100 protein-coding genes and 9 tRNA genes (1 of these 109 only partly in view) are annotated in these 115,343 nt (G+C 42.8%); 31 read left to right on the top strand and 78 right to left on the bottom strand.

The window, feature by feature from the left end:
* The 10 genes from PR766_RS00810 to pdxB form a co-directional block, all read right to left on the bottom strand.
* Positions 1–474 carry the 5' portion of a UbiX family flavin prenyltransferase gene (locus tag PR766_RS00810; RefSeq protein WP_006660267.1) on the bottom strand. Its footprint begins 99 nt before the window's first position, so the window shows 474 of its 573 coding nt (coding positions 1–474); the start codon lies at positions 472–474; its stop codon lies off the left edge, out of view.
* 340 nt (positions 475–814) lie between these two features.
* Positions 815–2,332, bottom strand: coding sequence for an amidophosphoribosyltransferase (gene purF, locus PR766_RS00805; protein ID WP_006660266.1), 1,518 nt, complete (start codon positions 2,330–2,332; stop codon positions 815–817).
* Positions 2,333–2,346: 14 nt separating this feature from the next.
* Entirely contained in the window at positions 2,347–2,850 is a 504-nt protein-coding gene (gene cvpA, locus PR766_RS00800) for a colicin V production protein (protein WP_006660265.1), read from the bottom strand.
* Between the two features lie 177 nt (positions 2,851–3,027).
* Complete coding sequence (dedD, locus tag PR766_RS00795) at positions 3,028–3,738, bottom strand: cell division protein DedD (RefSeq protein WP_036962970.1); 711 nt, start codon at positions 3,736–3,738, stop codon at positions 3,028–3,030.
* Between the two features lie 5 nt (positions 3,739–3,743).
* Positions 3,744–5,033, bottom strand: coding sequence for a bifunctional tetrahydrofolate synthase/dihydrofolate synthase (gene folC / locus PR766_RS00790; protein WP_036962968.1), 1,290 nt, complete (start codon positions 5,031–5,033; stop codon positions 3,744–3,746).
* Positions 5,023–5,991 carry an acetyl-CoA carboxylase, carboxyltransferase subunit beta gene (gene accD, locus PR766_RS00785; RefSeq protein ID WP_006660261.1) on the bottom strand — a complete coding sequence of 323 codons (969 nt, stop codon included), beginning with the start codon at positions 5,989–5,991 and terminating at the stop codon, positions 5,023–5,025. The genes folC and accD overlap by 11 nt, the downstream gene beginning before the upstream one ends.
* Positions 5,992–6,151: 160 nt before the next feature.
* On the bottom strand, positions 6,152–6,859 hold the full coding sequence (locus PR766_RS00780; protein WP_006661352.1) for a DedA family protein: 708 nt from the start codon (positions 6,857–6,859) through the stop codon (positions 6,152–6,154).
* 35 nt (positions 6,860–6,894) lie between these two features.
* On the bottom strand, positions 6,895–7,710 hold the full coding sequence (gene truA / locus PR766_RS00775) for a tRNA pseudouridine(38-40) synthase TruA (RefSeq protein WP_036962966.1): 816 nt from the start codon (positions 7,708–7,710) through the stop codon (positions 6,895–6,897).
* Positions 7,710–8,720, bottom strand: a complete 1,011-nt coding sequence (locus PR766_RS00770; protein WP_006660258.1) for an aspartate-semialdehyde dehydrogenase — start codon at positions 8,718–8,720, stop codon at positions 7,710–7,712. The genes truA and PR766_RS00770 overlap by 1 nt, the downstream gene beginning before the upstream one ends.
* Positions 8,721–8,791: 71 nt before the next feature.
* On the bottom strand, positions 8,792–9,916 hold the full coding sequence (pdxB, locus tag PR766_RS00765) for a 4-phosphoerythronate dehydrogenase PdxB (protein ID WP_036978959.1): 1,125 nt from the start codon (positions 9,914–9,916) through the stop codon (positions 8,792–8,794).
* Between the two features lie 273 nt (positions 9,917–10,189).
* On the opposite strand from pdxB, the gene PR766_RS00760 reads away from it, so the two are divergent.
* A complete protein-coding gene (locus PR766_RS00760; protein ID WP_224050411.1) occupies positions 10,190–11,053 on the top strand; it encodes a hypothetical protein in 864 nt (287 codons plus the stop codon).
* Between the two features lie 11 nt (positions 11,054–11,064).
* Here the strand turns inward: PR766_RS00760 and PR766_RS00755 are convergent, their stop codons facing one another.
* The gene (locus PR766_RS00755) at positions 11,065–11,862 is read right to left on the bottom strand and encodes an AraC family transcriptional regulator (protein WP_006660255.1); all 798 of its coding nucleotides are present in this window, start codon (positions 11,860–11,862) and stop codon (positions 11,065–11,067) included.
* 99 nt (positions 11,863–11,961) lie between these two features.
* Between PR766_RS00755 and PR766_RS00750 the strand changes: the two genes are divergently transcribed.
* The gene (locus PR766_RS00750; RefSeq protein ID WP_006661348.1) at positions 11,962–12,882 is read left to right on the top strand and encodes a DMT family transporter; all 921 of its coding nucleotides are present in this window, start codon (positions 11,962–11,964) and stop codon (positions 12,880–12,882) included.
* Positions 12,883–12,997: 115 nt separating this feature from the next.
* Here the strand turns inward: PR766_RS00750 and PR766_RS00745 are convergent, their stop codons facing one another.
* Together PR766_RS00745 and tctD are read right to left on the bottom strand one after the other, a co-directional pair.
* Complete coding sequence (locus PR766_RS00745; RefSeq protein WP_006661347.1) at positions 12,998–14,434, bottom strand: sensor histidine kinase; 1,437 nt, start codon at positions 14,432–14,434, stop codon at positions 12,998–13,000.
* On the bottom strand, positions 14,431–15,099 hold the full coding sequence (gene tctD / locus PR766_RS00740) for a transcriptional regulator TctD (RefSeq protein ID WP_154636392.1): 669 nt from the start codon (positions 15,097–15,099) through the stop codon (positions 14,431–14,433). The genes PR766_RS00745 and tctD overlap by 4 nt, the downstream gene beginning before the upstream one ends.
* A 340-nt stretch (positions 15,100–15,439) precedes the next feature.
* Here tctD and PR766_RS00735 point away from each other — a divergent pair, with 340 nt between their 5' ends.
* From PR766_RS00735 to PR766_RS00720, 4 genes are all read left to right on the top strand, one after another.
* Entirely contained in the window at positions 15,440–16,414 is a 975-nt protein-coding gene (locus PR766_RS00735; protein WP_006661345.1) for a Bug family tripartite tricarboxylate transporter substrate binding protein, read from the top strand.
* Positions 16,415–16,426: 12 nt separating this feature from the next.
* Positions 16,427–16,858, top strand: coding sequence for a tripartite tricarboxylate transporter TctB family protein (locus PR766_RS00730; RefSeq protein ID WP_006660250.1), 432 nt, complete (start codon positions 16,427–16,429; stop codon positions 16,856–16,858).
* A 10-nt stretch (positions 16,859–16,868) separates the two neighbouring features.
* Complete coding sequence (locus PR766_RS00725; protein WP_036966166.1) at positions 16,869–18,377, top strand: tripartite tricarboxylate transporter permease; 1,509 nt, start codon at positions 16,869–16,871, stop codon at positions 18,375–18,377.
* A 252-nt stretch (positions 18,378–18,629) separates the two neighbouring features.
* Positions 18,630–19,880 carry a hypothetical protein gene (locus PR766_RS00720; RefSeq protein WP_036975378.1) on the top strand — a complete coding sequence of 417 codons (1,251 nt, stop codon included), beginning with the start codon at positions 18,630–18,632 and terminating at the stop codon, positions 19,878–19,880.
* Between the two features lie 129 nt (positions 19,881–20,009).
* On the opposite strand, the gene PR766_RS00715 is transcribed toward PR766_RS00720, so the two are convergent.
* Both PR766_RS00715 and PR766_RS00710 read right to left on the bottom strand, forming a co-directional pair.
* Positions 20,010–20,336, bottom strand: a complete 327-nt coding sequence (locus tag PR766_RS00715; RefSeq protein WP_154636391.1) for a hypothetical protein — start codon at positions 20,334–20,336, stop codon at positions 20,010–20,012.
* 162 nt (positions 20,337–20,498) lie between these two features.
* Positions 20,499–20,900 (bottom strand): DMT family transporter, encoded by a 402-nt coding sequence (locus tag PR766_RS00710; protein WP_230086841.1) that lies wholly within the window; start codon positions 20,898–20,900, stop codon positions 20,499–20,501.
* Here PR766_RS00710 and PR766_RS00705 point away from each other — a divergent pair.
* Positions 20,852–21,211 carry a hypothetical protein gene (locus PR766_RS00705; RefSeq protein WP_006661342.1) on the top strand — a complete coding sequence of 120 codons (360 nt, stop codon included), beginning with the start codon at positions 20,852–20,854 and terminating at the stop codon, positions 21,209–21,211. The genes PR766_RS00710 and PR766_RS00705 overlap by 49 nt on opposite strands.
* A 95-nt stretch (positions 21,212–21,306) precedes the next feature.
* On the opposite strand, the gene fabB is transcribed toward PR766_RS00705, so the two are convergent.
* Entirely contained in the window at positions 21,307–22,518 is a 1,212-nt protein-coding gene (gene fabB, locus PR766_RS00700; protein ID WP_006660244.1) for a beta-ketoacyl-ACP synthase I, read from the bottom strand.
* Positions 22,519–22,719: 201 nt separating this feature from the next.
* Between fabB and mnmC the strand changes: the two genes are divergently transcribed.
* On the top strand, positions 22,720–24,744 hold the full coding sequence (mnmC, locus tag PR766_RS00695; protein WP_230086837.1) for a bifunctional tRNA (5-methylaminomethyl-2-thiouridine)(34)-methyltransferase MnmD/FAD-dependent 5-carboxymethylaminomethyl-2-thiouridine(34) oxidoreductase MnmC: 2,025 nt from the start codon (positions 22,720–22,722) through the stop codon (positions 24,742–24,744).
* Positions 24,745–24,785: 41 nt separating this feature from the next.
* On the opposite strand, the gene PR766_RS00690 is transcribed toward mnmC, so the two are convergent.
* The 11 genes from PR766_RS00690 to hutI form a co-directional block, all read right to left on the bottom strand.
* Positions 24,786–25,301 carry a GNAT family N-acetyltransferase gene (locus PR766_RS00690; protein ID WP_050788086.1) on the bottom strand — a complete coding sequence of 172 codons (516 nt, stop codon included), beginning with the start codon at positions 25,299–25,301 and terminating at the stop codon, positions 24,786–24,788.
* 22 nt (positions 25,302–25,323) lie between these two features.
* On the bottom strand, positions 25,324–25,596 hold the full coding sequence (locus tag PR766_RS00685) for a YfcL family protein (RefSeq protein ID WP_006660241.1): 273 nt from the start codon (positions 25,594–25,596) through the stop codon (positions 25,324–25,326).
* A gap of 30 nt (positions 25,597–25,626) precedes the next feature.
* Positions 25,627–26,175 carry an elongation factor P hydroxylase gene (locus PR766_RS00680; protein WP_006660240.1) on the bottom strand — a complete coding sequence of 183 codons (549 nt, stop codon included), beginning with the start codon at positions 26,173–26,175 and terminating at the stop codon, positions 25,627–25,629.
* A gap of 17 nt (positions 26,176–26,192) precedes the next feature.
* Positions 26,193–26,996 (bottom strand): TSUP family transporter, encoded by an 804-nt coding sequence (locus PR766_RS00675; protein WP_006660239.1) that lies wholly within the window; start codon positions 26,994–26,996, stop codon positions 26,193–26,195.
* Positions 26,997–27,163: 167 nt separating this feature from the next.
* Positions 27,164–28,252 carry a chorismate synthase gene (aroC, locus tag PR766_RS00670; protein WP_006661338.1) on the bottom strand — a complete coding sequence of 363 codons (1,089 nt, stop codon included), beginning with the start codon at positions 28,250–28,252 and terminating at the stop codon, positions 27,164–27,166.
* 103 nt (positions 28,253–28,355) lie between these two features.
* Entirely contained in the window at positions 28,356–29,288 is a 933-nt protein-coding gene (gene prmB, locus PR766_RS00665; RefSeq protein ID WP_006660237.1) for a 50S ribosomal protein L3 N(5)-glutamine methyltransferase, read from the bottom strand.
* Between the two features lie 192 nt (positions 29,289–29,480).
* Positions 29,481–30,869 carry an amino acid permease gene (locus PR766_RS00660; protein ID WP_154636388.1) on the bottom strand — a complete coding sequence of 463 codons (1,389 nt, stop codon included), beginning with the start codon at positions 30,867–30,869 and terminating at the stop codon, positions 29,481–29,483.
* 113 nt (positions 30,870–30,982) lie between these two features.
* A complete protein-coding gene (gene hutH / locus PR766_RS00655; RefSeq protein ID WP_006660235.1) occupies positions 30,983–32,515 on the bottom strand; it encodes a histidine ammonia-lyase in 1,533 nt (510 codons plus the stop codon).
* An 11-nt stretch (positions 32,516–32,526) separates the two neighbouring features.
* Positions 32,527–34,206 carry a urocanate hydratase gene (gene hutU / locus PR766_RS00650; RefSeq protein ID WP_036975370.1) on the bottom strand — a complete coding sequence of 560 codons (1,680 nt, stop codon included), beginning with the start codon at positions 34,204–34,206 and terminating at the stop codon, positions 32,527–32,529.
* A gap of 318 nt (positions 34,207–34,524) precedes the next feature.
* Positions 34,525–35,256, bottom strand: a complete 732-nt coding sequence (hutC, locus tag PR766_RS00645) for a histidine utilization repressor (RefSeq protein WP_006660233.1) — start codon at positions 35,254–35,256, stop codon at positions 34,525–34,527.
* A 171-nt stretch (positions 35,257–35,427) separates the two neighbouring features.
* Complete coding sequence (gene hutI, locus PR766_RS00640) at positions 35,428–36,663, bottom strand: imidazolonepropionase (RefSeq protein WP_154636387.1); 1,236 nt, start codon at positions 36,661–36,663, stop codon at positions 35,428–35,430.
* A gap of 236 nt (positions 36,664–36,899) precedes the next feature.
* Between hutI and smrB the strand changes: the two genes are divergently transcribed.
* Positions 36,900–37,445, top strand: a complete 546-nt coding sequence (gene smrB / locus PR766_RS00635; protein WP_006661334.1) for an endonuclease SmrB — start codon at positions 36,900–36,902, stop codon at positions 37,443–37,445.
* Between the two features lie 41 nt (positions 37,446–37,486).
* On the opposite strand, the gene sixA is transcribed toward smrB, so the two are convergent.
* From sixA to PR766_RS00615, 4 genes are all read right to left on the bottom strand, one after another.
* The gene (sixA, locus tag PR766_RS00630; RefSeq protein ID WP_006661333.1) at positions 37,487–37,972 is read right to left on the bottom strand and encodes a phosphohistidine phosphatase SixA; all 486 of its coding nucleotides are present in this window, start codon (positions 37,970–37,972) and stop codon (positions 37,487–37,489) included.
* Positions 37,973–38,203: 231 nt separating this feature from the next.
* Positions 38,204–40,417, bottom strand: coding sequence for a fatty acid oxidation complex subunit alpha FadJ (gene fadJ, locus PR766_RS00625; protein ID WP_154636386.1), 2,214 nt, complete (start codon positions 40,415–40,417; stop codon positions 38,204–38,206).
* Positions 40,417–41,736 (bottom strand): acetyl-CoA C-acyltransferase FadI, encoded by a 1,320-nt coding sequence (gene fadI, locus PR766_RS00620; RefSeq protein WP_154636385.1) that lies wholly within the window; start codon positions 41,734–41,736, stop codon positions 40,417–40,419. The genes fadJ and fadI overlap by 1 nt, the downstream gene beginning before the upstream one ends.
* 265 nt (positions 41,737–42,001) lie before the next feature.
* The gene (locus PR766_RS00615) at positions 42,002–42,298 is read right to left on the bottom strand and encodes a YfcZ/YiiS family protein (protein WP_006660227.1); all 297 of its coding nucleotides are present in this window, start codon (positions 42,296–42,298) and stop codon (positions 42,002–42,004) included.
* A gap of 351 nt (positions 42,299–42,649) precedes the next feature.
* On the opposite strand from PR766_RS00615, the gene fadL reads away from it, so the two are divergent.
* A complete protein-coding gene (gene fadL, locus PR766_RS00610; RefSeq protein ID WP_006661331.1) occupies positions 42,650–43,951 on the top strand; it encodes a long-chain fatty acid transporter FadL in 1,302 nt (433 codons plus the stop codon).
* A 502-nt stretch (positions 43,952–44,453) separates the two neighbouring features.
* Here the strand turns inward: fadL and mlaA are convergent.
* The gene (mlaA, locus tag PR766_RS00605) at positions 44,454–45,203 is read right to left on the bottom strand and encodes a phospholipid-binding lipoprotein MlaA (protein ID WP_006661330.1); all 750 of its coding nucleotides are present in this window, start codon (positions 45,201–45,203) and stop codon (positions 44,454–44,456) included.
* Between the two features lie 392 nt (positions 45,204–45,595).
* Here mlaA and PR766_RS00600 point away from each other — a divergent pair.
* A tRNA-Arg gene (locus tag PR766_RS00600) sits at positions 45,596–45,667 on the top strand.
* A gap of 267 nt (positions 45,668–45,934) precedes the next feature.
* Positions 45,935–46,225 (top strand): hypothetical protein, encoded by a 291-nt coding sequence (locus tag PR766_RS00595; protein ID WP_006661329.1) that lies wholly within the window; start codon positions 45,935–45,937, stop codon positions 46,223–46,225.
* A gap of 35 nt (positions 46,226–46,260) precedes the next feature.
* Here PR766_RS00595 and PR766_RS00590 read toward each other — a convergent pair whose 3' ends face one another.
* Positions 46,261–46,686, bottom strand: a complete 426-nt coding sequence (locus tag PR766_RS00590; RefSeq protein WP_006661328.1) for a GNAT family N-acetyltransferase — start codon at positions 46,684–46,686, stop codon at positions 46,261–46,263.
* A gap of 215 nt (positions 46,687–46,901) precedes the next feature.
* Here PR766_RS00590 and PR766_RS00585 point away from each other — a divergent pair, with 215 nt between their 5' ends.
* Positions 46,902–48,137, top strand: coding sequence for an SLC13 family permease (locus PR766_RS00585; protein ID WP_006660217.1), 1,236 nt, complete (start codon positions 46,902–46,904; stop codon positions 48,135–48,137).
* A 67-nt stretch (positions 48,138–48,204) separates the two neighbouring features.
* Here PR766_RS00585 and PR766_RS00580 read toward each other — a convergent pair whose 3' ends face one another.
* Both PR766_RS00580 and PR766_RS00575 read right to left on the bottom strand, forming a co-directional pair.
* Positions 48,205–48,942: a cyclase family protein gene (locus PR766_RS00580; protein WP_006661327.1), complete on the bottom strand. Its 738-nt coding sequence runs from the start codon at positions 48,940–48,942 to the stop codon at positions 48,205–48,207.
* 158 nt (positions 48,943–49,100) lie between these two features.
* Entirely contained in the window at positions 49,101–49,943 is an 843-nt protein-coding gene (locus PR766_RS00575) for a MetQ/NlpA family ABC transporter substrate-binding protein (protein ID WP_006661326.1), read from the bottom strand.
* Between the two features lie 242 nt (positions 49,944–50,185).
* Between PR766_RS00575 and PR766_RS00570 the strand changes: the two genes are divergently transcribed.
* From PR766_RS00570 to PR766_RS00550, 5 genes are all read left to right on the top strand, one after another.
* Positions 50,186–51,319 carry a CMD domain-containing protein gene (locus PR766_RS00570; protein WP_036962927.1) on the top strand — a complete coding sequence of 378 codons (1,134 nt, stop codon included), beginning with the start codon at positions 50,186–50,188 and terminating at the stop codon, positions 51,317–51,319.
* A gap of 4 nt (positions 51,320–51,323) precedes the next feature.
* Entirely contained in the window at positions 51,324–52,784 is a 1,461-nt protein-coding gene (locus PR766_RS00565; RefSeq protein WP_006660213.1) for an FAD/NAD(P)-binding protein, read from the top strand.
* Between the two features lie 6 nt (positions 52,785–52,790).
* Entirely contained in the window at positions 52,791–53,804 is a 1,014-nt protein-coding gene (locus tag PR766_RS00560; protein ID WP_154636383.1) for a methionine ABC transporter ATP-binding protein, read from the top strand.
* A complete protein-coding gene (locus tag PR766_RS00555) occupies positions 53,801–54,469 on the top strand; it encodes a methionine ABC transporter permease (protein WP_006660211.1) in 669 nt (222 codons plus the stop codon). The genes PR766_RS00560 and PR766_RS00555 overlap by 4 nt, the downstream gene beginning before the upstream one ends.
* A gap of 368 nt (positions 54,470–54,837) precedes the next feature.
* Entirely contained in the window at positions 54,838–56,565 is a 1,728-nt protein-coding gene (locus PR766_RS00550; protein ID WP_071524933.1) for a potassium/proton antiporter, read from the top strand.
* Between the two features lie 236 nt (positions 56,566–56,801).
* On the opposite strand, the gene PR766_RS00545 is transcribed toward PR766_RS00550, so the two are convergent.
* The 7 genes from PR766_RS00545 to PR766_RS00515 all read right to left on the bottom strand — a co-directional run bounded on the left by PR766_RS00545 (position 56,802) and on the right by PR766_RS00515 (position 59,198).
* Entirely contained in the window at positions 56,802–57,095 is a 294-nt protein-coding gene (locus PR766_RS00545; RefSeq protein WP_006661320.1) for a helix-turn-helix domain-containing protein, read from the bottom strand.
* 1,405 nt (positions 57,096–58,500) lie between these two features.
* A tRNA-Val gene (locus tag PR766_RS00540) sits at positions 58,501–58,576 on the bottom strand.
* Between the two features lie 23 nt (positions 58,577–58,599).
* A tRNA-Lys gene (locus PR766_RS00535) sits at positions 58,600–58,675 on the bottom strand.
* A gap of 34 nt (positions 58,676–58,709) precedes the next feature.
* Positions 58,710–58,785: transfer RNA gene (locus PR766_RS00530), tRNA-Lys, on the bottom strand.
* A 127-nt stretch (positions 58,786–58,912) separates the two neighbouring features.
* Positions 58,913–58,988: transfer RNA gene (locus PR766_RS00525), tRNA-Val, on the bottom strand.
* A 31-nt stretch (positions 58,989–59,019) separates the two neighbouring features.
* Positions 59,020–59,095 (bottom strand) — tRNA-Val (locus tag PR766_RS00520).
* 27 nt (positions 59,096–59,122) lie between these two features.
* A tRNA-Val gene (locus tag PR766_RS00515) sits at positions 59,123–59,198 on the bottom strand.
* A gap of 472 nt (positions 59,199–59,670) precedes the next feature.
* Between PR766_RS00515 and gltX the strand changes: the two genes are divergently transcribed.
* The 4 genes from gltX to PR766_RS00495 all read left to right on the top strand — a co-directional run bounded on the left by gltX (position 59,671) and on the right by PR766_RS00495 (position 63,027).
* Complete coding sequence (gene gltX / locus PR766_RS00510; protein ID WP_006658600.1) at positions 59,671–61,092, top strand: glutamate--tRNA ligase; 1,422 nt, start codon at positions 59,671–59,673, stop codon at positions 61,090–61,092.
* 179 nt (positions 61,093–61,271) lie between these two features.
* Positions 61,272–61,347 (top strand) — tRNA-Ala (locus tag PR766_RS00505).
* Positions 61,348–61,406: 59 nt separating this feature from the next.
* Positions 61,407–61,482 (top strand) — tRNA-Ala (locus tag PR766_RS00500).
* A 213-nt stretch (positions 61,483–61,695) separates the two neighbouring features.
* Positions 61,696–63,027 carry a flavin monoamine oxidase family protein gene (locus PR766_RS00495; RefSeq protein WP_154636382.1) on the top strand — a complete coding sequence of 444 codons (1,332 nt, stop codon included), beginning with the start codon at positions 61,696–61,698 and terminating at the stop codon, positions 63,025–63,027.
* 22 nt (positions 63,028–63,049) lie between these two features.
* Here the strand turns inward: PR766_RS00495 and PR766_RS00490 are convergent, their stop codons facing one another.
* The 4 genes from PR766_RS00490 to zipA all read right to left on the bottom strand — a co-directional run bounded on the left by PR766_RS00490 (position 63,050) and on the right by zipA (position 67,943).
* Positions 63,050–63,265, bottom strand: a complete 216-nt coding sequence (locus PR766_RS00490) for a DUF3820 family protein (RefSeq protein ID WP_006658602.1) — start codon at positions 63,263–63,265, stop codon at positions 63,050–63,052.
* 95 nt (positions 63,266–63,360) lie between these two features.
* Positions 63,361–64,545 (bottom strand): NupC/NupG family nucleoside CNT transporter, encoded by a 1,185-nt coding sequence (locus PR766_RS00485; RefSeq protein WP_006658603.1) that lies wholly within the window; start codon positions 64,543–64,545, stop codon positions 63,361–63,363.
* A 242-nt stretch (positions 64,546–64,787) separates the two neighbouring features.
* The gene (ligA, locus tag PR766_RS00480) at positions 64,788–66,824 is read right to left on the bottom strand and encodes an NAD-dependent DNA ligase LigA (RefSeq protein WP_036960969.1); all 2,037 of its coding nucleotides are present in this window, start codon (positions 66,822–66,824) and stop codon (positions 64,788–64,790) included.
* 45 nt (positions 66,825–66,869) lie between these two features.
* Positions 66,870–67,943, bottom strand: a complete 1,074-nt coding sequence (gene zipA / locus PR766_RS00475; protein ID WP_006661318.1) for a cell division protein ZipA — start codon at positions 67,941–67,943, stop codon at positions 66,870–66,872.
* A gap of 219 nt (positions 67,944–68,162) precedes the next feature.
* Between zipA and cysZ the strand changes: the two genes are divergently transcribed.
* The 5 genes from cysZ to crr all read left to right on the top strand — a co-directional run bounded on the left by cysZ (position 68,163) and on the right by crr (position 73,159).
* Complete coding sequence (gene cysZ / locus PR766_RS00470; protein ID WP_006661317.1) at positions 68,163–68,927, top strand: sulfate transporter CysZ; 765 nt, start codon at positions 68,163–68,165, stop codon at positions 68,925–68,927.
* Between the two features lie 240 nt (positions 68,928–69,167).
* On the top strand, positions 69,168–70,124 hold the full coding sequence (gene cysK, locus PR766_RS00465) for a cysteine synthase A (protein ID WP_154636381.1): 957 nt from the start codon (positions 69,168–69,170) through the stop codon (positions 70,122–70,124).
* A 355-nt stretch (positions 70,125–70,479) separates the two neighbouring features.
* Positions 70,480–70,737 (top strand): phosphocarrier protein Hpr, encoded by a 258-nt coding sequence (ptsH, locus tag PR766_RS00460; RefSeq protein WP_006658608.1) that lies wholly within the window; start codon positions 70,480–70,482, stop codon positions 70,735–70,737.
* A gap of 136 nt (positions 70,738–70,873) precedes the next feature.
* On the top strand, positions 70,874–72,601 hold the full coding sequence (ptsI, locus tag PR766_RS00455; RefSeq protein ID WP_006658609.1) for a phosphoenolpyruvate-protein phosphotransferase PtsI: 1,728 nt from the start codon (positions 70,874–70,876) through the stop codon (positions 72,599–72,601).
* A gap of 48 nt (positions 72,602–72,649) precedes the next feature.
* A complete protein-coding gene (gene crr, locus PR766_RS00450) occupies positions 72,650–73,159 on the top strand; it encodes a PTS glucose transporter subunit IIA (protein ID WP_006658610.1) in 510 nt (169 codons plus the stop codon).
* Between the two features lie 106 nt (positions 73,160–73,265).
* Here the strand turns inward: crr and cysM are convergent, their stop codons facing one another.
* From cysM to PR766_RS00410, 8 genes are all read right to left on the bottom strand, one after another.
* Positions 73,266–74,150: a cysteine synthase CysM gene (gene cysM, locus PR766_RS00445; RefSeq protein ID WP_006661316.1), complete on the bottom strand. Its 885-nt coding sequence runs from the start codon at positions 74,148–74,150 to the stop codon at positions 73,266–73,268.
* Positions 74,151–74,231: 81 nt separating this feature from the next.
* Complete coding sequence (gene cysA / locus PR766_RS00440) at positions 74,232–75,320, bottom strand: sulfate/thiosulfate ABC transporter ATP-binding protein CysA (protein ID WP_006658612.1); 1,089 nt, start codon at positions 75,318–75,320, stop codon at positions 74,232–74,234.
* Positions 75,321–75,322: 2 nt separating this feature from the next.
* Positions 75,323–76,183 (bottom strand): sulfate/thiosulfate ABC transporter permease CysW, encoded by an 861-nt coding sequence (gene cysW / locus PR766_RS00435; protein WP_006658613.1) that lies wholly within the window; start codon positions 76,181–76,183, stop codon positions 75,323–75,325.
* Positions 76,183–77,013, bottom strand: coding sequence for a sulfate/thiosulfate ABC transporter permease CysT (cysT, locus tag PR766_RS00430; RefSeq protein WP_006658614.1), 831 nt, complete (start codon positions 77,011–77,013; stop codon positions 76,183–76,185). The genes cysW and cysT overlap by 1 nt, the downstream gene beginning before the upstream one ends.
* Positions 77,013–78,035: a sulfate ABC transporter substrate-binding protein gene (locus tag PR766_RS00425; protein ID WP_036979689.1), complete on the bottom strand. Its 1,023-nt coding sequence runs from the start codon at positions 78,033–78,035 to the stop codon at positions 77,013–77,015. Before PR766_RS00425 ends, cysT begins: the two co-directional genes overlap by 1 nt.
* Positions 78,036–78,426: 391 nt before the next feature.
* A complete protein-coding gene (locus tag PR766_RS00420; RefSeq protein WP_006658617.1) occupies positions 78,427–79,323 on the bottom strand; it encodes a Dyp-type peroxidase in 897 nt (298 codons plus the stop codon).
* A 223-nt stretch (positions 79,324–79,546) separates the two neighbouring features.
* A complete protein-coding gene (locus PR766_RS00415; RefSeq protein ID WP_006661312.1) occupies positions 79,547–80,131 on the bottom strand; it encodes an RpoE-regulated lipoprotein in 585 nt (194 codons plus the stop codon).
* Positions 80,132–80,233: 102 nt separating this feature from the next.
* The gene (locus PR766_RS00410) at positions 80,234–80,665 is read right to left on the bottom strand and encodes a GNAT family acetyltransferase (protein WP_154636451.1); all 432 of its coding nucleotides are present in this window, start codon (positions 80,663–80,665) and stop codon (positions 80,234–80,236) included.
* Positions 80,666–80,801: 136 nt separating this feature from the next.
* Between PR766_RS00410 and hemF the strand changes: the two genes are divergently transcribed.
* Entirely contained in the window at positions 80,802–81,725 is a 924-nt protein-coding gene (gene hemF / locus PR766_RS00405; RefSeq protein WP_006661310.1) for an oxygen-dependent coproporphyrinogen oxidase, read from the top strand.
* Positions 81,726–81,874: 149 nt separating this feature from the next.
* Positions 81,875–83,005 carry a M4 family metallopeptidase gene (locus tag PR766_RS00400; protein WP_154636380.1) on the top strand — a complete coding sequence of 377 codons (1,131 nt, stop codon included), beginning with the start codon at positions 81,875–81,877 and terminating at the stop codon, positions 83,003–83,005.
* Between the two features lie 127 nt (positions 83,006–83,132).
* On the opposite strand, the gene rluF is transcribed toward PR766_RS00400, so the two are convergent.
* The 22 genes from rluF to trmJ all read right to left on the bottom strand — a co-directional run bounded on the left by rluF (position 83,133) and on the right by trmJ (position 110,117).
* Positions 83,133–84,011 (bottom strand): 23S rRNA pseudouridine(2604) synthase RluF, encoded by an 879-nt coding sequence (gene rluF / locus PR766_RS00395; RefSeq protein ID WP_154636379.1) that lies wholly within the window; start codon positions 84,009–84,011, stop codon positions 83,133–83,135.
* 129 nt (positions 84,012–84,140) lie between these two features.
* On the bottom strand, positions 84,141–85,619 hold the full coding sequence (gene der / locus PR766_RS00390; protein ID WP_006658623.1) for a ribosome biogenesis GTPase Der: 1,479 nt from the start codon (positions 85,617–85,619) through the stop codon (positions 84,141–84,143).
* A 130-nt stretch (positions 85,620–85,749) separates the two neighbouring features.
* Positions 85,750–86,922 (bottom strand): outer membrane protein assembly factor BamB, encoded by a 1,173-nt coding sequence (bamB, locus tag PR766_RS00385; RefSeq protein WP_036963899.1) that lies wholly within the window; start codon positions 86,920–86,922, stop codon positions 85,750–85,752.
* A gap of 21 nt (positions 86,923–86,943) precedes the next feature.
* Positions 86,944–87,567, bottom strand: coding sequence for a YfgM family protein (locus PR766_RS00380; protein WP_036974983.1), 624 nt, complete (start codon positions 87,565–87,567; stop codon positions 86,944–86,946).
* Between the two features lie 10 nt (positions 87,568–87,577).
* Positions 87,578–88,855 (bottom strand): histidine--tRNA ligase, encoded by a 1,278-nt coding sequence (hisS, locus tag PR766_RS00375; RefSeq protein ID WP_006658626.1) that lies wholly within the window; start codon positions 88,853–88,855, stop codon positions 87,578–87,580.
* A gap of 214 nt (positions 88,856–89,069) precedes the next feature.
* Positions 89,070–90,191, bottom strand: a complete 1,122-nt coding sequence (ispG, locus tag PR766_RS00370) for a flavodoxin-dependent (E)-4-hydroxy-3-methylbut-2-enyl-diphosphate synthase (RefSeq protein WP_006658627.1) — start codon at positions 90,189–90,191, stop codon at positions 89,070–89,072.
* 178 nt (positions 90,192–90,369) lie between these two features.
* Positions 90,370–91,317, bottom strand: coding sequence for a cytoskeleton protein RodZ (gene rodZ, locus PR766_RS00365; protein ID WP_036974985.1), 948 nt, complete (start codon positions 91,315–91,317; stop codon positions 90,370–90,372).
* 199 nt (positions 91,318–91,516) lie between these two features.
* On the bottom strand, positions 91,517–92,716 hold the full coding sequence (locus PR766_RS00360) for a bifunctional tRNA (adenosine(37)-C2)-methyltransferase TrmG/ribosomal RNA large subunit methyltransferase RlmN (protein WP_006658630.1): 1,200 nt from the start codon (positions 92,714–92,716) through the stop codon (positions 91,517–91,519).
* A 171-nt stretch (positions 92,717–92,887) separates the two neighbouring features.
* Positions 92,888–93,313 carry a nucleoside-diphosphate kinase gene (gene ndk, locus PR766_RS00355; RefSeq protein ID WP_006658631.1) on the bottom strand — a complete coding sequence of 142 codons (426 nt, stop codon included), beginning with the start codon at positions 93,311–93,313 and terminating at the stop codon, positions 92,888–92,890.
* Positions 93,314–93,600: 287 nt separating this feature from the next.
* Entirely contained in the window at positions 93,601–95,922 is a 2,322-nt protein-coding gene (gene pbpC / locus PR766_RS00350) for a peptidoglycan glycosyltransferase PbpC (RefSeq protein WP_154636378.1), read from the bottom strand.
* Between the two features lie 113 nt (positions 95,923–96,035).
* Positions 96,036–101,075: an alpha-2-macroglobulin family protein gene (locus PR766_RS00345; RefSeq protein WP_154636377.1), complete on the bottom strand. Its 5,040-nt coding sequence runs from the start codon at positions 101,073–101,075 to the stop codon at positions 96,036–96,038.
* Between the two features lie 239 nt (positions 101,076–101,314).
* Positions 101,315–101,767, bottom strand: a complete 453-nt coding sequence (locus tag PR766_RS00340; RefSeq protein WP_006658636.1) for an enhanced serine sensitivity protein SseB C-terminal domain-containing protein — start codon at positions 101,765–101,767, stop codon at positions 101,315–101,317.
* Positions 101,768–101,880: 113 nt separating this feature from the next.
* The gene (pepB, locus tag PR766_RS00335) at positions 101,881–103,176 is read right to left on the bottom strand and encodes an aminopeptidase PepB (protein ID WP_154636376.1); all 1,296 of its coding nucleotides are present in this window, start codon (positions 103,174–103,176) and stop codon (positions 101,881–101,883) included.
* A 257-nt stretch (positions 103,177–103,433) separates the two neighbouring features.
* Positions 103,434–103,634, bottom strand: coding sequence for a Fe-S cluster assembly protein IscX (gene iscX, locus PR766_RS00330; protein WP_006661301.1), 201 nt, complete (start codon positions 103,632–103,634; stop codon positions 103,434–103,436).
* 7 nt (positions 103,635–103,641) lie between these two features.
* Entirely contained in the window at positions 103,642–103,974 is a 333-nt protein-coding gene (gene fdx / locus PR766_RS00325) for an ISC system 2Fe-2S type ferredoxin (RefSeq protein WP_006658639.1), read from the bottom strand.
* Positions 103,975–103,976: 2 nt separating this feature from the next.
* Entirely contained in the window at positions 103,977–105,827 is a 1,851-nt protein-coding gene (gene hscA / locus PR766_RS00320; protein WP_006658640.1) for a Fe-S protein assembly chaperone HscA, read from the bottom strand.
* A gap of 12 nt (positions 105,828–105,839) precedes the next feature.
* The gene (hscB, locus tag PR766_RS00315) at positions 105,840–106,361 is read right to left on the bottom strand and encodes a co-chaperone HscB (protein WP_006658641.1); all 522 of its coding nucleotides are present in this window, start codon (positions 106,359–106,361) and stop codon (positions 105,840–105,842) included.
* 112 nt (positions 106,362–106,473) lie between these two features.
* A complete protein-coding gene (gene iscA, locus PR766_RS00310; RefSeq protein ID WP_006658642.1) occupies positions 106,474–106,797 on the bottom strand; it encodes an iron-sulfur cluster assembly protein IscA in 324 nt (107 codons plus the stop codon).
* Positions 106,798–107,001: 204 nt separating this feature from the next.
* Positions 107,002–107,388 (bottom strand): Fe-S cluster assembly scaffold IscU, encoded by a 387-nt coding sequence (gene iscU, locus PR766_RS00305; protein WP_006658643.1) that lies wholly within the window; start codon positions 107,386–107,388, stop codon positions 107,002–107,004.
* 24 nt (positions 107,389–107,412) lie between these two features.
* Positions 107,413–108,627: an IscS subfamily cysteine desulfurase gene (locus tag PR766_RS00300; RefSeq protein ID WP_006658644.1), complete on the bottom strand. Its 1,215-nt coding sequence runs from the start codon at positions 108,625–108,627 to the stop codon at positions 107,413–107,415.
* 142 nt (positions 108,628–108,769) lie between these two features.
* Entirely contained in the window at positions 108,770–109,267 is a 498-nt protein-coding gene (iscR, locus tag PR766_RS00295; protein ID WP_006658645.1) for a Fe-S cluster assembly transcriptional regulator IscR, read from the bottom strand.
* 118 nt (positions 109,268–109,385) lie between these two features.
* Positions 109,386–110,117 carry a tRNA (cytosine(32)/uridine(32)-2'-O)-methyltransferase TrmJ gene (gene trmJ, locus PR766_RS00290; RefSeq protein ID WP_006658646.1) on the bottom strand — a complete coding sequence of 244 codons (732 nt, stop codon included), beginning with the start codon at positions 110,115–110,117 and terminating at the stop codon, positions 109,386–109,388.
* A 124-nt stretch (positions 110,118–110,241) separates the two neighbouring features.
* Here trmJ and suhB point away from each other — a divergent pair, with 124 nt between their 5' ends.
* Positions 110,242–111,045 (top strand): inositol-1-monophosphatase, encoded by an 804-nt coding sequence (gene suhB, locus PR766_RS00285; protein ID WP_006658647.1) that lies wholly within the window; start codon positions 110,242–110,244, stop codon positions 111,043–111,045.
* 80 nt (positions 111,046–111,125) lie between these two features.
* Here the strand turns inward: suhB and PR766_RS00280 are convergent, their stop codons facing one another.
* Together PR766_RS00280 and glyA are read right to left on the bottom strand one after the other, a co-directional pair.
* Entirely contained in the window at positions 111,126–112,277 is a 1,152-nt protein-coding gene (locus PR766_RS00280) for a 3-phenylpropionate MFS transporter (RefSeq protein WP_154636375.1), read from the bottom strand.
* Between the two features lie 78 nt (positions 112,278–112,355).
* A complete protein-coding gene (gene glyA / locus PR766_RS00275) occupies positions 112,356–113,609 on the bottom strand; it encodes a serine hydroxymethyltransferase (protein ID WP_006658649.1) in 1,254 nt (417 codons plus the stop codon).
* A 350-nt stretch (positions 113,610–113,959) separates the two neighbouring features.
* On the opposite strand from glyA, the gene hmpA reads away from it, so the two are divergent.
* Positions 113,960–115,159: an NO-inducible flavohemoprotein gene (hmpA, locus tag PR766_RS00270; RefSeq protein WP_154636374.1), complete on the top strand. Its 1,200-nt coding sequence runs from the start codon at positions 113,960–113,962 to the stop codon at positions 115,157–115,159.
* The last annotated feature ends 184 nt before the right edge of the window (positions 115,160–115,343 follow it).

Raw genomic sequence — 115,343 nt, 5'->3', positions numbered from 1 at the left:
AGATTGAGGCTGATGATAAAACGCAGGCATTGGGGGCATAATCACGGCACCTATTTCTGCGGCTTGAACGAGCAATTTTAAATGCCCTAAATGCAGTGGCGTTTCCCGTACCCCTAACACCAGTTTTTTCCCTTCTTTTAATACGACGTCTGCCGCACGGGTTACTAATGTGTCTGTATAGCTGTGTACGATGCCTGAAAGCGTTTTCATAGTACAAGGCATTATTACCATACCCGCAGTGCGAAATGAGCCTGAGGAGATTGCAGCGGCGATATCGCGGCTATCATAAACATGGTCAGCAAGTTGTTGAACATCTTTCACACTGAAATCGGTCTCCAGCGCGAGAGTTTGACGTGCTGCCGCACTCATCACTAGGTGGGTTTCCACATCTTTCACAGGTTTAAGCACTTCCAGCAATCGAATACCGTAGATTGCCCCACTCGCTCCCGTTAACCCAATGATAAGTTTTTTCATGCTCAACCCCAATTCACGTAATTTCCTGCATTATATACCAAATATCGTGAAGAAGTGAGGGAGAGGCAAGGTGTAGAGGTCAGTATAGTAAAAATACAGAGCAAAACTTTACTCACGGAATAAGTGGGTATAAATAAAGGAATGAAGGAAACATGAGTGAAAGGTAATTCAGACTAACTTCATTTTCAGCTTAGTTTTAGATTTAATCCTCTAAATAATTCATGCTGTAGCTAGGCGGCAAGTTAGCTAATCCCTAGGAGCATACACAGGTATGTGACTAGGGTTAGCTAATACAGCCAACAACGCTACAGCGTGAAGTATGACGAGGCTCCCCGAAAATTTAGCCTTCGTTGTATATCTCTAAATCCTCAACATCACTCTGATCTTTCAACTTTAACTCATCGTCCTTACGCAGATTTTCCAGATAATTTAAATAACTTTGGTCAATATCTTTCGTCACGTAAATGCCGTCAAATACGGAACATTCAAATTCATTAATTTCTGGGTTTTCTTCACGAACTGCGTCCACGAGGTCGCTGAGATCTTGGAAAATTAAGCCATCTGCACCAATCAATTTTCGAATTTCATCGACTTCACGACCGTGTGCAATCAGTTCATTCGCATTTGGCATGTCGATGCCGTATACGTTCGGGAAACGTACTTCTGGCGCAGCGGAAGCAAAATACACATTCTTCGCACCAGCTTCGCGGGCTAATTCCACTATTTGCTCAGATGTGGTCCCGCGCACAATCGAATCATCCACCAGCAGAACGTTTTTATCACGGAACTCAGCACGGTTTGCATTCAGCTTACGCCGTACTGATTTACGACGTTCTTGCTGCCCTGGCATGATAAACGTGCGCCCAACATAACGGTTTTTCACAAACCCTTGACGGTATGGTTTATCTAGGATGTGTGCAATTTCCAAGGCGATATCGCAAGAGGTTTCTGGGATTGGGATCACGACATCAATATGCAGATCTTCCCACTCTCGTGCAATTTTAGCCCCCAACTTTTGCCCCATGCGCAATCTTGCGTTATACACCGAGATTTTATCAATAAAGGAATCTTGGCGAGCAAAATAAACATATTCAAAAATACACGGCGTCAGTTGTGGATTCTCTGCACATTGGCGAGTAAATAATTTACCATCTTCAGTGACATACACGGCTTCACCGGGTGCGACATCACGAAGGAATTCAAAACCTAACGTGTCTAATGCCACACTTTCAGATGCCACCATATATTCGTGTTCGCCAGTTGCCAAAATACGGCGACCGAGAACTAATGGACGAATGCCATATGGGTCACGAAATGCCACCATCCCGTGACCAATAATCAATGCCACACAGGCATAAGCACCACGGATTTTTTTGTGCATTGACGCGACGGCACTAAAAATGTTGTCAGGTTCGAGAGGAAAATGGTCAAACTTATCTAATTCATGCGCTAATACATTTAGCAGAATTTCGGAGTCTGAGGTGGTATTCACATGGCGACGCGCTGTTTCAAATAGGCTACGAGTCAGTTCGTGAGCATTTGTCAGGTTACCATTATGTGCAAGGGTGATACCAAAAGGAGAGTTAACGTAAAAAGGCTGAGCTTCAGATGCACTTGAGCTACCCGCTGTAGGATAACGTACATGTCCTATGCCCATTGAACCTTGAAGTCGCAACATATGGCGAGTTTCAAAGACATCTTTTACTAAACCATTTGCTTTACGCAAACGGATATTGTTTTTACCATCGATGGTCGCAATACCCGCTGCATCTTGCCCACGATGCTGTAGCACCGTCAACGCATCATAAATTGATTGGTTTACCGGTGAAACACCGGCGATACCGACAATACCGCACATTTAGTCTTTCCTCATCAGCCAGACGGAGAAATATTCTCCGGTAGGAAACTTGACGCATTTTGCAGGTAGTCAAAGAACCACCTAATAATATGACTGAACTGTGGAATAAGCTGTGAACGATGCCAATCCTCACTTTGAGGAAGCGGAGTAAATGTATCGAGAAAGAACAATAGCGCCGATACAATTAATACCCCACGCAACGCACCGAAGCAAATCCCCAGTACACGATCTGTACCCGATAATCCGGTTTTTTGTACCAGTGAGCTAATCACATAATTCACTACCGCACCTACAATCAGGGTTGCAATGAATAATGCCGCAATGGCAATACCGTTACGAACCAAAATATCCTCAAAGTTCGTAAAATAGCTCGCCAAGTAGGGATAAAACGTACTTGCAACGAAGAACGCACAACCCCATGTGATTAACGATAATGCCTCACGTACAAATCCACGAATCAGGCTTACCAGTGCCGAGAAGCCAATAATGGCGATAATTGTGTAATCAATCCAGACCATATTTCATTCCAAAATTCGCATTCACGTCAGCGGCGAATGCATTCTAACAGAAAACGAAAACGTTTGCGTAACCATTTTTCATTGAATTTAAAAAAATCAGCGGCGAAAAGAAAAAATCATAATCGCCGCAGTAAGTTACTAAATACCCTTATTTTTTAGGGATAATCCAATGTCATTTTAAGGCTTAAAAGCTTGAATAATCCCTTTTGTACCTGTTATCGCATTAAGTTCAGGTAATGCAGATTCAAGTTTCTGCCTTGATGCCTCAGGACCTACATAAATACGGGTTAATTTATTGTTCACCGGTTTCGCTGGCACCGTATAAACCTGATACCCCGACAATCTCAGTTTAGCCACTATCTCCTCAACCTTACTCGCATTATTTAGCGCGATAACTTGTACCACATACGCTTTGCCTTGAGGTTCTTGCTTAGGCTCCGACTTAGGTTCAGGTTTTGGTTCAGGTTTTGACTCTACTTTTGGTTTAGGCTCAGGTTTAGGTTCCGGCTTTGGCTCCACTCGCGGTTTTTCAGGCGCAACATTTGTCGGAATCGCACTCCCATTTTGAGCGCCATTATTTTGATTTGTCACACTTTGATTTGCACTGTTTGCGGCTACTGGCGGCTGTTCACTTTGCTTTTGCTCGGTGATAGCTTCCGATAACATCGCTTCAGAAGTTCCTTCTGAAGAAGCCGTTGATGCACTGTGTGTAATCGGTGCAATCGACTCAATATCTTCTTCATCACCCGGTTTGGGAATAATCGGAATGGCTGCAAATTCATTTTCATTGTATTTCTTATCGCCATCCAGTAGCCCGGGCAGCACAATGACCCCCGCAGCGACTAATACAATGGCGCCAGCAAGACGATTCTGGAATTTACTAGCCACTGACTTTATCCTTCTGTTTTCTCTAATAGCATCATGACGTGTGCTACTGTATGGAATGATCCACACACGACAATCACATCTTGTGGTTTCGCATCCACGCAGGCTTGTCGCCAAGCGGCTTCCACTGAATCAAATTCGTGAGCACCATCAATATGTTTGCTAAGTTCAGTCACATCCGCACCACGAAATTCTCTTAGCGGCGCAAGATACCAATCTGTAACTTGTTGGGATAAACAGGTTAATGTACCTTGAATATCTTTATCCCCTAGCATGCCTACTACCGCACGAATTCGACGACCTTCTCGCCTCGGTAATTGTGCGAGTTTGGAAACTAAGTAACCTGCAGCGTGCGGATTATGCGCCACATCTAAAATCATTAACGGGTTTTCGCCAATGATTTGGAAACGCCCTGGTAACTGAGCGGTACTTAAGCCTTGGTGAATCGCTTTGTTGGTTATTTTCTGCGCTAATACAGAGTCAATCTCCATCAAGCAGCTGATCACCCCCATTGCCGTTGCCGCATTGGCTAATGGCACATTCGGTAAGGGTAAATCTTCCCATGAACGCTGTGGGCTTTCCCATGACCAATGATCTGCATACTCTTGATAATGCCAATCTTTGCCACGCCGAAATAACATTGTGCCGATTTTGTCAGCATAAGCACCAATGGCGTCAGGCATGTCAGGTTCACCCACTACACCATAGTGACCTTGACGGAAAATACCCGCTTTCTCATGACCAATATGTTCGCGGTCAGAGCCTAGCCAATCTGTATGATCGAGAGCAATACTGGTGATAGCTGCGATATCCGCGTCCACCACATTCGTAGCATCAAGACGACCACCTAGGCCCACCTCGAGGATCACAATATCCAACTCAGCTTGCTTAAATAATTGTAGTGCAGCTAAGGTGCCATATTCAAAGTAGGTTAACGAAATATTTCCACGCTGCGCTTCAATGGTTGCAAACGCTTGGCAGAACGCATTTTCAGTCAGTTCTTTACCTTGGATACGAACACGTTCAGTGTAGCGAACTAAATGGGGAGAACTATACACACCTACTTTCAAGCCCGCCGCCATTAAAATAGCTTCAAGGGTATGGCATGTTGTGCCTTTCCCATTGGTTCCAGTAACGGTAATGACGCGCGGAGCAGGTTGGGTTAAATTCATTTGACGGGCAGCTTGCCCTACTCGCTCCAACCCCATATCGATATTTTGGCTATGTAGGTCGGTGAGATAAGAAAGCCAAGCCTCCAAAGGAGACTTGGCTGTAGGAATGATTAGATTACTCATCATCTTTTTTATGTTTAGACCCTTTTGCGTTTTCTGTTCCATCGACAGCGTCAGCAAGATCAATTTCCACATCAACAACTTCAACAACCAGTGTTGGCGCAGTATTCGGACTTGGTTTATTCGTTAACATCGCTAATACATCAGCCAGACGGTCACGCATATCTTGGCGACGTACGATCATGTCAATTGCCCCTTTTTCCAACAAGAACTCACTGCGTTGGAAACCTTGAGGTAATTTTTCACGTACTGTTTGCTCAATAACGCGAGGTCCTGCAAAACCGATCAAGGCTTTAGGTTCAGCAACGTTGATATCACCTAACATGGCTAAACTTGCAGAAACACCACCCATAGTTGGGTCGGTCAGTACAGAAATATACGGCAAGCCGCGCTCTTGCATTTTTGCCAATGCCGCACTGGTTTTTGCCATTTGCATCAACGATAACAGCGCTTCTTGCATACGTGCGCCGCCACTTGCAGAGAAACACACTAATGGACAGTTATCTTCCAGAGCCTGTTCTACAGCACGGACAAAACGTGCTCCCACTACCGATGCCATTGAACCACCCATAAAGGAGAATTCAAACGCTGCGGCAACGATAGGCATCTCTTTGAGTGTCCCTTTCATAACAACGATAGCGTCTTTTTCGCCCGTTTGTTTTTGTGCTGCGCTAATTCTATCTTTGTATTTTTTAGAATCACGGAATTTGAGCACATCCTTTGGCTCTAATTCGCTACCTAATTCCGTTGTTGAGTTTTCATCAAGGAAGGATTCAAGGCGTTGACGAGCATGAATACGCATATGGTGGTCACATTTCGGACACACTTGTAAGTTACGCTCAAGCTCAGCGCCATAAAGTACTTGCCCACAGCTATCACATTTAGTCCAAACACCTTCAGGAATGTTTGCTTTATGGGATGGGGTTGAAGTACCTTTTTTTAAAATTTTCTCAATCCAGCTCATTAATGGACCTTTTCGTCTGATTGCACTCTGACAAGACTCCAAGTAATACCAATCACTGAATATCAGGGATGGTGATATAAGGAGTATCTATCAGTATGTTATTTTTTGCCATTAAACCACAATGATATCTCACTGTAGATAAAAACTTTTTTCAAACCGATTATTGGTTATCGTTTTTTTGCGTCGCCGCACTGTTTTCTTTTGCTACTGCATTTTTTTCTTTTGCAGCAGCACGACGGTGGCGAATAATTTCAATGACACCCGGTAGAATTGAAATAAAGATAATCGCGACTATCAGTAATTTCAAATTCTTTTGTACTATCGGCAAATCACCGAATAAATACCCTGCATAGGTAAAGAGTAACACCCATAATAACGCACCTGTCACATTATAAAAGGCAAAATGACGGTAAGACATTTTTCCCATACCCGCAACGAAAGGCGCGAAAGTTCTCACGATTGGGACAAAACGCGCCAAGATAATCGCTTTTCCACCGTGTTTTTCATAAAACTCATGGGTTTTATCTAAATAGCTACGACGGAAAATTTTTGAGTTTGGATTTTGAAATAGCTTTTCACCAAAGATACGACCGATGGTGTAGTTCACTGCATCACCAATAATTGCCGCAATAATCATCAACAGTACCATGACGTGTACGTTTAAATCATTACTTGGCAATGCTGCTATTGCACCCGCAACAAATAATAATGAATCCCCTGGGAGGAAAGGCGTCACCACCAACCCCGTCTCGCAGAATAAAATCAGGAATAAAATACCGTAGACCCAAACACCATATTGGGCGACCAATTCCGCAAGATGCACATCAATATGCAAAATAAAATCAATGATAAAACTGATAAACTCCATGGGGTTCCTCATGTGGAGATTTATATTAACGACATTTATAGTAGATCATCTGCAAGAAATAGTGGTCCCATCACATTCTGTGGCAGGTCAAATTTTTCAGGATAATCCACGCTCACTAAATACAGTCCTTCCGCTTTGGCTGTTGCCGCTGCTTTCGTTCTATCTTTTAATTCCAGAAGATGTGCCATCCAATCAATATCTTGATTTCCGCAACCAATCTCCAACAAACTGCCAACAATGTTTCTCACCATATGGTGCACAAACGCGTTAGCTTTAATGTCCACAACTACATAGTTTCCGTGACGCGTCACATTAACGTGCATCACATTACGCCAAGGAGTTTTGGACTGGCATTGGACTGCTCTGAATGAGGTAAAATCACGCTCACCCAGTAGAGCTTGTGCCGCTTGGTGCATACGCTTCTCATCAAGGGGAAAATGAAAATGCGTTACGCCATTCGATAAAATGGCAGGACGATAACGATGATTAAAAATAACATAGCGGTATCGGCGCGCAGTTGCACTAAAACGCGCATGAAATTCATCATCCACTGGCTTACACCAACGAACCGCAATATCATCCGGAAGATGGGTATTCGTGCCCATCGTCCATGCGGCCTCTTTACGAATGGCAGAAGTTTCAAAATGTACAACTTGCCCAGTCGCGTGAACGCCTGCATCCGTACGTCCGGCGCAATTAACACTGATTGGCTCAGCCGCAATTTTCGATAGCGCAGCTTCAAGGCAGCCCTGTACACTTTGCACTTCTTGCTGACGTTGCCAACCGTAATAACGACTGCCGTTATATTCAATCCCGAGAGCAATACGATGCAGTTTTGGGGATTCCGACATCAGTAGTACAGCTCCTGAGCCAGTTTTTCTGCTGTCTCAACCGCCATCAGTGCACCGCCAAAACGTACGTTATCCGCGACTGACCAGAACTGTAAAACTTCCGGCATACCATAGTCATTACGAATACAACCTATGCTTAAAAAGTCATTGCCTGATGCATCAGTCACTTGAGTTGGATAATCACCCTCTTCTGAGACCTGAATATCATCAAAACGTTCAAACTCTTCACTCGCTTCTTCTGCGCTGACTGGGCGTAACGTTTCTAAATGCACAACTTGTGCATTACCGTAGAAAACAGGTGATTGAATAAAACTCACCGCCACAGGTAAACCGTCGTCTTGCAGCACTTTACGCACCTGCTCAACTAAACGGCGCTCATGCACAACACTGCCTTCAGCATCCGCTAATAATGGCAACATGTTAAATGCCAGCTGCTTACTAAAGCGTCCCTCTTCAGCGGGAATACCATTGAGTAAACGCGCGCTCTGACCAGCCAATTCATCCACCGCAGCCTTGCCGTAAGCTGACATAGACAGCATGTTAGTCAGGGTGATACGCCCTAATCCTGCCGCTTCAACCAATGGTTTAATTGACGTTAATAACTGACTAACATAGCTATCTGCGACAGAAATAATATTACGATTGCGATAATCGGCTAAAACTTGCGGGTTAACGCCTGGCACCACTAAAGGTACATCCGGCTCTAATGCAAAAACGCCGCTGTTATCGATAACGATACAGCCTTCTTGCGCCGCGACTTCAGCATACTGTACCGTGGCAGCTTCACCTGCTGCAAAAAAGGCGATCTGTGCCTGCGACCAATCAAAGTCAGCCACGTTTTGCACTTGATAACTTTTACCGTTGAAGCGAATGCTCTCTCCTGCACTACGCTCACTGGCTAGTAAATAAAGCTCACCAACGGGAAACTCTCTTTCTTGAAGTAGGGAAAGAATGCCTTCACCCACTGCACCTGTTGCCCCAAGTAATGCGATATTCCAACCTTCTGTCATGGTTTTTCCTCTAAAAAAATCAAAGTGAAACAAGCGCCAATAAGCCACTCATTTCACCTAAAAAATTGTGATTAAATTTTTGCGTTAAAGCCTAACTCATTCAGCAATTGCGCTGTTTGTTCGCTATCACACTGAACGGTAAGCGATGACCATTCGCGACGCTCTTGGTAATGTTTGCGTAATTTATCGAATTCACCGGGAATACCTGCGACTGCGCGCAGTGATGAATCATCACGACGCACATCATACACGAGATGAACTAATCTTTTGAGTTGGCTTTGCGTTAATTTACCATTGAAATTAATGCAATCGATATCTGGCTTCGGTAACAATGATGCGAGTGAAATGTGGGTAGGTTTACCCAAAAATTCACAATAGGCTTCAAACACTTGTGTTGTTCCACGCGCTTTACCTTCTAAGGTATAGCCCGCAATATGTGGCGTACCGATATCCACATACGCTAATAATTCAGTATCTAAATCTGGCTCAGGCTCCCAAACATCCAATACTACACTCAATGGTTTACCTTGCTCAAGTAAGTGTAATAACGCTTGGTTATCCACTACTTCGCCACGGCTGGCATTCACTAAAATAGTGCCATCACGTAAATTGGCGAGTTGAGAAGCGCCCATCAAATGGAATGTTGAATACTTTCCATTCATATTAAGCGGCGTATGGAAGGTTAAGATATCTGCCTGCTCTAAAACGGTATCGAATGAGACAAAGGCTTCTTGGTCACCATTGTCTGCACGAGGCGGATCACACAATACCGTTTTGACTCCCCACGCTTGCAAGCGTTTATACAGACGTCCACCCACATTTCCCACACCGATAATCCCTACGGTTTTATCGCGTAAATCAAAATTATCGCGTTCCGCTAGCATCAAGAGTGCTGAAAAAACATACTCAACGACGGCAATCGCATTACATCCCGGCGCAGAGGAAAATCCAATATTGGCTTCTGCAAGCCACTGGGTATCCACATGGTCAAACCCTGCAGTTGCCGTGCCGACGAATTTTACTGGCGTATTGCTCAGCAAGGATTTATTCACTTTGGTAATTGAGCGCACCATCAATGCATCTGCATCGTTAAGTTCTTGTTCTGGCACTGGACGCCCTGGCACTGCTTTAACTTCGCCTAGCTCACTAAATAAGGCTTGAGCATATGGCATGTTTTCATCAACCAAAATTTTCACGAAATTCGTCCCAATAAAATGTTTAGTCATGCCCGATTTGGCAGCCACACTATACTCCAAATCGTCGATGTGCTGAATCATTTACATGATAATGCGTTTTAACATGAAATCCAGAGTCTCGCAGGTAGCATTATTTAAATTTTCTCTTTGATTTAACAACGTTACAGACGAGTCTGACTACCTAATCTAATAGATTTCATGTTTAATCAGCAGCACTACATTAAACGTTATTCATTTTTCAGGAAGGCATTTATTTTGAAAGGCATATTGATTGTGAAAAAAGTATTATTATCGCTACCCCTAATGTGCTCGTTTTATGCCTATGCTGGCGAGCAAAACTGCTCGGCGGACACCATCGCCACCAATAACTTCAATAATTTTGTCTTTGCCCAAGAACGCCCTTTTAATGACTCATTAAAAGAGATGAATGTACTTATCACCAGCCAAGACGATTACATCAACAACACGGTTCAAACGAAGTTTGATGATTGTGGAGCCTTAATCGAGCTAACTGGTCATGAAGTTGTCAAATTCAGCATCCACGACAGTGTATCCGTCAAATCCATTGATATGAGCATGAAAAAAAATGGTAACGGTTGGGACTACAAGTCCGCATTTAAGCTGTCTGTTATTAATCAAGATAATGTTGAAAAAACCATTTTACAGCAAAAAATGAATGGGAAGTTTTTCACTGACCAGAATGGGAAAATAACCGAAGCCAAAGACTCTTCTTATACGACGACTCTCGATAAAGAGCGCATGTTAACAAGAGCAGTAACACATTTTTTAACTGATGATAAAGGACGATTATCTGAATCCAACCGAGTCAGTACGCTCGAAAATGATAGTGTGAAAACAACCTTCTATTATGATACGAAAAATCGCTTAATTCGCATGCAATCTGATTCAACCGTCGAAGAGTTTACCTATGGTGATGATGACAGACCGTTAACCAAAAAAACCATTGAAGAATTTTTTACCACCGAAACAACTGTGACGACCTGTAAAAGCTGGAATAAGTTCGGAAGATGCACTGATGCAGAACAAACTATAACTACGTTAATTAAAGATGAGCACGGAGGGAAAGATAGCGTGTACAACTACCACGCTAATATCAAATACGATTATGTATATTGATTTTTCCGCAGCTATGGGGCCAGCTCTTTCATCCGAAACCGGTCAGGAGTGACCCCTGAAATTTGCTGGAACATGGCGATAAATGCGGATGCGGAGCTATACCCTACATCGAGCGCCACTTCATGCACACTCTTGCCTTTGTCCAATCCAGCAACTGCATGTAAGTAACGTAGTCGCTGACGCCACTCGCTGAATGACATGCCTAACTCTTGCTGACAACGACGAGATAATGTGCGCTCCGAGGTATAAAACCGTTTAGCCCACTGTGCTAGCGTTGTGTTATCCGCAGGATCTTGTTGCAATTCGTTTAAAATAGGAGCCAGAAATTTATCTTTACTGGTCGGTAAGTAGGTATCTTGGCATGGCGAAATCGCAAATTGGTCTATCAGAACCTCCCCCAAACGAATATCTTGTGCTGTTTCAGGTTGTACAATTCCCCGTTGATACATATCTGTCATGATTGTGTGAAAAATCGGGCTTAATCGGACAACACACGCCTTATTGGCGAGCCTAGGGGTATAGGCTTTAGCAAAATCAATGATACGAAACTTTACGCTCTGTTTATTAAAGCTCGCATGCTGAGTATTCGCAGGGATCCAGATGCAAAATTCTGGGGGCGCCATATAATGCTTCCCTTCAACTTCCATTTCCATAATTCCGCAGACCACATACAGTAACTGACCAAATGTATGGGAGTGGGATTTGTACTCAGTTTGTTGGTTAATCTGCTCATGGCGCAACGCAATGAATTCAGGCTCAATAATATTGCATTCATTAATTTGCAGTACATCATTCTTTAAATTATTCATCGGCTGTCTGAAAAACGTTATCGATTGTCTGAATATCAGTATATATAATATTTCGGACAGATGTATACTCCTCTGACTGATTTAGGGAGAACGTTGTTAATGAAATATTTCCTGTTTCCGCTCGTCGCGGTGTTGTTATGGTCTGTCAATGCTATCGTCAATAAAGCAGCCGCAAGTGCTATTGACCCTGCAGCTATCTCATTCTATCGCTGGGCATTGGCCTTTTTAGTCATGACTCCATTTGTTCTGCGCTCGGTATTACGCCATGCCAAAATTGTTAAGCAACATTGGTGGCAATTGGCTATTTTAGGTGCTTTGGGAATGATGCTGTATCAAAGTCTGGCTTATTACGCCGCGCACACGGTCAGTGCAACATTTATGGGCGTGATGAACTCATTTATTCCACTGCTGACCGTCGTCATTAGTATTTTTGTTTTGCGCGTGATCCCAACAGTTGGGATTGTTGTCGGTTCCGTTTTATCATTGTTTGGTCTGGCTTGGTTAGTCAGTCAAGGGCATCCGAGTTCATTACTTGATAATGGGTTGGGTCAAGGTGAGTTACTGATGATCGTCGCGTCAGCCGCTTATGCCTTGTATGGCGTATTAACCAAACGCTGGGCGATTCAACTCTCCAGCTGGGATTCACTCTATGTACAAGTGTTCTTTGGGGTATTGCTATTAATTCCTAACTTCTTAATGGCAGACGATGTCAGTCTTAACCGCGATAATATCGGGTTAGTCCTGTTCGCTGGGATTGCGGCATCCATTCTTGCTCCAGCCATGTGGATTCAAGGTGTACTGCGTTTAGGGGCCAATACAACCTCTATCTTTATGAACCTTGCGCCCGTTTTTACCGCCATTATTGCTGTCTTCACGTTAGGTGAAGAACTAAAAAGTTATCACCTCATCGGCGGTGGCATCGTGTTACTCGGTGTGATGTTAGCCCAACAGCTACGTACACCGCTTACTCAAGTATTCACACGTAAGAAAAAGGCGTTGGCAGAAGATACTTGTCAGTAAGTGATATCAATTAAGTAAGTACCGTAAAAAACCCTATTAATTCTAAAAATTAATAGGGTTTTGTTTATTTGCATTTTTTCATCGCCCTGTCCCCGATGAACGACTTAAGGCATTTTCACGTCTTCCTCGGTGCCCGACTCACTTTCAAAGTAATACGCACTAGCAAGCCGCCAAGCTGGTCACTTTTTAATAACTGCAATTCTGAACCGTGGTAGCTAGCGATATCTTTCACAAGAGCCAAGCCTAGTCCTGAACCTTCCAGCCCTTTTGCATTATTTAAGCGCCTGAAAGCTTTTAATGAACGGTGAATATATTTATTCTCAATACCGGGTCCCGAATCTTCCACTTCCAGCGTTACCATCGATTGCTGAGTCTCATCGGTGACAATACGCACCGTTACCACCCCTTTCTCTGGCGTATATTTAATCGCATTATCAATCAAGTTCGCACACATTTCCGCCAGTAATATCGCATCACCTTTAACCCAGCAATGTTCTAATCCTTCATAACCTAAATCAATCTTCTTGCTTTCTGATTTTCCTAAACGAGTAAAGCAGACTTGTTGGACAATATCGACCAAATTAACGGCACGATAGAGCCTAATAGCCTCTTTTTCATGCTCTTTCAAACGAGAAAGTTGCAAAAGCCGATCAGTCAAAACGATGGTGTTATCTAATGTTTTGTTAATGGCTTGCAAGCTTTGCTGCTTTTGGTGTTCATCCTCACTATTAAGGGCCACAGAAACTTGGGTTTTTAATACCGTTAATGGGGTTTTTAATTGATGAGATGCATCCGCACTAAAGCGTTCTTGGCGTTTTAACATCCGCTTTAACCGTTCCACATAGCGATTCAGTGCATCCACTAATGGCGATAACTCAGACCATGGCAGTACATTGGGAATCGGGGTGAGATCATTCGCCGCGCGCCCTAACATCAAATTAGAGAGTTTCTTCAGTGGAGTTAATAATTTACGTAAGAGTAAATACGCCAATATCAGTGTCACAACAACGACAGTACCTTGGCTCATCAGTGCAGAAATAAGCAGTTGGTTGGCGAAATCTTGCCGCGCATAAACAGTTTCGGCGACGCGGATCTCCACCATGCCTTGTATTCCACCTTCATTGATCGGTTGGAAAAATGTCGCGACACGAATGGGTAGACCCCGATATTCGGCATCGTAAAAGTAGACAAGAGCGGTGTAATGTTGGGAGCGCATCCAATAAGGCGGGATTGGCGGTAAATCATCATAGCCCGAGATCGTTTCCCCATGAGGAGCGATCACTTGATAAAACAGGCGGTCATTGTTGTTAAGCTCAAAGCTATCAAGCACTACATAGGGAACATTCACTGAGAGATGTTCATCAACGACCTGTAAGCGTTCCGCAACCGTTCTGGCTGATGCAAGCAACGTTCGGTCATAAGCTAAATTTGCCGCATTCTTAGCGCTGTAATAGTGGGTATAAACCGAAAAACTGCCCAATAAAATGAGGGGGATACCGAAAAAAAGCAGTAACTGATGAAAGAGAGAGCGTGGATGAGAGACTAATTTCATACACTACACTGCTCTAATCGGTATCCCAATCCACGTAAAGTATTGATATTCACATCTGAGCCCGCAAGCTTTTTGCGAACTCGGTGAACATAGAGCTCAATACTTTGTAAATTGGCTTCATCTGACAGTGAAAATACCTGCTCAAATAATTGTGTTTTTGAAACAGGTCGCCCTCTGCGATGAAAAAGTGTGTTCAATACCGCATATTCCCGCGGTGTTAAGCCTAATGGCTCCATTTTCAGTGAAAAGTAGCCTTCTTCGTGAAAACAAAGATCACCAAAACATTGGGATTCATTAATATTTCCATGGCTACGGCGTAATAACGCACGAATTCTGGCTTCTAACTCAGCAATATCAAAAGGTTTGGTAAGATAATCATCCGCCCCCGCATTCAGCCCTTTTACACGATCAGCAACATCAGAATTCGCTGTCAGTAGCAGCACCGGTGTTTCTTGGTGACGCTTACGCATCTGAGCTAACACGTCTAAGCCATTCATTCTTGGTAATGAAACATCTAATACGACTAACGAATAATTTTCAGTCTGTAATAGCTGATCCGCAATATAACCATCACTCGCAATATCCACAGCAAAGCCAGATTCTGCTAGGGCTTTCTGTAACCACAATGACAATTCATCATGGTCCTCAACCAATAACATTCTCATCAGTCGCCCACTCATTATGATTATTTATGCGTATAAGTTGGCACTCTATCGATTGAATGAAAAGTGTTAAACGCAATTTTTACCGAAGCTATCACAACAATCCTTCGTTAACTTACTGCCACCAATAGAAATTAACATTAAATTAACATAATTAAGAAGCGAAAATATAAAACAATCTGATATGTATCACATAAAAATAATTTTATTTGTTAATGAAAGGTAAATGAAAGGTTCACCGTTCAATGATGAGTGGCGAACACACATTGTCTACAATCACACCAATAACGACATAACTGACAACAACCAAGTAACTTAATTATTGTCTAGTGAGGAATAAAGCATGAAGAAGTTCACAATCAGCACCTTAGCAGCAACGATTTTTTTAGTTGGCATTAACCAAGCAATGGCTTTGCCTGAAAGAACAGAATGTATTGCCCCTGCCAAACCTGGTGGTGGTTTTGATTTAACGTGTAAGCTGGTGCAAGTCTCTATGCTAGAAACTAAAGAGATCGAAAAACCAATGCGAGTCACGTATATGCCGGGTGGGATCGGTGCCGTCGCCTACAATGCTATCGTCGCTCAGCGCCCTGCTGAACCGGGAACTATCGTGGCATTCTCTGGTGGCTCACTCTTAAACCTCGCCCAAGGTAAATTTGGTCGCTACAACGAGAATGACGTACGCTGGCTAGCCAGTGTGGGCAGTGACTATGGCATGATTGCCGTACGCGTTGACTCCCCTTATAAAACTCTCGGGGAGCTGATGGACGCCTTCAAAAAAGACCCCAACAGTATTGTTTTCGGCGCAGGTGGCTCAATTGGCAGCCAAGATTGGATGAAAACGGCGCTGCTTGCTAAAGCTATCGACCTCGACCCTCGCAAAATGCGCTATGTGGCCTTCGAAGGTGGCGGTGAAACGTTAACGGCACTCTTAGGCAACCATGTTCAGGTCATCTCTGGAGATATCAGTGAAATGACCCCGTATATCAGTGATGGAAAAATTCGCATTCTGGCCGTATACGCGGATAAACGCTTGCCTGACGGTTTAGCCAATATCCCAACCGCCAAAGAGCAAGGTTATGACATCGTTTGGCCGATTATTCGTGGGTTCTACATGGGACCTAAAGTCTCTGATGCAGATTACAACCAATGGGTTGAAGCCTTCCAAAAACTCCAACAAACCGACGAATTTAAAAAACAACGCGACCTACGCGGTCTGTTTGAATACAACTTAACAGGACCAGAATTGGATGCTTACGTGAAAAAAGAAGTTGAAAATTATCGTGAGCAAGCCCGTTCCTTCGGATTAGCGAAATAACGGAGTCATTCCATGAGCCAACGCATATTTGCCATAGTCTGGCTGATACTGTGTGGGATCGGGTTGTATATCGGCTGGGGTATCCAAAGTGAGTTTACTTACGAACCACTGGGTCCCCGCCCTTTCCCGATAGCCATACTGTCCTTAATGACCTTATGCGCTCTTGCACTCTTATTCGGTCGCCAAGAGGCGGTTGAATGGCCAAAACCGTATGTTTTACGCCGTTTAATCTTGTTAATCATTGCATTAGTGATTTATGCATGGGCATTTGAATGGTTAGGTTTCCCATTAGCAACCACATTACTAACCATCAGTGTCGCCTTGTTATTTGGCGCAACACCGATTGCCGCCCTGATTTCAGGTCCGATTCTTGGCATTTTGCTCTTCTATGCCTTCGACAAGTTACTTGATGTCACATTGCCAATCGGCGAACTTTTTAGCTAAGGAGAAAAGTATGGAAACGTGGATGTATTTATCTCAAGGCTTTGAGGTGGCGCTGATCCCTCAAAATATTATGATTGGGTTGATTGGCTGTTTTATCGGTACGATTGTTGGCATGTTACCGGGTCTCGGTCCTATCAATGGTGTTGCCATCCTATTACCGTTAGCGTTTGCCCTAAAGCTCCCCGCAGAATCTGCGCTAATTTTATTGGCAACCGTCTATTTAGGCTGTGAATATGGTGGGCGTATTTCTGCAATTTTATTGAATGTACCCGGTGATGCCGCGGCAATTATGACCACATTAGATGGTTATCCGATGGCAAAAGAAGGCAAAGGCGGCATTGCGCTGTCTATTTCCGCCGTCAGTTCATTTATCGGTTCCACGATTGCGATTGTTGGGATCATTTTATTTGCACCTTTATTGGCACAATGGTCTCTCGCATTTGGTCCCGCTGAATATTTCGCGTTGATGGTATTTGCTATCGCGTGTTTAGGCAGCATGATGAGCCAAAACCCCGTCAAGTCGCTGCTCGCCGCCCTGATTGGATTGGCGCTAGCCACGGTGGGTGTCGATGCCAACTCTGGGGAATACCGTTTTACATTTGATAGTGTCAACTTATCCGATGGCGTCCAATTTATCGTCGTGGTCATCGGTCTGTTCTCCGTCAGTGAAATTCTGTTAATGCTCGAAGGAACCGCTACGGGGCAAGGCTTGATCCGCAAAACCGGTCGAATGCTATTCAGTAAAAAAGAAGCAAAAGCTTGTGCGGGTCCGACATTACGCTCGTCATTTATTGGCTTCTTTGTGGGCATTTTGCCGGGTGCAGGAGCAACTATCGCCAGCGCCATTACCTATATGACAGAGAAAAAGATTGCCGGTGATAAGGGTACGTTCGGTGAAGGGGATGTTCGTGGCGTCGCGGCCCCTGAAGCAGCGAACAATGCTTCAGCCTGTGGTTCGTTTATTCCCATGCTAACGCTTGGGGTTCCAGGCTCCGGCACGACTGCTGTCATGATGGGTGCACTAACGCTGTACAACATTACACCGGGTCCGGGGATGTTCACTGAACAACCGCATATCGTATGGGGGCTGATTGCTGCACTGCTGATTGCCAACGTGGTGTTGTTGGTCATGAATATTCCGCTGATCGGCTTGTTTACACGTATGCTCACAGTGCCATTGTGGTTTTTAGTTCCGGCGATTGCCTGTGTCTCTGCGGTCGGGGTTTATGCCGTACACAGCACCACATTTGACCTACTCCTGATGATGGGACTTGGGGTATTCGGGTATATATTGCGGAAGATGAATTTCCCTCTTTCCCCGCTGATCCTCGGGTTCGTTTTAGGTGAGATGCTCGAGCAAAACTTGCGCCGCTCACTGTCTATCAGTAATGGCGATTTCAATATTCTGTGGAGCAGCACTATTTCGAAAAGTTTATTAATTTTAGCGATACTGGTTCTGGTGCTACCACCTATCATTAAATTAATCCGCAAGCGCCGTCACCATACTGCTCAAGCATAATTCCAACTGTACGTTATGACTGTCAGATTTCGCCCCATGAACATGGGGCTTTTTTTTTAAATATTAACTTTATCGTTCAATTAAATCTGCTTTCTCTATTTCTAGCGCTATTTTCTTTTAAACTAAACTTTCTTATCTCACTATTCTGTATATTTAACTCTAAATCTCGAAACCTATATTGATTACTTCTTTTATTAAAAATAATAATCAATATAATGCGCCCTTCATATTTATTATTCACAAGGAAATAAAGTGTCAACTGAACTAAGATGTGAACAACCAAATCAAGGAGCTCCAAACTTCATTTTTATATTATTAATGATCATTGGTATACCTTGTATTCTTTTCCCTGCTTTAACCCTATTTATTATCCCTCTTGTTATTTTCAGTTCTTTTTGTTTCTTTATTCATTACTTATATTCTGAAGGGCATTTTTCCGAGATACTTTCAGGGATTGTGATAGGGATCATCATTACAGCTGTAGCCATGATCATTCCTATTGTCGGTCCAATAATCTTAGTACTTTGGATTATATATAACATTGCTAAAGCTGTTGGCAGTATTAAAGGTTTAGTTCCAGATGCCATCATCAGTATTTTACTTGTAGCAAGTTTACTCATACCGTTCATTTTAGACGTAAACCGATCTCCTTACCGCCATGACAATGATCTACCTGAAAGAATAGCTTGCGCTGCCACGTATATTATTATTTCTGCGGTTTATTATTTCAGAATGAAAAATTATCCGATGACAACAAAAGATTACCTTTTTAGGTTCTCGATTTTATGGATTTCTGGTCCATTAATTATGTTGTTAATTATGATGATTGCAATGTCGATAAAAGCCGCGTTTAGAATTACGGTCAATACAACATTAACGCCAACGACAGTGACACAAAACGTCTCAGCACATATGAGAGGCGAAACGTTGGTTAGCGCTTATACGCGAGAAGTCACTCGCAATATCGCAACAACTACAACACATGTTCTTCCCGGTGCTGGCGCTGTAGCGGCATCAGTATTAGGACAAGTTGCACCTAAAATTGATCAGAGTGAATCAGAATTAATAGCGGAAGCCTTACCTATTAAAGATCATGAATTTTTGCTAGATAATACTTACCAAACTAACACTGACCATAATTTTTATCGCTATGATGATTTTGATGACAAAAAAATCAATAATTTTGTTCAATGTGCTAACGCCAAATTTCCTAATCAACATATTAATAAAAATGACATTCTATTTTATTACAATGAAACACTGTTTGGCAGTGGTGATCATGGCGTCATTTTAACATCTGAGTATGTGTGTTGTTCACTAGGTAGATTATATGAAAGCTTTATTATTAACTATGCCGATATCAAACATGTCAGCATAAAAGGTTCTTTTAATAAAACGATCACAATCCTTAGCCAGCAAAAGAAAATGCACAAAATTGAGCTCACACAGTCAAACAAAGGTGCGATAAAGCTTTATGAATTAATCAGAGAGTTTAGTTTATAATGCTTACATTCATTTCGTCCAAATACGCTCTTTGGTACATGTAAACACAGTTTTTATCAGTCAATTACTTAAGCATAATTGACTGATATATAATTAATAAAAAACCGCTTTCGCGGTTTTCTTTTCTAATCATTCATTTTCCGGCTTTGGATAACCCTGCTCGCGTAGCCATTCACGCCCCACATCAATGGTAGGAGTCTGCACTATAAACACAAATAATGCACCGATCATCGCCCCTAACAGCGCTCCGCCAAGAAAACCGCCTGAAAAGAAACCAAAGAAAAACAACATAAAGGCTAATACGGCAGAAAGTAAAACCGCGAGTCCCGTAAGCTTCCAATATTTAGCGCCCATACGCTTTTTGCCTTCTTTCAAACATTGACGAAACAGGCGTCCCTGTTCTTTTCGCTCTTGTCCTTTTAATTCAGGAACACTTTTTGCCGTCCAATACGCCATTTTATCCACCTAGCTTTATGATTGAATTATTTATCGTGTATTTATACGCATTTTAATGATTTGATTCTCGTGGATAACTCTGATAAATCATCATAAAAACGAACTCAATAGTTCTCTGCTTTGGGATAGATGATGTGCTGGTGTTTTTTATGCTAACCTCAATTATTTCCGTGAAAATTGCACGCATAGAACACCAAGAATAACTAAACCAATCCCCACCACTTTTCCAATTGGAATCGAGCTTTGATTCATCCCAAACCAGCCAAATTGCTCAATAAATGCAGAAATAATTAATTGTCCCGCAATAACCAAAACAAAAAATGTCGTACTGCCAATGTTAGGTACTAAAATTAAAGCCGAAGTGAGATAGAGCATCCCAGCAATACCACCAAACCAAATCCAGATTGGTTGATTAAATAGCTCAGTACTGAAATGAGGCTTAGGTACTTTAAAAATAATTAAGAGTGGAATTAATACAATTAAGCTGATGACCAGAGATGTTGCACTCGCCCATAATGGATGACCTAATTGCCGCGCTAATAGGGCATTACTTGCCGCTTGGATTGGTACAACAACACCCGCAAGGTAAGATGGATTTAGCGAATTGGCTATCGCATCCCCATATTTTAGTGAGTATGAAGCCTTTTGATGCGAATGAAATTGATCATCAACTGCAATTAAGTCATCAACAACGCCGTATTGCAGTCACCGTACCTTACTGGCAAATTTACAATATTTACGCCTCCACTGATTTGGACTTTCAAATGGTCTGGCATCAACGCAGTGATGCCAATAAGGCATTAGAGTGGCTTAGAAGAATTATCGTCGAACAATTGAAAGACGAAGGCGAGCTTTATGGCGAAAACTCCGATTAATCCGTGTTACCATATTTCGCTATCTATCAAAATTCATAAAAAAAGCGAGAGCCTTAGCCCTCGCTTTCTATTTCGTGCATTTCAGTAAATGAAACTTACGCTTTGTATTTGCTCATCACTAAGGTTGCGTTGGTACCACCGAAACCGAAGCTGTTAGACATCACTGTGTTCAGTGCTTGCTCAGTTGGTTTAGTGATGATGTTCAAGCCTTTCGCTTTTTCATCTAAATTTTCAACGTTAATGCTTGGTGCAATAAAGCCGTGCTCTAACATCAGCAAGCTATAAATGGCTTCTTGAACACCTGCTGCACCTAAAGAGTGACCGGTCATCGCTTTAGTCGCAGAAAGTGCTGGGCAATCATGACCAAACACTTCTTGGATAGCTTCTAACTCTTTAGTATCACCGACTGGCGTTGAAGTCCCGTGTGTGTTGATATAATCGATTTTATCAACACCGTGCATTGCCATTTGCATACAACGCACTGCACCTTCACCAGATGGAGCCACCATGTCAGCACCGTCAGAGGTTGCGCCATAGCCAACCACTTCCGCATAAATGTGCGCGCCACGTGCTAATGCGTGCTCTAACTCTTCAACAACGACAATACCGCCTCCGCCAGCAATGACGAAACCATCACGGTCTTGGTCATACGTTCTGGATGCTTTTGATGGCGTTTCGTTGTACTTGGTAGACAGTGCGCCCATTGCATCGAATTCACAGGTCATTTCCCAGCTTAGCTCTTCACCACCACCCGCAAATACGACATCTTGTTTGCCCAGTTGAATCAGTTCAACTGCGTGACCGATACAGTGTGCAGAAGTTGAACATGCAGAGCTGATTGAGTAGTTAACACCTTTGATTTTGAATGGTGTTGCTAAGCAAGCAGAAATACCGGAAGCCATCGCACGGGTTACCATGTAAGGACCCACACCACGCAGACCTTTTGCACGCATGCCGTCAGAACCCGCAACTTGGTTACGTGGGGAACCGCCACCAGAACCGACAACAACACCCGTACGCAGGTTAGACACTTGGTCTTCCGCTAAGCCTGAATCTTTAATCGCCTGTTCCATTGACAGGTAAGCATAGACAGAGCAATCACTCATGAAACGGCGGACTTTACGGTCAATCAGACCTTCAGTATCCAGCTTTACATTACCCCAGACATGGCTACGTAGCCCTGCCTCTTTAAATTCTTCTGAGAAAGTGATCCCGGAACGACCTTCCTTCAGAGAAGCCAGTACTTCTTCCTGGTTATTACCAATGCTGGAAACAATACCTAGGCCAGTTATGACTGCACGCTTCATTCGTTACCTCATGTCTATAATTATATGATTACGGGATTACAGGTGTCACTTTAGCTTACACTTGTACGCTGAACAAGTCCGATCAGGGTAAATATTTGTATTTTTTTCTCTGTGACACAAATAAGGCTTTTATGTGACGGTAGCCTTACATTCATATCGGCGTTAGAATTCAGGCATGATTTTGCAATGACGGACCTAAACGTGAAAAAGACAGCTGTACAAACCGCTCACCTCAGTTGGAATGAGGAAGGCACTCCGATCTCAGAACAGTTTGAAGACATTTATTTTTCTAACCAAAATGGGTTGGAAGAAAGCCGCCATGTGTTTTTGCAGGGAAATCATTTCCCACAACGATTTCTAACACATCAAGATGAAACTTGTGTGATTGCGGAGACTGGATTTGGTACTGGCTTGAATTTTCTCGCTTTATGGCAAGCTTTTAATCAATTTAAACGTGAAAATTCCAATGCAACATTACAGCGGCTCCACTTTATTAGCTTCGAGAAATACCCGCTATCAAAAGCCGATTTAATTGCTGCACATCGCTGTTGGCCAGAGCTTGCTAGCCTTTCACAACAATTATGTGAACAGTGGCCACCTGCCCTTCCTGGTAATCATCGACTTATTTTAGAAAATGGCGCAATCACCCTCGATTTATGGATTGGTGATGTAAATACGCAAATATCCGTACTTAATGATAATTTAAACAATAAGATAGATGCATGGTTTTTAGATGGTTTTGCACCCTCAAAAAATCCACAAATGTGGAGCGAACAGTTGTTCGCTGCAATGGCAAAATTTGCTCGTCAAGGTGGGACATTTGCTACCTTTACAGTGGCCGGATTTGTTAAACGCGGACTCCAGCAAGCAGGCTTTACCATCAAAAAAGTGAAAGGGTTTGGTCAGAAACGTGAAATGTTGACTGGCCTCTTAGAAAACAACCTGACAAGCCTGACGGCACCTTGGTTTGCTCGTCAACCCGCCACCCGCACCGATGATATTGCAATTATTGGGGGTGGGCTCGCCAGCCTCACCTTGGCTCGTGCACTCAAAAGCAGAGGCGCTAACGTAACAATTTATTGTAAAGATCAACAGGTTGCCCAAAATGCCTCTGGCAATCGTCAAGGTGCGGTTTACCCTTTACTGACAGGGAACGATAACGCCTTGGAGCGTTTTTTTGTGAGTGGATTTCCATTTGCTACCCGCTTTTATCAACAACTCCACGCGCAAGGGCTGCCTTTCAATGGGCAATGGTGCGGGGTGAGCCAAATGGCGTATAGCCCTAAAGCCACCCAAAAAATCGATAATATGCTGCAAATTGAATGGCCAGAAGAGTTTGCAGTGGGTAAAGACCGGCAACAGCTAAGTGAACTCAGCGGTGTAGATGTAAACCATCGCGGGATCTATTATCCAACGGGCGGTTGGCTATGCCCTGCTCAGTTGTGTGAAAGCTTAGCGAAAAATCTAACTCAGCAAGGCATGAATATTCATTTTGGGCAGCAAGTTACTGACTTACAGCATGCCGAGGATGGCTGGGAACTCACGTTTGATAACCAACAAAAAACACATCATCAGACTGTCGTCATTGCCAACGGTCACTTATTAAGCCAATTTGAACAAACGAAAAATCTGCCTATCACCCCTGTTCGTGGGCAAGTCAGCCACATCCCAACTAACCCAACACTGCGACAATTAAAAACTGTATTGTGTTTCGAAGGCTATATGACCCCCGAGGATGTGACAAATCAACATCACTGTTTAGGCGCTAGCTACCAACGCGATAATTTGGATCTTGAATATTCAGAGGCAGAGCAGCAAGAAAACCTGCAAAAATTACTCACTAGCCTACCGGATGCCGATTGGACGGCACAAGTGGATATCACCGACCAGCAATCACGCCAAGGAATACGCTGTGTGATCCGCGACCATATGCCGCTTCTGGGAAATGTGCCTGACTTTAATGCATTGATACAACTTTATGCCGATTTACCTAGCCAAGTACGTCGGGAGCAACTTATTTCATCCTCGCCAGCGTATCCAAATCTGTTTGTATTTGGGGCGTTAGGTGCTCGAGGGCTTTCCACTGCACCTCTTTGCGCTGAAATTTTAGCGGCACACATGTTTGGAGAGCCCATACCCGCAGATGATGACGTGCTAGCAGCACTGCATCCAAATCGTTTCTGGGTAAGAAAATTACTGGCAGGACGTCCAATCACCACGAAATAAGCATAAACGAAAAGAGGGCTTCTACTTGGAAGCCCTAATATTTAATTGACGCTCAATTGCATAGCGCAGCGATCTGCTGCTTGAAACCCTGCATCGACTTCCTGTTGTAAAATCGCGTCTAGCTCAGGTGTTAACTGAGATGCCGCCATAATAGAAAAGCCTAAACGCTGATAGTAAGGTGCATTCCACGGAATATCTCGGAATGTGGTCAGTGTGACATGACTCACTTGCTGGGATTTAGCGAAATCAATAACCTGCGTGATAAGCCGTTTACCTAAGCTTTTCCCTTGCGCTGATTGCTGTACCGAAAGCTCCACAATATGCAGACTACCTGTTAAGTGTTCTACCATAATAAAGCCAACAGGTTGATCATGGCTGTCAACGACTAGCCATTCTAAGCCTTTACGGATACATTCAACGTGATTTTCTACCGGCTGAACCTCGCCTTTAGCTATCCAATCAAACTTAGGATGCCCCGCGAAGGTTTGTCCTGCAGATTCTTCCACCGCAGGTAAAAATTGAGCATCTTCATGGGTTGCTAATCGAATGGAATACATGCAATCAATGGAATCCATAAAACTAACGCACAGTATCCAGCAGAGTTTTCCACATACCCAGCACTAAAACTTGGTCTGGTGGTGTTAATTCACCTGCTTTGATGGCATTTTGGATACTCAGCTCAACACGCTGGTACAGCGCATCAACACTGGATTCATTCTCTTCTTCTAACTCGGCGACAGCAAGGGTTAAGTGACCACGCAAATAACCACCAGCAAACAGTTCATCATCGCTGGCGTGTTCAACCATATCATCAATTTTCGTCAGTATGCGTGTTTCAAAATCCGCAAGCATGCTTAATCCTTACTGTAGTGGGTGATTCTATTAGGCGAAAATATCTTCCGGATAAGGAAACAGTTCCGCAGAAAGTGGAGGTGTATTGTAAAACGATTGTAACGCATTAATAAAGCGTAGCGGTCTTTCTGGGATACCTTTTTCGAGGTACTCCATCACTTGCCCATGGACTTTACGCATAAATGCGATACGGTCAGGTTCAAAATCTCCTTCCAAGTTGTCACAACTCACATTGAAAGGAATACCTGCTGCAACACAGAAAAACCAATCAAATGCCTGAGGTTTGATTTCAACAACCTCAAAATCACATTGGGTTTTCTCATCGCGACCATCTGGGCAATACCAGTAACCATAATCTACCTGCTGACGACGGGCTTCCCCAGCGATGCACCAGTGAGAAATCTCATGAAGTGCGCTCGTGAAAAAACCGTGAGCAAATACGATTTGGTGATATGGCGTGGTGTCATCTGCGGGTAAATAGATAGGCTCGTCATCCCCTTTTACCAACTTGGTGTTGTACTCTTTGCCGAAACATTGTTCGAAAATATCAATAAGTTGCTGATAGTGATGTTGGGTCATGGAACGCTTAAATCATCTTAAAATAATGTGAGAAACCAAGCTTTAATGTCGTCACCGTGGCTGTCATTTAACAGCTTGATGCTCATGAGTAATGAAATCACGACGATCATCGGCCTGATAAGTTTTTGTCCTTTGGTTAACACTAAACGCGCACCCAGTCTCGCGCCAACCATTTGACCGGCAAGCATAACAAAACCAAGCACCCAAAGAACATGACCTCCGATAATAAAAAAGATCAAAGATCCAAAATTGGAGGCAAAATTTAACAATTTCGCATGTGCTGTTGCTTTGGCGAGGTTATACCCTAATAACAGAACATAGGCTAGCGCTAAAAATGACCCCGTACCCGGACCAAATGCGCCATCATAAAAACCAATCCCCATCCCTGCCGCCACACCGAAAATCGGCATACTGACACGCTGAGGTCTATCTTGTACTCCTAAGGAAGGAGTCAGTAAAAAATAGAGCCCAACACAGATGACCATCACCGGTAAAAGCTGTTTCAAAAAAGCAGTATCGATAGATTGGATTAAAATCGCCCCGATCATCGCCCCAATCATGGTCATAATGACTGGGAAAATTTGCTCTCGTAAATTGATCGCTTTACGCCGAGCAAAATAGAGCGTGGCTGAGAAAGAGCCGCCAATCGCTTGTAACTTATTGGTTGCCAACGTTTCAACCGGGGTAATTCCTACAGACAGTAACGCGGGGATAGTCAGTAAGCCACCGCCTCCTGCAATAGAATCGATAAAACCGGCAAGTAGAGCGACAAAGAACAACAGAGCGTAAACTTCAGGCGCAACGGCGGTAAGCCAATCCATTTTACATTCCAGATAAGTGAACTATCACGATGTAGATTTGTTATCTATTTACTGCCTCATTGATAGACAATAAATATCACAGCCCGGATGGATTATAATCGAGGTTTCATCCTAACCTTTAAAACACAGTGGATACCCCGACGGATATCCACTAAAAATACCGGTAATTACTCAAATGGCGCCATTGTTGGCACAACATCCGCACACTGTCCACGGTGGCGCAAGAAGTGATCCATTAGCACAATCGCCATCATGGCTTCCGCAATTGGCACTGCACGAATACCGACGCATGGATCATGGCGACCTTTCGTGATCATCTCGACTTCTTCACCATGGCGATCCAAGGTTTTCCCTGAAACCGTAATGCTTGAGGTTGGTTTCATGGCGATATGCGCAATAATAGGTTGGCTGCTACTGATCCCACCTAAAATGCCACCCGCATGATTAGATGTAAAACCATGGCGCGTGATCTCATCACGGTTTTCGCTGCCTTTTAAACTGACAACGCCAAAACCATCACCAATTTCCACCCCTTTTACCGCATTAATACTCATCAAGGCATGGGCAATATCAGCATCTAAACGATCAAAAACTGGCTCACCTAACCCCGCAGGCACATTTTCAGCGACAACGGTGACTTTCGCACCAATAGAGTCCCCTTCTTTTTTCAAGCCACGAAGCAGCTCATCAAGGGCATCTAATTTACTTGGATCTGGGCAGAAAAATGGGTTTTCTTCGACAATCGACCAATCTTTAATTTCACACTCCACGCTGCCCATTTGCGTTAGACAAGCGCGAATTTGTATACCAAATTTTTCTTGCAGATATTTTTTAGCAATTGCCCCAGCCGCAACGCGCATCGCAGTTTCACGTGCAGATGAACGTCCACCACCTCGGTAATCGCGCATGCCATACTTTTGCTCGTAGGTGTAATCAGCATGTCCTGGACGAAACACATCTTTAATCGCGCCGTAATCTTGAGAGCGTTGATCCGTGTTTTCAATTAATAGTCCAATGCTTGTGCCCGTTGTCACACCATTGAAAACCCCAGACAGAATTTTTACTTGGTCAGGTTCACGTCGCGCCGTGGTATAGCGAGAAGTGCCTGGACGGCGGCGATCTAAATCGATTTGTAAATCCGCTTCAGTTAGTGCCAATCCCGGTGGAACACCGTCAACGATACAGCCTAACGCGAGTCCGTGCGACTCTCCAAACGTGGTCACACGAAACAGTTGCCCAATTGAATTTCCAGCCATTCCCTGTTTCCTATTTGCTTGCGATTCTTATTTTGTTAAAAAATATGATATTGTGCGTAATTATTATGTTTTATTTGATTATCTCGAGTAACGCAACTCTTTATTAATCAATGTATAATGCGAAGTGTTCGTGATGTTCAACCAACTGCTCACGGGTTAACATAAACACGCCATCACCACCAAATTCGAAATCTAACCAGATAAATGGAATATCTGGATATTGTTCAATCAGATGCACCATACTGTTACCCACTTCACACACTAAAATTCCGTCTTCATTTAAGAAGCGAGGTGCATTCGCTAGGATACGACGGACTAATTTCAAACCATCACTACCCGCAGCCAGTGCTAACTCAGGTTCGACACGGAACTCTTGTGGTAGATCGTCCATGTCTTCTGCATCCACATACGGTGGATTCGTGACAATCAAATCATATTTAACTTCAGGCATATCTCTGAACAAATCTGAACGAATCGGGATCACTCGATGCTCTAAGCCATGATTCGCAATATTTTGCTCAGTCACCGCCAATACATCCGTTGAGATGTCCACTGCATCCACTTCTGCTTCAGGGAATTCGTACGCGCAAGCAATAGCAATACAACCACTTCCTGTACACAAATCGAGGATCGTTTGCGGTTCGTCAGATAATAAACCCACAAAATGATTGTTAATCAGTTCACCAATTGGCGAACGCGGGATCAACACACGCTCATCCACATAAAATTCATGACCACAGAACCATGAGCTGTTAGTCAAGTAGGCAACTGGAATACGCTCATTGATGCGACGTAATACGCGCTCAATAATACGATGGCGCTCCGTTGGCGTCAGGCGCGAAGTCAGTAGCTCATCCGGTAAATCCATCGGTAAATACAGGCTTGGCAATACTAACTGTAAGGCTTCATCCCATGGGTTATCTGTGCCGTGACCATAGTAAATATTTGCAGCGTTAAAGCGGCTCATGGTCCAACGTAAAATGTCTTGAATGGTATGAAGTTCTGCGACGGCTTCATCAACGAAGATCTTTTCCAAGAAGGGTTTCTCCTACCTGTCTATTAAAAAGGAAAATTTGAATGGCTAAAGTTTGCCATGAAGTGAGAGACAAATCAGCAGATTAATGTAAGAAAATACACAGATGAGCACTTGTTTGCCTATTTAGGTGCCCAAATAGCTGTGCCCCTGACTTTCATCAAGGGCACTGTACGATGCACTATATTGTATGTTTTACGCTAACTCTTCGACTTCTTTTGCTTCTTCTTCTGGTTTTTTCACCCAAACAGCGTAGGCAATCGTCAACAATACTAACCAACCAATACCGACATACAGCGCAATTCGAGTACTTTCGAAATACCCTAAGACACCAAAAATAAACAACATAAAGGCGATCGCGAGGATGGGTGCAACAGGCCACATTGGCACAGGGAATTTCAATTGCTGGACTTGTTCCGGCGTCATCTTACGACGCATCGCAAACTGAGCCAACAAAATCATCAACCAAACCCAAATCGTTGCAAAGGTCGCAATCGATGCGATAACTAAGAATACATCTTCAGGGATCATGTAATTCAGTACCACGCCGATAAACAGTACCAACACCATGACCAATACGGTCATCCAAGGCACCCCATTTTTCGTTAACTTAGTAAATGATTTTGGTGCCTGCCCTTCATGAGCCATACCATACATCATTCGACCTGCACCAAAAATATCACTGTTAATCGCGGAAATTGCAGCGGTGATCACCACCACGTTCAAAATATTCGCCGCCGCTGAAATGCCTAAGCTATCAAATATTTGAACAAACGGGCTACCGTTTTGACCAATTTGACTCCACGGGTAGATACACATGAGGACAAACAACGTCAGTACATAGAAAAGTAAAATACGTACAGGCACCGCATTAATCGCTCTTGGGATCGTAACATCAGGATTTTTGGCTTCGCTAGCCGTAATTCCAATCACTTCAATCCCGCCAAAGGCAAACATTACTACCGCAAATGAGGCGATGACCCCGCCTATTCCATTTGGCATAAACCCGCCATTATCAAACAGGTTTGATACCCCAACGGCATGTTCAGAAGCTTGACCAAAACCAAACATCATAATGGCAGCGCCGCCGACAATCATGGCTACAATCGCCGCAACCTTGACAATCGATAGCCAAAATTCCATTTCACCGAAGGTTTTAACGTGACATAAGTTAATCGCACCAATAAAACAGATAATACTCAGTACCCAAATCCACTGTGCGACATCGGGGAACCATAACTTCATATAAACCCCAAATGCGGTAACATCCGCCAAGCAGACGATCAGCATTTCAAATACATATGTCCACCCCGTGAAAAAACCAGCTCTCGCACCTAAATAGTGGCTCGCATATTGAGAAAATGACCCCGCAAGTGGGCTACGTACTGCCATTTCACCAAGGGCGCGCATAACCATAAAAACAGCGGCACCGCCGATAATATAGGCAAGCAGGACCGCCGGACCCGCTGTTTGTATCGCTTTTGCTGAACCATAAAACAACCCCGTTCCTATTGCTGAACCGAGGGCCATAAATCGGATGTGGCGCGCAGAAAGTCCACGCGCAAGTTGTGATGTGCTTTGCATGTTGTGTCCTTCGTTTTTATCAGTCGTTTCGAAGAGAATTCGCAGCCGATACATAGTCGGCTGCTTTTAAAACACTTACTTATAGGAACTATCGGTATATGAACTACAGGTTTTTATGAATGAAAAACCGAGTTTGCTGCAAACAACGTGGCAAGTTTATGTTGATCAATAAGCGAGATAGCTGCCTCGATATCCGGCGCGAAATAACGGTCTTTATCGTAATACGCGACTTTATCACGCAAGGTTTTACGGGCTTTTTCCAGTTTTTCACTCGATTTTAAGCCATCGCGGAAATCCATTCCCTGACACGCAGATAGCCACTCGATGGCTAAAATTCCCGTAACGTTTTTCGCCATTTCCCACAAACGACGACCGGCTGCTGGCGCCATCGAAACGTGATCTTCTTGGTTTGCAGAAGTTGGTAAGCTATCCACACTAGATGGATGTGCTAACGCTTTGTTTTCACTTGCTAATGCTGCTGCCGTTACCTGCGCAATCATAAAGCCGGAGTTTACCCCCCCATTGTTGACCAAGAATGGCGGGAGTTGGGACATATGCGTGTCCATCAACATAGCAATACGACGCTCTGACAACGCACCAATTTCCGCTAACGCCAACGCGATATTATCCGCTGCCATCGCAACTGGTTCAGCATGGAAGTTACCACCAGAAATGATGTCGCCGTTATCCGTAAATACTAGAGGGTTATCGGAAACTGCGTTTGATTCAATTAAAATCACCTCAGCGGCTTGGCGAATTTGCGTTAAACATGCGCCCATCACCTGCGGTTGGCAACGTAATGAATAGGGGTCTTGAACTTTCGAGCAGTTCGCATGGGATTGTGACAGCTCACTGGTTGGCGACAGAACATCACGGAATAATGCTGCCACATCAATTTGACCTTTTTGACCACGAACTTCTTGGACACGTGCATCAAATGGCTTACGTGAACCTAATGTGGCTTCGACACTTAATGCGCCACACACAATACCCGATAACAATAAATTTTCAGCAGCAAATAGACCTTTTAATGCAAATGCTGTCGAGGTTTGAGTCCCGTTCAGGAGTGCTAAACCTTCTTTAGCTTCCAGCGTTAATGGCTTCAAGCCCGCTTTTTCTAACGCTTTTTTCGCCGGTAACCATTGACCATCAACACGTGCTTTACCTTCACCAATCAGAATTAAGCTCATATGTGCCAATGGTGCTAAGTCGCCAGATGCCCCTACAGAACCTTTTGCAGGAATGAACGGATACACTTGCGCGTTAACTAACGCAATTAATGCCTCAATCACTTCCAAGCGAATACCTGAAAAACCGCGAGCAAGACTGTTGATTTTGAGCACCATAATCAAGCGAACCAGATCATCATCCAGTGGTTCGCCCACTCCCGCCGCATGGGACATTACAATAGAGCGTTGTAAAGATTGCAGATCTTTGCTGGCAATACGGGTGTTAGCGAGTAAACCAAACCCAGTATTAATACCGTATGCTGTTTTATCTTCAGCAATAATTTTATTGACCGTCGCGACACTTTTTTCAATGGCGCTGTGTGCATGTTTATCTAATGCTACGGTAACGGATTTTTGGAAGACAACGCGTAATTCATCGAGTGTCATTTTCCCTGGATGGATCGTTAATTTAGTCATCAATGGCACTCCTAACGTGTTTTTAGCATAGGTAAGTTTAAGTTTTTCTCTTTCGCACATTCGATAGCGATGTCATAACCTGCATCCGCATGGCGCATCACGCCCGTTGCAGGGTCATTATGTAATACACGAGCAATTCGCTCTGCGGCAGCATCGGTGCCATCACACACAATCACCACACCAGAATGTTGAGAGAAGCCCATTCCAACGCCGCCACCGTGGTGTAATGACACCCACGTTGCACCGCTGGCAGTATTGAGTAATGCATTAAGTAATGGCCAATCAGACACGGCATCTGAACCATCTTTCATCGCTTCTGTTTCTCGGTTCGGGCTTGCTACCGACCCCGAATCCAAGTGATCGCGACCAATGACAATCGGAGCAGATACCTCTCCACTTCTCACCATTTCATTGAACGCTAAACCTAATTTGGCGCGATCTCCTAAGCCAACCCAGCAAATACGCGCTGGCAAACCTTGGAAACTAATACGCTCACGAGCCATGTCCAGCCAGCGATGCAGATGTTTATCATCAGGCAGTAACTCTTTCACTTTTGCATCGGTTTTATAGATATCTTCAGGGTCACCTGAGAGTGCAACCCAACGGAAGGGACCCACACCACGGCAAAATAGAGGTCGAATATACGCAGGCACAAACCCAGGGAAATCGAACGCATTTTCAACGCCCATTTCTAATGCCATTTGGCGAATATTATTACCGTAGTCGAATGTCGGAATACCTTGTGCTTGAAATGCCAGCATCGCTTTCACATGTTCTGCCATGGATTTCTTCGCTGCTAACGCGGTGCCTTGAGGGTCTTGTACGCTCTTCTCGCGATATTGTTCCCAGCTCATGCCAATGGGTAGATAGCCATTAAGTGGATCATGGGCACTCGTTTGGTCAGTCACCATATCGGGCTTAACACCACGACGGACAAGCTCAGGCAAGACCTCGGCGGCATTGGCACATAATGCGATAGAAACGGCTTTGCCTTCTGAGGTGTATTTCTTGATGCGTGCTAACGCATCATCTAAATCTGTCGCTTGTTCATCCACATAGTGGGTTCTTAAGCGGAAATCGATGCGGCTTTGCTGGCACTCAATATTTAACGAACAAGCACCGGCTAATGTTGCCGCTAATGGTTGTGCGCCACCCATTCCACCTAAACCTGCCGTTAACACCCAACGCCCGGTTAAATCACCGTTATAATGTTGGCGGCCAGCTTCAACGAAGGTTTCATATGTGCCTTGGACAATCCCTTGGCTGCCAATATAAATCCAGCTTCCCGCAGTCATTTGACCGTACATTGCTAAACCTTTCGCATCGAGTTCATTAAAATGTTCCCAATTCGCCCAATGAGGTACAAGGTTAGAGTTAGCAATGAGTACGCGAGGCGCATTTTCGTGAGTTTTAAATACGCCAACGGGTTTACCCGATTGCACGAGTAAAGTTTCATCGCTCTCTAGCTGCTTTAGGGATTCAACAATTTGGTCATAACATTGCCAGTTACGGGCTGCGCGACCAATCCCACCATAAACCACTAATTCATGGGGATTTTCTGCCACATCAGGATCGAGGTTGTTCATCAACATGCGCAGTGGTGCTTCTGTCAGCCAATTTTTAGCCGTCAAGGTGGTTCCACGAGGTGCTCGAATTTCAATATTACGATATTTGTTATTTAACTTTGTCACGAATATACCCTCACTTAGATGCGTGTTTGACTTATAGCGTCTCCCTATAGATATAGTTGTATATACATGTACAATCAATTTATTTTTTAACAATTGAGATGGCGATAACGAACATCGAAGATGAAAATAATTTATTAATAACAATTATATAGAAAAACACCCCTTGATTTTACTGGTGTTTTTTTATTCTAAATCTGCCTACCAGATCACATTTATTTCACAGTTATTTTACATTTATGGCGGGAGTTTGAGGTTCGCACAGCTACTTGTGGCTGTGCGAATGTCGACATGGCAGCACGATGCATTTTGTGCCTACCATTAGGAAGAAAAGCTGCCTTTAAGTTTATATCGGTGACCAGGGAATAATAGCTTGGTACTGGTCACGATATGACTTTGTGACCATGTTCGGCGGGTAATTTGCAAGCATGATGCACCCACGTGAACCTGCAAAAGCCGTGCACTTCGGTCATCGGCTTCTACCGCCTCAACGATGTGCTCGCCTTGAGTCAATGGCGCAACACGAGATAAATAATCATGAGGCGTGATGGTCATAAAATCTTGTTCAAGGTAATCAGGGGCAGCCAAAGCATTCACAAAACGGTCTTCGATTTGTACTGGAATATCGTTTTCCAAATGAACCATCACAGAATGATAGACGGGGGTTTCTGGGGGAATATTTAATTCTTTTGCCAGCGTTACGGAGGCAAGAACTTGCTCTAATTTAGTAATTTTACAACTGTATTGATGATTCCTTGCGAGGATTTCATTCTCAATACTATGAATTTCGAACAAAGCAGATTGCCCTTTCGGCTCGGCAACAAACGTGCCAACACCTTGAAGACGCACCAATAAGCCCTCCGCAGTTAATTCCCGCAGGGCTCGGTTCGCCGTCATCCGGCTACAATCAAACTGTACGACTAACTCCGCTTCCGACGGTACACGGTCGTTCGCTTGCCATTCCCCTGCTTGTATTTTTTCAATAATTGACTGCTTAACTTGCAAATACAATGGAACAGGAGTTTTCAGCTTCGGTTTTTTTTCGGCTGTCACGTTTATTTCCAAATAAGTAATGAGTGTGAGTAGTCAACATTGAAAATTAATCAAACAATCGCTGCCTATCGTGGCGATAACAAACCGAGGCAGCAATCAGAACTTTATGAATAAATATGATTATAACCTGAAAAACGAAAACACTTTTTCTATTTTAAATTAATTGAACGGTTAATTTTGATGGGTCACTTTTCCTTGGTAAACACGCTGATGTAATGGATTACTCCCTTGCTCATAAATCATTTCAACCGGATCGTGTGCATTCCATACCACAAAGTTTGCCTGATAACCGGCGCTTAGCTGCCCTATAGCATCACCGCGACCTAATGCTTTTGCGGCGTGGCGCGTCACGCCTGCCCAAATCTCTTCCGGTGTTAATCTAAACAAGACCGCAGCCATATTCATCACCATACGCAGTGAGGCAAACGGGCTAGTGCCCGGATTAAAGTCAGTGGAAATGGCGATAGGGACTTGGTGTTCACGTAATAAGTCAATGGGGGGTAACTTGGTTTCACGCAAGAAATAGAAAGCGCCAGGTAGTAGCACAGCGACCGTACCACTGCGTTTCAGAGCCTGTATACCGTTAAGATCTAGGTATTCAATATGGTCAACGGACAAACCTTTAAACTGTGCGACAAGTTCACTTCCCCCTAAATTAGAGAGTTGCTCAACGTGCCCTTTCACTGGAATTCCCAATTTTTGAGCAGCCAAAAATAGTTTTTCACTTTGCTTAAGAGAAAAGCCAACACTTTCACAGAATACGTCTACGGCATCAAATAAGCCTTTCTTCCATAATTGCGGCATGATTTCGTTGCATATAAGGTCAATATACTCGTCGGCTCTGCCCTTATATTCAGGCGGAACGGTATGAGCAGAAAGTAACGTTGAGCTAACCTCTATCGGATAAGCTGCAAATAATCGCTTTGCAACTAACAATTGCTTTTCTTCGCTTGCCAGATCGAGTCCATAACCCGACTTCATCTCAACTGTCGTGACACCTTCACGGATCAGCGCTTCAAGGCGCGGTTTAGACCCATCAAATAATGCCTCTTCGCTCATTGCCCGTGTCGAGCGTACCGTCGAATTGATCCCACCACCCTGCGCACTAATTGTTTCATAGGAAACACCATTCATCCGCTGTTCCCATTCTGCCGCACGGTTACCACCAAAAACTAAATGAGTGTGGCAATCAATTAACCCAGGCGTGATTAAACGACCTTTAACATCAATAATATCACAGCCATTAGCTTCCACGTGGTCGCTAGGATGGATCGCGATAATTTGTTCACCACGAATGATCAAATCGTGATTTTCCAGTAAGCCGTATGCCGTGCCCAATTCGGTATTCATTGTCGCAATCCGACCGTTACGCCAGATCACATCATTCGCATGTGCTTTAAATAACATAAATCATCCTATGGCAACAGAAACCCAATTAGGCTTCACATATGAAAGGTAGGGATACAAAGGTATATATATGTATATACAATTAGACTACTTATCTATCTATTGTCAATGGATAGACGTGCAAAAGTTATAAATTTGTTACGTAGCGCTAAAAATATTCTATGATAACCGTTCATGCAAAAAATGGGTTACACTACTGGCAGTTTTACCCATCTCAAAAGAATGATTTATTAACCATGAATAAAAAGAAATTTGCCTTAGAAGACGGCGACATTAATCTATTTAAAGAAGCGATTCGGGGTGCCAAAAAAATTCACCAAGACCAAATAGTGCATGCCCCTATTCGTGAAAAAGTCACTCAGCCATCCCGTAAAAAAGTTCAGCAAGAACAAGTAGATGCTTCATTTTATTTTTCTGATGAATTTCAACCACAGCTAGATAATGACGGTCCGACTCGCTTCTTACGGCCGGACTCCAACCCCTATGAATTAAAAAAATTACGTCGTGGGGACTATGTACCAGAGCTATTTCTTGACCTTCACGGACTCACCCAAATGGAAGCAAAACAAGAAATTGGTGCATTGATAGCAGCATGTAAACGGGAAAATGTGCATTGTGCTTGTATCATGCATGGGCATGGTAAGCATATTTTGAAACAGCAAACACCCTTATGGCTAGCCCAACATCCTGATATTGTTGCCTTTCACCAAGCCCCTAAAGAGTGGGGAGGTAATGCCTCGCTGTTATTATTAATTGAAACAACGGAGAGTGCTCGCCGTTAAGCACTCATTTACGGACTGTTTCATCACCATGATGCTCAAACTTAGGATTGGATCAATGAGATCTGCGATGGACTGAGCATCCATTCTAAATGACATTTCATCTGCTCAGTATTCACCTCAACGCACGCAATAGTCGAGGTTGTAAACATAGGCGGTGCTTCTTGAGGGCACAATTCCGACACCAAATAACCCACGAGAGGAAGATGAGAAACGACTAAAACCGCTTTGGCGCCACTAAATGCATAATCCCGAATTTGCGCAGCAACCCACTCTGCATTTCCGCCAGGCGTTAAACCATCCATAACCTGTACTTGCGAGGGTAAAGACAGTTCATCGCGCATCACTTGCCACGTTTGCTCTGCCCGTAAATATGGGCTCACTAATACCGTATCAATTAACGGATGACGCGCTTGCAACCACTTCGCCATGAGTATGGAATCATCTTTCCCTTTCTGGGTTAATGGTCTTGCCGAGTCACTCGCTGCCTGTATCACAGCATCACCATGACGCATAATATAAACTTGCATAATCCACCATCTGTGCCGCTATTCCACATGAGAATATGGGTCTTTTCATTTAGATAATTATAGTTAAAGATAACCATCAGTTGGGGTGAGAAGAGATTCTGCAACAAACCCGTTGCAAATAAAATGATTTACATTGTTTTTTACTGACATTTTTCGTTATTCAGCCATAAAAAAACCTGATAACCACAGCATTTAAATGCGGTATCAGGTTGATTAAAAGGCAATTATAATTTAATTAGTGCTGCTATTCTCTTCCGATGATAATGCATTTTTTTCATGATCATCCGCGGGATAAAACTGACGATTAGACTGTGCCATATCCACCAGTAATTTACACGGCGTAAATTTATCACCGTGTTTTTCGGTCAGCTGTTGCAGTATTTCGACGACTTTGCCGACCCCAAGGCTATCCATATAACGGAAAGGTCCACCAAAAAATGGCGGGAAGCCAATACCGAATACTGCGCCAATATCCCCATCACGGGCACTACGAATAATGTTTTCTTCTAAACAACGAGCGGCTTCATTCAGCATCAGCATGACACAGCGCTGGGCAATGTCTGTTTGGCTTGTTGTCGTTGAGGGATGAATGCTAATCAGTGAATAAATACCGTGGTCAACTTGGCGTTTTGTGGATTTTTTCCAGAAAGTAAGCTTGCCCCCAGTTTGCCCATAAACATAAAACCCACGTCCATTTTTCTTGCCTTTACGATCGTCATTAATCACTTTATCAAGCACATCTGGCGCTTTAAAACGATGACCAAACCGCTCAACCAAAATAGGGAGAATTTTAGTTCCCACATCAATACCCACTTCATCTAACAGATGGAAAGGTCCCACTGGGAAACCAAATTTCACTAATGCTTTATCGATGTGGTCGATGGCATTTCCTTCAACAAGGCACTGTGCAGCTTCACATAAATACGGCGCTAAAATTCGGTTTACATAGAAGCCAGCATCATCTCCGACCACTATCGCGGTTTTGCCTTGGCGCTTAGCAAACGCAATAGTTGTCGCTACTGTGGCTGCATCGGTTTGCTGATGCGGGATCACTTCCACCAGCGGCATTTTATCAACTGGGCTAAAATAGTGCAGTCCAATCACCTTCTCGGGGTGTGGGCTACCTTCTGCAATACGATGAATAGGCAACGACGATGTATTCGATGCAAATATCGCTTTCCCTTCCGACATTTTTGCTGTTTCTTGCACCATTTTACGTTTCAGCGCCAGATCCTCAAAAACCGCCTCCACCACGATATCTGCAGTTTCTAACCCTTGATAAGTGAGCGTACCAGAGATTCTCGCCATAATGGCATCTCGCTCCCGCACAGGTAAGCGCCTTTTACTGACACGCTGGGAGAGCAAATCCCAGCTGTAACGCAACGCTTGAGAAATGCCTTTGTCTGAAATGTCTTTAATACGCACGGGGTATTTACCAAATACAGCGCTCACATAAGCAATCCCGCCCCCCATTAAGCCGCCACCCAATACGCCAACTTGCTTAATCGTTTTAGGTTTAGCTTCTGCACCTGTTTCATTTTTAAGTGCTGTAGAGGCAAAAAATAGGCTACGTAAAGCGGCTGATTCAGGTGTCATTGCCAGTTCACCAAAAGCTTTGGCTTCTTCGGCAAAACCGACTTTTAATCCATGGTTCATCCCCGCTTTAACAACCTGAATAATTTTCTCTGGTGCAGGATAATGCCCTTGGGTTTTCTTGACCGTTTTTTCTTTCGCGCTAGCAAATACTTTATTGCGCAGTAATTTACTACTGAGTAAACGCTGCTGCCAAGGTAGAGGCTTACGTTTAACACCGCCTTTTTGCGCTAGTTCCACAGCGGTATCCAATAAAATCGACAAAGGAACCAGATCATCCACTAACCGCATTTTTAATGCCTGTTTGCCTTTCAGTTGGCGCCCTGTCAGCATAATATCCAGCGCATTAGGGATACCAATTAAGCGAGGTAAACGCTGTGTTCCTCCCGACCCAGGAAGTAGACCCAGCTGTACTTCAGGGAGACCCAATTTGGTTTTATCATCATCAGAGCAAACACGCGCATGGCAAGCCAGCACTAGCTCCAAGCCGCCACCAAGGCATGCGCCATGAATAGCGGCAATAATTGGCAGCGGATAATTTTCAATTTTGTCGAACAGTGTATGCCCTTGTTTCGACAATTCACTCGCCTGCTCTTTGCTAGTGCAATTGGCAATCATGCTGATGTCTGCACCGGCGATAAAATTGTCTTTTTTTCCTGACGTAATCACCAAGCCTTTCAGACCTGAAGTGGATTGCGCTTGCTGTAAAATAGCATGAAATTGCTGTGCAAATTCAGCTTTCAAGGTATTCACTTTTTCATTAGGAACATCAATATAAATCACACCAACATTGCCATTAACTATCTTTAACGTGAATGCTGGCTCCGTGACTACCGTCGAATGTTGTGTCATTATTCTGCCTCCAAAATCATTGCCACTCCGAGTCCACCTGCCGCACAGGCTGTTGTTAACCCAAAACCGCCGCCACGTCTACGTAGCTCGTTCAATGTTTGAGTGACCATTCTTGCCCCTGTCGCAGCAAACGGATGCCCATACGCAATTGAACCACCTAACACATTAAACTTGTCCATATCAATTTCCCCTATCGCTTTCGATAGACCGAGTTTTTCTTGGGCAAATTGTTGACTCGCAAACATTTGAATATTAGAGAGCGTTTGAGCAGCAAAAGCTTCATGCATATCAATCAAGGTAAGATCTTGCAAAGTCAGTCCCGCCTTTTTTAACGCAATCGGCGTCGCATAAGACGGTCCCAATAACATATCTTCCCAGACATCAATCGCCGAGAATGCGTAGCTTTTAATATAACCTAATGGAGTGTAGCCCAATGCTTTCGCACGAGATTCAGTCATCATCAACACGGCTGCCGCACCATCCGTAAGTGGTGTACTGTTCGCAGCAGTAACACTACCGTGTTTTCTGTCAAAGGCGGGTCTGAGCTTCGCGTAAGACGTCAGAACCGAATTTTCACGCACGTTATTATCGCGAGAGAAAGCTTGCTTATAAGGCGGCATATACGCCGTCATCACTTCGTCATCCAGTGCGCCACTTTTCCATGCTTTGGCCGCCAATAGATGAGAACGATGTGCTAATTCATCTTGTTGCTCACGGCTAATATGGTAGCTTTTTGCCATCTGTTCAGCCGTATCCCCCATGCGCAACCCTGTTGAGTATTCAGCTACACCTGGCGCGACCGGCGCTAAATCTTTCAAGCGCAATTTGCTAATCAGTGATAATTTTTGCCCGAATGACTTCGCTTTACTTAATGCTAATAATGTTGCAGCGAGCTTCTTCGAGACACCAATGGGTAAAACAGAAGAGGAGTCTGCTCCCCCCGCAATACCCACAGAGATATCGCCCACCATCATACTTTGTGCCACATTCACAATAGCTTGGAAGCTGGTAGCGCAGGCGCGAGATACACTGTAGGCATCTGTCGAAACACTCATTCCTGTGCCCAAGACAATTTCTCTCGCAATATTGGGCGCTTCAGGCATTTGAACAACTTGACCAAACACCAGTTGTTCAATAATCGATGGATCGATATCACTACGATGAAGTAGTTCTGCAACGACAGTTTTGCCTAAATCCACAGCGGGAATATTGAGATAAGCCGTAGATTGCTTAGCAAAAGGCAAACGTAATCCGCTAACAATGGCAATTCTTTCTTTTACTGAATGCCGATTATCGCCATGGTGAGAGAGTTGATTCATGGTCGCTCCTGCTAAAAGGAAAATAAAGTAGAGTTGTTGTGATTAAAATAAGAGGTCTGACCTGTGTAAATAGTTAACATATTCGTCACATTTATCAATCAGTGTCGATAAAAAATGCGAGCTCACACACAAGTTACAATCAATTGACCATAATGGCAGGAAATTTGGTGGGTTTTTAGTAAGAAAAAACCCATTCACTTCTAAAAATGACGCATACGCGAAATAATAGAGTCAATGGGCTTTGAGAAGGAATTCAAACGTTTGATTAACGTAAGCCTAATTGGAAAATCAAGCTTTCTGCTTCACAGCTAAATGTAAAGTTCGCGGATAACTCCACACCACCTGCAACAGGGTTGATTGAGTGAGTAATTTCGCACGGTTCTGACTCTACTGATTTCGCTTTTTCAGTGAGTGTTTTCAACATCGCTTCAGCGTCTTGCTGAGTGGCGAAAACTTGCTGATACGATGCGGTGCAATCCTTATTTTCCAGTACAGTACCGACATCTACACAGCAGCATGCAGCCGTTTCATCCGCGCTACAACGTTTAATCGCATCAGTCATTTTATTCTCCCAATGAACAAACTGTTAAGTAAGTATCATAACGCTGAAAAAGTGCCAAACACTAGTGATATCAAATTTAATTGCTAATAATCCAACATAAGTTTGATCTAGTTCCTTATATGAGCATTTCTTACTCGTTAAGCTCATTCGAATGTTGCCATTTTGTTAATTGCATCGCATTTTCGAAAATAAAAATCACACAAAAACAAAACAACCTTGCAACATACCCAGTGGTCAGACCTATACTCAGTGAACTGGTCTGATTTGTCATTGAGGCAAGCGACCCTACAATTCAGCGCTTCTTGCGATAGAAGTCGCTTATTTAAATAAAACTACTAGAGGGTTTTGGTCATGAACCAGAAAAACCTATTTGCTCGATCAGCTTTAGCAATCGCAGTGGCTGTTATCTCCTCCAATGCAAGCGCAGCTGGTTTTTTGCTGAATGAATATTCAACCTCAGCCTTAGGACGTGCATTTTCAGGCGCAGGAGCCGTCGGCGACAACGCAAGTGAAGGCAGCCGTAACCCAGCTGCAATGATGTTATTTGATCGACCAACCATGTCAATTGGTGCGGTTTATATTGACCCAACCGTAGATATCAAAGGGCGTGATGACGATAAGTATACTGCCAATAACATCGCCCCTAATGCCGTAGTACCTAACGCTCACTTTATCTTTCCAATCAATGATAAATGGGCAGTTGGTACTTCCATGACCACTAACTTTGGCCTCGCGACTGACTTCCATAAAGATTATGCAGCAGGCTTAGTTGGCGGTAAAACAGATCTAAAAACCGTTAACTTAAATTTAAGCGGCGCCTATCGTATCAACGACAACTTCAGTTTTGGTTTAGGTGCGAATGCCGTTTATGCTGATGCTGAAATTACACGTCACATGGGCGAGAAAGCTAAAGGTCTTGGTGGTTTGGGAATTACACCAAGCACAGATGCCGCTAAATTAAAAGGTGATGATTGGGGTTACGGTTGGAACGCGGGGCTTCTGTATGAAATCAACCAAGATAACCGTTTAAGTTTTACCTACCGTTCAAAAGTGAAAGTGAAATTTGAAGATGGTAAATATTCTAACGGGATCCCAAACCTTCCATTACCACCAATTCAAGCGCTTAACCCTACGGGGGGTAAGACTGTTAAGGGAACTTTAGATTTAAACCTACCTGATGTTTGGGAATTCTCCGGTTACCATAAAGTCGATCCGAAATGGGCACTGCACTACAGTGTTTCTTATACAGGTTGGAGTACTTTCAAAGACTTAACTGCCTATAGAAAAAGTGATGGCAAAGAGCTATTCCATAAACCAGAAAACTTTGATGATGCATGGCGCTTAGCATTAGGTACCACCTACTTCTACGATGATAACTGGACATTCCGTACCGGTATTGCTTACGATGAAAGCCCAGTGCCATCTAAATACCGTTCAATTTCTATTCCTGACCAAGACCGTTACTGGCTCACCGCAGGTACCACTTATGCATTTAACAAAGATGCCTCTGTGGACTTAGGTATTGCTTATATGTACGGTAAAAAGGTCAATATTAATGAAAGATTGATCGAAAAAGATCCTACTTCCGAAGTTCGTTTCAAATCTGAAGGCTCTGCATGGTTATACGGCGTTAACTTTAACTATACCTTCTAATCAGTTTTCTCCTATCAGGGGAGCTCGCTCCCCTGATATCTCCCTCTTCTATTTCTTCCTCTGCTCGACTTTCTTTTTCTGCCCTTCGCAGAAAAATCATCCTCAAACCAAATTTTTCTTGACTTTTTTTTGTACAGATTTATATATTAATTATAGCCCGATGTTATTTTATTGTTAAAAACATTCCTGCGGCTTATTCATGTACTGGTTCCAGTCATATTTATTCACCCATTCATTTTTAAATGCGATGCTGACCTTCATTTTTTTGACATGAAGAAACAGTAAAATTGCTCACTAAGCGATCGTTTGAGGAAAACCATGAAGAAAACGTAGGAGGAAGTTATGGGAACATTATTTACTATCAGCTTTGTTAGCGTGTTAGTCGTCAGTGCCGTGATTGACACAGTCATCCAACGAGGAAAACAGGACAATGACTAGCAGTATCTTTATCACTCTCTGATGTCTAAAAAAACATAGAGAGTGATAAACCCCATCCAATCAGTTAATCAATCGAATCCAATTCCCCTTCAATCACCGCCGCATTTGGGTTTTCAGCTGGCTGCAAGGTACCGCCTTTCGATAAGAAATCATTACGCTGGAAATATGCTTCGCGGAACATCAAGTAAGGGTCGGAAGAACTTTTCAGTAGTCCATCAGAATCGAGCAATCTTGCACGAGTTTCAATACCTTCTAATGCCCATTTACCTGCCGACATCCAGAACGTTAAATAACTCAGCATTGGGTAGAGATCGTCAGCAAGGTCACCGCCCTGTTCACGCAATGTCGCACTACCATAACCCGGTAATACAACATAAGGACCATAACCGACATCATAGTAGCCTAATGTATTACCAAAACGTTTAGGTTCCTCTTTCACCAATTGAGGATTTGCCATACCGGCAACATCGATTAAACCACCGATACCAAATACGGAGTTTAAGAAGAAGCGGTTAAAGTGTTTGAACCCTTGCTCCACTTCCCCACGCAAAAAACTGTTTAGCATGCTAGCGGGTTCTTCTAGATTGCCAAGAAAGTTACTGAGTCCGTTTCGGGCAGGCATTGGCACATAATCATTCCAAGCAACCGCTACAGGTCTTAAGACATAGGGGTCTAAGACATTATAGTTAAAGTTAAACATTGCTCGGTTAAAGCCTTCTAACGGGTCTGAACGCTGCTGCGTTTCTGGGTCAACGCTAGCGCACCCAACCATTAAAACTCCCGCGAGAAGAACGCTACTCATGCGAAACTTCATCATTCTCTCCATCCTTTAGTCCACCTTGCCATGGTGTTTTTATCGTTATTGCTAATCGCCTTATCATAGAAGCAAATAGAAAAACGTGTTAAACGTTTTGAGTGGTTTAATTACCTTATTCGCATAATTATAACCTATTTAATTATCAACTTATCATAAGAAGTATAACTTGATCGCCTTGAAAACAACGATTACAACGGTATATGGCATTAATTAGCGAATTAACATAGAGATAGACTTATCTGAAATTATTTTTTCATTACGACGGAAATGATTAAAAACCCAACAAAGAAATGTCGAAGAAAGATAAAAATAGAGAAATTGGTTGTAACAGCTTGATTCGATGGGAGGTGGACAGTAAAATGCCAAACGCTCACCCGCGCCATCTCAATGTCCCCTTAGTTAAATGGATATAACGAGCCCCTCCTAAGGGCTAGTTGCAGGTTCGATTCCTGCAGGGGACAAGTCAATGATCAATAAAATCAATTAATTACACGAAGATTGGTTATTCACATTCCTGCGAAATACTAAAATATCCTAGCTAATGATAGTAAACCCATAAGCCAAAATACTGACTCGTCCTATTTCATCTTGACTGATACACCGATATTATTTTGCTCATATTCCTATTTGATGAGCGAATCTCTATGCGAATAATCGCCACCCTATTTCTTTGTAGCTTAGTAACAGGTTGCACAATAGAAAAATCACTATCAGTGGTTCAAGTCAGGATGATGCCAAATCACGTGATTCAAATAGAAGGCTCGCCAAATGAACAAGCACAGCAAGAACGTTATAAAATCTTTGTATATTACGGTAAGCAACAACCAGCCGTCTTACAACCAACTACCGATCGCTGGTTTATTTTTAAGGATGGTCATTTGCTGGAATATTCTACTCAGTACCTAAACCCATCTAATGATACAAATAAACCTCTAAGATTAACTGCAACCGAAATATTATCTCAATGGCGAAACAGTCAATACTTACCTGTTAACTTATCGGTTCGCGCTAATGAATAGATAATGGAACGGCGGCAATATACATCAATGACCCACTATCCCGTCATATAACTTTTAGAAAGATAATGACGCTGCATTCCCAGCTCAGGGAAATCAGGCAATGACATCAGTTTTATATATCCAAGCTTTTCATAGAATGGTAGTGCTTGAAAACTAAACGTATCAACTAACGCATTGTGGCAACCTAATTTTTTACTTTCTTCTTCTGCTGAGCACATTAATTGGCTGCCTAATCCATTTTTACGCATTGATTCATCGACCCATAAATAGTCAATACATAGCCACCGCCCCTTAATTGAGGCAAGCAATCCACCTTTCATCACACCCTTTTCATCTTTGCTATAAACACCTAATTGACCGAAGTAACTATTTTGTAAAAAATGTTGGTTGTAGCTTCTTAAACCCGTAAATAACGCTTCTCTATCTTCAGTCGTAATCTCACTCGTTACGATAATTTTCATAACAGCCTCATTTTATTTATATTTATCTCTTTTTTATTATGCATAAAAATCAATACCCAACAAATTCATTAATATCAATCGGGTAAATTACATCGCATTACGAATGTCTTAGTTTGACTGCGTTTACTCAATTAAAAACTAAACGTTTTTTTATCTTGCCTGTAATCTTATTCACCGTAAAATCCCTCTAATCCTTCAGAATAAATGTGAACAATATGACACTTACCATTATTATTTTTGTATTGGTCTATGTTGCCATGGCATTTGGCAAGCTTCCTGGTTTTAAAGTCGATAGAACAGGTGCCGCAGTCATCGGTGCTTTAGCCATGATGGCAATCGATAGCATTACACCACCTCACGCGTGGAATGCCATCGATTACCGGACTATCGGCATGTTATTTGGCTTAATGGTGGTGTCTGCTTCATTTGTGGTCTCCGGCTTTTATAACTGGACTGCGGATCGCGTTGCCATGTTAAAAGTCAGCGCCCCAACCCTGCTAGCTGTGCTCATTGTTGTTGGTGGGTTACTTTCAGCACTTCTTACTAACGATGTGGTTGTCGTCGCAATGACCCCGTTACTGGTTTCTATCACGCTTTCTCGCGGGCTAAATCCCATTCCCTTTTTGCTCGGATTTTGTTTTGCAGCGAATAACGGCGCAACAGGTTCGCTCATTGGTAGCCCACAAAACATGATTGCGGCACAAGGATTAGATATTTCTTTTGTGGGCTTGCTGCAATCTTCTGCAATACCGGCATTATTGTCTTTACCTCTCACATGGCTTGTGCTGGTTTGGTTGTATCGAAACCGCTGGTATTTAGCCAAAGAACCAAACAATACCCCCAAAACGGTTTCACCACCGACCCCGCTTGATACATGGGAAACAGCCAAAGCTGGTGTGATTACACTGGCGGTTATTGTGGCATTTGTGGTCAGTGACATCCCAAAAGAATTAATCGCCTTGACGGCAGCAGGTTTTCTATTATTGAACCGCTCAATCGCTTCTAGCGATATGCTTAAGCTGGTAGATGGCAACCTCTTATTGCTCATCATGGGATTGTTTGTAGTCAACGCCGCATTTGCGGGTACTGGCTTACCTCAACAGATGCTCAACGATCTACGAGCCCATGGCGTTGAGCTCAATAACCCTCTAATTCTATTTTTAGTGACAGGCGTGTTGAGTACGATCGTGGGAAACAATCCGTCCGTTATGCTGTTAGTTCCGTTTTTAACCCCTGATGGTAATGCGGATGCATTAGGTGCGGCACTGGTGCTCGGCTCAGGCTTTTCCAGCAACTTATTTGTTTTTGGTAGTTTGGCAGGCATTATCGTGGTAGAACAAGCGGCTGCTTATGGTGTGAAAATTTCATTCGCTGAGTTTGCTAAATCAGGCGGGATTGTCGCTGTTTTGTGTATGTTGTTAGCCACGGCTTGGATTATATTTGCGCTATAACATCGGCATATTTTTCCGCTTATAACGCCTTTCTCCTCTTATATTGCAAGAAAGGCGTTTAAGATTTTTAGGGAAGAATGGCAAATGAACGAACAGGAAAACCACTCGCATTATTGGGTTTAGCCACAATATTAAAAATCACGGCACCGCGAATAGGTAATTGATCTAAATTTGCCATTAACTCTATTTGGTAGGTATCTTGTTCTAATACGTAATACTCACCTAACAGCCCATTATTTTGGCGAAAATCTTTTGCCGAATCGGTATCAAAAGTTTCATGCCCTATCGCTTTGACTCCACGCTCTTCAAATAAAAACTTGAGCGCATCCATTCCCCAACCGGGAATTTGATTATTACCTTCACCATCTTTGTTATCCATCGCGTCTTGAGAAGGCCAGCGCTTATACCAGTCAGTGCGTAATGCCACAAAGCTGTCAGGTTCAATTCGCCCATATTCCCGCTCAAATGCCAAAACATCGTCACGAGAAAATGAAAAATTGGGATCTTGTTCTGCGCGTTTTGATTGGTCGATAACAATCAGTGGCAATACCAATTCTTGCAGTTCTAATTCATGTAAAAAACGTTTTCCTTCAACAAAATGGCAAGGAGCATCAATATGTGTGCCGTATTGTCCAGGAAAAGTAAATTGCTGAGCAAAAAAACCGTCGGAATAATCAAATAATGTTTTAAAGTCTGCCGAATCAAACATAAAGAAATGCGGTGAGTCTTTGTCAAAACTGTGTGTTAAATCGACCCATTTTTTAGACTTTAATACATTCAGTGCATTCAAAACCTCGTTAGTCATCATTTTCCCCTATCTGATTTTGGCTTTTATTAAGACAATTTTATTTTGGATTTTTTATTTATTCTGAATAGGTAATAACCAACTCTATGACGTTTGTCTATCCTTCTTAGAGAATGAGTTGCCAATTGCGTCATCAAACTGGCAACCTTGTTCGAAAATTATTTAGCGTAATTAGCCCATGCTGCAGGCTCAATAAAGCCATCATACAGACGTTGAGAACGAATATAATCTGCGTATTCTTTTGATTCAAAAGCTTCTTTTAAGTCTTTTGCCCATTGCGTATCAAGGTCTTTTTGCAGAACCGTCACAATAACTCGGTGCTCAAGCGGTGAATTTTCAACAACTAAACCATCAGCAATACGCTGACCTGCACTCGCCACATAGTTACCATTCACGACGACAAAATCCACATCATCCAATAAACGCAAACCTTGAGCTGCATCGGTTTCACGAATATCCAGTTTATATTTAGCAGGTTCAATATCATTCACACTAAAGTTAAGCGTACTCACATTAGGTTTGATTTTAATCCAACCTAATTGTTCTAAAATTCTCGCACCACGCTCCGCGTTTACTGGGTCATTAGACAGAGCCACAATCATGCCATCTTGCACTTCATCCAACGATTTATGCTTATTTGAACGTAAACTTTGTGGTGCGCTTGGTGAATCTGCCAATGCAACCATGTTGATATTATTTTTTTGGTTATAAGCTTCCATATAAGCACGGCTTTGGTTTACCGATGCATCAATAGCGCCTTCTTCAAATGCAGGGTTAATTTGCCTATTTTGCGAAAATTGGCGTAATGTCACCTGATAACCTTTCTTTTCTAAAATAGGAACAATGCCTTTATCCACTTGATCAATATAATTCCCTACCCCAAAGCCAATTGTAATTTGCTTTTTATCTGCACTGTCTTTTTCTTTATTATCGCCACATCCTGCTAATACAATTATTGCTGTTGCCACTAAAGATAAATTTATTATTTTTTGTTTGAACATTGAGATATTCCCCATGGTGGTTACCCTTCAATTACATTCCGTTTTTATATTGCTAATTGACCGGAGTATAAACAGGATTTATTTAACGTCTTAGATCTGATCGTTATAACTTAAATAAAAATAGATATAAAAATATGCCAAAACAAAATGGTTATAACCATATAACAAAATGGTAGTTCGAATAATGATGTGATTGATATGTAATGAAGGAGATAAAAAAATTTAAATAAAGTGAGTTATTTATGACAACAAAATATGATTTAATTAATTTTCTTCTTAACCTGACACCAGACTCTGAATTAGCAAAAACTCGCGCAGAAAGACCTGTAGCAACAGAAAATACTCAAGCTGCTTTTGATGCTATTTTTTCAGCACCTTCCAAATTATTGACACTCAATGTGAAATATTATTTTGCGCATCTTGTGGCGAAAATAACAGGTTCCGTATTGCTCGAAAAATATTATGCTGAATTATTGTCATCACACACAGAGATTGAAATCACCGCTCATCTCGCTTTAGCCGAAAAATATTTGCACATATTAGTGAGCAACCCTAATCAAGCCGATTACGCCTTAACACAGCAATTCATTCAACAAGGATGGTCTGAGCCCGATATTATTTTACTTGCTCAGCTCATAACTTTTGTCACTTACCAATCTCGATTGGTTACAGGCTTAGGTTTATTAATTGGACAAAATCCGAATACTGGGCATCGCGTCAATGAACCTCAAACCATTAAAGCTGGTATTTGGAACCATGCTAGTCAAACACAATTAGGGCAAACGTCACCGACAGTGTTCACGCAATCACAATTAGGTTGGGAATCTTGGCTATCCGCACGGGACGCTAATACACTTGATGAGAATGAAACTCAGACCATGAAAAAACATGGTCAGCTGAATTCTGAATATTTCTTACTTTTGGCTCATCAAAGTGAAATTTTAGCACTACGCACACAGATTGACCGCGGCATTTTTTATACCTCAGGAGGATTACCTCGCTGGGAAAGAGAGTTTGCTGCTGCTGTCGTAAGTAAAGTCAATGGCTGTATTTATTGTGCCTCTGTGCATGCTCGCAAAGCGAGCCAATATTCAAAAGAACATTATGCTGATGTCGAAAAACTCTTAGCGACTCCCGCAGGCAATGAGCTTGCCGAAGGTTATGAACCACGACTCTTAGCCATTATTGACCTTGTTGCTTCACTCTCAGCAACACCGATTCAAGCCTCCGTTAAGCAAATAAGCCAATTACGCTCACTCGGGTTATCGGAACTGGAACTGCTGGATTTGATTCAATCTAGTGCATTTTTCTCATGGGCTAATCGCTTAATGCTTACCTTGGGAGAACCTTTTGAACTCCCTGAAAATAAGGAGTAATGCCATGGAACCGGTTATTGGATTAGCGGCACTAGAAGCACAAATACAACAGGATCTACAGTACCTTAATTTACCCATTGGCACATGGACACTGTCTGATGAAAACCTGTTTGAACAACACATTAATGTCGCCATTATTGGTGCAGGTATGTCCGGAGTTACGGCGGCTTTCGCGCTTAAATTACGAGGCATCAATGCTGTCATTTTTGATCAAGCTCCCGCCGGTAGAGAAGGACCTTGGCAGACACCAGCATTAATGGAAACCTTACGTTCACCAAAACAGGTGGTAGGCCCTGCTCTCGCATCCCCTTCTTTAACATTCCAAGCGTGGTTTAAAGCCCAATTTGGGAATGAAGCATGGGAAGCTCTTGATAAAATTCCTCGTTTGCAGTGGGGTGAATACCTACAATGGTTTAAAACCATGACGGCACCGACACTGCTTAGCCAGCATCAACTCATTGATGTCAAACTAACCCCTCAGGGTCGTGAACTCACGTTTGAGACGCCTAATGGGTCAACTCACTTTATGGCACAACATGTCATTATTGCGACGGGCATGGAATCATTCAGTGAGCCTAATATTCCTGAATTTATGGATAAAATTCCCTCCGATTATTGGGAACACTCATACGCAGGCAGTGACTATCAACGATTTAACGGTCTGAGTATTGGCGTGGTAGGCTACAGTGCTGGCGCGATGGACAGTTCCGCTACCGCGTTAGAACACGGAGCTAAGTCGGTTGAGTTATTAATCCGCGCAAAGGAGATGCCGAGAGTTAACCGCGGTAAAGTCGCAGGCAGTGCTGGCTTTACTCATGCTTATGGGTATTTTACTGACGCGCAAAAATGGCACTATGCCGATTATGTTTTGAAAGCGAAAACTCCCGCTCCTCATGGCAGTACTTTACGTGTTTCTCGCCATGCTCATGCCTATTTTAATTTCGATACCCAAGTCAATCATGTGGCTCTCAAAGAGAATAAATTGCATGTTTCCACGACTCAGGGGGATTTCTCTTTTGATTACCTTATCTTGGCGACGGGCTATCGTTTGAATTGGCATAAGCACTCTGCATTTCATCGCCTCGCACCGTTCATTAAAACATGGGGAGATGTCTATACCCCTCCTAAAGGTGAAGAGAATGATGAACTTGCTGCGCACCCCTATCTTGGAAAACATTTTGAATTACAAGCCAAAGCGGGTTACGAATTCCCATTTATTGACCATTTTTACTGCTTTAATTTAAGCGCTTCACTCAGCATGGGGCCTGTCATTGGTTTGATCCCAGGGACCAATACTGGGGCTGAGCGTTTAGCCGATCATATCGCGGCTAAATTGTATTTAGCTCATCAACAACAGCATCTTGAGCGGGTTAAAACCAGTACAGAGAATGAGTTATTAGGTGATGAATGGCAGCCCGCACTCCCTCCAGCTCAGCGCGTGCAACAGACTGAAAATGTGGAGTAAAAAAGGATGATTGAATTTAATAATGTCCAAAAAGTGTATAACAAAAATGGGCAATCTCTAATCGCTCTACAAGATATTAATTTGCATATTAATAAAGGAGATATCTTCGGATTTATTGGCTATAGCGGCGCAGGTAAAAGTTCACTCATACGTCTCGTTAACCAACTCGAAAAGCCCTCGAGTGGCTCAATCACGGTCGGTCAACATAATCTGGCTGAACATAGTCCATCGCAAACACGCGCCCACAAGAAAAGTATTGGTATGATTTTTCAGCATTTCAACTTGCTGGAGACTAAAACTGTCGCGCAAAACGTTGCCATGCCACTCGTGTTACTCGGTATTGATAAGCATGAAATCATGCAGCGTGTGGATAACATTCTTGAATATGTTGAATTGAGTGATAAAAAAAACCAGTATCCCAATCAATTATCTGGGGGGCAGAAACAACGAGTGGGAATAGCCAGAGCGTTGATTAATAACCCTCAAATTCTGTTGTGTGATGAGGCCACCTCTGCGTTAGATCCCCAAACTACCGCATCTATTTTAGCATTACTGCAAAAAATCAATCGTGAGCAGAGCATTACTATTTTACTGGTCACTCATGAAATGGAAGTGATTGAACAAATATGCCATCGAGTCGCTGTTATGGAGTCTGGGCGGATTGTTGAAGAAGGAACTGTCCTTGATATCTTCGCTCAGCCTAAACACCCCACCACTCAAAAATTTGTGGGTACCGTGCTCAACGAAAAAATTCCTGAACGTGTCCTTCATCAGCTTGAGCATCAAGACGAAGTTTACCGGTTAGAATTTTTAGGTAAATCAGCGCAGGAACCCGTGGTAAATGAATTAATCATGAAAAACATTATTAAGATCAACATCCTATTTGCCAATATGAAAGAGATAAACGGTGTGGTTCTTGGCAGTATGTTTGTTCAGATGCTTGGCGATAAAATGCACATCGACGAAGCGATAGCTTTCTTACGTCATCGCGGCGTTGCAGTAAACAAGGGGACAGTATGAGTGATTTTTTTGAGACGGCACTGACAAGTAAACAGTTTTTATTAGCCATGTCAGAAACATTCACCATGGTCAGTATTGCGCTAGTTTTAGGATCTCTCTTTGGGATCTTATTAGGCATCTTATTGGTGATTACGCGACCTGAGGGAATTTGGGAAAATAAACGTATTTATCGAATTATTAATCCTATTATTAATATATTCCGTTCATTGCCCTTTATTATTTTATTAGTGGCAATCATCCCACTAACGCGTTTTGTCGTGGGTACCTCGATTGGCACTACTGCTGCGATTGTGCCATTAGTAATTTATATTGCACCTTATACCGCAAGGCTCGTTGAGAACTCGTTATTAAGTGTTCACTCTGGGATTATTGAAGCCGCAGATGCAATGGGTGCCACAAACTGGCAAATTGTTTGGCATTTTATACTTCCCGAAGCAAAGTCATCCTTAATATTAAGTTTAACCGCTGCCAGTATCACACTTGTTGGCGCGACCGCAATGGCAGGCGCAGTTGGTGGGGGTGGTGTTGGTGATCTTGCATTAAATTATGGTTATCAGCGCTTTGATAATGTCGCCATGGCAATTACGGTTGTTACCTTAGTCATTATTGTCCAAGGAATACAATTCATTGGTGATACTCTTGCAAGAAGAGCCCGTTTTCACTAAATAACATAAAGTCGGTGATATAAACTCATCGACTTTTATTTTGTTTATCATGTCATTAACTCCTCACATCTTTTTTTCTCTTTTCCCCAAATAACATTTACATACAAAAAAACCATAATTAACCTGAGTTTAATAAAAAATCAGGCTATTTCTAGAAATTAAATTTTAAAAAATGCAGTAAAATACCAATATGTTTTAAATGATTCATATATAATCATAATAGTATGAATGATAATGTTTATTTAGCTACTTTAGTATGAAAATGCTATCAAATGCATATTTTTGTCACTTTTATAACATCTTGAGCTACATCATGCGCTTTGCGATGCATCGTCAGCGTTTTATTCACCTCTAACTGAAAACTGATTATGCCGACTATTGAACAACTAATATTACTTTCATCCATATTGATTTTACTCGGTATTTTTTCTAGCAAGTTGTCTGCAAGGCTCGGTCTGCCCATGCTAGTCATGTTCCTCTTTATTGGTATGCTTGCCGGTGAAGATGGGTTAGGAAGAATCACCTTTGATAACGTCAACGTCTCTTATGCCGTGGGTTCCCTCGCCCTTGCATTAATCCTCTTCGATGGTGGCTTACAAACTTCAGTAAAATCGATTAAGTTAGTTTGGAAACCTGCATTTACCTTAGCGACTTTTGGAGTGTTAATTACCGCAGGCATCACGGGGTTAGCCGCCGCCTACATTCTAGGTATTCCACTTCTTGAAGGGTTACTCTTAGGTGCCATTGTTGGTTCTACCGATGCAGCCGCAGTATTTTCCTTATTACGTAATGCGGGCATTTACTTAAATGAGCGCCTCCAAGCAACCTTAGAGATAGAAAGTGCTACCAACGACCCAATGGCAATTTTCCTCACTGTTGGACTATTGCAATTATTGATGAATCAACAGTCTTCTGGCAGTGAATTAATTTTACTATTTATTAGTCAGATGGGAATTGGCGCGATTGTTGGAATCAGTGTTGGTTGGATTTCAATAAAAATAATCAATAAAATTAAATTACTCGCAGCAGGTCTCTACCCTGTTCTTGTGGCAGCTTGTGGACTATTCTCCTTTGGCGTTGCCAGTAACCTAGATGGCAGTGGATTCTTATCCATTTTCGTAACAGGTGTCGTTATTGGTAACCATTCCTTTGTTTTCCAGCGTAATACATTCCTATTCCATGATGGGCTTGCTTGGTTAAGCCAGATTATTATGTTCGTCATGTTGGGTCTGCTGGTTAATCCGAGTTCCCTACTTGAGGTATGGCAGGAAGGGTTGCTTATCGCCTTAGTCTTAACGTTTATTGCAAGACCACTAGCGGTTGTCCCAGTGTTAAAACTATTCCGTTTCACTCGCAATGAAATCACATTGATTTCTTGGGTGGGCTTAAGAGGCTCAGTGCCGATTATTCTTGCCATCTTCCCCTTCATTTATGGGCTACCTGGCGCTAATCTGATTTTTGATGTTGTCTTCTTTGTGGTATTAATTTCTGCAACCTTACAAGGCTCCACACTACCTTACTTTGCTCGCAAACTGAATCTTATGCAGCCACCGCCATTACTTCCGGCTGCAACTTTGGACATTACTGCGGTAGATCAGATTGATGCTGACTTAGTTGAATATACACTTGGTGAGGACTGCTCTGCTGTTGGACGCCGTTTGTCGCAATTAGCGCTGCCTGACCAAACCGTTATCGCAATGATCACTCGAGAAAAAAGCGTTTTACCGCCGAGAGGTTCAACTATCTTAATGGCAAATGACCACCTATTTGTCGTTTTGAAACCACAAAATCGCTTATTCTTAGAAAGGTTGTTTTCCGAGCAAACCTCGACTGAGCTAACGGTCATGGAGCTACCTGCTTCAGGTTTAAGCTTAAAGGGCACTACACGGTTAAATGAAATTTATGAGTCATATGGAATTCAGATTGAAGTAGATTCAGATAAAACACTCAACCAGTTTATTCACGTGAATACTGAAAATGAACCAATTCAAGGGGATATCATTAAATTAGACAATATGCAGTTAAAGATTGATGAAATGATTGGTCCTCGTATTGTCACCGTTATTTTAGAGCCAATACAAGCTGAACAAGATTAATAATTCAAAGATTAGAAAACCTATTTTATAACGGTTATAAACTTAATTTTCGCATAAAAAAATAAAAGCCCAAATGGGCTTTTATTTTTGTAAATACTCAAGATGAGATACGTATTAATATATTCAATTGCTGTGACCAATTAATTTAGATTAATTAATTATACCGTTCTAAATTGAAACAATTTAATTAACAAACTTAGTTTGTTTCATTATGAAACTTAAGCAATGAATTGATATTATACGAGAGAATAAAGCGAGTCATTGAACCCTTTAGATTCTCTTTCCTCTGAGGCGTTGGTATCATCTTGGAGAACTTCGCTGAAGAATTCGCCCATATTCACGCCTAATACCTTTAATACACGAACTAAACAGTCGATATCAATGCGATTCACACCACGCTCATAACGAAATAGTTGTTGTTCACTAATGTCGATCTCTTTAGCTAATTGAAAAACTGTGTAGCCTTGAGCTTTTCTTAAAGATTTAATTTTTTGTCCAACTGCACAAGCGACAGGATATTTTGTATTCATAAACATTCTCGCTTCAATCTATATTAATTGAATAAAAATCGGTAGATATTTTCTACCATTTTTATTGTTATTTTATATGTACTATATAGTTCATTGATAAAACACGGTGATACATCCAACATCACTAAGCAAATGATATACTAGCCTTCTAATTAGTTTCAACTAGTCCAAAAATGACATTGCAACTATGTAACAAAATATTTTTCTCTATACAAATAAGACGGGTAAATGAATTACCTTTTATTTATCAATGCGTTATACAAACTGATAGCCAGTGAATACCACCTACGAAACTTAGGCGAAAGACCACATTGCGAGACAATTCACTAAAAACCACTCACTTTCCCGTCAAAAAATCCAAAAATAAAGGAAATAAACAGAATTATTTAACACTGTAACAAAGTTAATCGTTTCATGTTAACAGTGATTCTTTTTAGAGCGAAAAACCACTCCATGTGAACATTTTCTGTAAAAGAAAGTAAAAAATATATGTTTTACATATATAACTATTTTGCAACATAAGATATCAATCACTTACATTTTTGAACAGCATGCCGCAAATTAATTAATGCTATATTTTTAAAGTACCATAGTGAATGTAATGTACCGCCTTATTCAACATAACAAAACATTAACGTTAAGGAAGTCGAACATTCACTTTACTTGATGAGTATAACAAAAATATGAACTTTAATGATTATCGATAATCTTATTTTAATATTATTTATTCTCAAACATGATGAAATTATTGAAATTTAAGATTATCAAAATATGAGTAACTAGGATTATTCACTAATATACTACTTTACAGATATTCTTTATCTGCAAAAAAAGAAAATGTTTAATTGCAAACTTCCCTATTTAGATCTTAAGAATATTCTGAATAATTTATTTAAGCCAACATAGACTATCTGTATCGTATAGCACTATTTCATTTCTATCGTACCTTTTATGAACCTAATTCTTAATTATCAAAATTCATTTTCATACAAAAAATAGATATGATGATATACCCATTTTATCATGTATGAAATTTAACTTATGTAATTTTTATGATTTATTTTAGTTAACTATATACAAACCTAGAAGCGATCTGGTTCCTCGCTACGCAAGGAAAAACCTTGTTATCGAATTATTCGATAAATAACAGTATCTGCAATTCAGTAATTTATATGAATAATATAATAGTATATATAGATATCTATTGAGGCTTAATAGGAATAGCACGTGGCAAGTGAAATGACGATTTACGCAAGATAAATGATAATCATCATGAGAGGATGTGTTATTTTGTCTCGTTTGGTGTTTTATACTATAACCAAATGATTCAAAACATATCACAATACTTATTGATGAAAGACTAAGTAGGAAATAATAGGGATTTTTGACTCAAGAAAAGATGAAGTGGTGGGCGATAGCGGGCTCGAACCACTGACCCCCTCCTTGTAAGGGAGGTGCTCTACCAACTGAGCTAATCGCCCACTTCATGACGCTAATATTTTGATGGTGGGTCGTGCAGGATTCGAACCTGCGACCAATTGATTAAAAGTCAACTGCTCTACCAACTGAGCTAACGACCCATCGATACTGCTTTGAATTGTTTACTACTTTAGATGGTGGGTCGTGCAGGATTCGAACCTGCGACCAATTGATTAAAAGTCAACTGCTCTACCAACTGAGCTAACGACCCATCTTAAAACATTATTCTTGGTTCTTTGCCCTTCGGATCGAACCTGCAACCATCTTGTTAACAGTTAACGATTCTACCAACTGAGCTAATGACCCATCTGAATTTTTTAATGCAAGAAAAGATGAAGTGGTGGGCGATAGCGGGCTCGAACCACTGACCCCCTCCTTGTAAGGGAGGTGCTCTACCAACTGAGCTAATCGCCCACTTCATAATAATTACATTGCCATAAATAATTGGTGGGCGATAGCGGGCTCGAACCACTGACCCCCTCCTTGTAAGGGAGGTGCTCTACCAACTGAGCTAATCGCCCAATCATTTATGTTGTCATCGTCGGCGGTGGTGGGCGATAGCGGGCTCGAACCACTGACCCCCTCCTTGTAAGGGAGGTGCTCTACCAACTGAGCTAATCGCCCCGTCGTCGATGGAGGTGCATTATAGGGATACTACATTCTGAGTCAACGGTTTTTGAATAGATTTTTTCTGTTCGTTGCAAAAATAATCAAGATGTTTTAATTATCACCTAACAAGTGCCCTTTTTAATCAATTATCTACAATATCTTACTAAATTTTCTTAGAAAAAAATCACCAAAAGCTATCCAGACTAAAAATCTTAGACACTATTTTTTCAATTTGATGATTTTCTTTATCTGTAAAGAGAGAAGCTGATTGAGGATTCATTATAGGATGATAGAATAGAGGGACATTTTAGCAATGCTTAATAAAATCAGGATGCAAGGTCAGCGCATGAAGTCATCCTTTCATGGATGCGCGTCTCCCTTTTAGCCCGTAATATAACAATCGTGTTCATTCCCTATTGTTGTGTTGCATAAAATCCGATGAATATAAGCGCACAAGAAACAACGTTTCGCAATTAAGGCAATCTCGATGAGTAAAATCAAAACCCGTTTTGCACCAAGCCCAACTGGCTACCTGCACGTTGGTGGTGCTCGTACCGCCCTGTATTCCTGGTTATTTAGTCGCCACAATCAGGGCGAATTTGTCCTGCGTATTGAAGACACCGACTTAGAGCGCTCAACCCAGGAAGCTATCGATGCCATTATGGACGGTATGAACTGGTTGAATTTAAATTGGGATGAAGGCCCTTACTACCAAACTAAACGTTTTGATCGCTACAATGCTGTGATCGACGAAATGCTAGAAGCTGGCACCGCTTACCGTTGCTACTGTTCTAAAGAGCGTTTAGAAGCATTACGCGAAGATCAAATGGCTAAGGGTGAAAAACCACGCTATGACGGTTGCTGCCGTGACCATGAACATAACCACACGGCGGCAGAGCCACATGTTGTCCGTTTCCGTAACCCACAAGATGGCTCTGTTATTTTCAATGATACCATTCGTGGACCAATTGAATTCAGTAACCAAGAACTGGATGATCTGATCATTCGCCGTACTGATGGCTCACCAACTTACAACTTCTGTGTTGTTATTGATGACTGGGATATGGAAATTACTCATGTCATTCGTGGTGAAGATCATATTAATAATACACCTCGTCAAATCAATATTCTGAAAGCATTGGGAGCACCAGTGCCTGAATATGCTCACGTTTCGATGATTCTAGGCGATGATGGCAAAAAACTCTCTAAACGCCATGGCGCAGTTAGCGTTATGCAATACCGTGATGACGGTTATCTGCCACAAGCACTACTAAACTATTTAGTTCGCTTAGGCTGGTCACACGGCGACCAAGAAATCTTCACTATTGAAGAGATGAAAGAATATTTCTCTCTTGATGCTATCAGCAAGTCAGCAAGTGCATTCAACACTGAAAAATTACAGTGGCTGAACCATCACTACATCAATACCCTGCCAGCTGAAGAAGTAGCAACCTACCTCGCATGGCATATCGAACAACAAAATATCGATACCAGCACAGGTCCACAATTAGTTGAATTAATCAAACTATTAGGTGAACGTTGCAAGACACTGAAAGAAATGGCGGAATCATGCCATTACTTCTATCAAGATTTTGACGAATTTGATGCTGATGCAGCGAAAAAACATTTACGTCCAGTCGCTCGTCAACCATTAGAAGTAGTGAAAGATAAACTCATCGCTATCTCAGATTGGACTGCGGAAAATGTTCATCAGGCAATCGAAGCAACAGCTGCTGAGTTAAACGTCGGTATGGGTAAAGTGGGTATGCCACTACGTGTTGCAGTGACAGGTGCGGGTCAATCCCCAGCTTTAGATGTTACCGTTCACGCTATTGGTCAAGCACGCTCCATTGCTCGCATTGAAAAAGCATTAGCGTATATCGCAGAACGCGAAGCATCTGCACAATAAGCCCCTCTCTATTTACTGCCTCTTAACTTCAGGGGCAGTTTTCTTTTTGCCTCCCCCTTCAAATGGGAATTGATTGCAAAATGTTCTATATTTCAGCAATTAAACCCGAAAAACATATTAATATATTGACACTCCAACCGAGCTTGAATATGATGCCTCCCGTCCAAAAGATTTTGTTTGGGGCTATAGCTCAGCTGGGAGAGCGCTTGCATGGCATGCAAGAGGTCAGCGGTTCGATCCCGCTTAGCTCCACCATCTAAAAACCAGTTTAGATGGTAGAATTTGAACAATAAATTCAACAAAACACTTCGTTCGGGGCTATAGCTCAGCTGGGAGAGCGCTTGCATGGCATGCAAGAGGTCAGCGGTTCGATCCCGCTTAGCTCCACCAAATCTCCCTTATTTCCCATTCTTATTTACTTAATTGTTCTTACCTACTTTCCTAAAAATAACACCTAAAATTTCACTTAACTCATTCAATCCTACTTATCTATCTGTTCACAACTAATTTACTCATATATAATTAACTTATAATTTTATTTAAATAAAATTATTCAGATGTGCAATCGCATATCGTTTGTTTTCCATTTCAACTAGGTGAGTTATGCCACACATAGATGCCGATATCATCGTGATAGGAGCAGGTGTTTCAGGTTTATCAGTCGCAAATCAGTTACAATCTCAACATAAAAAAGTCCTTATTTTAGAAGCTCGCAATCGCCTCGGTGGACGAATCCATACCCAAGAAATTGACAACCAATTTTATGATTTAGGCGCATCATGGATCCACGGGATCACCAATAATCCAATTAATGCGATTGCTCAGCAGCACCATATTCAAACTGTCGTTTTCAATTACCAAGATGCGATTTTCTATAAGAAAAATGGCTTGGTTTTATGTGAAGATGAAAAAGAGGCTTTTGAAGCAGGCCTTGATTATTTGATGAACCAGTTTGAAATCATGTCATCTCCTTGCCAATTTAATAATGCGGCAGAAGCGCTAACTAGCTGGCTTCAAAGCCCGGAGTTTCACCATTTGCTCACCGTACAACACCGTGCGGATCAATCACTATTTGAGCAGCTGCAAGTGAGTTTACATGAATTTTTTGAGGTCATCGCAGAAGATCCCTGTGCATGTACGCTAGAGACCTTATCACCGCATTTTTTACAATTAGAAGGCTTTTGTGAAGGCGATGAAGTGATTTTCCCTCGAGGGTACTCACAAATCATCGAAACGCTATCTGATGGGCTAAATATTCGTCTTAACCATCCCGTTAAGCATATTGATTACCATGATAACCACGTTACCGTGATAACCCATGATGACCAACAATTTCATGCCACTAAAGTGGTTATTACTGTACCGCTTGGTGTCCTGAAGAAAGAAGCTATTCAATTCACACCAGCACTACCTAATGTAACTCAAGATGCGATTAACCAACTTGGATTTGGTGTATTCAATAAACTATTTGTCACTTTTGAGCATGCATTTTGGCGTAAGGATTCACTCAATAATGTGAATAGTATGTATATCCATGAGTCTGATTACTGGCTCAATTTTATGGATGTAAGCACGATTTACCAAAAACCAACCCTACTCTTTCTATTTGGTGGGTTGTCCGCAAAATGGCTTGAGGAGTGTGATGAGCAGACCGCATGGCATGAATTACAAGCATCACTCTGTAAAGTGTTTGATCATGTTCCCGCGCCAATACGTTTGATGAAAACCGAATGGGAAAAAGATATTTATGCGTATGGCTCATTTAGTTATCCTGCATCTAACTATTCAGCCAATCAAATCGCACAATTAAAACAGCCTATTGATAATAAAATCTTCTTTGCGGGAGAGCATTTAGCACTATTAGGCGCAGGTACTGTGCATGGCGCTTACCAATCAGGTATAGAAACGGCTAATACAGTGATCAGCACACAATAATAGGCCATTAAGCCTCTACCCCTTATTGGCGTTTTAGAGGCTTAACAATGCTATCTAGCCCTTCAATCTTCAGCCCTAGTGTCATTTCCATCAGCTGTCCTAACCGCCCTGCCGGAAACTCCCCTTTTTTATAAAACCATAATAGGTATTCCTCTGGCAGATCAATCAGTATGCAACCTTTATATTTACCAAACGGCATCGATGTATTAGCTATATCAATTAAGTCTTGTTTTTCCATTCTTTCCTCATGCTTTATCGATAGAAAGCCTTAGACATAAAAAAACGGCATTCACTGAATGCCGTTTTTCACTGTAACACTTTTTATAGCGGTAACTACAGGATTAATCCAACCACTGCCGCAGATAAGAAGCTTACCAGTGTTGAGCCATACAGTAATTTCAGACCAAAACGTGCAACGGTATTTCCTTGTTTTTCATCTAACCCTTTAATCGCACCAGCAATAATACCGATAGAAGAGAAGTTAGCGAACGAAACTAAGAATACAGATAAAATACCAACAGAACGGTCTGATAAACCTGATGCCACTGCTTTTAAGCCATCCATTGCTACGAATTCGTTAGTGACCATCTTCACAGCCATGATGCCGCCAACTTGCAGTGCTTCATTAGCAGGAATACCTAACATCCAAGCAAATGGATAGAATACATAACCCAGCATGGTCTGGAAGCTCACGCCGAATATCGCGGAACAGATACCATTAACCATGGCAATCAGTGCAATAAAACCAATCAGCATCGCAGAAACGATAATCGCAACTTTAAACCCTGCAAGAATATATTCACCTAGCATTTCGAAGAAACTTTGACCTTCATGCAGACTACGCATTTGGATCTCTTTTTCCCCTTCAGGTGGGTACGGGTTGATCAGTGATAATACAACGAACGTACCAAACATGTTCAGCACCAGCGCTGCAACCACATATTTTGGATCCAACATCGTCATGTATGCGCCAACAATTGACATTGAAACGGTCGACATCGCCGTTGCTGCCATCGTGTACATTCTTCTTTCTGACATGCTGCTTAATTGGTCTTTATATGCAATAAAGTTTTCTGACTGACCCAGCAATAATGAGCTCACTGCGTTGAATGACTCAAGTTTACCCATACCGTTAACTTTCGATAACACCGTACCGATGATACGAATGACAAAAGGCAGTACTTTAATGTGTTGTAGAATACCAATCAGCGCTGAAATGAAGATGATTGGGCACAGCACTTGCAGGAAGAAGAAGGCCAAGTTTCCTTCAATCATTCCACCGAAGATGAATTTAGTCCCTTCTGCTGCATAACCCAACAAGTGGGTAAAGACACCAGCAACAGCAAGAACGAAGGACTCACCAATACCTGATTTTAAGAACAAGTAAGCGAGCGCAATTTGAATAACGAGCAATTGAATAACGTAGCGTGGACGAATCCCTCTACGGTTACTACTCGCTAGAATCGCAAGTGCAGCGATAATAACTATGGATAAAATAAAGTGCAGGATCGAGGTCATATTTGACTCCAACAAAGTTACGAATCAGTCTATGCGCATATTCTATGTAATGGGCAACATTTAAATGAGATTAAAGTCACATTAATATGAAAACTGGCTCTACCATTTTCCCAAAAGTAACGACCAGATCACGTTTCACGAATCACGTCCCAATAACAACAGGATAAATGTTAGCCAGAAAATAATAAATGCCATTATCCCCTTGGTTGATAATGGCATTGCGCATTAAATATAGGTCACGATTAGATATTCAGCAAACGAATTAACTCTTCTTCATCAATGACTTTTATGCCGAGTTCAGTAGCTTTCGCTAACTTAGACCCCGCCGCTTCACCCGCAATAACTAAGTCCGTTTTTTTCGACACACTACCTGCGACTTTCGCACCTAAAGCGACCAGTTTATCCTTGGCATCATCACGAGAAAGTGTTGACATCGAACCTGTCAGAACAACTGTTTTACCCGCAAATGGACTGTCAATTTCAGCACTATTAATGACTTGAACTTCTGGCCAATGGATATTCGCAATAGTCAGTAAATCATGAATAACTTGGCGATTATGTTCTTCACGGAAAAAATGCACGACATGCTTCGCAACCACTTCACCAATATCCTGTACAGTTTTCAGTGAATCTTCATCTGCTGCCATCACCGCATCTAACGACGCGTAATGTGCGGCGAGGTTTGCCGCGGTGGCTTCACCCACTTCACGGATCCCTAATGCATAGATGAAACGGGCGAGTGTAGTTTGTTTAGATTTCTCTAACGCATCAATCAGTTTTTGCGCGGATTTTGGTCCCATTCTTTCTAGACCCGTTAATTTACCCGCTGATAATTGGTAGAGCTGCGCCGCATTTGCGACATACTCTGCATCCACCAATTGCTCAATGATTTTATCTCCCATGCCATCCACATCCATTGCACGGCGAGAAACAAAGTGCTTCAGAGACTCTTTCAACTGCGCCCCGCAGGTTAACCCGCCTGTGCAGCGAGCTACCGCCTCCCCTTCTACACGCTCAATATCCGAATTACATACTGGGCAGTGTGTTGGAAATATGATTTCACGGCTATCCGCAGGGCGTTTGTCCATGACAACACTGACAATTTGTGGGATCACATCCCCTGCTCGACGGATTACGACCGTATCACCAATGCGAACACCTAAGCGATCTATCTCATCGGCATTATGGAGTGTCGCATTACTGACGACGACACCTGCAACTTGTACTGGCTCTAAACGTGCCACAGGTGTGATGGCTCCAGTACGCCCAACTTGGAATTCAACATCCTTCAGCAATGTTATCTGTTCTTGGGCTGGAAATTTAAATGCCGTAGCCCAACGTGGCGCACGCGAGACAAACCCCAATTCCTCTTGGATTGCAATATCGTTCACTTTAATCACTACACCATCGATATCAAAACCGAGTGTTGGGCGAATTTTTTCAACATGATGATAAAAATCGAGAACTTGCTGGCAACCCACACGCAGTTGAACATGCTCACTGACTGGCAGCCCCCACGCTTTGAATTGCATCAAGCGCTCATAATGGGTATCTGGCAATGTTTTACCTTCCACTAGCCCTACACCATAGCAGTAGAAAGTTAATGGACGTTTAGCCGTAATACGTGGATCTAACTGGCGAAGGGAACCTGCTGCCGCATTACGTGGATTAGCGAAAATCTTACCATCCGTTTTACGTGCTTCTTCGTTCATCGCCTCAAAGCCTTTTTGAGGCATAAAAACTTCACCACGAATTTCAACACGCGCAGGAATATTATCCCCGCGTAAACGTAGCGGAATTGCTTTGATCGTGCGTACGTTGGCCGTGATATTTTCGCCAACCGTACCATCACCACGGGTTGCCGCTTGAACTAACTCACCATTTTCATACAGCAAACTGACAGCTAGACCATCTAATTTGAGTTCGCAGCAAAATGTTAATTCAGTGTGGTTATGCAGTCGGTCTTTCACGCGTTTATCAAATGCGAGATAGCTTTCTTCATCAAATACGTTATCTAAAGAAAGCATCGGAATTTCATGGCGAACAGTGTCAAATGCCGCTAAAGGTGCTGCCCCTACGCGCTGCGTTGGTGAGTCCGTTGTGATCAGCTCAGGATGTTCTGCTTCAAGCGCCTTGAGCTCTTGCATCAGTTTATCATATTCCACATCAGGAATTTCAGGGGCATCCATAACATGATAGAGGTATTCGTGATGGCGCAATTGCTGTTTTAACGCGTCTATTTTTTGTGTGAGTGCGTCAGGATTTTTTTTCGTCGTCATGTTTCACCAATAGATATAAAAAACCCCCTAAGTCGGGGGTTTTAATTAACTTAATGTATTTCGAATTCTTGCATGATACACCTCTATTTTTTGAGGTGTCAGTATTTTTCGTTCATCATCCAATACAACACCGCCTGCATCTGATGCGATGCGCTGCGCGGCTTGAAGCATGAGTTTAAAGTTTTGGCTCGCCTCACCGTACGATGGCACCATCATAAAGATAGAGACACCCGGCGTCGTGAAATCAGCCATAGCTTCTGGATCAAATGAGCCTGGCTTCACCATATTCGCCAAACTAAAGAGGACTGGACCAGACCCCGCTGGGTGCACATGGCGGTGGAAAATATTCATGGCTCCAAATTGGAAACCTGCCTGAAGAATACTTTGCAACAAAGCTTCACCTTCAAGAACTTGACCATGATGTGCCGCAACGTGCAGTACCAGAACAATTTCTTTTTCGCTTGCAGAGGCGGCTTTCTCGGTCGATGCAGTCTCAGGCTCTTGTGCAACTTCAGCGTGAGAATGTGCAACTGACTGCGCCGTTTCCTGAGAAACTGGAGCTTGTGTTGCAGGCGATTGAGGTACTCGCTCTTGAACGGGGGCAACAGAGGTTGCCGGCTCAGGATAAATTCTTACTGGCTCTGAAACATGTTCTTGAACATCAGCATCATCCGCAATATTAATCGTTAATTGCTCTGGTGCCTGACGATTATCGGCATGTGGAGCAAATACTGGCTCAGAAGCAACTGATTTAGCGACTTTAGGAGCAAGTTGCGGTGAGTGCTCTGCCGTTAAATTAAACTCAGGCTCTGCGTCACGTTGCGTTGTATGAGATGGAGAAATATGAGGTTGAACAACGGGCTCAACACGCGGCTCTTCTTTCACCATATAGATAGGCTGATCGTCAACAGCGACTTTTTGTGTCGGTTGATTCTCAGTAAACAAAGCAGAATCGTCATATTCAGATGAGTTTTCCTGCGTGTCATTCTTTCTACGTTTTACAGGTCTGTCGCGAAATAACTTAGAGCGCTCTTTACGGCTGGTCCATAAACCATGCAGTAATAAAGCGACAATCGCTATCGCACCTACGACCACTAATATTAGACGCAAATCCTGCATCGCTGCTATCTCTAGTTGATGAATAATGATGCCATCACGGCGGAAACTACCTTAAGATTATTTCTCAATTGCTCTAAGTGCAACCCTCAGAACGATTTTCTTACAAGAAAGAGAATATTCCGCTTTCATTTGCTGCTTTTTTATACAAAATTATCACTAGTCAGTGTAATTTCATACCTATATGATACATGCTCACCCGTAAAGGAGATAATAAGAAGTATGACCCAATCGACATTTTCGCCACAAAAAAATCACTCTGGATTTTATTACTTTTCCCAAGGGTGGCGACTAATCACTCGTCCTGGTATTAAACGTTTTGTACTTTTGCCTCTGTTAGCAAACATTCTGTTACTTGGTGGTGCTTTTTGGTGGTTATATAGCAAACTGGGTGGATGGATTGAGCAAGTCATGAGCTATATTCCTAGCTGGCTACAATGGCTTGACTATTTGATTTGGCCCGTCGCTGTCATTTCTATCTTACTGGTATTTAGCTATTTCTTTAGTACCATCGCCAATATTATTGCGGCGCCATTTAACGGCTGGTTATCCGAGCATTTAGAAGCTGAACTGACGGGTAAACCTGCTCCTGATACAGGTATGGCTGAACTACTAAAAGATGTGCCACGCATGATTAAACGTGAATTTGTGCGTATTGCTTACTATTTACCACGCGCTATCGTGCTATTGGTCCTGTTCTTTATCCCAGGGATTGGGCAAACTGTCGCCCCTGTTTTATGGTTCCTATTCGGCGCATGGATGATGTCCATTCAATATTGTGACTATCCTTTTGATAACCATCGCGTTGGATTCAATGACATGAAGCAAGCGCTCTCAAAAGACCGCGTGAATAATGTTCAATTTGGTGGTGCTGTCAGCTTACTCATGATGATTCCAATTCTGAACTTAGTGATCATGCCTGTTGCCGTCTGTGGAGCAACATTAATGTGGGTCGACCGCTATCGCGCTCGTTATGCTCGCTACTAATACTTTTTAGGGATATGCAGGTACCCCACCTGCATATCCCTACTGTCAACGCTTTTCACTATTCTGCTCTCCATCATACTTTCAATCTTGGTTATAATAATGCGCTTTTAAATAACCTATGATTATATTCTAGCGTTAAATCATATTTGCAATAATCAGTTGTTCGAGTATGTTGAATTCATATTCAATTGTGAAAAGCACACCTAATTCTTGGCTAACCGTTAATTTTAAGGATGTCCCATGAGCAAAATTTATGAAGATAATTCGTTGACCATTGGAAATACACCATTAGTGCGTTTACAGCATTTTGGCAATGGAAATATTTTAGCGAAAGTGGAATCTCGCAACCCAAGCTTCAGTGTAAAATGCCGTGTCGGCGCAAACATGATCTGGGACGCAGAGAAAAAAGGCATCCTGACAAAAGATAAAGAATTGGTAGAACCAACCAGCGGAAACACCGGTATTGCCCTTGCCTACGTGGCCGCTGCGCGCGGTTATAAATTAACATTGACCATGCCAGAAACTATGAGCGTTGAACGCCGTAAGCTACTAAAAGCCCTTGGCGCAAATCTGATCCTGACTGAAGGGGCAAAAGGCATGAAAGGTGCGATTGCCAAGGCGGAAGAGATCGTCAATAGCAATCCTAATAAATATCTGTTACTTCAACAATTTAGCAACCCCGCCAACCCTGAAATTCACGAAAAAACAACCGGTCCTGAAATTTGGAATGACACCGATGGAAACGTGGATGTTGTCGTGTCAGGCGTCGGTACCGGTGGAACAATTACTGGCATCGGACGTTATTTAAAACACACCAAAGGGAAAAAAGACGTGGTTATGGTCGCGGTAGAGCCAACGACCTCCCCAGTCATTACACAAGCGCTAGCAGGTGAAGAGATCAAACCCGGTCCCCATAAAATTCAAGGGATTGGTGCTGGATTTATTCCAGGTAACTTAGACCTCTCTATTATCGACAAAGTCCTTCAAATTAGCGATGACGAAGCCATTTCAACCGCACGTGAACTCATGGAAAAAGAAGGTATTTTAGCCGGGATTTCATCAGGTGCAGCAATTGCAGCAGCAGTAAAACTGGTCGCTTTACCTGAATATAAAGGTAAAAATATTGTGGTTATTTTGCCTTCATCCGGAGAGCGCTACTTATCCACTGCCTTGTTTGCCGATATTAATGCAGAATAATAAACGCTAAGTTAACATTACGTTAAAAAAGCACCAGTTAGGTGCTTTTTTTGTGGGTGAGATCATAAATTAGCACGGATTGAGATGATTTATTATCCGGTGTTTAGTATTAAACATAGTAATTATTTCACACCTCGAAATTAATCACTTTTTGGTCACTTATGTTCTGAAATGCAGAATACCCACCAAAAGTGTGGTGTGATACATAAGCTAAAAAAATGATAATTTGGTTGATACCAAACAAAGTAGCAAACCAGATGAATCATTGATAATCTAAATTATACGCATGTACAGCATATTTCATCTACAATAGGCTGTGTCATCATAAAAAACTTAAAATCACTGAGGAAATATTATGTTCCAGCAAGAAGTTACTATTACAGCACCTAATGGTTTACATACTCGCCCTGCGGCTCAATTCGTTAAAGAAGCAAAAGCATTCACTTCTGATATCACCTTGAGCTCAGGCGGTAAATCAGCGAGCGCAAAAAGTCTGTTTAAACTACAAACTTTAGGTTTGACTCAAGGTACAGTAGTCACCATTTCTGCTGAAGGTGAAGACGAGCAACAAGCAGTTGAGTTTTTAGTTAAACTGATGGGCGAGTTAGAATAATTTTCCACTCTGCCATCTTGTTTTAACGTAATAATTCCCCGTCCCTGAATACATTATTCGGGGACACCTGCTTAATCACTTATATCTACTGTTGTCTCTGCAACATCAAAACTCCTATCAGTAGTAAGGTAATATTATGATTTCAGGAATTTTAGTATCCCCAGGTTTTGCTTTTGGTCAGGCTCTCATCCTCAAAGAAGATCCTATTGTTGTCAGCACCCGTAAAATTACTGACGAGCAAATCGATAAAGAGATCCAAAACTTCATTGATGGACGAAACAAATCAGCTGAGCAGCTTAGCCTTATCAAAGAGAAAGCAGAAAAAAATCTTGGTGCGGAAAAAGCTGAGATTTTTGAAGGTCATATCATGCTGCTGGAAGATGAAGAGTTAGAGCAAGAAATTGTCTCCCTCATCAAAGGCGATAAAAAAACAGCGGATGCTGCCGTTTATTCGGTGATCGAAGACCAAGCACAAGCACTCGAAGCGCTAGATGATGAATACTTAAAAGAACGTGCAGCAGACGTGCGTGACATCGGTAAGCGTTTACTCAAAAACATCCTTAATATTCCAATTGTTGATTTAAGCGCAATCACCGAGGAAGTTATTTTAGTTGCACCTGATTTAACCCCATCCGAAACCGCTCAGTTGAACTTAGACAAAGTTTTAGGCTTCATCACTGACCTCGGTGGTCGTACTTCTCATACCTCTATCATGGCTCGTTCACTAGAAATCCCTGCTATCGTCGGTACAACTGACGCCACCAGCAAAGTGAAAAGCGGTGATTTCATTGTGTTAGATGGCGTAAACAACACCATTTATCTCAATCCATCTGAAAGCGAAATTGACAAACTGAAAGCCTTCAGAAATGAGTACCTGCAAGAAAAAGAAGAGCTGGCAAAATTAAAGGATTTACCCGCAATAACCTTAGATGGTCATCAAGTCGAAGTCTGTGCCAACATTGGTACCGTGCGCGATGTCGCTGGTGCTGAACGCAATGGTGCAGAGGGTGTGGGTCTATACCGTACTGAGTTTTTATTCATGGATCGTGATGCTCTACCTACAGAAGAAGAGCAATTCCAAGCCTATAAAGCCGTAGCAGAAGCCATGGGTAGTCAAGCTGTCATTGTTCGTACCATGGATATTGGTGGCGATAAAGACTTACCATACATGAATTTACCGAAAGAAGAGAACCCATTCCTTGGCTGGCGTGCAATTCGTATTTGTCTTGATCGCAAAGAAATTCTACACTCTCAATTAAGAGCTATTTTAAGGGCGTCTAAATTTGGTAAACTGCGTATCATGTTCCCGATGGTTATTTCTGTTGAAGAAGTTCGGGAACTGAAAGCAGAACTTGAGATGCTTAAAGGGCAGCTACGAGAAGAAGGCAAAGCCTTTGATGAAGCCATTGAAGTCGGTATTATGGTGGAAACACCAGCCGCAGCAATTATTGCACATCATTTGGCGAAGGAAGTTGATTTCTTCAGTATTGGGACGAATGATCTCACTCAATACACTTTAGCGGTTGACCGTGGTAATGAGCTGATTTCTCACCTTTATAATCCGATGTCTCCAGCCGTCTTGAACTTGATTAAACAAGTGATTGACGCTTCTCACGCAGAAGGTAAATGGACGGGTATGTGTGGTGAATTAGCAGGTGATGAACGTGCGACCTTATTGCTGTTAGGCATGGGGCTGGACGAATTTAGTATGAGCGCAATCTCAATTCCTCGTATCAAAAAGCTGATTCGTAATGCGAATTATGCAGATACACAAGCGCTAGCGGAACAAGCACTTGCTCAACCAACAGCCGAAGAATTGATGAAACTTGTAGATACCTTTATCCAAGAAAAAACGTTATGCTAACAGCAGCACATTAGTTCGGTCCCATATAAAACGATTAGGAGAAGGTCCATGGGTCTGTTTGACAAACTGAAATCACTAGTTTCGGAAGACAAGAGTAGCAGTGGCAATATTGAAATTATCGCGCCATTATCTGGCGAAATCGTCAATATTGAAGATGTACCAGACGTTGTGTTCGCAGAAAAAATTGTCGGTGACGGTATTGCTATCAAGCCTTCTGGCAACAAAATTGTGGCTCCGGTTGATGGTACAATCGGTAAAATCTTTGAAACTAACCATGCATTTTCAATTGAATCTGATGATGGTATCGAACTGTTTGTTCACTTCGGTATTGATACTGTTGAACTTAAAGGCGAAGGCTTTAAACGCATCGCAGAAGAAGGTCAATCTGTGAAAAAAGGCGATGTCGTTATTGAGTTTGACTTAGCTCTGTTAGAAGAAAAAGCGAAATCAGTTCTAACGCCTGTTGTTATTTCAAACATGGACGAGATTAAAGAACTGAATAAATTGAGTGGTACAGTGACTGTTGGTGAAACCGTCATTATGCGTATTAAGAAATAATTGCGCTAAACCTGAAATAAACCACTGAATGATAAACCACCAGTCACTTATCGATACTGGTGGTTTTTTATTGGAAGTTTCACTCTGACTTTAGTTTATTAATGTCTTATTTATCAAAAACACCCGTTGATAGATACCGGTCTCCACGATCGCAAATAATCGCGACAATCACCGCTTTAGGATTCGTTTTTGCCACCCGCAGAGCTCCCGCAACAGCACCACCGGAGCTCACACCACAGAAAATACCTTCACGTTTTGCTAACTCTTTCATGGTATCTTCAGCCTCTTGCTGGTTCACATCCAGCACATGGTCGACTAACTGACTATCAAAAATACCCGGTAGATACTCTGGAGACCAACGGCGAATACCTGGAATTTGACTCTTTTCAGCGGGTTGTAAACCCACAATCTGCACATCGGGTGATTGGCTTTTTAAATAACGGCTGACCCCAGTTATTGTCCCTGTGGTTCCCATACTGGAAACAAAATGGGTGATTCTTCCTGCGGTTTGCTGCCAAATCTCGGGTCCCGTTGTTGTAAAATGTGCCAACGGATTATCTGGGTTGTTGAACTGGTCTAGAACTTTTCCTTCGCCATTGTTTGCCATCTCTTGAGCCAAATCTCGCGCGCCTTCCATGCCTACCGTCGTGCTGACTAGAATTAACTCCGCGCCATAAGCTTGCATCGATGCTTTACGCTCCTGGCTCATATTGTCCGGCATCAGCAATTTCAGTTTGTAACCTTTCACTGCCGCAATCATGGCTAACGCAATCCCCGTATTGCCACTGGTTGCCTCGATTAATGTATCCCCTGGCTTGATCTCCCCGCGTTTTTCCGCTTCGTTAATCATTGAGAAAGCCGCCCTATCCTTCACAGAGCCTGCGGGGTTATTACCTTCGAGTTTGACCCAGATTTCTGCATCCAGACCTTCGGTCAGGCGTTGCAGACGAACCAACGGCGTATGACCAATAAACTGTTCCAACGTTGACACTGTGTTTTTCCTTATAATAATTTTTTATTGATTGATAATATAATTAACAATCAATTCTAAAATCAATCATCCCTTTTAAATCTACGCGCTTTTAGCAAGAGAGGGGAAAAATAATGGCTCTTTTCCCTGATAAATTTGTGTCTGCTGGCTTCCTAAATAATAATGTTCGCCTCTCAGTGGAACCGTATTTGCATCCTGCCATACCACAGATAACGTTTCCTCACTCCACCCTAAAGGCTGCACGGTTAATTGCCAAAAATGCCCTCTAGGTCCTGATTCAATGACTCTCACGGGCAGCTGGTGAAGTTCATCCGCTTGCTTTTGCAAACGAATATCCCAAGGACGAATAAACACATCGACATCGCCTTGTTGAGCACTGATTTGAGGCAGTGGGAAGGTAAAATTCGCTACCTGCAATTGAGAACCTCGAATATTCCCAGCAATTTTGTTCACCTCCCCCATAAATTCAAGGACAAAACGTGTTTCAGGTGCTTGCCAAATTTCATTCGGGGTGCCAACTTGTTCAATATGCCCTTGGCTCATCACCACGATCCGATCTGCTACTTCCATGGCTTCTTCCTGATCGTGCGTCACAAAGACACTGGTAAACTTTAATTCTTCATGGAGCTGACGTAGCCAACGACGTAATTCAATACGCACCTGAGCATCTAGAGCCCCAAAAGGTTCATCCAGCAATAAAATTTGCGGCTCAACAGCTAATGCTCTTGCTAGCGCTACCCGCTGTTTTTGCCCACCAGAAAGCTGAGATGGGTACCGTTCAGCCAAATGCGCTAGTTGCACCATCTCTAGCAATTCCATGGCTTTTTGCTTAATAACCGCCTTAGATGGGCGCTGTTTTCTCGGTAACACCGTCAAACCAAATGCGACATTCTCGAATACCGTCATATGACGAAACAGCGCATAATGTTGGAAAACAAACCCCACATGCCGGTCTTTCGCATGTACTTGGCTAACATCTTGCCCATGAAAGCGTAACGAACCGTGACTTTGCTGCTCTAATCCGGCAATAATGCGCAGTAACGTGGTTTTACCCGAACCTGAAGGTCCTAACAACGCTACCATTTCCCCTGAGCCGATATCCAATGAGATGTTGTCCAGCACCTGCGTTCTGCCGAACAATTTACCGACATGATTAATTTCAATACTCATAATTAATGGGCTCCTGACTCAGTTTGCTGCCGGCTTAAATGCCATTGCAAAGCACTTTTTACAATCAACGTGATGATCGCTAATAACGCTAAAATTGCCGCAGCAGTAAATGCGCCGACGGTATTGTAATCTTGATGAAGTAATTCCACTTGCAGAGGCAATGTATAGGTTTCCCCACGAATAGCACCAGATACCACAGAGACTGCACCAAATTCACCGATAGCTCGTGCATTCGTTAATACAACACCATAAAGTAATGCCCAGCGGATGTTGGGGAGCGTTACTCTCCAGAACATTTTCCAACCCGATGCGCCCAATAAGGTTGCCGCTTCATCTTCTTGGCTTCCTTGGCTCAGCATTAACGGAACTAGCTCCCTTACCACGAATGGACACGTCACAAAAATAGTCACTAATGCCATTCCCGGCCATGAAAACATGACTTGTATATCAAACCCTTCTAACCAGCCGCCAAACCAACTATTCGAGCCATAAAACAACAAATAGAGCAACCCCGCCACGACCGGAGAAACAGCAAAAGGAATATCCACTAACGTCAGTAACAATTGGCGACCTGGGAACTGAAAACGCGTTACAAGCCACGCCAACATCACTCCAAACACCAAATTCACTGGTACCGTTATTAATGCAATAAGCAGGGTTAGTCCAATTGCATGCAGCATATCGGGATTACCAATATTGGCTAATACTTCCCCCAACCCTTTTTGAAAGGCGGTGATGAAAATCCAGATAATTGGTACCACTAATAACAAAGTAGAAAAGAATAGCCCTATCGTAATGAGCGCCCATTTTCCCCAATTGATACTTCTACGTTGAGTCATCGGAAACGGTGTAATTTGTCCCATTAGTGCCCGCCTAATCGTTTACCAAAACGGCTTTGAATAACATTCACTGTAAAGAGTAAAAATAATGACACGGCTAAAATCACGGAAGCAATGGCACTCGCGGCTGGATAATCAAATTGCTGTAATTGGCTAAAAATCATTAAGGAGACCACCTCCGTTTGCCACGCAATGTTTCCGGCGATAAAAATAATCGCACCAAATTCACCAAGGCTGCGTGTAAAAGATAAAACCGTTCCAGCAATTAATGCAGGGGATACTTCGGGTAACACCACACGTCGGAAAGTTTGCCAACGCGTTGCCCCTAAGGTCTGAGCCGCCTCTTCATATTCCGGACCTAACTCTTCCAGAACCGGTTGAACCGTTCTGACAACAAAAGGAATACTGGTAAATGCCATGGCAACTGCAATACCTAGCCATGTATTCACTACTTTAATATCAAACTGATGTAGATACTGACCATACCAACCTGATGTCGCAAATAATGTTGCAAGGGTCAGCCCTGCAACGGCGGTAGGCAATGCGAAGGGTAAATCCACCAGTCCATCTAAGAATAAGCGTCCAGGAAAACGATAGCGGGTCAAGATCCATGCCAGTAACATTCCAAAGACCGCATTAAATAAGCTCGCAACGAGCGCAGCGAGTAATGTTACTTTATAGGCCGCAACAACCTGAGGGTAACTAATTACTGCCCAATATTGTTGCCATGTCATATCGGAAAGCTGCACAACAAGCGCGCTTAAAGGCAATAGCAAGATTAAACAGACGTAAAATAAGCTACTGCCTAAAGTCAGTCCGAAACCCGGTAAAAACCGCTTTCCTGATGTCTGCATTAACGGCGACCTTGTTCCATGAGTTGATCGAATTCACCGCCCGTGGAAAAGTGCTCATTCATGACATTCGTCCAATTGCCAAATTGAGACTCCACCGTAAATAACTGAGTTGCTGGGAATTTACTCTTATTTTCCGCCATGACTTGCTTATCATTCACGCGATAGTTAAAACGAGTGATAATATTTTGAGCTTCTGGGCTATACAGATAATTCAAATACGCTTTCGCGGCTTTCTCTGTACCATTTTTTTGCACATTTTTATCGACCCACGTGACAGGGAATTCCGCCAAAATATCCACAGGAGGAACAATCACTTCATAATCTGATTCACCGTACTGGCTGCGAATATTATTCACTTCTGATTCAAAACTGATTAAGACATCCCCCAATCCCCGTTCAATGAATGACGTCGTTGCACCTCGCCCTCCGGTATCAAAAACTTCGACGTTTTTCAGGAATTGCTGCATTTGTTCACGGGTTTTTGGACTGTCTTTTCCATTTTCTTGGTTGAAAGCCCCCCATGCCGCAAGGTAGGTATAACGACCATTTCCCGACGTTTTTGGGTTTGGAAAAACTAATTTCACATCACTGCGTGCAAGGTCATCCCAAGTTTTAATGCCTTTAGGATTACCTTTACGGACCAAAAACGCCATTGTCGAATAATAAGGCGAACTATTATTCGGCAAGCGCGCCTGCCAATCTGCAGGGATCAATTGCCCTTTATCATGAAGGATCTGCACATCCGTCACTTGGTTAAACGTCACCACATCGGCTTTTAAGCCTTGTAAAATCGCTAATGCCTGCTTGGATGAGCCCGCATGGGATTGCTTGATAGTCAGTGGTTCTTGAGGGTTTTCCTGCGCCCATTGCTTTTCAAATTCTGGATTTAATGCTGCAAATAGCTCTCGTGAAATATCATAAGAGCTGTTCAATAACTCAGCTGCCGTTAGGGATGCGCTACTCATCAACGAAAACATCGCCAGACTCGCTAACCCCGTATTTTTTAACATTGATTTTTTCATGAGATCCCTACTTGTGACTAAACCCAAACATTAACTAAAAACAATGTATATGTTTTGGTTATAACTTTGTAGTTATCAATCATCATTTGATATATCAAGTTGGAATAATAAAGAGGTTATAGCAATAAGCTAAAAAATCTGATGGAAATTTAAGAGGTTAATGTAATGAGTAAAGCTCATAGAGATCCTGCGGCAAAATGTCGAGAACAAATATGACCACTTGCTAAGCGTAAATTTTGGTTATTCGTTGATATCGATATGGATAAATATGATGGATGTGCCGAGAGGATCAATATCACTCTGCTGCAGCACGAAAAGGACTACAAGAAACTGATCAGTAAACACTTTCAAGCTGCCGCTGTCCGCGACAGCTTGAATTATCACAATAAGATTATAAGGATAATAATCTTTCAATTGATGGTGCGTAGTAATAACTGCCAGAAACGGCTTTAGTCATACGTAGCAGATCATCATATTTACCATCAGTTTCACCAAACATGCTCAGTAATTGCTGTTCAATATTATGGATGGTTGCGCAGTAGGCAATAAAGAATAAACCATGTTTACCGCTTGCCGTGCCGTATGGCAGGCTATGGCGCATAATAGAGAGCTCTTCCCCCTCTTCTTCAATCACCACGCGAGAAACATGAGATGTTTTATTACGCGCATCTTCGTCTAATTCAACGCTATCGTGTTTAGTGCGGCCAATCATTTTCTCTTGTTCATGCTCAGAAAAACGAGACCATTTTTTCAGGTCATGCTCATAGCGCTGCACCATCACGTAGCTACCACCAATATCATCGCCTTGATTAATCAACGTGACTTCAGCGATTTCTTCACCTTGTGGGTTTTCTGTGCCATCAATAAAGCCACTTAAGTCTCTATCTTCCACCCAACGGAAGCCATGAGTTTCCTCAACAACCTCAATAGATTGCCCAAATGCCTTCAGAGCAGCCTGCGCTAAAGAAAAGTTAATATCATGACGTAATGATTGAATGTGAATCAGCATATCGCGCTGAGTGGCTGGCGCTAATCCTTTACCTAACGTACGAAATGGTTTTAATTCCGGCGCCACGCTCGCGTGCCCTAATTGCTTCCACACCTCAGAGCCAAATGCAATCACCGCGCCAAGACGATCATCGGGGAATTTTGCTTGCAGTTTGGTTAATTCATCAACAAAAACTTTGCATCCTGATTTAACCTCTTCTAGTGACCCAGTCACCATGGCTTCAATAAAAATGCCGAAACGACTATGTTCCTTCAAAATACCACTTTGGGAATGAGACATGCATAAACCCCTTAGAATGAATAAATTACACAAACCTATACTTTAAAATAGTTTATCGCATTAATCATGATTTTCACCTTGTTTTAACGCAAGAGTTAATCAGTCTAGGTCATTCAGAAGGGTTTGACGTGAGGAAAAGATAAATATCAGTGTTAGCAATAAATTAAAACCGTAAGTTATTGTTTTCTACAATCCAAAAACTTACGGTACATGTATTCGTAATTTATTTATGCCAAATAATTTGTGACACCTTCCATGTCTTCAATACTTCATCAGCTGGCATTAAATTATCAGGACCTTGCCATTTACCACTAAATTTGTAGACCACTTTGCTACTTTGTGGCGCAACACACAGTACCGTAGGAATATTATCGACGGCTTCCCCAAGGGAACATGAACCATAAGCTTTCTGATAAATATCACCAAACTCAGTACCAATTTGAGTATCCCATTCCGTCAGCATATCCGGGTCATTAACCACAATACGTGAAACGGTGCCTTTTTCGGGTCCAAAGACTTCCACTGCAACGTCTAAATCTTTCATGGCTTGAAATACAGATATCATTTCACCATTTTCAAGTTGCATACCGCCACGTACAACATAACGATCATCAAGCTGGTTATTAATCACGTCACGATCCATCGGTGTCAGGCTGGTGATGGCACCAACACCCGCATCAGAAATCATCAATGGGCTGTGAAACCAGGTTGATGGAGAGAAAAAACTTTTTCCAGCACAGCCTGATAGCATCACTGCGCCACCAAGCAAAGAAACTTTAAATAGGGTTACGAATGCGTTTTGGGACATACCATCCTCTTTAGCGGGTCATATAATGCATATTGAGACAGTCTATTTAATAAAAAATTCAAGCTAGTTAGCTAAACTGCCAAGAAAATAATCACTGGCAGTTTAAAAATCCACGTCGAGGGTCAGTTTTTTCGAATAAATTAAACGCTCGGCTTGCTCTTCTTCATACAACATTTTTTCAAACATACAGATTGCTGCATCAGATTCTTCGTTGACCAACAGCTCAATTCTGTCACAACCTTGGGCAATCAATTTTTTCTCTAAACGGCTCACTAACGCATTGGCAATACCACGCCCACGATATTCAGGATGAACAGCTAAATAGACTGCGGTTCCCCGAATCCCATCGTATCCCCCCATGATAGTGCCAACCACTTCACCGGATACCTCGGCAACTAAGAAAAGATCCGCGCCACATTGCAATTTACGCTCAATATCTAGTTCAGGATCCCCTGAAATTTCATTCAATTGACAGCGTTCCCACAACGTCAGCACATCTTCATAATCATTTTGGCGAAATATGCGTATTTCCATCATTTTGTCCGTTTGAGCTAAACTTCCTGCCATTATCACTGCTTTTGATACACAATCAATAATCAATATGCCTTTTTTACCTCAACGGGGTATACTTTACTCATTTTCTTTCTCCCAATGGTTCTATTTAAAAACAATGAATTACCCAGATATTGACCGTGTAAAAGCCTATTTGCAAAGCTTGCAAGATACTATTTGCCAGAAAATAACAGCGTTAGACGGCAAAGAAACGTTCCTCGAACAAACATGGGAGCGAGCAGAAGGCGGAGGTGGGCGCAGCCGAGTTTTAACTCAAGGTGCTCTGTTTGAACAAGCCGGTGTTAACTTTTCACATATAAAAGGTGAAAAACTGCCCGCATCAGCCACCGCACACCGCCCAGAATTAGCAGGTCGTAGTTATCAAGCGATGGGTGTTTCATTAGTTATTCATCCTCTCAATCCTTATATTCCTACGACTCATGCTAATGTGCGCTTTTTTATTGCCGAAAAAGAAGGGATGGAGCCCGTATGGTGGTTTGGCGGCGGATTCGACTTAACCCCTTATTACGGTTTTGAAGAGGACGTTGTACATTGGCACTCTGTCGCTAATGCATTATGTGCGCCTTATGGTGATGAGGTATACCCTAAGTTTAAACAATGGTGCGATGACTATTTCTTTTTAAAACATCGGAATGAACCGCGGGGTATCGGTGGTCTATTCTACGATGACCTAAATCAATGGGACTTTGAAACCTGTTTTGCTTTCACCCAAGATGTTGGAAATGGCTTTCTACAAGCCTATGTTCCCATCGTGGAAAAACGTCGTGAAATACCTTGGGGCGAGCGTGAACGCCAATTCCAGTTATATCGTCGAGGGCGATATGTCGAGTTTAACCTCGTTTGGGATAGAGGCACCCTTTTCGGCTTGCAAAGTGGTGGACGTACTGAATCCATTCTAATGTCCATGCCACCTTTAGTCCGCTGGGAATACGATTATCATCCTGAAGAAGGCAGCCCAGAGGCTAAGCTATATACTGATTTCTTAATCACTGGTAAAAATTGGCTCGTGCATAATAAATAATACAAACTTTTGTAATTAATCAGATTTTTATCTGCTGGTTTTTCTAATAAAAATTAGCAGATATTGATTTAATAGCTTAATTATCATGTAGTTACAATAAAATCACAACCGTTTATGATTCCATTTCGTCAAACAAAATGGAGTTCTAAATGAGTCAAATACTTGGTCGTTCACTATTATCACCTAGCTTAATTTCACACTTCTACCAAGAAAGCCTGTGTAATAATTTAAAATCTACATTATTCCATATCAATGACATTATGAGCCGCACTTATACTCATGAAGATGCGAGTTATCAACGTCAGTTATTATCTAGCGCTTGTAATATAACGGGAGGAACCTACAATCGCCTGATCCGCGATGCACAGCAACGCGTAGAAAACTACACACATAATCACTCTAGCCTACCGATTTGTCGCCGCGAAGAAATGCCTGCCGATGAGCATATGGCACATAGCGATTTTGCAATCATCATGCGAGAGGAGGATAAGGTAGCGCCAACCGAGCCAGCCCATCGTGTATTTGACGCCATTGGACTGATCCGCTCATTCCTCAAGGAGAAACTCAATATTGATCAGATGTTTGGTTGTGATGCTGATATCAATGCGGTTATCCATTATGATAAAAACTACGCCAATGCATTTTGGAATTCTCAAGCTATTTTCTTTGGGGATGGTGATGGAACAGTTTTTGGTCCCTTCTACAACGATATTGATATAATCGCTCACGAGCTTGCACATGGATTTATTAGCTCCCAGGCTGATTTTGACTATGTTGACCAATCCGGCGCATTAAATGAATCTGTTGCTGACGTATTAGGTATTATGGTGAAGCAATATGTTCAAAAACAAACCGCGGAGCAATCTAACTGGTTACTGGGTGAAAAATTATTCATCGACACGAAAAAAGGACCTGCTTTACGCTCAATGAAAGCGCCGGGAACCGCCTACTATTTCACAAAATCAAACCAAGACCCACAAGTCGGCCATATGGATCAATACCGAAATTTACCACGATATGTTGATAATGGTGGTGTTCATATCAATTCAGGTATTCCAAACAAAGCCTTCTATTTATTGGCAACAAAACTGGGAGGATACTCTTGGGAAGTTGCAGGCAAAATATGGGTGGCGGCAGTCTCTGATCCTAGCGTGTCAAATACTGCGACATTTATTGAATTTGCTAATGCCACAGTCCGTTCAGCAAAAAATCTCTTTGATGAGAAAATTGAATTGGCAACTCGCCAAAGCTGGTTGGATGTAGGATTAAAATTAAACTAAGTTCTAATTTGTGATTTATCGATTATTGTCGGCCCACAGAGAGGCTGACTTTTACCTAACATAATAAAAAAGGTCAAGAATGCAGTTAATTCACTTATTCTCAACCTTTTTTCACTTCTGAATTCAATTAACGTTTTTTCTTTTTACGTCCAGGCTGGGTAAATTTCTTTTTCGGTGGTTCTGCATTTACCTTAGGTTTTTGACTACCTGAGCCTTGTTTTCCCGATGGCTTGTTATTACTGGCACGTGCTTGAGGTTTTGCAGCTTTTTTCGGTTTAACATCCGATTCTGATTTTTCAATCAGATTAAACAATTCAATAAGCTCATCATCCGTCAAATCACGCCATTCACCCACAGGAATGCCTGTCAGTCTCACATTCATGATCCGCACACGCTCTAGCTTAGTGACTTCATAACCAAAATGCTCTGTCATACGACGAATTTGACGGTTTAAACCTTGGACTAACGTAATACGGAAAACAAAAGGGGCTTCTTTTTTGACCTTACATTTCTTAGTCATCGTTCCTAAGATAGGCACTCCGGCACCCATACCGCGAATAAACTCATCCGTCACAGGTTTATTGACGGTGACAATATATTCTTTCTCGTGGTCATTGCCAGCTCGTAAAATTTTATTCACCAAGTCACCGTGGTTCGTCAGGAATATCAACCCTTGGGAATCTTTATCTAAGCGACCAATTGGGAAGATACGAGTGCTGTGATTGACATAATCCACAATGTTGTCTTTTTCGCCGCTTTCCGTAGTACTCACGATCCCAACCGGCTTATTTAAGGCAATTAACACTAAATCTTCTTCATTGCGCGGCTCAATCAGCTGCCCATTAACCTTCACCACGTCTCCAGCAGAGACTTGGTCGCCGATCCCTGCACGTTTACCGTTAATAAAAACATGACCTTGCTCGATATAACGGTCAGCCTCACGTCTAGAGCAGATACCGCTCTCGCTAATGTATTTATTCAGGCGTGTGGTTGAATTGATTTCCATGGTTTTCCTCAGTCATTAAAACAACGTTAATTTTTAGGGCTGTGGGAGTGCCGATTATTAATAAGAAAAAGCCGTAACAACACATTTACGTTACGGCTTTGGTCTGTTTATCGCGCGAACAGTTCGCTATTAACGCTTTTTCAAATGCTGCATTAAGCGTTTACGTTTACGTAGCTGAGTTGGCGTCAATTTGTTTTTCTTATCCGCATATGGGTTTTCACCCTCTTTGAATAGAATACGAATTGGCGTTCCCATCACATTTAATGAACGGCGGAAATAGTTCATTAAATAGCGCTTATAGCTATCGGGTAAATCAGAGACTTGGTTACCGTGGATCACGACGATTGGCGGGTTATGACCCCCAGCATGGGCGTATTTCATTTTCACACGGCGACCACGAATCAGTGGTGGCTGGTGCTCATCTTCTGCCATTTTCATGATACGGGTTAACAGTGCAGTACCGACGCGACGAGTTGCTGACTCATAAGCTTCTTGTACCGATTCAAACAAGTTACCGACACCACTGCCATGCAATGCAGAGATAAAGTGAATACGTGCAAAGTCCACAAACCCAAGACGTAGCTCCAGCATATCTTTAACGTGCTCGCGATCTTCAGGTTTCATTCCATCCCATTTATTCACTGCAATAACCAGTGAACGACCTGCGTTCAAGATAAAACCTAACAGGGAAAGATCTTGGTCAGAAATACCTTCACGCGCATCGATGACCAGAAGTACAACGTTCGCATCTTCAATCGCTTGCAGCGTTTTGATCACCGAGAATTTTTCAACCGTTTCGGTGACTTTACCACGCTTACGAACCCCTGCAGTGTCGATGAGAATATATTCACGCTCATCACGCTCCATTGGGATATAAATACTGTCACGGGTTGTCCCCGGCATATCAAAGACAACAACGCGATCTTCACCTAAAATACGGTTCGTCAGCGTTGATTTACCCACATTTGGGCGTCCGACAATCGCCAGTTTAATCGGTAACGTAGAGGGATCGAAATCGTCTTCATCTTCTTCAGAAAGTTCACCTTCCGCTTCAAGCTCCGCCCAATAAGCTGCGTTAGCTTCTTCGTCGGTGAGTTCAATTTCTTCGTCTTCAACCTCAATGAAAGGTTTTAAAGAGTGCTCAATTAGCTGAGTTACACCACGACCATGAGATGCGGCGATCGGGTAGATTTCCCCCAGACCCAGTGAATAAAAATCACCAACAACGATATTGGCATCAATACCATCAGTCTTGTTGGCAACTAAATAGGTTTTTTTCTTGCGGCTGCGTAAGTGTTTAGCGATGCCTTCATCCGCAGGCATTAATCCCGCTCTGGCATCTACCATAAAGAGGACAACATCAGCTTCTTCAATCGCTTGGAGCGACTGTGCCGCCATGTGGGTTTCTACGCCCTCTTCTGTACCATCGATACCACCCGTGTCGATAATAATAAATTCGTGCCCTTCAACTTCTGCACGACCATATTTACGATCACGAGTCAGACCGGGAAAGTCCGCTACAAGTGCGTCACGGGTACGGGTTAATCGATTAAATAACGTGGATTTTCCTACGTTTGGACGCCCAACCAGCGCTACGACGGGTATCATTCTTAAGTGCCTCACAACTTTAATTAACTAATAGAATTCTGAGGCTTAAACTCAGAAAACAAAAAAACGAAACGGCCCCTGTATTCAGGAACCGTTTATTTTATCGATAAATTGTCTGCTTGTCAGGAAATTAACGTGTTAACAGGTAAACTGTTCCGTTTCTTGCCTGAACCATCAGTTTATCACTTGCAATGACAGGACGGCTGTGGATCCCTGAACTGTTCAATTTATTCTGTGCCACAAATCCGCCAGTGCTGGTATCTAGCCAGTGTAAGTAACCTTCTTTGTCACCCACAACGATGTAGCCATTATAAACTTCTGGTGCCGATAATCCGCGGTTAAGCAGCTGGTCTTGAGTCCATAACGTCACACCATCACTCTTACGAACAGAAAGAACGCGATCCGTTTGGTCAACTAAATATAAGTTATCACCCGATAACACCATATCGTTGATAGAACCCAAATCACGTTTCCACAACATCTGACCGGAACGCATATCTAACGCAGCTAATGTGCCGTTGTAAGCAATTGCATACACTTTGCCATCATCAATAACTGGCGTCATGTCCACATCATTCAAACGACCAATTTCTGTTGAGCTGGTGACTTGAGAGATACGTTGCTGCCAAATCAGCTGACCTTGAGACAACAGAACCGCACTAACTCGACCATTATCACCACCAACAATAGCGGCACCAAATGCAACCGCAGGCGCAGACTCACCACGTAATGAAAGCGATGGAGTGTCCATATTCACAGTCCACTTAATCGCGCCAGTCGCGGTATCCAGTGCCTGTAATTGACCATTGCTAGTGTGGATGATAACCATATCGCCATTAACGACTGGTTTGGATAGGGCTTCGCCCGCCACTTCCACATCCCATAGCACTTCACCGTTTTCTTTATTCAGCGCGATAACTGTACCACGCTCAGTGCCGATGAAAATTTTGTCATCATAGATGGTCAAACCACCAGACAGTAACGCAGATAAATTGGCAGAAAGAAAACCAGTACGTTTCGATAAATCGACAGACCACAGCTCTTTGCCGCTTTCAAGCTCAAGCGCTTTAACTAAACCTTTGCGATCCGCAGCATAAACTGCCGAGCCATCCCATGCTGGAGAGAGTTCAGAATAGAACTGCTCAACACCATTACCAACGGACTTATCCCAAACAATTGAAGGTGTAAATTGATTCTCAACCTGTGGTAATGGCGCCATCACAATAGAATCAGTTTCGCTGGAACAACCGGCAAGTAAAGCTGAAGCAACCAGGCCTACCAAAAGAGTTTTGCGCAACTGCATAGTGTGTCGTTTCCTTTCTTCTTATGAATTAGATACGTTGTTCAATTTCAGAGTCAAAATGCCTCTGAGTGATTGAGAACCTTCACTTTCTAACCCCTGAGTGTATGCCGCTTTAGCGCCGGATTTATCACCCTTCTGGAGTAAAGCATCCCCACGGACATCCTGTGCCGTAGCTTGCCATGACTTACCTTGAATCTTTGCAACTGAAGCAAGCGCTGCATCTGCATTACCGAGCGCAAGTTGGATACGTGCTAAACGCAGATTAATCACATCTTGCATATCAACAGTTTTTGCTTTCGCTAATGCGTCCGTCAGTGCTTTCTCAGCACTGGCTAAATCGCCTTTATCAGCAAAAACTTGCGCCAGTTCCAGTCCAGTCATTGCACTGTAAACATCGTTAGTTTCTGCTGCAAATTTTTGCGCAGCTTGAATACCTTCAGCTGAGCCTGAACGCAGTTGTGTATTCACCACTTCGTATTTTGCTGCGCTTTCTTGCAACACATTCGACTTGTGTGATTGCCAATAGTTCCAACCAAATACACCACCGACACCAATTACCAGCCCAACAACTAATGCAACGCCGTTATTCGCGAAAAAACGTTTGATCGCATCAACTTGATCTTGTTCGTTTGTATAGACTTCCACTTGTCTCTCCTTAACCTAACAGCGCAGCGATACGCGATGCCACGAGTTGCTGTGAAATAGTTTCTTGCTCACCAGTACGTAAGTCTTTCAACGTCACTTGGCTATTGTTAATTTCGTCTTCACCTAAGATCAGGGCAATTTTCGCCCCTTGCTTATCGGCACGAGCGAGTTGTTTCTTAAAGTTGCCGCCACCGTGGTTAGTCATTAAACGTAAGGTTGGTAACTCATCACGGACTTTCTCTGCAATTAATAACGCAGCTTGTTGGCTATTTTCACCAAATGAAGCCAGATACACATCTGCAACTGAAGTGTCCGCTGTAAATTCTGGGTTCACCTCTTGTACGAGCAGAACCATACGTTCCATGCCCATAGCAAAACCCACTGCTGGCGTCGCACGACCGCCCAGTTGTTCAACTAAACCATCATAACGACCACCAGCACAGACAGTGCCTTGTGAGCCTAACGCGGTAGTGACCCACTCAAATACCGTGCGGTTATAGTAATCTAAACCACGAACTAGGCGCTGGTTAACTCGGTATTGAATACCCGCGTTATCTAGTAACTTGCACAGACCTTCAAAGTGCTCACGGGATTCTGCATCAAGATAGTCAAACAGAGCAGGAGCATCATTTAATAATGCTTGGATGTCTTGGTTTTTAGAATCCAAAACACGCAGAGGATTGCTATACATACGGCGTTTACAATCTTCATCCAGTTTATCTTTGTGCTGTTCAAGGAACGCCACTAATGCGTCGCGATAGTTTGCACGCGCGTCTAATGAACCGATTGAGTTAAGCTCAAGAGTCACATGCTCACTGATCCCAAGTGCACGCCACCAGCGGGCAGTCATTAAGATGACTTCAGCATCAATGTCAGGACCTGCTAGACCAAAAACCTCAGCGCCAAGTTGATGAAATTGGCGATAACGCCCCTTCTGTGGACGCTCATAACGGAACATAGGTCCTAAATACCACAAGCGCTGTTCCTGATTGTACAGCAAACCATGCTCAATACCGGCACGGACACAACCTGCGGTATTTTCTGGGCGCAGTGTGAGGCTCTCTTCGTTACGGTCATTGAAGGTGTACATCTCTTTTTCAACAACGTCAGTCACTTCACCAATCGCCCGACGAAATAACGGGGTCTGCTCTACAATCGGGGTACGAATTTCACTGAAACCATAACCTTGTAAGATATTTTTCAATGTTGCTTCGATTTTTTGCCACACTCTAGTATCTGCTGGCAAATAGTCATTCATGCCGCGAATGGCTTGGATATTTTTTCCCACTTTATTTCTCTATTTTCAGAATTACATAAGGTCGATTATAAGAGCGAAATGTCATCAGGTTCAATCAACAAACTGCAAATCCACCGAGGAATCGGGAATTATCTGTTGATTTTGGTCGCTATGGCGTAATTTTAAGAAAAAATTACCGTGATTAACACCGCTAATCACGGGCATAAATAGAAAAACTGACTCATGAGGAGCCAGTTTCTAATTATTATTTTTCGATTTGATTAACATTTATTCGCATGCTTTCGTCCAGCATTGCCGCTTTGGCACGAATTTTGGCTTCTAACTGGTCAATAATGTTGTCATTATCAAAACGCTCTTTTTGACGAACACCATCTTCGTAGAATCCACTTTTGGTTTTTGCACCCGCAACACCTAAGGTAGAGACTTCCGCCTCTCCTGGACCATTCACGACACAACCGATGATAGACACATCCATTGGCGTAATAATATCTTCCAGTCGCTGTTCTAACGCATTCACTGTGCCAATCACATCAAATTCTTGACGTGAGCATGTTGGGCAAGCAATAAAGTTGATGCCCCGAGAACGAATACGCAATGATTTGAGGATATCAAAACCGACTTTAACTTCTTCAACGGGATCTGCTGCGAGAGAAATACGTAATGTATCCCCAATCCCTTCCGAGAGCAGCATGCCTAAACCGATAGCCGATTTCACTGAACCTGAACGTGCACCGCCCGCTTCTGTGATCCCTAGATGAAGAGGTTGATCAATTTTTTGTGCTAATAAACGATAAGATCCTACCGCAAGGAAGACATCGGACGCTTTGACGCTAACCTTGAATTGGTCAAAGTTGAGCCTATCCAGAATATCCACATGGCGCATTGCCGATTCAACTAGAGCTTCCGGCGTTGGTTCACCGTATTTCTCTTGAATATCTTTTTCTAGCGATCCGCCATTCACACCGATACGGATCGGGATATTGTAATGGCGAGCACAATCAACAACTTGACGAATTCGTTCTTCACTGCCGATATTGCCAGGGTTGATACGTAGGCAGTCAACGCCATATTCTGCGACTTTTAGGGCAATACGGTAGTCAAAATGGATATCAGCGACCAGAGGTACATCAACTTGCTGTTTGATGAGCTTAAAGGCTTCTGCTGCATCCATTGTTGGAACAGATACACGCACAATGTCCACCCCAACGCGCTCAAGCGCTTTAATTTGGCGGACAGTGGCTTCAACATCAGTTGTACGGGTATTGGTCATTGATTGAACAGCGATAGGTGCGCCGTCACCGACAGGAACATTACCTACATAAATACGCGTGGATTTACGTCTTTTGATTGGTGATTCGTTATGCATTTTAGTTTAATTCTCCGAACATCCATGTGCTCATTATAATACCATGGCGCTCTTTAATATCATGGCATAGTGTATGGTCATTGCTTTAACGCGCCCCACTATACACAAGAAAGCAAACTATAAACTATCACAAAGAGTGTTTTAGGATAGAGTTTGCTTCTTTCAATTCGTTACATTTTTATGCTTCTGGCAGCTTAAATTTCGCGGAACGTTTCGCTTTGATAAAGCGGCTTAAATCAACGTCTTTACCTTGGAATTGCACCGTGACATTCGCCGGAGCCCCAATATTTAAACGGTAAGGTTGCGCCCCATCAAGTTCAAGTTTATCGCCACTATTTTTCATGCCGCTGAATAACACTTTATTATTTGCGTCACGAATTTCTAACCAGCACTGACCAGAGAAATTCAACGTTAAGCCATTGCTCGTTACTGCTGGCATATCTACTGTTTGAGTCGCATCCGCTTGGACTCTATCAACGGAAGGGATAGTTTGTGGCGCATTCGGCAGAGGGATCGTTTTTACGCCATCTGTCTCAGTATTCGTCGTGGTTGTTTGGGCATCCGTTAAGACGGGAGCAGGCTCTGCCTGTTCGGCACTATTGTTGTTCGCAAGCGGTGCATCAACAGTGACATTGCTAACAGGCTCACTACTCGTATCTTGCTGAGTCAGCACTAAGTCATTTTGGTTAGCCATCGTCAGCAAATCTTTTTGTTGCGCATTATGGTCTTGCCACCACCAGATACCAATCATCGCAATCAAAATAATGACGATCAACCAAGTCAATTTCATTAGCCAACCTTCACGTTTTTTGCGCTTTTTGCCTAATGAGTAACTTTGCATTGGAGAAACATTCGGGGCCTGTGCAGGAACATCACTTTTCAAGAGGGAATTGATGTCATTCTCAGGAATTCCAACCATTCTCGCATACAGACGAATATAACCACGTAAAAACGTCGGTTCAACACCCGCAGGATGAATATCTTGTTCTATTTCCTTTACCGTACTCACTTTAAGACACAGTCGCTCCGCAACCGCTTCTTGCGTTAAACCCATATGTTCACGCGCTCGGGATAATAATTGTCCTACAGTGAGAGAAGTTTGTTCGGTATTATTTTCGATAGTCATTTGCTGGCAACACTGTTTCCAAGTTTAATAAATATAAAGTGGATTTTACGCCACCTTACCCGTCTGCGTACGTCATAGTTTTCAACAACAATAAACATGATATGCCGCTTTAACTATTGTAGGCGAACCAGGACGTTTTGCCTAACCATAAAACGCCCTGAATCATAAGCTAACCCACTGATTAGATATTATCTATATATCAGACTGATTTAACCTGGATAGGTTCCCCAGCAAGGCGTTTTTTCAAGGTTCGTTTCGTCCTATCAATCACATCACCTGCAAGCTGTCCACATGCAGCATCAATATCATCACCGCGAGTCTTGCGAACTATAGTGGTAAAACCGTATTCCATCAATACTTTAGAGAAACGGTCAATGCGGCTATTGGAGCTACGACCATAGGGAGCACCTGGGAACGGGTTCCATGGGATTAAGTTGATTTTACTCGGCGTGTTTTTCAAGCATTCCGCTAATTGGTGCGCTTGCTCAACGCTATCATTGATATGATCAAGCATGACGTACTCGACTGTGACACGTCCCGCATTCGCATTGGATTTTGTTAAATAACGATTCACACTGGCTAAGAATGTTTCGATATTATATTTCTTATTGATTGGTACGATTTCATCACGTACATCATCTGTTGGCGCATGCAGCGAAATTGCAAGCGCCACATCAATCATATCGCCCAGTTTATCCAACGCAGGAACAACCCCTGATGTTGAAATAGTCACTCGGCGTTTTGACAAGCCAAAACCAAAATCATCTAACATGATTTCCATCGCAGGAACCACATTATTTAAGTTCAATAACGGCTCCCCCATCCCCATCATCACCACGTTGGTGATAGGACGACGACCGCTAGACTTCAGCGAACCGATGATTTTAGCCGCACGCCAAACTTGTCCGATGATTTCGGAAACACGTAAGTTACGGTTAAAACCTTGCTGCGCGGTAGAACAGAATTTACATTCCAGTGCACAGCCAACTTGAGAAGAGACACACAGTGTTGCGCGATCAGCTTCAGGGATATACACCGTTTCAACCAGTTGATCACCCACTTTGATAGCCCACTTAATTGTGCCATCCGATGAACGTTGCTCATCAGCAACTTCCGGCGCACGAATTTCCGCGACTTCTTTTAATTTGGCACGAAGCACCTTGTTGATATCGGTCATTTGATCGAAATCATCGAAACAATAGTGGTAAATCCACTTCATAACTTGATCTGCACGGAAAGGCTTTTCGCCGAGCTCAGCAAAAAATTCGCGCATCTGTTTACGGTTTAAGTCCAGTAGATTGATTTTTTGATTATTTCTTTGCGGTTGATCGTTTTTTTCTGGCGTAACAGATACAGCAGAAGGAGTTGCACACTGTGCATTAGTAGTCATATCAGACATTGAGTTTGCCTCGTTATTACACTTTCGGCAGTGCGAAAAGCACGACGTAAAATAGGGATTGCGATTAGTCAGGACGACTAAAAATAAATCACCCTGTTAACGCAATAATTAACAGGGCGACATATTGTACAAATATTATAACAATAATGCTAATGCATTATTGAGAACGCCTTAGCGTGGGCAGATTTCGTCAGCAGCGAAGAAATACGCGATTTCACGTGCAGCAGATTCTTCAGAGTCTGAACCGTGAGTTGCGTTTTCAGTGAAGCTGTCAGCGTAATCAGCACGTAAAGTACCTGCTAATGCGTTGTCTGGGTTAGTTGCGCCCATCAGGTCACGGTGACGTTGAATTGCGTTTTCGCCTTCTAACACTTGTAACATGATTGGACCAGAAGTCATGAATTCAACCAGACCATCAAAGAAAGGACGACCTTTGTGCTCAGCGTAGAAGCCTTCAGCTTGTTCACGAGTCAGGTGCATCATTTTAGCTGCAACGATTTTGAAGCCTGCGCTTTCAAAACGGTTGTAAATTGCACCGATGACGTTTTTCTTAACTGCGTTTGGTTTGATGATAGAAAATGTACGTTGAACAGCCATAAATAACCTCTTAGCGATTGACTTGACTTTTACTCTTTATTCTCTGCTTTATTTCTCTTACTTAACCCAATGTTCCCACTAGGATTTCAAGAGGGGCATATGAAGAACCAAGAATATGTGTCTGTTGTAGTTTTTATATTATTTCTATTCCTGATGTTAGGAAGCAGAAAAATAGGGCGTTGATTATAGGGGCTTGGATTACAATTTCCTACAGTCACAACAACATTTTGTTAATCTTTTTATAGCAAAAAATGCTAACTTTTTAATTAAGTCACTGTTTTATGCTATCACTTCACCTTAAAGTTGATAGCAGTCACCTGTCCACTCATATCTAAGACAGATATTTGGTAGTTTCCACTTTTTTCGAGCGTCAGCAAAATTGCCCCATTTTGCTCTGTATTGTTCACTTGCTCACCGTTTAAAAACCACCATTTTTGTCCTTGCCCACCTTGAGTGAGTAAACGCAGGTCTAAACTGGTTTTTCCGGGTAAACGCTGGAGAACTTCCCCTTCGCGGATCCCAGAAATTAACAATGGTGGCATTTCAAGGTTCAATGGAGGACATGCCGTATCTGGTTTAGGTAGTCGATTTACCCGTTTTTCACTTGCCGGCAACCATGACTCTACAGTGATCGGCCATAAATGGATCTCTTTTTCTTCCGCATTCGGGCAATCCGCCGCCACTTGTAAACCTTGTTCATTGACCCACACTTTTTGTCTGAGTCCCAATGAGGATTCTTGATCTCGTGCCATTAACGTTGGTGGAATTGTATTATCTAAAATCCAACTCAAACGACGCTGGCGACAATTACTATCTTCTTTCAATAATGAGGTTCCACCCGGCCAGCAAATGACGGCTTGGCTGACACTCGCAGGTCTTGAATCTTTTGGGAGCACTTCGCGAGATTGATAAATCCGCGTCAATAGCATGTTATTGACTTGATTCATGATAGGAATAGCAGTGGCATAGCCAAGCTGCCCCGCAACAGGTGTCGCATCAGGGCGCCCGACCCAAACGCCAATGGTATATCGAGGATTTACACCAATCGCCCACGCATCACGGTAACCATAACTGGTTCCTGTTTTCCAGGCAAGATTTGGTTGTCCAGATAGATTTGCATCCGGTACAGGACGCGCTTCTCCAGCCATAATTCGACGAACAATCCATGCCGCCCCCGGTGACATCAAGGCTCGGTCGCGAATCACATCCGCTGGTCGATAACGCAGTGGAGACACTTTTCCTTGGCGAGCAAATGCACTGTATGCCGACACTAAATCTTCCATACGCGCTGCTGTTCCGCCTAAGATCAACGATAAATTGGGTTCTCCCCCCACAGGAAAACGCAGCTCGGTTCCGACATTACGTAATTGCGCGGTAAAACGCTTACTGCCGTACACATCCAGCAGTTGCACAACAGGCAAGTTTAATGAGCGCACTAACGCATCACTCACACTGACAGGGCCATTAAAGCCGCTATCAAAGTTACCGGGACGATAATCATTAAATCGACGAGGCACATCTTGTAACAGTGATTCGGCGTGGATCAAGCCGTCATCCATGGCCAGCGCATATAAAAATGGCTTGAGTGTTGAGCCGGGCGAGCGCCATGCACTGATCATATCCACGTGACCAAAGCGACTATCATCCTGAAAATCAATCGACCCGATATACGCTTTCACGCTCATATCCGTGTGATCAACCACCAGCAATCCTAATGAAGTTTGCTTGGGTAATTGGTTTTTCCAGTTCATCGCCATATCTTCAAGCTGCTTTTGCAGGCTAGCATCAATGGTAGTTTCCACGATGGATTCTTGGGAATCTTTAACCATCCGACGTGCCAATAATGGCGCTAAATGCGGATTTTTACGTGGGGCAAGCCAGATTTGCTCTTGCTTAATTTCATTGACTTTTTCAGTACTCCAAACTTGGTATTCAGCCAGTCTGTCGAGTACTTTATCTCGTGCTGCTTGCGCCCGTTCTGGGTATCTATCAGGTCTTAAACGACTTGGCGCTTGGGGTAAAACCGCAAATAATGCTGCTTCACTTGCGGTTAATTTTGCGGGGGATTTATTCAAATAAACCCAGCTGGCAGCACCTATGCCCTCAATCGTGCCCCCATAAGGCGCACGGTTAAGATACATTTCGAGGATTTCATCTTTGGAATAGTGATATTCCAGCTGTGCGGTACGCCATAACTGTTTGAGTTTTCCGCCAAACGTACGCTCATGTGGGTCAATCAGCCTTGCCACCTGCATTGAGATGGTGCTGCCCCCAGAGACAATGCGCCCAGAGCTCACTAACTGCCCAGCTGCACGCATTAATGAAAATGGATTAACCCCCGGATGCTGGTAAAAATGGCGATCTTCATAGGTTAATAACGCGTCAATATATTCTGGCGAGACCTCATCTAATTTAACGGGGAAACGCCAAATTCCTTCTTTATCGGCAAAGCGCCATAACGGAGTCCCATCCCCCGCGACGACCGTGCGTGCCATCTCAATCTGCTTGATTGGCAGCGGCCAAATTTTATCTGCGGCTAAAAAGGCCAGTGGCAATACCACGACCAAAACCAGTAGCGTCCACCCAATGCGACGTAGCCATCTCTTCATTCGTCAATATACCGAGAGTTATTATTTGTTTTTATGATACTAAAAAAAGAGGGAAACACACGCTTCCCTCTTTATCTTCATCTAAATCAATAGCGATATTGATTCAATGTCAATTAACGAACCACTTCCAACTGACCATCGGAGTAACCCGTTGCACGCCACTCTGGCACATACATGGATTCCACCTGTGGTACTGGTTTGTTATATACACCCGGCGTTACTGCGCGAGCTAAGTAAACCAGTGTAGTTGGACGATATTGTTGAACTTCTACTGCCGCAACAAAACGGTCATCACGGTATTCCATGTGACGAATTTGCGACTGCTGCATATCATCAATCATCTCTTGCAGATTTGGCGCAGATTCACTGAGGTTCGCGCTGCTATTGGCTAAGTTTTGGTTTTCCAACTCTAAGCCTGCAGGTAATAAATCCACCACCAGTGCATCAGGGACAGTTTGGTTGGCATTCACTTCCAACTTCACCACCACCATTTCGCCGCTTCTTAATCTATCGATTGAAATACGGTTGCCTTTCATATCGTAGTAACTGCGTTTGATATCCAGCACATTTGAGTATGGCTTCGGTGAACGCATCGGATAACCGACAACATTCAAGCGAGTATACAGTGTGCTTGTACCGCTGTTTTCAACACTATAACCATTTACTAGCTGTTGTTTAGTTAAGAACTCACTCACTGGTTTATCTGAAACCAATGGTGGCTCTTGACCATTGACTAGCGCTTTCCATGGTGTTTCTGTTTCATTAGCATAGAAACGACCGGCTAAGTACAGGGCATTGCTCTCTTGAGTTGAGAAATACTTCTGTGAAGTCAGGTTGTTAGATAGCGTTTGCAGTTTTTGGTCACGGGATTTTGGCATCAAGTTATATTCATTTAACAATGCCACGATCATCGCATCATCACGGATCGCTGAACCATAGTCACCAATGCTGCTGTAACGTGCGCTCTGTTTCTTCATACCATCAATAATGGCACTTTCACCACGCGCTTTATCACCCATCAGGTTTAATGCCACACCCAGTTGAACTAACGCTAAACCGCTGGTCGCATTGTTGGCTTGACCATAGATTTGACGCAGTGCTCCTAATGGCGCTTTCTGCTGAGTCGCTAACACTAAGCCCGCATAGGCTTGGATCGCAAAACGGGATGCGTCTGGCTGATCCGTGTACGGATAACTCACTTGGCTACCATCTTGTAAGTAGCTTAACAGGCGTGTATTCGCATTATTTAATGCACTTTGCGGTACAGAGAAACCACGCTGATTGGCTTTATTTAAGAAATCCGTCGCATAGGCGGTTAACCAATACTCTTCACGTCCCATTTTATCCCACAAGGAGAAGCTACCGTCGTCACGCTGCATGCTCAATAAATGAGGGATCCCTAACTCAATCGCTTTATGGCGATCAGCGTCAGTTTGTGAATTAATCCCCAGTTTTTGCAGTTCAGCTTGTGTAGAGAACAGTGACGGATACAGCCCACTCACGGTTTGTTCTAAACAGCCGTATGGATACGCGAACAGCTCGCGAATATAGCGTGCAATTTGCAGTGGTGGACGACTCGTTAGCAGAACTTGCCCTTCCAGCGTATCTTGCTGTAAATAAGCAAAATCATTGGTTGGTAATGACCAAATTTCACCCGGCTCAATCGCGGTAGCAAATGCTACAGTTTCAGCCGGTTGTGCTGGACGCACGCCCACTTTCCAACTGTTTTTGTACTCTTTCTCCGCTTCCCCTTCGACTTTCACGCCGTTAATGGTCATGGAGACTTCACCTTCACCAAAACCATAATCAGCACTGACTGGCAGCGTCACTGTGGTACGCTTGCCCTTGGTCAGTTCGATATCACGGGTTGGTGCACCGTCTAATTTCACCATGCCCGACGCTTTAAATGTGACAGTCACATTCTGCGTATTGTCGGTCATGTTGGTAAGATCTAACGCGAAGTAAGATTTATCGCCCCCCGCCATAAAGCGCGGCATCGACATTTGCGTCACTAATGGTGCAGCAACCACTACTTTGCTGTCAGCATGACCAAAATCTTTTTGGTTCCACGCTTGCGCCATAAGTCGCAGCTCTCCATTAAAATCAGGGATAGCTAACGTAATTTCTCCTTCGCCATTTTTATCTAAGGCAACAGGTTGCGCTTGTTCTGCAATAATCTGCACTTCAGTTAATGGTTTCATACCACCACGCTCAAGTGCGGCATCTTCACCATCACCACCAAAGCGCAGATTGGCTAGCTTCCCTTGCCCTTCAATTAAGTGACCATACACATCGTATTGGTCAACGCTGTAGCGCTTACGACCAAAGAAAGCATCGTAAGGGTCTGGCGTTTTAAAATCCGTGATATTCAATACGCCAGTATCGACCGCAGAGAGCAATACATTCACTGTTTCAGGCAGTGGCTTGCCATCTTGAGAAGTGGCTTTGATCTTCACTTTCAGATCTTCATTTGGACGCATTTTTGTCGGTGCGTTCAGTGCCAATGCAATCTTACGATTTTCATCGGCTAGCGGCAGGTGTAATACCCCAACGGCGCGTTTAACAGTCGCCTCTTTGGAATCATCTCCTGGGCGAACAACCACCGCAGAGATATATAAATCATGGCGTGCCCACTCTTTATTCACCGGCACTTCCACATCTAACCCGCCAGCTGGGACATCAATTTCCTGCCACCATAATGGTGCACTGCTAGATTCAAGCAGAATATAACCTTTACCTGCTTTTGGCGCTTCGATGCGGACTTTGGCTTTTTCACCCGGTAAGTAAGCTGGTTTATTCAGACTGAGTTTCACTTGGTCAGGACGAACAGAACCACTGCCTCCCGTATTATCTTGCCAAGAGAAGCCTGCCCAGAATTGAATGCTACTGACAAGCTCATTGTCAGGGTTGGTAATTTCTAAACGGAATGAGCCCCAATCCACTGGGAATGAAATCTTAGCGGTACCATCTTTCGCAATGGATATATTTTCATTCGCCATCACCAAATCTTTTTGGTCGTAGTTAGAGACCCAGCCGCCACTTTCTGACCAGCTCCAATAGTAATCACGACGCTCATACACTAAACGCGCCGTGAGGTTTTCAGCAGCCAGCTTGTGTCCAGCCATGTCTGACATGACAATTTCAAACTCAGCTAAAGAGTTTTCATCGACGTTATAACGTTTTGTGTAACGGTCAGTTCGGTAATCGTAGATCTCTTTTTTCTCGAATAACGGACGAATACCAACAAGTTTTTTCGCTGGCCAGATCGCTTGTTCAGCACGGCGAGTCACCGGACGACCGCCCGCCTCAAGTAAGCTAGCTTGCAGAACAGCGGTAATCGGGGAGCGTGTTGATTCCCAATTACTTTGTGGTAGGGAAATCACAGTTTCGCCATTGTTATTCAAGGTTAAATCAAACTCATCCAGCTTACGGGGTAATCCTTCTTCATTAGTCGCACCGAACTCAAAACCTGGTAATTTCGCCACTGCTTCGCGGTTTGCTTTCAGTAATACTTGCCCTTGCAGCTGATTATCTGCTGCTGGTGCGCCATAGAGATAACGACCTTTAATATCAAATTCAACAGGCTGCGTGATTAATACAGGTTTTTCGCTGCCTGTAATATCCAGAGCCATACGCTCTGGCATAAAATCTTCAACGTTAAATTTGTAGTAACGTTGTGGAGACCCGTCACCTAAATCAAAACGCAGTGACCAGCCACCCGTTTCAGCATTTTTAGGGATCTCTAGCTGATACTGATACAGACCATCTTGTTTTTCATCGCCCTGCCACACAAAGCTTTTGTAGACTTGACCATCGGTCTTTAAGACATCCACTTTAACTGGCTGAGATTTCACAGGCTGACCATCGCCATCACGCAGTAAACCATTCACTAACAGTAATTCACCGGGACGATATAAATCACGAGGACCAAAAACAAAAAACTGTTTGGCATAACCGGAAGGACCCGAGATATCAAACTCAGACAAGTCTAACGCAGGCTGAGTCAGGTCAATCATACTGGTTTGCCCTTCGTGGGTTGCCAGCAATAATTTACCGCCCGCTAGTTTATCTAGCTGAGCGTGACCGTCACCATCAGTAGTGCCCTTCGTCACTAACTGACCTTTTTCATCTAAAATACGTAGTTCGACGCCTTTGATTGCCGAACCTTTCGCTAATGATTGCGTGAAAATATCCACACGATCATGGTAGCTATGTAATGACACACCGATATCACTTAAGGTAAAGACTGTCGCTGGGAATTGATAACTGTAGCTACCCGCTTTTTGCATGATCGCCAAGTAGACGCCATCTTGTTGCAGCTCTTTAATATCTTTCAATGGCAAGAGAATGGATTGGCGGGTATTTTTGTCTGGGTTTAAATCAAAGCGCCCAGTGTAGGCTAATTCAACTTTGTCGAGGAACTCATCGGAATACCAGTATTCATAATTGCTGCGGTATTGCCACATTGCGAGGAATTGCGGTAACTGCTTTTCATCAATACGGAAAAAGTTAACATCGATTTTATCCACGTTCAAAGCGATAACCGGTAAACCTTGTGCCACTTTACTGGGTAACAGCGACCCTTTACTCGCAAACCCAACGGTTGGAATAATCTGCGCAGTTTGGAATTTTTTCTCGAAACTGTTTGTAATGGTACGCTCGTTAACGGCTTTCACACCCGGATTAACGGAAAGATTTAATTCTTTCGATGGCGGTAAATGACGGAAACGTAACTCCATTTGGTTATCAGACAGTTCCCAATCTCCATCCAGTTTGCCGGATTTTACATCCACCAGATTCAGATACTGACCAAAGTTTTGATTCGGTTGTAATGGCACCGAGAACGTCACCACCATGGCGCTCGCACCATCAAGTTGCAATTCTGAGGCATCCAAAATTTCCAGATCTTTCCCGGCATATTTTTTCACTAACTCTTCATTGGAAAGCTTAGGCGCTGCCTGCTTTTGTTCTGCAACAGGCGCCGTTTTAGTACTCGTTTCTGCCGCTGAGGTGGAGACATTACCCTCTTTTTTCGTGGTATCGTCAGTATTATCGCAGCCCGCTAATGCCATAACGGACGCTAAGGCTAATGCTACATAACGCTTTTTCGTTTTTAGACCCGCCAATGAAGTCCAACTTGATTGTTGTTTCATTACCGCCCCATCCCTTATTAAGTTAATTTATTATGTTAATGAAGCTCAAGAGCAGCTCTTGAACTTAAATACGTTGCGATGATTGAGCTTAGTGTGTAATCCGCAATAATAAGCATGCGCATTAATTGAATGCATAATTTAACAGAATGTAACACCAACACCTATCAGACAAAACGGAAAAAATGACATGAAAAAATAAAGACGCGGTAAAAGCCGCGTCTTTATTTTAGAGGAGGAAATTAGGTATTTTTGATGGGGATGCTGTCGCGTAAGAAGCTGCCTAGACGGCGCTGGTAAAAAGGTGCCACATGCTGGGTAATGAAGTGACTTAGCCCTTTTTCGTCTTCATTGACGACACAAAAATCAATAGACTCATCTTCGTCAATATATTCGCACGCGGTTGCGCCAGCTTCTTGAATAATTTCATCGATATTTTCTGCGCCCGGAACAAATTCCAACGCTATCATCAAAATATCATCAAATTGTTCATCTTCCACTTCTTGAACCGAAACAATAAACGCGCGTCGTACGACTTTATGTTGTTTAAAAAACTCACTGAGCGCCGCTGTCAATTCTTCAGGTTCTTGTTCGAGAACGCTTAATTTTAATGAAGAACCTTCCGGCACCGTGAGTTCAGTAAACTGAACATCGGATTGCGAGTCTGTTGTTAGGTTTTGGGATTGTTGCGTCATTCAATATCCTCTACAACCAAAAATATTATCGTCTAAATTCAAAAACCATTCATGTTAAAGAAAAAATCGCAGGCTGCATTGACTGCACCACTGCGATTTCATTATAACGCGAATTATTTTGATTTTTTGAGAAGTAAGTTGGCTAATGTTCTCACACCAATACCGGTTGCCCCTTCTGCCCATAAACTCACTGGTGATTTACGGTAAGTTGCTGAACAATCGATATGTACCCAGTTTTGACGGTAGTTTTCAACAAAGTGAGACAGGAAGGCTGCCGCTGTACTTGCACCCGCCGTATGAGATGGTGCAGCGATGTTATTCAGATCAGCAAAACCAGAAGGTAATTGCTGACGATGGAATTCAGCTAATGGTAAACGCCAGAATAATTCAAACTCTTCGTCTGACGCTGACATTAACTCAGCCACTAATTTGTCATCAAAACTCAATACTGAGTGGTAGTCATTGCCGACTGCGGTTTTTGCTGCGCCTGTTAAGGTTGCTGCATCAATCAGTAAGGTTGGTTTATCGTTGCTTGCATCAATCAAGCCATCTGCCAGAACTAAGCGACCTTCCGCATCTGTATTCATGATTTCAACAGATTTACCATTACGATAACGGATAATATCCCCTAACTTGAAGGCATTACCACTCACCATGTTATCAGCAATACACAGGTATAATTTCACACGTTTGTTTAAACCACGAGTAATCGCAAGCGCTAACGAGCCAACCAATGTTGCCGCACCACCCATATCCGCTTTCATCGAGTTCATTGAAGAAGAAGGCTTAATGCTATAGCCTCCTGAATCGAAAGTAATCCCTTTACCCACTAAACAAGCAAACACTGGCGCTTTTTCGTCTTTGCCTGGGTTGTAGTCCAACGCCAGCAATACAGGAGGACGGCTAGATCCACGACCCACGGTATGAATACCCGTGTAACCTTGTTCTAATAGATCATCACCTTTAACAATGCGGTAGCTAATATCTTGAGCGCCCACTTTGCACATTAGGTCGATTGAACGTTGAGCGAGCTGCTCCGGTCCTAATTCTTCAGCAGGCGCATTGATGATGTCACGAACCCAATCAATCGTATTAATACGCTGTTCTAATTCTTTGCGATCCGCTTCTTGTAAAGCAGGCCACTCGATAGTTCTTGCCCCTTTTGGTGCGCGAAAACCCTGCCAAAATGCCCAACTTTTTTCTAAGTCCCAGCCTTCGCCAGTTAATGACACATTGCGAATGCCTTGGCTATCTAATTTACGACCAGCACTTTGTACAGCACACAGTTTGCCTGGGTGCTTAAGATGGATAGTCATGCCTTTATCGTTTGAACTTAATAGAGCGCCTTCGCCCCAGCATGGCGCTGCAGGTTCACATGTAATCATGAATGGCATAATTTGTTTGGTCATTATTTTTCTCACTTTATCCACTAAGTTAATTATTGCGGGTCTTGAATTTAGCAGACCATTAAATTTAGCTTATCACTTTCTGCTATAAATCTTTGCTAATTCACCAACTATACCCTAAAAATGGTCATAATATTGAGTTTAGTACCTATCGGATTAATAGGCTCTTTTGGATCATTTTATTTTCTAATAGGTCATATCACAGATGAAAAAAAACCGGATGCAATTTATTCATTGCTATCCGGCTTTATCCAACTATCTTATTCGTATTCATCCAGCCAGACTAACAAAATGGCTTCAAGGATTTTTTCGTTAGATTTCTGAGGGTCATCCTCAAAATCTTCTAAATCGCAGATCCATTGATGCATGTCGGTAAAACGCACGGTTTTTGGGTCTGTATCCGGATAAGCATCATAGAGCGCTTCACCGATTTCACGACTGTTTGTCCATTTTAAGCTCATAGCTAACTCATTCTCTAGCATGGTTAATCGTATACTTCGGAATATCGACAACCAGATCTTCATCCGCCACTAATGCTTGGCAGCTTAAACGGCTTTCCGGCTCTAGGCCCCAAGCTTTGTCTAGCATGTCATCTTCGAGTTCACTGCTCTCTTCAAGTGAGTCGAATCCTTCACGCACGATGCAGTGACAAGTTGTACATGCACAGGACTTTTCGCAGGCGTGGTCAATTTCAATTCCATTGCGCAGTGCTACGTCTAAAATAGATTCGCCCTCTTGTGCTTCAACGACAGCACCTTCCGGACATAACGTACTATGAGGTAAAAAAACGATTTTAGGCATAATTATATCTCATCCACAGAATGGCCAGACAACGCCTGACGAATAGAAGCATCCATTCGGCGAGCGGCAAATTCTTGGGATTTCTTATCCAGTTGTTTAATTGCATTTTCAATAACAGTAGGGTCTGTGCCTTCTACTGCTTGGATTAACTCATTGACTGCATTATCAATTTCTAACTCTTCGGTTGGAGTCAGTAAATGTGCATCTTGCTCTAATGCAGTCGTTAAACTTTCAAGCACTCTTGCCGCTTCAACTTTTTGCTCCGCTAAGCGGCGCGCATTCAAATCCTCTTGCGCGTTAGTCATTGAATCTTTAATCATGGTTGAAATTTCAGTATCAGTTAAACCGTAAGAGGGTTTAACTTGAATCGATGCTGCTACACCTGTGGATTTCTCCATCGCACTCACGCTGAGTAAGCCATCTGCATCAACTTGGAATGTGACACGAATATGAGCCCCACCCGCTGCCATTGGCGGAATATCTCGCAGAGTAAAACGGGCTAATGACCGGCAGTCTGCCACCATTTCACGTTCACCTTGTACTACGTGAACGCTCATCGCGGTTTGCCCATCTTTAAAGGTTGTAAATTCTTGCGCGCGAGCCACAGGGATCGTGGTATTTCGTGGGATCACTTTTTCCACTAAGCCGCCCATCGTTTCCAAACCTAATGAAAGTGGGATGACATCTAATAGTAGCATTTCGCTATCAGGTTTATTACCCACTAAAATATCAGCTTGAATTGCCGCCCCAATTGCCACAACTTTATCTGGATCGATAGAGGTTAATGGCGTACGACCAAAAAATTCGCCCACTTTGTTACGAACTAATGGGACGCGAGTTGAACCGCCAACCATCACGACATTCAGAACATCACTGTTTTCCACTCCCGCATCTTTTAATGCACGGCGACATGCCATTAAGGTGCGCTTTACATGAGTTTCAATCAATGACTCAAAGGTTTCACGGCTGATGTTACCTTGCCAGTTTGGCAGTGTAATCGTTGCTGAATCAGCATCACTTAACGTGATTTTCGTTTCAGTGGCAATGTTCAATAGCTGGCGCGTTAAGTGGTGATCTCCCTGAACAGAAAGTCCCGCTTGCTGTGCAATCCATTGAGCTAGCACATGGTCAAAATCATCACCGCCTAAGGCTGTATCTCCACCGGTTGCTAACACTTCAAATACACCACGACTCAAGCGTAAAATTGATACATCAAAAGTACCGCCACCTAAATCATAAACCGCGATAACTCCTTCTTGGCCTGAGTCCAAACCATAAGCTATCGCAGCTGCTGTGGGTTCGTTTAATAAACGTAGAACATGTAATCCCGCTAAACGAGCAGCATCTTTCGTCCCTTGGCGCTGCGCATCATCAAAATAAGCTGGAACAGTGATCACGACACCATCCATTTCTCCGCCAAGCGTTTGCTCTGCTCGCTTTGCTAGCGTTTTTAAAATATCAGCAGAAACTTGAATTGGATCGACTTGCCCGGCAGCCGTTTGGATAAAAGGCAAACCATTTTCGCTAGCTGTCAGCTGATAAGGTAAATTTGGATAACGAGCTTGAATATCAACCAATGAGCGCCCCATCATTCGTTTTACAGAAATGACAGTGTTCACTGGGTCTTGCTCAGAAAGTTGTTTTGCTTCCCAGCCGACAATACGATTATCCGTTTGATAGTTCACGATTGAAGGTAGCAGATAACGACCGTGTTCATCGGGTAACACCGCAGCTTCACCACTACGAACCGTCGCAATCAATGAATGTGTTGTACCAAGATCGATGCCCGCCGCCAATTTACGTTGGTGCGGTGCAGCGGTCATTCCCGGTTCACTTATTTGTAATAAAGACATAATCGTTTTCTCTTAAAAGTCGTCTAGTAACCGTTCTTCGAGTTGCTCAGCTTGTTGCTGTAACTTATCGAGAAAACGCAATTTTCGGACGGTATCAGCGGCTTTTTCCCACTGCATAGAGTCGAGTTCAGAGACCATCAAAGCGCTACGAGTCTGTTGCATTTGTTTGACGTTTTTCATAAAAACAGACAGCTGCTCAAGAGGTTGAGCACTGTTTTCGATGTTATCTAACTCTTCGCGTAATTCGAGTTGCTCCATCAAAAATGCGGTGTCATGTAAGGTATGTTGTTCGTTATTAATGTCATAACCTTGCAATAACAGCATATATTCCGCACGTTTTAGCGGATGACGAAGCGATTGATATGCCGCATTGATAGTTGCAGCATGCTGAAGTGCCTGCATTTTTTCCTGTTCTGAACAGGTAGCAAAGCGATCGGGGTGATATTGTCGCTGTAATTCTTGAAAGCGATGTGTGAGTTGCTCACTATCAATCGCATATTTAGGGGTTAACCCAAAGAGAGTAAAGTAATCCATAAGTGCTCAGTTTCTCGAACCGGGTACCAATGTAGCTAAGTTTTGCTAAAAATCATGTGGTTATTAGCGCTGCATTAGTTACATTGGTCAAAGTCATGCTCATTTAAAGACATTATACGTGAAAACTTTCACCGCATCCGCATTCACTGTTAACGTTAGGGTTATTAAATTTAAACCCTTCATTTAAGCCTTCTTTCACAAAATCCAGCTCAGTGCCGTCTAAATAAACCATGCTTTTGCCATCGACGATGACCTTAACACCCTTATCTTCAAAAACGGTGTCTTCTTCATTAATTACGTCAGCAAATTCAAGCACGTATGCCATTCCTGAGCAACCTGAAGTTCTTACACCTAAGCGCAAACCTTCGCCTTTACCACGATTTTTCAAGAACGATTGAATTCGTTGCGCTGCACTTTCTGTAAGAGAAATCGACATTGCAAACCTCACTTTAGAAACAAACAAGGCAGATGCTAGAAATTATTAGCATCCGCCTTCAAATCATCGGTACAACTCATTATATTTAAAGTTGCATAATAAATACATCTTTAATTAATTTGAGCTTATTTATCAGTAACTGAGCTATATATTTTGTTGTTAATATAATCTAAGAAATAGCTCTTACTTACTGATATTTATCTATTATTTGCTTTGGCGTTTGCTTTTATAATCAGCAATAGCAGCTTTAATTGCATCTTCAGCCAGAATTGAACAGTGAATTTTCACTGGTGGTAATTCTAACTCTTCAGCGATTGCTGTATTTTTGATTGACTCGGCTTCATCTAAACTTTTGCCTTTCATCCACTCTGTAACCAGTGAACTTGATGCAATCGCAGAACCGCAACCATAAGTTTTAAAGCGTGCATCTTCGATAATGCCATCATCATTGACTTTAATTTGCAATTTCATGACGTCACCACAAGCAGGTGCACCCACCATACCGCTACCCACGCTTGGGTCATTGTTATCAAATGAACCAACGTTACGTGGATTTTCATAATGATCGATAACTTTTTCGCTGTAAGCCATTCTTAAACTCCTAAAACTGTCTGATTAATGGTGAGACCATTCGATGCTGTTAAGATCCACGCCTGCTTTAAACATATCCCATAAAGGAGACAGCTCGCGTAAATGGCCGATTGCACCATGAATCTGTTTGATTGCATAGTCAATTTCTTCTTCTGTGGTAAAGCGACCTAAAGAGAAGCGAATTGAGCTATGAGCCAGTTCGTCATTCATACCTAAAGCACGCAGCACATAAGAAGGTTCTAAACTTGCAGATGTACAAGCGGAACCAGAGGAAACTGCTAGGTCTTTCAACGACATCATTAATGATTCACCTTCAACATAGTTGAAGCTGACGTTAAGAATGTGCGGCGCACCATTTTCTAAGTCACCGTTCAGGTAAACTTCTTCGATATCTTTGATACCGTTCCATAAACGTAAGCGTAAACCACGCAGACGTTCAGATTCTTGAGCCATTTCTTCTTTAGCGATGCGATACGCTTCGCCCATACCCACGATTTGGTGAACAGGTAATGTTCCTGAACGCATACCACGTTCATGACCACCGCCGTGTTGCTGCGCTTCTAAACGGATACGCGGTTTACGACGAACATACAGCGCGCCGATACCCATTGGTCCGTATAGTTTGTGAGCAGAGAATGACATTAGATCAACTTTTAATGCTGACAAATCGATAGGTAATTTACCTACACTTTGCGTCGCATCCACATGGAATACGATACCGCGGCTGCGACATAATTCGCCAATTGCAGCAATATCCTGAACAATACCAATTTCGTTATTCACATGCATGATTGACACTAAAATAGTATCTTCACGCATTGCCGCTTCTAACTCTTTCAGGTCGATTAAGCCGTTGCTTTGAGGTGCTAAGTAAGTCACTTCAAAACCTTCGCGCTCTAATTGGCGGCATGTATCCAGAACAGCTTTGTGCTCTGTTTTACATGTGATGATGTGCTTGCCTTTCTTCTGATAAAATTGGGCTGCACCTTTGATAGCTAAGTTATCAGATTCTGTTGCACCTGATGTGAAAACGATTTCACGCGGATCCGCATTCACTAATTCAGCGATTTGATTACGTGCAATATCTACCGCTTCCTCAGCTTGCCAGCCGAAACGGTGTGAACGAGATGCTGGGTTACCAAAATTCCCATCCATTGTTAAACATTGCATCATTTTTTCAGCAACGCGTGGGTCAACTGGCGTTGTAGCTGAATAATCTAGATAAATCGGTAATTTCATTGCTCACATACTCCAAAGGACAAGACAACTTTGCCTTTAATTTTTTAATGACCCCAAGAGTGGAAACCGCTATAACTGGGCTTTTTCACTATTTGGTGATCGACTGCAATTTATAATCTATCTTTATGTTAGATACGAACTATTAGGCACGAATATTGATAATGGACTCTGGCGTAATGCCGTTTAGCATCGTTTTACGCTTTTCATTATCTTGCCTGTCAGCAACATCCATAACCTCTTGATTTTTAACTAATTCATCAAGACTAATGCTACTGAGGAAACTTGTAATTCTGTCACTTAGGTCACGCCATAATGCGTGAGTTAAGCAACGGTCACCATTTTGACAACCTTCTTTATTACCCTGACAACGAGTCGCATCAACGGATTCATCAACCGCAGCAATTACTTCAGCAACAAAAATTTGGTCTGCGTCACGCCCAAGCAGATAACCACCACCAGGACCGCGCACACTAGAAACTAAATCGTTTTTACGTAAACGAGAGAAGAGTTGCTCAAGATAAGAGAGGGAAATTCCCTGACGTTCAGAAATGTCAGCTAAAGGTACTGGACCTGTCTGAGAATGTAACGCGACATCTAACATCGCAGTTACTGCGTAACGCCCTTTAGAAGTGAGTCTCATAACATAAATACTCCGTGGTAAAATATGCAATAATTGTGACATACCTGAGTAATTTGGTCAACTATTTACCTGACTAATTTACTCAAGTATTATTGCTTACTTTACCACAGCATTAACCTCATTTTTTCGCCCATTTTTCCATTGAAGTCAAAATGCCACGAAGAATATGCAACTCTTGAGTTTCTACATGGGCACGGGTAAATAAACGTCGTAGTTTATTCATAATCAACCCTGGGTGCGCCTTGCGAATAAAGCCGGATTCATTCAATACGCTTTCAAGATGAACGTAAAAACGCTCTAAATCTTCAGCAGGTGGGTATTCTACCTCATCATCCACTGATGTTTGCGTATTTTTTTCAGCAATTGCCAAATACGCCATGCGGATTTCGTAGCTGACCAACTGTACCGCCATCGCCAAGTTCAACGAACCATATTCAGGGTTAGTCGGAATATAAAGATGATAATTACATCTTTGCAATTCTTCGTTAGTTAAGCCGACTCTTTCACGCCCAAAAACAATGGCAACGGGTGCATCTTTAGCTTGTTCAACCGATTTTACGCCACATTCACGAGGCTCAACCATTGGCCAAGAAAGCGTACGAGAACGTGCACTGGTGCCAATAACCAGTTTGCACCCTTCCAGCGCCTCATCGAGAGATTTCACGACTTTGGCATTACCGATAACATCACTCGCTCCCGCCGATAATGCGATAGAGTGAGAATCAGGTTCAACAAGTGGGTTGACTAAATAAAGGTTTGAAAGCCCCATTGTTTTCATTGCGCGGGCCGTTGAGCCCATATTGCCAGTGTGTGAGGTTTCAACAAGAACGATACGGATATTTTCTAGCATGGTTTATACATTATCATGAAAAATTAATCGCAAGAGTCTAACACAAAATTGCTTATTGTGACGAACATCTATATACTTTGCGTCTCTTGTTTTTCGTTCTTTAACATCCCAGTGGAAAATACCCATGCATCCGATGCTTAACATCGCCATACGTGCTGCACGTAAGGCTGGTAATTACATAGCTAAAAACTATGAAGACCCTCAGAATGTGACTGTAACCCAAAAGGGTTCTAACGATTTCGTCACTAACGTTGACCGAGACGCTGAACAAATCATCGTTGATATTATTCGTAAATCTTACCCAGACCACACAATCATCACTGAAGAAAGTGGTGAATTATTAGGTAAAGATGATGATATTCAATGGGTAATCGATCCACTGGATGGCACCACCAATTTCACAAAACGTCTCCCTCACTTCTCAGTTTCTATCGCTGTACGCGTTAAAGGTCGTACAGAAGTTGCTGCTGTCTATGACCCAATGCGTAACGAATTATTTACTGCTGTACGCGGTCAAGGCGCTCAAATGAACGGCTACCGTTTACGTATGGCTGAGAAACGTGATCTTGAAGGCGCAGTTGTTGCAACTGGCTTCCCATTCAAACACAAACAACATGCACCTATCTACATGAATATCATGGGCAAAATGTTTGAACAGTGCGCTGATTTCCGTCGCACAGGTTCTGCGGCTCTGGATTTATGCTACGTGGCGGCGGGTCGTGTTGATGCTTACTTTGAAATCGGCTTAAAACCATGGGATTTCTTAGGTGGCGAGCTTATCATGCGTGAAGCAGGTGGGATCATGACTGACTTCGTTGGTGGTCATAACTATTTAGCATCAGGCAACTTAGTTGCAGGTAGCCCACGTGTTGTTCGCGATATTTTAGCTGCAATGAAAGATGAATTATCTGAAGCGTTAAAACGCTAATTCCCGCAGAATTCAAGACAGATAAAAAAGGCGCTAGGTTATAAACCTCAGCGCCTTTTTATCTTTCATAATGTTGTTTGTTACGCTTGAACACTCACTTTTGGGCGAATAAATAATGCAGGTACAGCCAACAGCGCCATCAAGTAAAATACAACACCATGTTGATCAGGCATGCGTTCATATATATAACCGACCATGATGGTAATCACCGCAAGCCCGCCTCCTGTTGCTAATGCCGAGTATACACCTTGCAACGGAATGATTTCATTCTCTTTACGTGCACTGATAAAGCGCATCGCCGCTAAGTGACATACCGTAAACGTGCCGCTATGTAAAACTTGCACGATGATCAATACAGGTAGCGCAGTAAATGCCCCCATCATTCCCCACCGAATAATTCCACAAACTGCCGATAATAATAATAAATTTCGAGCGCTCCAGCGGCGGAATAAACGGTGACTCAACATGAATACAATAACTTCCGCCACCACACCCAGTGACCATAAATTTCCAATCACCAAATCTGAATAGCCGGCTTCTTTCCAAAACAAAGAAGCAAAACCATAATATGCGGCATGAGCGCCTTGTAATAATGTCACACAGATGAGAAACATCAGGACGTTTTTATCTGCAATCAGTTGTTTAAATGAGACCTTATTAGTGCCTTCTGTTTTAGCTACCCCTGCTGGCATAATGGCAGGTTTTAACATCGCTCCAAATAATAGTGCAGCACAACTAATCACAAGTGCGACCATAATTGAAGTATGTCCCCATACTCCCGCAAAATAGCCCATAGAAGACGAGCCAATAATAAAGGCGATGGAGCCCCAAACACGAATTTTGCCGTAGTCAAATGTGAATTGCTTCTGCCATGTTCCCGCTAATGAGTCCCCCAATGGCACCATCGGTGCAAAAAAGAGGTTAAACCCTATCATGACAAACATTAACCAAGCCCAGTGAGAGCCGAATGAAAATCCAATTGAAAAAATGAGGGAAAGTGCAGCCAGCAATCGCAAACCATTAATCAACTTCGACGGTTCTTTGACTTGAGGAGTAATAAACATTGCACCTAAAAAACGCGCCGCGAGCCCTATGCCAAGCAATAACCCGATCATTTCGGCATCAATACCCTCACCTTGCAGCCATACCGACCAAAATGGTAGGAAAATACTGTAGGCAAAAAAGTAGGTAAAATAATCAATCGCTAACCAGCGCGTTGATGGGATAACCATCACTCCTCCCTTTTTTCAATGCAAAAAACCCGCTTTTACACGATGTAGAAGCGGGTTTAGATAACTAATCAGTTTAAATTATGCGTAAACTGGGTATTTTTTACAGATAGCTAATACTTTCTGTTTAACGGCTTCAATGGTCGCTTCGTCATTGAGGTTGTCCAGAATATCACACATCCAGCCAGCTAGCTCGCGAGCATCTGCTTCATTGAAGCCACGACGTGTAATTGCAGGAGAGCCAATACGAACACCAGAAGTTACAAATGGGCTCTTCGGATCGTTAGGTACGCTGTTTTTATTCACAGTGATATTGGCGCGACCCAATGCAGCATCCGCGTCTTTACCCGTGATGTCTTTGTCAACTAAGTCAACTAAGAACAGGTGGTTTTCAGTACCGCCAGAAACGACTTTAAAGCCGCGCTGTTGGAAAACTTCCACCATGGCTTTCGCATTTTTAGCGACTTGCTGTTGGTAAGTTTTAAACGCAGGTTCCATCGCTTCTTTCAGTGCTACTGCTTTACCCGCGATAACGTGCATCAGAGGACCACCTTGTGAACCTGGGAATACCGCAGAGTTCAGACGTTTATACAGATCTTCATCACCACCTTTAGCCAGGATCAAACCACCGCGTGGACCTGCTAAAGTTTTGTGTGTTGTCGTCGTGACGACATGAGCATGTGGAACTGGGTTAGGATACACCCCCGCAGCCACCAGACCCGCAACGTGAGCCATATCAACGAACAGATAAGCACCGATGCTATCAGCGATTTCACGCATTTTTGCCCAATCAACCACACCGGAATACGCGGAGAAACCGCCGATGATCATTTTTGGTTGGTGTTTTTTCGCTTGTGCAGCGATATCGTCGTAATCAATTTTACCGCTTTCATCGATACCATAAGGAACGATGTTATACAGCTTACCGGAGAAGTTGACTGGAGAACCATGAGTTAAGTGACCACCGTGCGCAAGGTTCATACCTAATACAGTGTCGCCTGGTTGAAGAAGTGCCATATAGACAGCCGCGTTAGCTTGTGAACCTGAGTGTGGCTGTACGTTTGCGTAATCAGCACCAAATAACTCTTTCGCACGGTCGATAGCTAATTGCTCAACAACGTCAACAAATTCACAACCACCGTAATAACGTTTAGTTGGGTAACCTTCCGCATATTTATTGGTCAGCTGAGAGCCTTGAGCTTGCATAACTCGTGGGCTGGTGTAGTTTTCAGAAGCAATTAATTCAATGTGTTCTTCTTGACGTTGTACTTCTTTTTCCATTGCTTCCCACAGTTGTGGGTCGTAATCTGCAATATTCATTTCACGCTTTAACATTCGCTTCTCCTGCCTCAGCAATTCAATAAGGTAACAATCAATTCAACTTAATGACTGACAGTGTAAACTCTTTTTCGCCATTGAGATAGCCCCTAAGAAAAAATATACGCAAACGATTGCATTAATTTTTTTGCTTTCAGATAGCCTTAAACAACACAAAATATAATAGTGCATATTTTAATAATACCGAGATGAATATCTAACTTTGCAAGCGACCTCTAACTTTGCAGTGAATTCCCTCACTTTTTGACACGTTAATTATTTACATTTACCGTTAAATATTATAAGTTGCATATAAAATACATGTTTGTAAATTCATAAAATCATGAAAATAATTCAGGAGCACCTGTATGCTTGACCAACAAACTATCGCCACAATTAAATCCACTATCCCCGCTATCGCTGCAACGGGTCCTAAGCTAACCGCTCACTTTTATGACCGGATGTTCAAACAACATCCAGAACTGAAAGATATTTTTAATATGACTCACCAAAAAAATGGGGATCAGCGTGAAGCTTTATTCAACGCCATTTGTGCGTATGCTGTGCATATTGAAACCCCTGAAGCCCTGATTGGCGCGGTGGAAAAAATTGCTCAGAAGCATGTCAGCTTAAATATCAAACCTGAACACTACCCCATTGTTGGGGAAAATTTGTTAGCTGCAATTGATGAGCTACTTAGCCCAGGTCAGGAAGTCTTAGATGCATGGGGCAGAGCTTACGGTGTACTCGCTGATATTTTTATTAATCGTGAAAATGCGATTTATCATGAAAATGCTGAAAAAGCAGGTGGTTGGGAAGGTTTAAGAGAATTTAGAGTGACTAAAAAGCAGCCACAAAGCACAGTCATCACTAGTTTTGAATTCACACCTGTTGATGGAAACCCCGTTGCTGACTACCGCCCAGGACAATACATTACCGTCTATCTGAACGAAAATAGCTTTGAGAATCAAGAAATTCGTCAGTACTCACTCACTAGCGCACCAAACGGCAAAACCTACCGTATAGCGGTGAAACGTGAAGAGCAAGGCACAGTATCAGGCTTTTTACACCAACATCTCAATGAAGGTGATATCGTTCGCTTAGCGCCACCTTGCGGCGACTTTTTCCTTGATGTCGATCCACAAACACCAGTCACACTGATTTCTGCAGGTGTAGGGTTAACCCCAATGCTCAGCATGCTTAACCATCTCACACATCAACAACATCCAGCACCAATCAATTGGCTGCATGCTGCTGAGAATGGTGATGTTCACGCATTTGATCAAGAAGTTAGCAATCTAATAGCACAGCATGAGCAAGGTCATTCGGCAGTTTGGTTCAACCAGCCAACGCAACAAGACCAGTTGGGTACAGACTATCAATACCGCGGATTACTGGATTTAGCACAAGTGAAAAACAAAGTGCTTCAGCCGAATATGCAATTCTACTTCTGCGGACCTGTCGGCTTTATGCAACATGTCAGAAAACAGCTGATTGAAATGGGCGTTACTGCGGATAGCATTCATTATGAGTGTTTCGGTCCTCATAAGGTATTGCCACTGAATTAATGAAAATTATTCATTATAGTAAATTGTTTTTTAAGACTTTAATTTAAATTGTTTTTCATTTTGCGGTAACGGACTCGCATATAAATATATTGTCATCCCAAGTAGGATATATTTATTCCGTTACCGCACTTTTCACTCAAATAACTAAGCTTGAATGGTTCAAGTTAGCAAATTAACTGAAATC

It is taken from the genome of Providencia sp. PROV208, from assembly GCF_028479465.1.
In the GTDB taxonomy this organism is placed as follows: Bacteria; Pseudomonadota; Gammaproteobacteria; order Enterobacterales; family Enterobacteriaceae; genus Providencia; species Providencia alcalifaciens.
This window is presented reverse-complemented; position numbering and strand designations above follow the sequence as displayed.

Bases quoted from the DNA above. Each gene is read 5' to 3' on its own strand.
- purF (WP_006660266.1), bottom strand. From the start codon at position 2,332: ATGTGCGGTATTGTCGGTATCGCCGGTGTTTCACCGGTAAACCAATCA.
- cvpA (WP_006660265.1), bottom strand. From the start codon at position 2,850: ATGGTCTGGATTGATTACACAATTATCGCCATTATTGGCTTCTCGGCA.
- folC (WP_036962968.1), bottom strand. From the start codon at position 5,033: ATGATGAGTAATCTAATCATTCCTACAGCCAAGTCTCCTTTGGAGGCT.
- accD (WP_006660261.1), bottom strand. From the start codon at position 5,991: ATGAGCTGGATTGAGAAAATTTTAAAAAAAGGTACTTCAACCCCATCC.
- PR766_RS00780 (WP_006661352.1), bottom strand. From the start codon at position 6,859: ATGGAGTTTATCAGTTTTATCATTGATTTTATTTTGCATATTGATGTG.
- truA (WP_036962966.1), bottom strand. From the start codon at position 7,710: ATGTCGGAATCCCCAAAACTGCATCGTATTGCTCTCGGGATTGAATAT.
- PR766_RS00770 (WP_006660258.1), bottom strand. From the start codon at position 8,720: ATGACAGAAGGTTGGAATATCGCATTACTTGGGGCAACAGGTGCAGTG.
- PR766_RS00755 (WP_006660255.1), bottom strand. From the start codon at position 11,862: ATGAATAATTTAAAGAATGATGTACTGCAAATTAATGAATGCAATATT.
- PR766_RS00750 (WP_006661348.1), top strand. From the start codon at position 11,962: ATGAAATATTTCCTGTTTCCGCTCGTCGCGGTGTTGTTATGGTCTGTC.
- PR766_RS00745 (WP_006661347.1), bottom strand. From the start codon at position 14,434: ATGAAATTAGTCTCTCATCCACGCTCTCTCTTTCATCAGTTACTGCTT.
- tctD (WP_154636392.1), bottom strand. From the start codon at position 15,099: ATGAGAATGTTATTGGTTGAGGACCATGATGAATTGTCATTGTGGTTA.
- PR766_RS00735 (WP_006661345.1), top strand. From the start codon at position 15,440: ATGAAGAAGTTCACAATCAGCACCTTAGCAGCAACGATTTTTTTAGTT.
- PR766_RS00730 (WP_006660250.1), top strand. From the start codon at position 16,427: ATGAGCCAACGCATATTTGCCATAGTCTGGCTGATACTGTGTGGGATC.
- PR766_RS00725 (WP_036966166.1), top strand. From the start codon at position 16,869: ATGGAAACGTGGATGTATTTATCTCAAGGCTTTGAGGTGGCGCTGATC.
- PR766_RS00715 (WP_154636391.1), bottom strand. From the start codon at position 20,336: ATGGCGTATTGGACGGCAAAAAGTGTTCCTGAATTAAAAGGACAAGAG.
- PR766_RS00705 (WP_006661342.1), top strand. From the start codon at position 20,852: ATGGATGACCTAATTGCCGCGCTAATAGGGCATTACTTGCCGCTTGGA.
- fabB (WP_006660244.1), bottom strand. From the start codon at position 22,518: ATGAAGCGTGCAGTCATAACTGGCCTAGGTATTGTTTCCAGCATTGGT.
- PR766_RS00690 (WP_050788086.1), bottom strand. From the start codon at position 25,301: ATGTATTCCATTCGATTAGCAACCCATGAAGATGCTCAATTTTTACCT.
- PR766_RS00685 (WP_006660241.1), bottom strand. From the start codon at position 25,596: ATGCTTGCGGATTTTGAAACACGCATACTGACGAAAATTGATGATATG.
- PR766_RS00680 (WP_006660240.1), bottom strand. From the start codon at position 26,175: ATGACCCAACATCACTATCAGCAACTTATTGATATTTTCGAACAATGT.
- PR766_RS00675 (WP_006660239.1), bottom strand. From the start codon at position 26,996: ATGGATTGGCTTACCGCCGTTGCGCCTGAAGTTTACGCTCTGTTGTTC.
- aroC (WP_006661338.1), bottom strand. From the start codon at position 28,252: ATGGCTGGAAATTCAATTGGGCAACTGTTTCGTGTGACCACGTTTGGA.
- PR766_RS00660 (WP_154636388.1), bottom strand. From the start codon at position 30,869: ATGCAAAGCACATCACAACTTGCGCGTGGACTTTCTGCGCGCCACATC.
- hutH (WP_006660235.1), bottom strand. From the start codon at position 32,515: ATGACTAAATTAACGATCCATCCAGGGAAAATGACACTCGATGAATTA.
- hutI (WP_154636387.1), bottom strand. From the start codon at position 36,663: ATGTTATTTAAAGCACATGCGAATGATGTGATCTGGCGTAACGGTCGG.
- smrB (WP_006661334.1), top strand. From the start codon at position 36,900: ATGAATAAAAAGAAATTTGCCTTAGAAGACGGCGACATTAATCTATTT.
- sixA (WP_006661333.1), bottom strand. From the start codon at position 37,972: ATGCAAGTTTATATTATGCGTCATGGTGATGCTGTGATACAGGCAGCG.
- fadJ (WP_154636386.1), bottom strand. From the start codon at position 40,417: ATGACACAACATTCGACGGTAGTCACGGAGCCAGCATTCACGTTAAAG.
- fadI (WP_154636385.1), bottom strand. From the start codon at position 41,736: ATGAATCAACTCTCTCACCATGGCGATAATCGGCATTCAGTAAAAGAA.
- PR766_RS00615 (WP_006660227.1), bottom strand. From the start codon at position 42,298: ATGACTGATGCGATTAAACGTTGTAGCGCGGATGAAACGGCTGCATGC.
- fadL (WP_006661331.1), top strand. From the start codon at position 42,650: ATGAACCAGAAAAACCTATTTGCTCGATCAGCTTTAGCAATCGCAGTG.
- mlaA (WP_006661330.1), bottom strand. From the start codon at position 45,203: ATGAAGTTTCGCATGAGTAGCGTTCTTCTCGCGGGAGTTTTAATGGTT.
- PR766_RS00595 (WP_006661329.1), top strand. From the start codon at position 45,935: ATGATGCCAAATCACGTGATTCAAATAGAAGGCTCGCCAAATGAACAA.
- PR766_RS00590 (WP_006661328.1), bottom strand. From the start codon at position 46,686: ATGAAAATTATCGTAACGAGTGAGATTACGACTGAAGATAGAGAAGCG.
- PR766_RS00585 (WP_006660217.1), top strand. From the start codon at position 46,902: ATGACACTTACCATTATTATTTTTGTATTGGTCTATGTTGCCATGGCA.
- PR766_RS00580 (WP_006661327.1), bottom strand. From the start codon at position 48,942: ATGACTAACGAGGTTTTGAATGCACTGAATGTATTAAAGTCTAAAAAA.
- PR766_RS00575 (WP_006661326.1), bottom strand. From the start codon at position 49,943: ATGTTCAAACAAAAAATAATAAATTTATCTTTAGTGGCAACAGCAATA.
- PR766_RS00570 (WP_036962927.1), top strand. From the start codon at position 50,186: ATGACAACAAAATATGATTTAATTAATTTTCTTCTTAACCTGACACCA.
- PR766_RS00565 (WP_006660213.1), top strand. From the start codon at position 51,324: ATGGAACCGGTTATTGGATTAGCGGCACTAGAAGCACAAATACAACAG.
- PR766_RS00560 (WP_154636383.1), top strand. From the start codon at position 52,791: ATGATTGAATTTAATAATGTCCAAAAAGTGTATAACAAAAATGGGCAA.
- PR766_RS00555 (WP_006660211.1), top strand. From the start codon at position 53,801: ATGAGTGATTTTTTTGAGACGGCACTGACAAGTAAACAGTTTTTATTA.
- PR766_RS00550 (WP_071524933.1), top strand. From the start codon at position 54,838: ATGCCGACTATTGAACAACTAATATTACTTTCATCCATATTGATTTTA.
- PR766_RS00545 (WP_006661320.1), bottom strand. From the start codon at position 57,095: ATGAATACAAAATATCCTGTCGCTTGTGCAGTTGGACAAAAAATTAAA.
- gltX (WP_006658600.1), top strand. From the start codon at position 59,671: ATGAGTAAAATCAAAACCCGTTTTGCACCAAGCCCAACTGGCTACCTG.
- PR766_RS00495 (WP_154636382.1), top strand. From the start codon at position 61,696: ATGCCACACATAGATGCCGATATCATCGTGATAGGAGCAGGTGTTTCA.
- PR766_RS00490 (WP_006658602.1), bottom strand. From the start codon at position 63,265: ATGGAAAAACAAGACTTAATTGATATAGCTAATACATCGATGCCGTTT.
- PR766_RS00485 (WP_006658603.1), bottom strand. From the start codon at position 64,545: ATGACCTCGATCCTGCACTTTATTTTATCCATAGTTATTATCGCTGCA.
- ligA (WP_036960969.1), bottom strand. From the start codon at position 66,824: ATGACGACGAAAAAAAATCCTGACGCACTCACACAAAAAATAGACGCG.
- zipA (WP_006661318.1), bottom strand. From the start codon at position 67,943: ATGCAGGATTTGCGTCTAATATTAGTGGTCGTAGGTGCGATAGCGATT.
- cysZ (WP_006661317.1), top strand. From the start codon at position 68,163: ATGACCCAATCGACATTTTCGCCACAAAAAAATCACTCTGGATTTTAT.
- cysK (WP_154636381.1), top strand. From the start codon at position 69,168: ATGAGCAAAATTTATGAAGATAATTCGTTGACCATTGGAAATACACCA.
- ptsH (WP_006658608.1), top strand. From the start codon at position 70,480: ATGTTCCAGCAAGAAGTTACTATTACAGCACCTAATGGTTTACATACT.
- ptsI (WP_006658609.1), top strand. From the start codon at position 70,874: ATGATTTCAGGAATTTTAGTATCCCCAGGTTTTGCTTTTGGTCAGGCT.
- crr (WP_006658610.1), top strand. From the start codon at position 72,650: ATGGGTCTGTTTGACAAACTGAAATCACTAGTTTCGGAAGACAAGAGT.
- cysA (WP_006658612.1), bottom strand. From the start codon at position 75,320: ATGAGTATTGAAATTAATCATGTCGGTAAATTGTTCGGCAGAACGCAG.
- cysW (WP_006658613.1), bottom strand. From the start codon at position 76,183: ATGGGACAAATTACACCGTTTCCGATGACTCAACGTAGAAGTATCAAT.
- cysT (WP_006658614.1), bottom strand. From the start codon at position 77,013: ATGCAGACATCAGGAAAGCGGTTTTTACCGGGTTTCGGACTGACTTTA.
- PR766_RS00425 (WP_036979689.1), bottom strand. From the start codon at position 78,035: ATGAAAAAATCAATGTTAAAAAATACGGGGTTAGCGAGTCTGGCGATG.
- PR766_RS00420 (WP_006658617.1), bottom strand. From the start codon at position 79,323: ATGTCTCATTCCCAAAGTGGTATTTTGAAGGAACATAGTCGTTTCGGC.
- PR766_RS00415 (WP_006661312.1), bottom strand. From the start codon at position 80,131: ATGTCCCAAAACGCATTCGTAACCCTATTTAAAGTTTCTTTGCTTGGT.
- PR766_RS00410 (WP_154636451.1), bottom strand. From the start codon at position 80,665: ATGGAAATACGCATATTTCGCCAAAATGATTATGAAGATGTGCTGACG.
- hemF (WP_006661310.1), top strand. From the start codon at position 80,802: ATGAATTACCCAGATATTGACCGTGTAAAAGCCTATTTGCAAAGCTTG.
- PR766_RS00400 (WP_154636380.1), top strand. From the start codon at position 81,875: ATGAGTCAAATACTTGGTCGTTCACTATTATCACCTAGCTTAATTTCA.
- rluF (WP_154636379.1), bottom strand. From the start codon at position 84,011: ATGGAAATCAATTCAACCACACGCCTGAATAAATACATTAGCGAGAGC.
- der (WP_006658623.1), bottom strand. From the start codon at position 85,619: ATGATACCCGTCGTAGCGCTGGTTGGGCGTCCAAACGTAGGAAAATCC.
- bamB (WP_036963899.1), bottom strand. From the start codon at position 86,922: ATGCAGTTGCGCAAAACTCTTTTGGTAGGCCTGGTTGCTTCAGCTTTA.
- ispG (WP_006658627.1), bottom strand. From the start codon at position 90,191: ATGCATAACGAATCACCAATCAAAAGACGTAAATCCACGCGTATTTAT.
- rodZ (WP_036974985.1), bottom strand. From the start codon at position 91,317: ATGACTATCGAAAATAATACCGAACAAACTTCTCTCACTGTAGGACAA.
- PR766_RS00360 (WP_006658630.1), bottom strand. From the start codon at position 92,716: ATGTCTGATATGACTACTAATGCACAGTGTGCAACTCCTTCTGCTGTA.
- ndk (WP_006658631.1), bottom strand. From the start codon at position 93,313: ATGGCTGTTCAACGTACATTTTCTATCATCAAACCAAACGCAGTTAAG.
- pbpC (WP_154636378.1), bottom strand. From the start codon at position 95,922: ATGAAGAGATGGCTACGTCGCATTGGGTGGACGCTACTGGTTTTGGTC.
- PR766_RS00345 (WP_154636377.1), bottom strand. From the start codon at position 101,075: ATGAAACAACAATCAAGTTGGACTTCATTGGCGGGTCTAAAAACGAAA.
- PR766_RS00340 (WP_006658636.1), bottom strand. From the start codon at position 101,767: ATGACGCAACAATCCCAAAACCTAACAACAGACTCGCAATCCGATGTT.
- pepB (WP_154636376.1), bottom strand. From the start codon at position 103,176: ATGACCAAACAAATTATGCCATTCATGATTACATGTGAACCTGCAGCG.
- iscX (WP_006661301.1), bottom strand. From the start codon at position 103,634: ATGAGCTTAAAATGGACAAACAGTCGTGAAATCGGTGAAGCGCTCTAT.
- fdx (WP_006658639.1), bottom strand. From the start codon at position 103,974: ATGCCTAAAATCGTTTTTTTACCTCATAGTACGTTATGTCCGGAAGGT.
- hscA (WP_006658640.1), bottom strand. From the start codon at position 105,827: ATGTCTTTATTACAAATAAGTGAACCGGGAATGACCGCTGCACCGCAC.
- hscB (WP_006658641.1), bottom strand. From the start codon at position 106,361: ATGGATTACTTTACTCTCTTTGGGTTAACCCCTAAATATGCGATTGAT.
- iscA (WP_006658642.1), bottom strand. From the start codon at position 106,797: ATGTCGATTTCTCTTACAGAAAGTGCAGCGCAACGAATTCAATCGTTC.
- iscU (WP_006658643.1), bottom strand. From the start codon at position 107,388: ATGGCTTACAGCGAAAAAGTTATCGATCATTATGAAAATCCACGTAAC.
- PR766_RS00300 (WP_006658644.1), bottom strand. From the start codon at position 108,627: ATGAAATTACCGATTTATCTAGATTATTCAGCTACAACGCCAGTTGAC.
- iscR (WP_006658645.1), bottom strand. From the start codon at position 109,267: ATGAGACTCACTTCTAAAGGGCGTTACGCAGTAACTGCGATGTTAGAT.
- trmJ (WP_006658646.1), bottom strand. From the start codon at position 110,117: ATGCTAGAAAATATCCGTATCGTTCTTGTTGAAACCTCACACACTGGC.
- suhB (WP_006658647.1), top strand. From the start codon at position 110,242: ATGCATCCGATGCTTAACATCGCCATACGTGCTGCACGTAAGGCTGGT.
- PR766_RS00280 (WP_154636375.1), bottom strand. From the start codon at position 112,277: ATGGTTATCCCATCAACGCGCTGGTTAGCGATTGATTATTTTACCTAC.
- glyA (WP_006658649.1), bottom strand. From the start codon at position 113,609: ATGTTAAAGCGTGAAATGAATATTGCAGATTACGACCCACAACTGTGG.
- hmpA (WP_154636374.1), top strand. From the start codon at position 113,960: ATGCTTGACCAACAAACTATCGCCACAATTAAATCCACTATCCCCGCT.